At 46.8% G+C, this 115343-nt stretch carries 89 protein-coding genes, 3 riboswitches and 1 other annotated feature (1 of these 93 cut by a window edge); of the genes, 58 read left to right on the top strand and 31 right to left on the bottom strand.

Translation table 11 applies throughout. The annotated features are described in order from the left end of the window. Positions 1-207: 207 nt before the first annotated feature. On the bottom strand, positions 208-1488 hold the full coding sequence (locus MH117_RS12180; protein WP_239328980.1) for an MFS transporter: 1281 nt from the start codon (positions 1486-1488) through the stop codon (positions 208-210). A gap of 443 nt (positions 1489-1931) precedes the next feature. On the opposite strand from MH117_RS12180, the gene MH117_RS12175 reads away from it, so the two are divergent. The 12 genes from MH117_RS12175 (at position 1932) to MH117_RS12120 (ending at position 20575) form a co-directional block, all read left to right on the top strand. After that, positions 1932-2396: a MarR family winged helix-turn-helix transcriptional regulator gene (locus MH117_RS12175; RefSeq protein WP_239328979.1), complete on the top strand. Its 465-nt coding sequence runs from the start codon at positions 1932-1934 to the stop codon at positions 2394-2396. A gap of 26 nt (positions 2397-2422) precedes the next feature. Beyond that, entirely contained in the window at positions 2423-4150 is a 1728-nt protein-coding gene (locus MH117_RS12170; RefSeq protein ID WP_239328978.1) for an ABC transporter ATP-binding protein, read from the top strand. Between the two features lie 44 nt (positions 4151-4194). Continuing rightward, entirely contained in the window at positions 4195-6021 is a 1827-nt protein-coding gene (locus MH117_RS12165) for an ABC transporter ATP-binding protein (protein ID WP_239329213.1), read from the top strand. Positions 6022-6226: 205 nt separating this feature from the next. Further along, complete coding sequence (locus tag MH117_RS12160) at positions 6227-6778, top strand: glycerol-3-phosphate responsive antiterminator (protein WP_239328977.1); 552 nt, start codon at positions 6227-6229, stop codon at positions 6776-6778. A gap of 168 nt (positions 6779-6946) precedes the next feature. Next, positions 6947-8269: an ABC transporter substrate-binding protein gene (locus MH117_RS12155; RefSeq protein ID WP_239329212.1), complete on the top strand. Its 1323-nt coding sequence runs from the start codon at positions 6947-6949 to the stop codon at positions 8267-8269. A 2-nt stretch (positions 8270-8271) separates the two neighbouring features. After that, entirely contained in the window at positions 8272-9240 is a 969-nt protein-coding gene (locus MH117_RS12150) for a carbohydrate ABC transporter permease (RefSeq protein ID WP_239328976.1), read from the top strand. Then, positions 9230-10087: a carbohydrate ABC transporter permease gene (locus tag MH117_RS12145; RefSeq protein ID WP_239328975.1), complete on the top strand. Its 858-nt coding sequence runs from the start codon at positions 9230-9232 to the stop codon at positions 10085-10087. The genes MH117_RS12150 and MH117_RS12145 overlap by 11 nt, the downstream gene beginning before the upstream one ends. A gap of 24 nt (positions 10088-10111) precedes the next feature. Then, positions 10112-10936, top strand: coding sequence for a Cof-type HAD-IIB family hydrolase (locus MH117_RS12140; protein WP_239328974.1), 825 nt, complete (start codon positions 10112-10114; stop codon positions 10934-10936). After that, positions 10926-11645, top strand: coding sequence for a glycerophosphodiester phosphodiesterase (locus MH117_RS12135; protein ID WP_239328973.1), 720 nt, complete (start codon positions 10926-10928; stop codon positions 11643-11645). Before MH117_RS12140 ends, MH117_RS12135 begins: the two co-directional genes overlap by 11 nt. Positions 11646-11725: 80 nt before the next feature. After that, entirely contained in the window at positions 11726-12565 is an 840-nt protein-coding gene (locus tag MH117_RS12130; protein WP_239328972.1) for a polysaccharide deacetylase family protein, read from the top strand. A gap of 316 nt (positions 12566-12881) precedes the next feature. Beyond that, the gene (locus MH117_RS12125) at positions 12882-13913 is read left to right on the top strand and encodes a helix-turn-helix domain-containing protein (protein ID WP_239328971.1); all 1032 of its coding nucleotides are present in this window, start codon (positions 12882-12884) and stop codon (positions 13911-13913) included. 200 nt (positions 13914-14113) lie between these two features. Beyond that, positions 14114-20575, top strand: coding sequence for a phosphodiester glycosidase family protein (locus MH117_RS12120; RefSeq protein WP_239328970.1), 6462 nt, complete (start codon positions 14114-14116; stop codon positions 20573-20575). 156 nt (positions 20576-20731) lie between these two features. Here the strand turns inward: MH117_RS12120 and MH117_RS12115 are convergent, their stop codons facing one another. Continuing rightward, the gene (locus MH117_RS12115; protein ID WP_239328968.1) at positions 20732-21208 is read right to left on the bottom strand and encodes a GyrI-like domain-containing protein; all 477 of its coding nucleotides are present in this window, start codon (positions 21206-21208) and stop codon (positions 20732-20734) included. Between the two features lie 515 nt (positions 21209-21723). Here MH117_RS12115 and MH117_RS12110 point away from each other — a divergent pair. After that, positions 21724-22956: a CynX/NimT family MFS transporter gene (locus MH117_RS12110; RefSeq protein WP_239328967.1), complete on the top strand. Its 1233-nt coding sequence runs from the start codon at positions 21724-21726 to the stop codon at positions 22954-22956. A gap of 155 nt (positions 22957-23111) precedes the next feature. Here the strand turns inward: MH117_RS12110 and MH117_RS12105 are convergent, their stop codons facing one another. The 3 genes from MH117_RS12105 to MH117_RS12095 form a co-directional block, all read right to left on the bottom strand. Next, entirely contained in the window at positions 23112-25259 is a 2148-nt protein-coding gene (locus tag MH117_RS12105; protein ID WP_239328966.1) for a YhgE/Pip domain-containing protein, read from the bottom strand. Between the two features lie 203 nt (positions 25260-25462). After that, positions 25463-27205, bottom strand: coding sequence for an adenine deaminase (ade, locus tag MH117_RS12100; RefSeq protein ID WP_239328965.1), 1743 nt, complete (start codon positions 27203-27205; stop codon positions 25463-25465). A gap of 110 nt (positions 27206-27315) precedes the next feature. Next, a riboswitch (purine riboswitch) is annotated at positions 27316-27418 on the bottom strand. A gap of 127 nt (positions 27419-27545) precedes the next feature. After that, on the bottom strand, positions 27546-27911 hold the full coding sequence (locus MH117_RS12095; protein WP_239328964.1) for a YxeA family protein: 366 nt from the start codon (positions 27909-27911) through the stop codon (positions 27546-27548). Between the two features lie 301 nt (positions 27912-28212). Here MH117_RS12095 and MH117_RS12090 point away from each other — a divergent pair, with 301 nt between their 5' ends. Continuing rightward, positions 28213-29871, top strand: a complete 1659-nt coding sequence (locus MH117_RS12090) for a DEAD/DEAH box helicase (RefSeq protein ID WP_239328963.1) — start codon at positions 28213-28215, stop codon at positions 29869-29871. A gap of 80 nt (positions 29872-29951) precedes the next feature. Continuing rightward, the gene (locus MH117_RS12085; protein WP_239328962.1) at positions 29952-31751 is read left to right on the top strand and encodes an MASE4 domain-containing protein; all 1800 of its coding nucleotides are present in this window, start codon (positions 29952-29954) and stop codon (positions 31749-31751) included. 72 nt (positions 31752-31823) lie between these two features. Here MH117_RS12085 and MH117_RS12080 read toward each other — a convergent pair whose 3' ends face one another. Further along, complete coding sequence (locus MH117_RS12080; RefSeq protein WP_239328961.1) at positions 31824-32738, bottom strand: TetR/AcrR family transcriptional regulator; 915 nt, start codon at positions 32736-32738, stop codon at positions 31824-31826. A 236-nt stretch (positions 32739-32974) separates the two neighbouring features. Here MH117_RS12080 and MH117_RS12075 point away from each other — a divergent pair, with 236 nt between their 5' ends. Beyond that, positions 32975-36253: an efflux RND transporter permease subunit gene (locus MH117_RS12075; RefSeq protein ID WP_239328960.1), complete on the top strand. Its 3279-nt coding sequence runs from the start codon at positions 32975-32977 to the stop codon at positions 36251-36253. A 469-nt stretch (positions 36254-36722) separates the two neighbouring features. On the opposite strand, the gene MH117_RS12070 is transcribed toward MH117_RS12075, so the two are convergent. Next, complete coding sequence (locus MH117_RS12070; protein ID WP_239328959.1) at positions 36723-37160, bottom strand: Rrf2 family transcriptional regulator; 438 nt, start codon at positions 37158-37160, stop codon at positions 36723-36725. Between the two features lie 48 nt (positions 37161-37208). Then, positions 37209-38285 carry an ArsR/SmtB family transcription factor gene (locus MH117_RS26685; RefSeq protein WP_239328958.1) on the bottom strand — a complete coding sequence of 359 codons (1077 nt, stop codon included), beginning with the start codon at positions 38283-38285 and terminating at the stop codon, positions 37209-37211. A 152-nt stretch (positions 38286-38437) separates the two neighbouring features. Between MH117_RS26685 and MH117_RS12060 the strand changes: the two genes are divergently transcribed. The 8 genes from MH117_RS12060 to MH117_RS12025 all read left to right on the top strand — a co-directional run bounded on the left by MH117_RS12060 (position 38438) and on the right by MH117_RS12025 (position 49904). Continuing rightward, positions 38438-39550, top strand: coding sequence for an NAD(P)H-dependent flavin oxidoreductase (locus MH117_RS12060; RefSeq protein WP_239328957.1), 1113 nt, complete (start codon positions 38438-38440; stop codon positions 39548-39550). A gap of 306 nt (positions 39551-39856) precedes the next feature. Then, entirely contained in the window at positions 39857-41290 is a 1434-nt protein-coding gene (locus MH117_RS12055; protein WP_239328956.1) for an APC family permease, read from the top strand. A 175-nt stretch (positions 41291-41465) separates the two neighbouring features. Beyond that, the gene (locus MH117_RS12050) at positions 41466-42239 is read left to right on the top strand and encodes a DUF2087 domain-containing protein (RefSeq protein ID WP_239328955.1); all 774 of its coding nucleotides are present in this window, start codon (positions 41466-41468) and stop codon (positions 42237-42239) included. Between the two features lie 29 nt (positions 42240-42268). Then, positions 42269-42634 carry a GIY-YIG nuclease family protein gene (locus MH117_RS12045; RefSeq protein WP_239328954.1) on the top strand — a complete coding sequence of 122 codons (366 nt, stop codon included), beginning with the start codon at positions 42269-42271 and terminating at the stop codon, positions 42632-42634. 142 nt (positions 42635-42776) lie between these two features. Continuing rightward, on the top strand, positions 42777-44570 hold the full coding sequence (locus tag MH117_RS12040) for a S9 family peptidase (RefSeq protein WP_239328953.1): 1794 nt from the start codon (positions 42777-42779) through the stop codon (positions 44568-44570). A 359-nt stretch (positions 44571-44929) separates the two neighbouring features. Then, positions 44930-47674, top strand: a complete 2745-nt coding sequence (gene hrpB / locus MH117_RS12035) for an ATP-dependent helicase HrpB (protein ID WP_239329211.1) — start codon at positions 44930-44932, stop codon at positions 47672-47674. Between the two features lie 164 nt (positions 47675-47838). Next, on the top strand, positions 47839-48330 hold the full coding sequence (locus MH117_RS12030) for a CcdC family protein (RefSeq protein ID WP_239328952.1): 492 nt from the start codon (positions 47839-47841) through the stop codon (positions 48328-48330). Positions 48331-48539: 209 nt separating this feature from the next. Further along, complete coding sequence (locus tag MH117_RS12025) at positions 48540-49904, top strand: radical SAM/SPASM domain-containing protein (protein ID WP_239329210.1); 1365 nt, start codon at positions 48540-48542, stop codon at positions 49902-49904. 319 nt (positions 49905-50223) lie between these two features. Here the strand turns inward: MH117_RS12025 and MH117_RS12020 are convergent, their stop codons facing one another. Beyond that, on the bottom strand, positions 50224-51498 hold the full coding sequence (locus tag MH117_RS12020) for an MFS transporter (RefSeq protein ID WP_239328951.1): 1275 nt from the start codon (positions 51496-51498) through the stop codon (positions 50224-50226). A gap of 249 nt (positions 51499-51747) precedes the next feature. Beyond that, the gene (locus MH117_RS12015) at positions 51748-53130 is read right to left on the bottom strand and encodes a YjiH family protein (RefSeq protein WP_239328950.1); all 1383 of its coding nucleotides are present in this window, start codon (positions 53128-53130) and stop codon (positions 51748-51750) included. A 242-nt stretch (positions 53131-53372) separates the two neighbouring features. Here MH117_RS12015 and MH117_RS12010 point away from each other — a divergent pair, with 242 nt between their 5' ends. Beyond that, entirely contained in the window at positions 53373-53666 is a 294-nt protein-coding gene (locus MH117_RS12010; RefSeq protein ID WP_239328949.1) for a YciI family protein, read from the top strand. Between the two features lie 105 nt (positions 53667-53771). On the opposite strand, the gene MH117_RS12005 is transcribed toward MH117_RS12010, so the two are convergent. The 3 genes from MH117_RS12005 to MH117_RS11995 all read right to left on the bottom strand — a co-directional run bounded on the left by MH117_RS12005 (position 53772) and on the right by MH117_RS11995 (position 56932). After that, positions 53772-54488, bottom strand: a complete 717-nt coding sequence (locus MH117_RS12005) for an ABC transporter permease (protein ID WP_239328948.1) — start codon at positions 54486-54488, stop codon at positions 53772-53774. Then, on the bottom strand, positions 54485-55339 hold the full coding sequence (locus MH117_RS12000; protein WP_239328947.1) for an ABC transporter ATP-binding protein: 855 nt from the start codon (positions 55337-55339) through the stop codon (positions 54485-54487). Before MH117_RS12000 ends, MH117_RS12005 begins: the two co-directional genes overlap by 4 nt. Positions 55340-55588: 249 nt before the next feature. After that, positions 55589-56932: a LytTR family transcriptional regulator DNA-binding domain-containing protein gene (locus MH117_RS11995; protein WP_239328946.1), complete on the bottom strand. Its 1344-nt coding sequence runs from the start codon at positions 56930-56932 to the stop codon at positions 55589-55591. 268 nt (positions 56933-57200) lie between these two features. Further along, a riboswitch (purine riboswitch) is annotated at positions 57201-57300 on the top strand. 98 nt (positions 57301-57398) lie between these two features. Here MH117_RS11995 and MH117_RS11990 point away from each other — a divergent pair. Continuing rightward, the gene (locus MH117_RS11990; protein ID WP_239328945.1) at positions 57399-58832 is read left to right on the top strand and encodes an NAD(P)/FAD-dependent oxidoreductase; all 1434 of its coding nucleotides are present in this window, start codon (positions 57399-57401) and stop codon (positions 58830-58832) included. Positions 58833-58924: 92 nt separating this feature from the next. Here the strand turns inward: MH117_RS11990 and MH117_RS11985 are convergent, their stop codons facing one another. After that, positions 58925-59311 (bottom strand): hypothetical protein, encoded by a 387-nt coding sequence (locus tag MH117_RS11985; protein ID WP_239328944.1) that lies wholly within the window; start codon positions 59309-59311, stop codon positions 58925-58927. Here MH117_RS11985 and MH117_RS11980 point away from each other — a divergent pair. Then, positions 59310-59492: a hypothetical protein gene (locus MH117_RS11980; RefSeq protein ID WP_239328942.1), complete on the top strand. Its 183-nt coding sequence runs from the start codon at positions 59310-59312 to the stop codon at positions 59490-59492. The two genes, MH117_RS11985 and MH117_RS11980, sit on opposite strands and share 2 nt — an antisense overlap. A gap of 10 nt (positions 59493-59502) precedes the next feature. Here MH117_RS11980 and MH117_RS11975 read toward each other — a convergent pair whose 3' ends face one another. After that, positions 59503-60036, bottom strand: coding sequence for a hypothetical protein (locus tag MH117_RS11975; RefSeq protein WP_239328941.1), 534 nt, complete (start codon positions 60034-60036; stop codon positions 59503-59505). A gap of 282 nt (positions 60037-60318) precedes the next feature. On the opposite strand from MH117_RS11975, the gene MH117_RS11970 reads away from it, so the two are divergent. The 4 genes from MH117_RS11970 to MH117_RS11955 all read left to right on the top strand — a co-directional run bounded on the left by MH117_RS11970 (position 60319) and on the right by MH117_RS11955 (position 65718). After that, positions 60319-61191, top strand: a complete 873-nt coding sequence (locus tag MH117_RS11970; protein ID WP_239328940.1) for a formate/nitrite transporter family protein — start codon at positions 60319-60321, stop codon at positions 61189-61191. Between the two features lie 463 nt (positions 61192-61654). After that, positions 61655-63070, top strand: a complete 1416-nt coding sequence (locus tag MH117_RS11965; protein ID WP_239328939.1) for a flavocytochrome c — start codon at positions 61655-61657, stop codon at positions 63068-63070. Between the two features lie 72 nt (positions 63071-63142). Continuing rightward, positions 63143-63487 (top strand): FMN-binding protein, encoded by a 345-nt coding sequence (locus MH117_RS11960; protein ID WP_239328938.1) that lies wholly within the window; start codon positions 63143-63145, stop codon positions 63485-63487. A 320-nt stretch (positions 63488-63807) separates the two neighbouring features. Continuing rightward, positions 63808-65718 carry a beta-N-acetylhexosaminidase gene (locus MH117_RS11955; protein ID WP_239328937.1) on the top strand — a complete coding sequence of 637 codons (1911 nt, stop codon included), beginning with the start codon at positions 63808-63810 and terminating at the stop codon, positions 65716-65718. A 120-nt stretch (positions 65719-65838) separates the two neighbouring features. Here the strand turns inward: MH117_RS11955 and MH117_RS11950 are convergent, their stop codons facing one another. The 3 genes from MH117_RS11950 to MH117_RS11940 all read right to left on the bottom strand — a co-directional run bounded on the left by MH117_RS11950 (position 65839) and on the right by MH117_RS11940 (position 70027). Further along, positions 65839-67068 carry a copper amine oxidase N-terminal domain-containing protein gene (locus tag MH117_RS11950; protein WP_239328936.1) on the bottom strand — a complete coding sequence of 410 codons (1230 nt, stop codon included), beginning with the start codon at positions 67066-67068 and terminating at the stop codon, positions 65839-65841. 358 nt (positions 67069-67426) lie between these two features. Beyond that, complete coding sequence (locus MH117_RS11945; protein ID WP_239328935.1) at positions 67427-68788, bottom strand: anaerobic C4-dicarboxylate transporter family protein; 1362 nt, start codon at positions 68786-68788, stop codon at positions 67427-67429. Positions 68789-68923: 135 nt separating this feature from the next. Next, entirely contained in the window at positions 68924-70027 is a 1104-nt protein-coding gene (locus MH117_RS11940; protein ID WP_239328934.1) for an FAD:protein FMN transferase, read from the bottom strand. 235 nt (positions 70028-70262) lie between these two features. On the opposite strand from MH117_RS11940, the gene MH117_RS11935 reads away from it, so the two are divergent. The 10 genes from MH117_RS11935 to MH117_RS11890 all read left to right on the top strand — a co-directional run bounded on the left by MH117_RS11935 (position 70263) and on the right by MH117_RS11890 (position 80373). Then, positions 70263-70655 carry a NusG domain II-containing protein gene (locus MH117_RS11935; protein WP_239328933.1) on the top strand — a complete coding sequence of 131 codons (393 nt, stop codon included), beginning with the start codon at positions 70263-70265 and terminating at the stop codon, positions 70653-70655. Further along, positions 70639-71196, top strand: coding sequence for a Gx transporter family protein (locus MH117_RS11930; protein ID WP_275444618.1), 558 nt, complete (start codon positions 70639-70641; stop codon positions 71194-71196). The genes MH117_RS11935 and MH117_RS11930 overlap by 17 nt, the downstream gene beginning before the upstream one ends. A 117-nt stretch (positions 71197-71313) precedes the next feature. Further along, positions 71314-72138: an ATP-binding cassette domain-containing protein gene (locus MH117_RS11925; RefSeq protein ID WP_239328932.1), complete on the top strand. Its 825-nt coding sequence runs from the start codon at positions 71314-71316 to the stop codon at positions 72136-72138. After that, positions 72111-73079, top strand: a complete 969-nt coding sequence (locus MH117_RS11920) for an ATP-binding cassette domain-containing protein (protein ID WP_239328931.1) — start codon at positions 72111-72113, stop codon at positions 73077-73079. Before MH117_RS11925 ends, MH117_RS11920 begins: the two co-directional genes overlap by 28 nt. Positions 73080-73082: 3 nt before the next feature. Further along, entirely contained in the window at positions 73083-73874 is a 792-nt protein-coding gene (locus MH117_RS11915; protein WP_239328930.1) for an energy-coupling factor transporter transmembrane component T family protein, read from the top strand. Between the two features lie 142 nt (positions 73875-74016). Beyond that, positions 74017-75999 (top strand): peptidase U32 family protein, encoded by a 1983-nt coding sequence (locus MH117_RS11910; protein ID WP_239328929.1) that lies wholly within the window; start codon positions 74017-74019, stop codon positions 75997-75999. 164 nt (positions 76000-76163) lie between these two features. Next, positions 76164-77477 carry an aspartate aminotransferase family protein gene (locus MH117_RS11905; protein WP_239328928.1) on the top strand — a complete coding sequence of 438 codons (1314 nt, stop codon included), beginning with the start codon at positions 76164-76166 and terminating at the stop codon, positions 77475-77477. A gap of 4 nt (positions 77478-77481) precedes the next feature. Further along, the gene (locus MH117_RS11900; RefSeq protein WP_239328927.1) at positions 77482-78357 is read left to right on the top strand and encodes a UbiA-like polyprenyltransferase; all 876 of its coding nucleotides are present in this window, start codon (positions 77482-77484) and stop codon (positions 78355-78357) included. Between the two features lie 318 nt (positions 78358-78675). Then, positions 78676-79002 (top strand): PadR family transcriptional regulator, encoded by a 327-nt coding sequence (locus tag MH117_RS11895; RefSeq protein WP_239328926.1) that lies wholly within the window; start codon positions 78676-78678, stop codon positions 79000-79002. 3 nt (positions 79003-79005) lie between these two features. After that, positions 79006-80373 carry an FtsW/RodA/SpoVE family cell cycle protein gene (locus MH117_RS11890; protein ID WP_239328925.1) on the top strand — a complete coding sequence of 456 codons (1368 nt, stop codon included), beginning with the start codon at positions 79006-79008 and terminating at the stop codon, positions 80371-80373. Positions 80374-80540: 167 nt separating this feature from the next. On the opposite strand, the gene MH117_RS11885 is transcribed toward MH117_RS11890, so the two are convergent. The 5 genes from MH117_RS11885 to MH117_RS11865 form a co-directional block, all read right to left on the bottom strand. Then, positions 80541-81071, bottom strand: a complete 531-nt coding sequence (locus tag MH117_RS11885; protein ID WP_239328924.1) for an ADP-heptose synthase — start codon at positions 81069-81071, stop codon at positions 80541-80543. A 229-nt stretch (positions 81072-81300) separates the two neighbouring features. Next, positions 81301-82296: a polyprenyl synthetase family protein gene (locus MH117_RS11880; RefSeq protein ID WP_239328923.1), complete on the bottom strand. Its 996-nt coding sequence runs from the start codon at positions 82294-82296 to the stop codon at positions 81301-81303. Then, the gene (locus MH117_RS11875; protein WP_239328922.1) at positions 82283-82765 is read right to left on the bottom strand and encodes an adenylate kinase and related kinase; all 483 of its coding nucleotides are present in this window, start codon (positions 82763-82765) and stop codon (positions 82283-82285) included. The genes MH117_RS11880 and MH117_RS11875 overlap by 14 nt, the downstream gene beginning before the upstream one ends. Before the next feature lie 96 nt (positions 82766-82861). Next, positions 82862-84736, bottom strand: a complete 1875-nt coding sequence (locus MH117_RS11870; protein WP_239328921.1) for an FAD-dependent oxidoreductase — start codon at positions 84734-84736, stop codon at positions 82862-82864. 210 nt (positions 84737-84946) lie between these two features. Beyond that, positions 84947-85798, bottom strand: a complete 852-nt coding sequence (locus MH117_RS11865) for an FMN-binding protein (protein ID WP_239328920.1) — start codon at positions 85796-85798, stop codon at positions 84947-84949. Positions 85799-86099: 301 nt separating this feature from the next. Between MH117_RS11865 and MH117_RS11860 the strand changes: the two genes are divergently transcribed. The 5 genes from MH117_RS11860 to MH117_RS11840 all read left to right on the top strand — a co-directional run bounded on the left by MH117_RS11860 (position 86100) and on the right by MH117_RS11840 (position 91891). Next, positions 86100-86642: a PadR family transcriptional regulator gene (locus MH117_RS11860; RefSeq protein ID WP_239328919.1), complete on the top strand. Its 543-nt coding sequence runs from the start codon at positions 86100-86102 to the stop codon at positions 86640-86642. Positions 86643-86785: 143 nt separating this feature from the next. After that, positions 86786-87499 carry a queuosine precursor transporter gene (locus MH117_RS11855; RefSeq protein WP_239328918.1) on the top strand — a complete coding sequence of 238 codons (714 nt, stop codon included), beginning with the start codon at positions 86786-86788 and terminating at the stop codon, positions 87497-87499. A 615-nt stretch (positions 87500-88114) separates the two neighbouring features. Next, entirely contained in the window at positions 88115-89614 is a 1500-nt protein-coding gene (locus tag MH117_RS11850; RefSeq protein WP_239328916.1) for an ABC transporter substrate-binding protein, read from the top strand. A 72-nt stretch (positions 89615-89686) separates the two neighbouring features. After that, entirely contained in the window at positions 89687-91210 is a 1524-nt protein-coding gene (locus MH117_RS11845) for a sulfatase family protein (RefSeq protein ID WP_239328915.1), read from the top strand. Between the two features lie 318 nt (positions 91211-91528). Continuing rightward, entirely contained in the window at positions 91529-91891 is a 363-nt protein-coding gene (locus MH117_RS11840) for a hypothetical protein (RefSeq protein ID WP_239328914.1), read from the top strand. A 30-nt stretch (positions 91892-91921) separates the two neighbouring features. Here MH117_RS11840 and MH117_RS11835 read toward each other — a convergent pair whose 3' ends face one another. Next, positions 91922-92659 carry a ZIP family metal transporter gene (locus MH117_RS11835; protein WP_239328913.1) on the bottom strand — a complete coding sequence of 246 codons (738 nt, stop codon included), beginning with the start codon at positions 92657-92659 and terminating at the stop codon, positions 91922-91924. Between the two features lie 106 nt (positions 92660-92765). After that, on the bottom strand, positions 92766-93242 hold the full coding sequence (locus MH117_RS11830) for a DUF1722 domain-containing protein (protein WP_239328912.1): 477 nt from the start codon (positions 93240-93242) through the stop codon (positions 92766-92768). Positions 93243-93396: 154 nt separating this feature from the next. Beyond that, positions 93397-93509, top strand: a riboswitch (TPP riboswitch). 367 nt (positions 93510-93876) lie between these two features. On the opposite strand from MH117_RS11830, the gene MH117_RS11825 reads away from it, so the two are divergent. The 6 genes from MH117_RS11825 (at position 93877) to MH117_RS11800 (ending at position 99802) form a co-directional block, all read left to right on the top strand. Then, positions 93877-94926 carry an ABC transporter substrate-binding protein gene (locus tag MH117_RS11825; protein WP_239328911.1) on the top strand — a complete coding sequence of 350 codons (1050 nt, stop codon included), beginning with the start codon at positions 93877-93879 and terminating at the stop codon, positions 94924-94926. A gap of 99 nt (positions 94927-95025) precedes the next feature. Continuing rightward, positions 95026-95319, top strand: a complete 294-nt coding sequence (locus MH117_RS11820; protein ID WP_028543851.1) for a thiamine-binding protein — start codon at positions 95026-95028, stop codon at positions 95317-95319. Continuing rightward, positions 95316-96092, top strand: coding sequence for an ABC transporter permease (locus MH117_RS11815; RefSeq protein ID WP_239328910.1), 777 nt, complete (start codon positions 95316-95318; stop codon positions 96090-96092). The genes MH117_RS11820 and MH117_RS11815 overlap by 4 nt, the downstream gene beginning before the upstream one ends. A 13-nt stretch (positions 96093-96105) precedes the next feature. After that, positions 96106-96990, top strand: a complete 885-nt coding sequence (locus tag MH117_RS11810) for an ABC transporter ATP-binding protein (RefSeq protein ID WP_239328909.1) — start codon at positions 96106-96108, stop codon at positions 96988-96990. Between the two features lie 317 nt (positions 96991-97307). After that, entirely contained in the window at positions 97308-98840 is a 1533-nt protein-coding gene (locus tag MH117_RS11805; RefSeq protein ID WP_239328907.1) for an MDR family MFS transporter, read from the top strand. Between the two features lie 137 nt (positions 98841-98977). Next, a complete protein-coding gene (locus MH117_RS11800) occupies positions 98978-99802 on the top strand; it encodes a TatD family hydrolase (RefSeq protein WP_239328905.1) in 825 nt (274 codons plus the stop codon). Between the two features lie 165 nt (positions 99803-99967). Here the strand turns inward: MH117_RS11800 and MH117_RS11795 are convergent, their stop codons facing one another. Continuing rightward, on the bottom strand, positions 99968-101335 hold the full coding sequence (locus tag MH117_RS11795; protein WP_239328903.1) for a Na+/H+ antiporter family protein: 1368 nt from the start codon (positions 101333-101335) through the stop codon (positions 99968-99970). 379 nt (positions 101336-101714) lie between these two features. Between MH117_RS11795 and MH117_RS11790 the strand changes: the two genes are divergently transcribed. The 3 genes from MH117_RS11790 to MH117_RS11780 all read left to right on the top strand — a co-directional run bounded on the left by MH117_RS11790 (position 101715) and on the right by MH117_RS11780 (position 106574). After that, entirely contained in the window at positions 101715-102983 is a 1269-nt protein-coding gene (locus tag MH117_RS11790; RefSeq protein ID WP_239328902.1) for an MFS transporter, read from the top strand. Between the two features lie 142 nt (positions 102984-103125). Next, positions 103126-103467 (top strand) — a binding site (T-box leader). A gap of 69 nt (positions 103468-103536) precedes the next feature. Beyond that, positions 103537-104790 (top strand): threonine ammonia-lyase IlvA, encoded by a 1254-nt coding sequence (gene ilvA, locus MH117_RS11785; RefSeq protein WP_239328901.1) that lies wholly within the window; start codon positions 103537-103539, stop codon positions 104788-104790. Between the two features lie 116 nt (positions 104791-104906). Beyond that, entirely contained in the window at positions 104907-106574 is a 1668-nt protein-coding gene (locus MH117_RS11780; protein WP_239329208.1) for a glutamine--tRNA ligase/YqeY domain fusion protein, read from the top strand. Between the two features lie 212 nt (positions 106575-106786). Here MH117_RS11780 and MH117_RS11775 read toward each other — a convergent pair whose 3' ends face one another. The 4 genes from MH117_RS11775 to MH117_RS11760 form a co-directional block, all read right to left on the bottom strand. Next, a complete protein-coding gene (locus tag MH117_RS11775; RefSeq protein ID WP_239328900.1) occupies positions 106787-107530 on the bottom strand; it encodes an SDR family oxidoreductase in 744 nt (247 codons plus the stop codon). Between the two features lie 366 nt (positions 107531-107896). Next, complete coding sequence (locus tag MH117_RS11770; RefSeq protein ID WP_239328899.1) at positions 107897-108718, bottom strand: tyrosine-protein phosphatase; 822 nt, start codon at positions 108716-108718, stop codon at positions 107897-107899. 442 nt (positions 108719-109160) lie between these two features. Next, entirely contained in the window at positions 109161-110279 is a 1119-nt protein-coding gene (locus MH117_RS11765; RefSeq protein ID WP_239328898.1) for a Gfo/Idh/MocA family protein, read from the bottom strand. Positions 110280-110387: 108 nt separating this feature from the next. Then, the gene (locus MH117_RS11760; RefSeq protein ID WP_239328897.1) at positions 110388-111254 is read right to left on the bottom strand and encodes a sugar phosphate isomerase/epimerase family protein; all 867 of its coding nucleotides are present in this window, start codon (positions 111252-111254) and stop codon (positions 110388-110390) included. A gap of 304 nt (positions 111255-111558) precedes the next feature. Between MH117_RS11760 and MH117_RS11755 the strand changes: the two genes are divergently transcribed. After that, positions 111559-113061, top strand: a complete 1503-nt coding sequence (locus MH117_RS11755) for a VanW family protein (RefSeq protein WP_239328896.1) — start codon at positions 111559-111561, stop codon at positions 113059-113061. A 159-nt stretch (positions 113062-113220) separates the two neighbouring features. Here MH117_RS11755 and MH117_RS11750 read toward each other — a convergent pair whose 3' ends face one another. Next, the gene (locus MH117_RS11750) at positions 113221-114102 is read right to left on the bottom strand and encodes a C40 family peptidase (protein WP_239328895.1); all 882 of its coding nucleotides are present in this window, start codon (positions 114100-114102) and stop codon (positions 113221-113223) included. Between the two features lie 396 nt (positions 114103-114498). Here MH117_RS11750 and MH117_RS11745 point away from each other — a divergent pair, with 396 nt between their 5' ends. Together MH117_RS11745 and MH117_RS11740 are read left to right on the top strand one after the other, a co-directional pair. Beyond that, positions 114499-114966: an OsmC family protein gene (locus tag MH117_RS11745; protein WP_239328894.1), complete on the top strand. Its 468-nt coding sequence runs from the start codon at positions 114499-114501 to the stop codon at positions 114964-114966. A 264-nt stretch (positions 114967-115230) separates the two neighbouring features. Continuing rightward, on the top strand, positions 115231-115343 hold the beginning of the coding sequence (locus MH117_RS11740; RefSeq protein ID WP_239328893.1) for a sensor histidine kinase. It continues 1795 nt past the right edge of the window; only the first 113 of its 1908 coding nucleotides appear in the window; its start codon is at positions 115231-115233; its stop codon lies off the right edge, out of view.

Raw genomic sequence — 115343 nt, 5'->3', positions numbered from 1 at the left:
GCTATCGTGCAATCCTGATTGTAGTGTGATAAGGATTGTTCCCTCAAGTCTGCAATTCTCTTGCTAGAAGATAAATTGCAAGAAAATAATAGCGGTTATCTTTTTGGACAACTCCTGCAAATGAAAGCGCTTTTTTAGTTGATATGAGGATAATAACACAAATAAATCAAATTTCAAGATGCTGGAATCGAAAAAAGAAAAAAAGCCTCATAGGGTTGAGGCTTCCGTAGTTGAAGTTCGATGAATCTGAGTTTCCCGAAACATGAAGTAGAAGCATACAGCAGCGATGACATATAAGAATCCTGTAATACAAAATGTAATTGCATACCCCCAGTAACTGCCGTAGTGGGTGATGAGAGCTGACTGAACGGTGCCCATGCTTGCCCATCCTAACATAAAGGCTGTTTGGGTAAAGGAATTAGCGATCCCTCTCCTCCGATCCGACACAAGGTCAACCATCAGGGTAGATTGAATCGGGTTAGCCGCATTCATAAGGGCTTGCCGGAACAGGAAGCTGATGGAAGCGATAACGAGCAGATTCGTAAAGCCAGTCAAGAGTAAGAAGGGCAATGACAGCAGTTGAAAATACACAACCGCGCGCACTTGGCCGACACGCTTGGCTAGCGTTGGACCTATCAGGATGGAGATAATGGTCATCACCTGCCCAAGTGAAACCAGCAGGCCTACAGCCGTTAACGATACGTGAAAACGGTCGGTAAAGTACAGGTTTAAGTAAGGGACGACCAAACCGGAGCCAAGACCCACAAGAAGCTGCGCGAATGTAAATTGAATGATTCGCTTCCAGTCCTCGTCCTGGCGCAAGCTTGGCTGTGAATCAGATGACTGTTCTTCAGCCAGCAATGACTCAGGCCGCACAACTGTTGGTTCTTTTACGAACATCAAAGGCACAAAAGAGGCCAGACTGACTGCGCCACCAACCATAAGTACAAGTTGGAGACTGGACACTTTGTCCCAGCCGGCGCCTTGCATCCAGTCAGCCCACATGCCTCCTCCTATGCTACCGATAACCTGCGCTGCAAGCACCATTGAGAAATGATAGCTGAATATGCGCAGTCTTTGCGACTTGTCGATATTGGCAGCAAGGAAAGGTACGGCAAGTACTTGATAAAAGGAAGCAAACAAGCCTGAACAAATAGCAAACAGCTGCAGACCCATTTCACCTTCGACATAAGATCGTCCAATGAAGCTAAGCCCGGTAAATAAGGCGCCGATGATCAGGATGTTTTTCCGGCTGACTCGATCTCCTGCAAGGCCGATAGGGATAAACATGCATGCGGTGGCTAGGGACTGTACGCTGACAAGTGTTCCATTCATCGCCTGATTGAATCCAAGTGCTTGAATATATAAGTTATACAGCACCATAAACATGCCGCTTCCGAATTGATAGAGCAGATTAGAGATAAAGAACAGCTTAATGTTTCGGTTCCAATGTTTGACTTCGGACAAAAAATGATGAGGAAAACGCATAAATAACCTCCGGTTATTGGTGAATGACTTATCTATTGTATCAGGGGTTATTCTGGAGGGAAAAGGGAGTAAAGTCATAGTTTCGCGTTAAAACAGCCGGATATCTGCTAATTACTCCTGCTATCTATTAGACAGCAGGTAAATAAAAAAGATGAGATGTCTGAGTATCCAGGGAAGGGAGGCATAAACAGTATAGCCCTATACGGAGGTAGAGATGGAGGAGCCATTTCTGGAATGCTAGTTAGAGTGCCAGTCTCTTTAGAGAACGGTTTTTTGCATTTGTATTTATAACAAAGAGTGGGCAATTAAGGATTTGACAGTAAAAGTTTTATGAATATATAATTATACTACTTAATTAATAAGTGAGTTAATAATTAGATCTACTATTAAATAGAGAAGCTATCTAAATATGTTCTAAAACATAAATGATTCGGGGGGATGACATGTTTGACCAAGAGACGACAGCTTATAAGCTTGCACAGTCTTTTATGAGATTGAGTAAGGCCGAGTGGCATCAACGTATGACAACTGGCAAGAAGCGTAGTGAGATGATGTTATTGTTCTGTATTAAGCGTCAGGCACATGATGGAGAGCCCGCTATGCGTGTGTCGGAGATTAGCAGCCTGCTGCGGGTCGCTTCACCTACGGTTACACAGACATTAAATGGTCTGGAAAATAAAGGTTTGATTGAAAGGGTCATGGATAAGCAAGATCGGCGTGCAGTTCGGGTAAAGCTAACGGAAGCAGGCATCAAGCTGACAGAAGAAGGTGAACAGCGATTTGCTGATCATATGAATGGCCTCATTGCATACTTGGGTGAAGAGGATAGCGGGCAATTAGTGGAATTGCTTAAGAAGGTATACGAATATTACGACATGCTTAACCAGGAACACGAGCAGCATAAATAGACATGTAAAGATGGAGTTGAGGAAACATGATGAGGTTGTTTCGTTATTTGAAGCCGTATCGGCTGCCGATCGGGATTATTTTGGCGCTTGTCTTCGTACAGTCGCTGTCAGAATTGTATTTGCCTACGTTAATGTCCGATATCGTGAACTTTGGTATTTCAAAAGGGGATGTGCCTTATATATGGCAGATTGGCGGCATCATGCTGGCAGTAGCCATTGGGGGGACGATCTGTGCGATCATTAGCAGCTACATGTCAGCGAAGGTAGCTATGGGTTATGGCAAATTGATGCGCGGCAAAGTATTTAACCATGTACAGCACTTCTCTTTGCAGGAATTTGATCAAATAGGCACTGCTTCGCTAATTACGCGGACGACCAATGACATTACACAAGTGCAGCAAGTACTTGTTATGATTTTACGGATGATGGTCAGTGCGCCGATGATGTGTATTGGCGGCATTATTATGGCGGTGAACAAGGATGCAAAGCTTACGTTAGTGCTGGCTGTCGTCATTCCAATCTTGGCGCTGGCGATATTTGCAGTAGCAAGCAAGGGCATACCGTTATTCAAAGCGATGCAAAAGAAGCTGGATAAACTCAATCTGGTGCTGCGTGAAGGCTTGATTGGTATTCGAGTGATTCGTTCTTTTAATCGTACGACTCATGAAAAGCAGCGCTTTAATGACGCAAATACAGACTTGACTCAGACCGCAATCAAGGTCAACCGTATTATGGCGTCGCTAATGCCAATTATGATGTTGGCGTTTAACTTTTCGACGATTGCAATTATTTGGTTCGGCAGCGACCGGATTAATGCAGGCAGCATGCAGGTCGGCGATTTGATGGCCTTTATCCAGTATGCGACCCAAATCATGTTTTCCCTGGTCATGGTTTCCATCATATTTGTAATGATTCCGCGTGCATCTGCTTCGGCAACTCGTATTAACGAGGTGTTGGAAATGGAACCAGTCATCCGTGATCAAGCGAATGGAAAGCAGGCATCAGGTCAACACGGATATATTGAATTTGATCGTGTTACATTCAGTTATCCTGGTGCAGAGAATCCCGCCTTGTCGGATATTTCGTTCAGCGCCCGCCCTGGTGAGACTACTGCGATTATAGGCGGTACAGGATCGGGCAAGTCTACGATGCTCAACTTAATCCCTCGCTTCTACGACATCGACAGCGGGAGAATTCTCGTTAACGGCATCGATGTCAGAGAGCTTTCGCACGAGGATTTAAGGGCAAAGATCGGACTAGTGCCGCAGAAGGCGGTCTTGTTCTCTGGAACAATTGCTGACAATATCCGATATGGCAAGCAGGATGCCACAGATGAAGAGATGAGGCACGCAGCAGATGTGGCGCAAGCTACAGAGTTTATTAATGGTATGCCGGATGGATTTGAATCGACGATTGCTCAAGGCGGTACGAACGTATCTGGAGGCCAGAAGCAGCGGCTATCCATTGCTCGCGCCTTGGTTCGCAAGCCAGAGATCTATATATTCGACGATAGTTTTTCAGCACTGGACTTTAAGACGGATGCGAAGCTGCGGGCTGCATTGAAGGGAGAAACGGTAGATTCGACCGTTATCCTTGTTGCGCAGCGTGTCAGCACGGTTATGGATGCAGACCGGATTATTGTGCTTGAGGAAGGTCGGATTGCAGACGTTGGTACGCATAAAGAGCTGCTGGAGAAGAGCGACGTATATCGTGAGATCGTGTCCTCGCAGTTGTCAGAGGAGGAGATTGCGTGAGTGACCATAAGAAAACAACAAAGCCGGGCGGTAAGCAGGGCGGCATGGGGCCGATGGGGCCTGGCATGATGATGCCTGGCGATAAGGCAAAAGATTTTAAAGGAACATTAAAGCGGCTCCTTAGTTACTTAAAGCCCAGCCGCACTAAGTTGATCATTATTTTCTTTATGGCAATTTGCAGTACGGTGTTCTCTATTGTCAGCCCGAAAATTATGGGGAAAGCGACTACCAAGCTGTATGAATTTACGATGGCAAAATTGAACGGTCTACCAGCTGTTATGGACTTTGAATTTATTAATCAGATTCTCCTTCTGCTCGTTGGCCTGTATCTGTTCAGTGCGCTGTTCAGTTACGTGCAGCAATATATTATGGCAGGTGTGGCGCAAAAAATTGTTTACGACATGCGGAAGGAAGTAAATGAAAAGCTAAACCGACTGCCGCTTAAATATTTTGACTCACGGACGCATGGCGAGATTTTAAGCCGCGTCACTAATGACGTTGATAATATTAGTACGACACTGCAGCAGAGCTTGACGCAGCTTATCACGTCCATCATTACGATCATCGGTGTCATTGTGATGATGCTGACGATCAGTCCTCTGCTGACGTTGATCTGCATGCTGACGCTGCCATTAAGTGCTATCGTCATCAAGATGGTCGCATCGCGTTCGCAGAAACACTTTGTGGGCCAGCAGAAATCGCTCGGCGAGTTGAACGGCCACGTAGAAGAAATGTACACAGGGCATAACATCGTTAAGGCATTTGGACATGAAGATCAATCGCTTGAAGAATTCGGTCAAATTAATGAACGCTTGTATGAATCGGGCTGGAAGGCACAATTTATATCCGGCATGATCATGCCGTTGATGAATTTTATCGGAAATATCGGTTACGTGCTGATCTGTGTTGTGGGTGGTATTCTGGTTACAAAGAAATCGATTGAGATCGGGGATATCCAGGCGTTTATCCAATATGCTCGCCAATTTACCCAGCCAATCGCGCAGACAGCTAATATCGCTAATATCATCCAATCGACGATAGCTTCGGCAGAGCGTGTATTTGAAATATTGGATGAGGCAGAAGAGGTTCCGGAATCCGAACCTGCTACGGCAATCGCGAGTCCTGCGGGCAGAGTCGAATTTGATCATGTCCAGTTTGGCTACAAAGCAGATGAACTGCTGATCAAAGATATGAATATCGATGTAAGCCCAGGTCAAACCATTGCGATCGTTGGACCGACGGGTGCAGGTAAGACGACCCTGATTAATCTGTTAATGCGTTTCTATGAGATCAACGGTGGTGCAATCAAGATTGACGGTGTGGACATCACACAAATGAAACGCAGTGATCTGCGTAAGATGTTTGGTATGGTATTACAAGACACATGGCTCTTTAACGGCACGATCCGTGATAATATTGCTTATGGCCGGGAAGGTGCTTCCGAAGCCGATATTATACGTGCCGCGAAGGCGGCTCATGCGGATCACTTTATCCGCACACTGCCGAAAGGGTATGATACCGTGCTGAATGAAGAAGCGTCCAACATTTCGCAAGGACAAAAGCAGCTGCTGACTATCGCACGAGCGATATTGGCAGACCCTTCGATCTTGATTCTGGATGAAGCGACAAGCAGTGTGGATACACGGACCGAGGTTCATATCCAGAAAGCGATGAATCAATTGATGCAGGGCAGAACGAGCTTTGTAATTGCGCATCGTCTGTCCACCATTCGTAATGCGGATCTCATTCTGGTCATGAACCAGGGAACCGTGATTGAACAAGGAACGCATGATGAGCTGATGCAGCAGAAGGGCTTCTACGCCGATCTCTATAACAGCCAATTCTCAGAGTCAGCACCGGCTGCAATCTAAGCGTAAGCGCACATAATTAAGCCATAACCCGATTCACAAATCATCGTACTTCTGTATGATGAATGTGATCGGGTTATTTTATATGCATGGACATCGTCACGGCAACATTTAACATTTTTTTAACTAAATATTTACATGCCCATGACAGCCGCTTGACACTTGTAAAGTAAGGTATAGATACACCAACTATAAAGAAGGCAGACAGATGACTGATGTAAACAAGCTTGCTTTCCCGATCATTGCATCGATAACAAAGCCCGATCAGATTCAGAAGGCTGTAACAGGTCGAATTAGAAGGGTCATTTTGATGACGGGAAGCATATTGCAGTTGTCCTCGATTGTCAGCAGTCTCCAGCAAGCTGGCAAACAAGTCTACGTACATACGGAGATGGTAGGAGGAATCGGCAGAGATTCACATGCAGTACAGTATTTGGCCGAGACGTATAAAATCGATGGTATTGTATCTACCAAGAGCCAAGCGATCGTGGCCGCGCGACAAGCAGGCATTAGTTCAATCCAGCGCATATTTGCAATTGATTCTTCTGCTGTGGAAACGGCGATCAAGCTGATTGGTCAGTCGAAGCCTAACGAGGTGGAGCTTATGCCGGGCCTAATGCCTCGTATCGTAGGTGAGTTGAAGCAGGCCGTTAATTGTCCATTGATCGTAGGCGGGTTAATTCGCAGTCAAGAAGAGATCCAAGTTGCAATCAAAAGTGGAGCGGATTACGTATCGATTGGTGATTCTCGTTTCTGGTAGCGGAATTTAATAAAAAAGAGTAGACGGGTGGAGACGATGAGATAACCCTGAAGCAACTGATCCAATCCTTAACGGGAAGTGGTTTGCTTCAGGTTGTCTATCGTCTTTTTTGTAATGGTGTCGCATGAAAAATAGGGTAAAGACAAGCAGAAGGGATTGACGATTGAAATGAAGATGAAGAGCTGGTTGAAAATATTGACGTTATGTATGCTGACTTTTAGCCTGGTCGCGTGCTCCTCCGGAGGAGCATCCGAAGGGACAAACGGTGCAGCCAAGACAGAACCTGTTAAAGAAGACACAACTCCAATAACGATTCAATACTGGCATTCACATGCAGAAACTCAGACTGAGGGTCTTAATTACATGTTGACGGAATTTAACAAGAAATATCCCTACATCACAGTAGAGCCTGTATTTCAGGGCGGTTATGACGACTTGCACAAGAAGCTTCAGGCCGCAGTGGCAGCCAAAGATGTGCCTGCTGTAACAAATGTAGAAGTAGCATCACTGCCGAACTTTGCCGAAGGTGGCGTATTTGCGGATATGACACCCTTTATCCAGCGTGATCAAGTAGAGCTCGGTGATTTCTCTAAAGGGATGTTGGATGCTTATGCCTACAATGGCAAGCAATTCGGCTTTCCACTAATCGTAAGTACCAGCGTATTTGTGTATAACAAGACGCTGCTGGACCAATTGGGTGTGCAGCCCCCGCAGACATGGGATGAGATAGAATCGTTTAATCAAAAGGTGACCAAGAAAGAAAATGGCAAGACCACACGTTATGCTTTTTCCGTACCAGGCTGGGATACGTGGTACAACGATCCATGGATTACGAATGGAGGCGGGAGCATCTTAACGGCGGACAAGACCAAGTCGGCGGTTGAGACGCCAGAATCAATGCGTTATATCAACAACTTCAAAAAGTGGATGGATGAAGGCGCTATGCATATGGGTTATGGCAAAGGCGCATCCAATAACATGCGGCAAATGTTCCTGAACGGCGAGATCGCAATGGTAGAGCATACGTCTGCGATGCTGAAAATGTATCGCGAAAATGCCAAGTTCGAAGTAGGCGTCTCCTTCTTGCCAGGAGACAAGGTGAGAACGTCTAACATTGGCGGTGCAGGCATCGTAATGATGGACGGCGTGGATGACAAGCAGAAGGAAGCTGCTTGGAAATTCGTTCAGTTTATGACGTCAGCCGCTCACAATATCAAGTGGGCGGAATCCGTCGGGTACCTGCCAACTCGTAAGTCTGCATTTGAATCAGAGGAAGGGAAAGCTTACTTTGAAAGATGGCCGCAATACAAGGCAGTCTTCGATAACTTCGACAATGTGACGCCACGCTTGCAGCATCCGGCCTACGAAGAATTTAGCGGCCAGTATCAGGAAGTGCTGGGTGAAATGATTCTAAATCATAAAGACCCGAATCCGCTCATGCAGGCTGCTGCCAAGAAGATGAACGATATTCTGGCGGAACATGAGGGGTAACGATGGCGATGGATCAACAAGTACAGCATAAGGCAGCGGACAAGGCGGCACCCGATCGGGTGTCCGCTTCTTCTGTTCCGGTCCCCAAGTTTAACAGCAGGCTGGAGCGGTTAAAAGATTTTTCATTTGCACTGCCAGCCCTGCTGTTTATGAGTATCTTTTTGTACTACCCGTTAGTGTATTCCATCTATATCAGTATGACGAATTGGAATATGACACGGCCAGTGAAGAAATTTGTAGGCATCAAAAACTATGAGTGGCTGTTATCGAACGAGGATTTTTATCAGTCTCTTAAAGTGACTTTTATTTATACAGGGCTTGATGTTGTGCTGACGCTTGGAATCGGATTGCTGTTGGCGCTGCTTTTTAATGTAGGGAGATCACGCTTGTTTGGTTTTATGCGAGGCGTCATCTTTATGCCTCATTATATATCCATGGTCATCGCAGCAATGGTATTTACATGGATATATAACGATCAATATGGGCTGCTGAACGCTGTCCTGCGGTGGTTTGGCTTAGAAGGATTCAACTGGCTAGTTGATCCTTTAACAGTACTGCCTGCACTAGTAGCTGTTTCTGTATGGAAAGGTGTCGGTTTTGCGATGATTTTGTTCATCGCAGGGATGCGCGGCATCCCGCTGGAATACTATGAAGCCGCAGCTATCGATGGTGCGAGCCGCATGCGTCAGTTCCGGCACATTACGCTGCCGCTTTTGTCCCCGATGACGTTGTTCCTAGTTATTACAACGTTTATTTCGTCGATGCAGGTGTTCCAGTCCATTGATATTATGACCAATGGGGGGCCTCTCAAGGCATCCAACGCGGTCGTATATTGGATATATTCAATGGCATTTGTGGAGTTCAAGACGGGCCGTGCCTCGGCCCTCGTAATGGTGCTCTTTGTGATTATCATGCTGCTCACGCTCGTACAATGGTACGTTAGCCGAAAGAAGGTGCACTATGAGGGATAACCGTATGGCTGGACAGCGGGGAGCAAGATTGGAATTGATTGTGCGTACGGTGGTAGGCGCACTTATTATGACTGCCATATTTTTTCCGATCTTCTGGTTATTTATCAGTTCTGTAAAGACGCAAGCAGAGATGCGAATGGCAGTGCCAACATTTTGGCCGGAAGCCTTCGCCTGGGACAATTATGCGGAAGCCTTGCGTATAATCCCATTTGTACGCTTTTTCGGTAATACGCTCGTTATGACGTGTGGCATTATTTTCTTGCAGCTTAATGTAGCATTAATGGCGGCGTATGCTTTTGCAAAAGGCCGTTTCCCAGGTCGGGATATACTGTTCTTTTTGGTGCTGGCAGCCATGATCATACCGGACCAGGTTATCTTTGTTCCCGTCTATGTACTGATGTCGCAGTTGGACTGGCTTGACACGTTCTGGGCATTGATTATTCCGCACGGCGCCTCGGCATACGGCATTTTCTTACTGCGGCAGGCGTTTAAGTCCGTAAATAACGATGTGCTTGAAGCCGCACGAGTTGATGGTGCAGGCAGATTTGCCATGTTATATCGTATTTTGCTGCCGATAACGATGCCAACTGTTGTCACGTTAGGTGTGCTTGTATTTATATCGAGTTGGAACTCTTATTTTTGGCCGCTCATTATGACGAACACAGACAGTATGCGGGTCTTAACTGTTGGCATAGCGATGCTGCGTGACTCGATTGCGGGAGATGAAGCCATGTACTTCCATATCATCATGGCGGCCAGCGTGATGTGTATTTTGCCTATTGTAGTCATCTTTACCGCAATGCAAAAGCACATTGTGTCAGCGATGGCCAATTCGACATTTAAATAAGGCAGCTTGGGGAGTGTGAACGAGATGAGCGCCATACGTTTAATCGTATGTGACATAGACGGTACACTTTTAAATCAGGATCATAGATTGGACGACAAAGTGGCTCTGTATATTCGTCGTTATGTGGAACGAGGCGGATTGTTTACGCTTGCGACTGGCAGACCACTCATGTCGACACAGCGTATATTGGAGCAATTGCAGATCCGTCTGCCCGTTATTTTATGCAATGGTGCTGTACTGGCGCGTGATGGGGAGACCATCATGAGGAGCGGACTGCCGATGAAACCGATTCATGGGCTATTGGAAGCCGCGCATGCGGCAGGTCATAACGTTCTGTTGTTTCGCGGAGACAAGGTGCAGGTAATGCGGCGTACAAAGGAGATCGATCAATATGAGCGTAAGGAAGGCATCCGCTGCTCTGTAGTCCCATCAATGATGGGTGCTGAATCGCCTTGGCTTGAGGAAGAGTTGGATAAGATTATTTTAATCGGCGATATGGAGGTGTCGAGGCGCATCTGGGCTCGTTGGGAGAGGGTGGCTGGTGCGTATGCAGGCGTCTTTCAATCGGAAACCAACTATTTAGAGTTGGTGCCCAAACATGTGAGCAAAGGCAAGGCATTGCAGCAGTTGTCGACTATGATCAACATCGATACGGCCAACACAATGGCCATTGGTAATCAGATGAATGACCTGTCGATGCTGCGGGCTGCGGGTATTGGCGCCGCTGTAGCGAATAGTCCAGACATGCTGAAGGCGGAAGCAGATTATGTATGCAGGGCTTCGCATGGTGAGGGTGTTATAGAAGCGATCGAACAGTTTATATACGGAGGGATTACATATGGCGATTAGAGGGATTGCACATCGAGGGTATCCATTAAAGTATCCAGAAAATACGATGGTGGGGTTCCAAGCGGCGTTGGAATTCCAGTTTTCACACGTCGAGCTAGATGTTCAGCTGACAAAGGATGGAATTCCGGTTGTCATCCACGACCCGACTGTAAACCGGACGACAAATGGTGAAGGTACTGTCAAATCATACACGCTTGCAGAGCTTCGCAAGTTGGATGCAGGCCTCGGCGAACGGATTCCTACGTTGGAGGAAGCTTTACTGTTTCTGCGGGATCGTGTCTGTATTGATCTGGAATTAAAGCAGACAGGAAATCTTTACCCCGGTCTTGAAGAAGCCGTGCTTGAAGTTGTTCGTCAGACGGGAACGGAGAGCCAGGTTATTCTCACATCATTTGATCATTATTCGGTCGAGCGAATCCGGAAACTGGATGCGCATATCCAGCTTGGATTGATTATGTTTGGTGCCTCGCCTGCTGTATTTCCTTACATGAAGCAATTGAATGCTCGTGCTTTATCAGTAAGACACCTTTACCTGACATCCGAATATATCGAGCGATGTGCAGAAGAGGGTGTCCAACTGATGGCGTGGACTCCTGACGATGAGCCGTCGATGCTGAAGTTGGCTGCTTATCCGGATATTCTAGTATGCACGAATAATTTGGAAGGTTGGGCAAATGTGCACCGTCAAGGGAGAACTGCGACGGTATAGACGAATTAAGAACCTCGGATAATGGTCTTCCATTTTACACAAGCTATGGCAATATGAAGGGCTGTGTAAGGAGGATGTTGATGTTAAAACGAGGGTTATTCACGCTGATGATTGGTATATTTGCTGCGGGCTGTGTATCAGGAGGAGCAGGGCCAAAATCAACAGGCGCAGAGGAGCCAGGCAGTCAGGCTGGTCGACATTTGCGTATCTTTTCCACAGGGGCGCCGGAGTTGGCCGGAGGCACAGAAATGATTGTGCGCAAGCCGGCATCACTCACACTGGCACAATTGCGTGAAAAGTACCGCTCCAACTTTATTTTGCAGGGACCTTCATCGCCGAAACGGGTTGCACTTACTTTTGACGATGTTCCAGACCGTTATTATACTGTCCAGATATTAGATTTGCTGAAAAGGTACCATGCAAAGGCGACATTTTTTATTGTCGGAAACCGTGCCGAGCAGAATCCGGATATCGTAAAGCGAATTGTGGAGGAGGGGCATGCGATCGGAAATCATTCGTATACGCATGCCAATCTGCCAAAGTTAAGTGATATTGCATTTCGGAATGAGGTCATTATGACGCAGCAAGCAGTTAAGCGAATAACAGGGCAGACGATGCACTTCATACGGCCGCCATACGGAAATATTAACGATAAGCAGATTAAATGGCTGATCAGCCAGAAACTCAAGATCGTAAACTGGAATGTGGATTCCTTGGACTGGAAAGGGCTGAATGCAGATCAGGTGGAAGCGAACATCATGGGTAACGTTCGTTCTGGTTCAATCGTACTTCAGCATGGAGCGGGAGGAAAAGGAGAAGATTTGAGCGGAACTGTGGGGGCATTGCAGCGGGTAATCCAGCAGCTTCGCGAATCCGGCATCGAATTGGTCACCATTCCTCATTTGTTAGCTCCTAAATGAGCTGTCTTAATTTGTCGTGCATTCTGGCTGCCCGAAACATTGGAAAGCTATGAAGGATTGGTGCATATGGGCTAAACCTAATAAGCGATGGCAGTAGGAACTGAAATAAAGCTATAGGAAAAACAAGCTAAAGCCAGCGGCACCTGCGGCCTCGCCAATCAAAGTTGGCGTTGGCGAACCAGGTGCTGTTTGCGTTGTCGGGATGTGGTGAAACGAAAGTCTGAAAAACATCAGAACAACAACCTGATAGCATGTTACGTTGGTTGCATAGCTGTTGTCGTATAAATACGCAGGGATTTAGGGGAGGGGGAGTAAAATGCCGCAGATCATGGTGGCTTGTGCTGAAGGCAGTCTGCGCGCGCAGGTAAGTGAGATGATAGAAGGACAAGGCTACGAAGCGTGGTTAGATGCCTCAAGTAGGGAGGAAGCTCTCCGTATTCTAGAGCAAGATTTACCTCGCATCGTGCTTGCCGACATGATGCTGCCAGCTGGTGGCGGACTGCGGCTGCTGCAGGATATCGAGCAATCTCAGCTGCCGGTAGCAGCGATTCTGCTTAGTCCCGTGTGCAGCTACGATTATGTTCATCAAGCATTGCAAAGCGGAGCGGTTGATTATCTCGTCTATCCATTCGAGCCTCGAGAGCTTGCACAAGCTTTACGGAGAGCCGAGAAGCGCTGCGGGATGCTGGAGGGCAATCACCGCCTGGTGTTATATATGATGCAGCTATTTAACGATATGCATGCTATCAAGCCCCATGAGCTGCTGGAGCGGCAAGAGGAGCTGCTACGGCATATATTTCGCTCGAAGCACAAATATGGCGGAGTACGTGAGATGTATATACGTATGCTGCATATGAAATGGATGCATAAGTTGGAGCCATATGAGCTGTGGTCAGAAACGGGTGAGACCCAGATGGAACTACTTAAATTGAAGCTTTCCAAAGATGAAGATGCGGCCAGGCATTATTTCCAACAGATTGCGGAGCACTGGTTAGAGCAATCCGCCAAGCTGCATGGACCCAACAGGAGGCTTCTTATGAAAATGGCCTGCCTTTATATTAACGAGAACTACAAGCAGGAGTTTACATTAACACAAATAAGTGAGCGTTATGGCATGAGCGTATCTTATTTTAGCAAACAGTTTAAGCACTATTCGGGAGATACGCTTGTTAATTATGTAAACAAGATACGAATTCAAAAAGCGAAGCGGCTTCTAATGCATCCCCAACTTAAGATATATGAAGTTGCGCATGAGGTCGGTTATTCGACATTGCAATACTTTAATCGCGTATTTAAGCAGTTTGAAAAAGCGACACCCCTTGAATACCGCAGGAAGATTGGCCTATAGAGGATAAGATTTTGTGAAGAAGAATATTGGCGAATAAATAGTCAGATTGTTTCATTACTTCGATCCTGCTGCTCTCTATACTTTACAGGTGTAGGGGGTGGTTCAACGCAAGAAGTGAGGCGGAATCATCGGTGGTTCGAGAATAACGCCCGCTTGTCCAATTGCAGGTTGAACAACAGTAGGAGGCTATGAAACGAACCATGAAACAGATTGAGCGCACAATGTCGCTAATATTAATTGTGATGCTACTGGCATCTTTAGGCAGTCCAATGGGCCAGGTCATGGCAGCGGACACCGGATCAACGTCGAATGCTCTAGTGCTTGATTCACGTCGTATGACCCTTGGGCCCGGCGCGACGTATGTATGGCAGGATATGAAATTAAAGCAAGGCTTGGAAAAAATACATTACGTTGAATTTGATCCGTCTAACCCAATGCTGGACGTACAAGCCGGACGGACAAATGGCAAAGTATACGGCATGACAGGCGTCACCCAGATGGCAAATGATGCAGATAAGCCTGGCAACCGAGTCGTTGCGGCTATTAACGGGGACTTTTACGACATGTCGACAGGCGTGCCGTTGGGCTTGTTTGTGGATGGCGGCCGCATTCTGGTCAGCCCTCCGTATAAAACCGACTGGTATGCGTTTGGGCTTCGTGAGGACGGAACTACAATTTATGATCTGAGTCCGACGTTGGAGCGGACGATTACGATTAACGGAGATATCGTTAACATATCGCACATTAACCGCATGCGCGATAATTCAGAGTCGCTTATGCTCTACACAAGTGATTTTCATACCTCGACGATGACTAATGATCTGGGCGACGAGGTTGTGTTGGACGTGCTCAGCGGAGAAGTGAAGAGCGGGAGCAGCTTAAAATTGAAAGTTGCAGACATACATAAAAATAAGGGCAATACACCTTTGGCAGCTGGGCAGGTCGTATTGTCTGCTTCTGGCAAGTATCGTGATGTGCTAGCGAAGCTGAAGCGCGGGGACGAAGTCAATGCCCGTTTTGAAATGGAGGATGCCTGGAAAAGTGTCAAGATGGCAATCGGCGGCGTTCACATTTTATTGAAGAAGGGCATGGTTCAGCCTCACGATGATAAGACTTTACAACCACGTGTTGCAATCGGAACCAAGGCGGACGGTTCGATCATAATGATGGTTATCGACGGTCGTGCGCCTGGCTTCAGCGAAGGGGTTTCGTACGATGATCTGGCGCTAATTATGAAGCAGGCAGGGGCTGTAGATGCGCTTTGTCTGGATGGCGGAGGTTCTTCTACCTTTGTTGCCAGACTTCCTGGGGAGCTGAAGCGAAGCGTGCTGAATCAGCCATCCGATGGCTATGAGCGAAAGACCGCAAATGGCATTTTGCTCGTAAATAAAGCGCCTGAGGGGCCCGCTGAGAAGCTAATTGTCCAACCTTCATTTGAGCGCGTACTGGCAGGTTCCTCACTTACGTATAAGACGGCAGGTGTAGATGCATCCGGTCATCCAGCTTCAATAACAGAGCCTCCGATTTGGAGTGTTGACCCTGCTGTTGGGAGTATCGACGCGCAGGGTTTGTTTAAAGCCGGTTCTACAGCAGGAACTGCTGCTATCCATGTTTCGACAGGATCGCTGGCTGGCAGCGGACAAGTAGAAGTGGTAGATACATTAACGGAATTGAGATTTCCAGATGCGGTACGTACTGTTACCTCAGGAGGCAAGGTGCCGTTGAGTGTAACGGCGCTGCGAGACGGACAAGTGATTCGTTCATCCCCTAATCAATTTGAATGGAAAGTGGAAGGACCGATTGGCACTGTAGATGCAGACGGTATATTTACCGCCACCAGCGACACACAGAAGGAAGGGCGGGTCGTCGTCAGCCACAAAGGGGTGACAGCGTCCATGGATGTGAAGGTGGGACTTCCGCCTGTTATACTGGAGGATTTTGAAAGTGGCATCGGCCGCTATCATGAATCATCTGGTGCACGCTACAAGCTGGTGCGCGCTTCTGAGGAAAACAGCGAAGATTATGTTCGCTTCGGTCAGAAATCAATCAAGTTGGAATATGACTTTAGGGAACAGTTGGGTACCTCTGGCGCATATATTGCGGCAAAGGACAAATCGCAGTGGATCGAAATTCCAGGGTATCCAGAGAAACTAAGTGCATGGGTATATGGCGATGGTAAGAAGCATTGGCTTCGTTCGCAACTGAGGGACGGCAATGATGCTGCTGTTGGGATCGACTGGATAGACGCTTCGATCGGTGTAGATTGGGTCGGCTGGAAGTATGTTGAAGTTAGCATTCCGAAGGGTAGACCACTCCCGCTGCGAATCGATCAGCCTTTCCGATACATGGAGACAAATAACAATAAGAAAGATGAGGGTGTACTATATTTTGATCAGCTTCGTGCTTTGTATGGACCTGTTCAGGATGATATGAAGCCACCTCTCTTCAAGGATCTTACTCCACAGGACGGCGTAATTGTTCATACAAATACACCAAAGATTCAAGTTGTGGCTGAGGATGATGGGTATGATCCTGTGAAGCATCCAGGAACGACGTTGATTGACCCCAACTCGATACGTATGTATGTAGACGGTGTACAGGTCACGGCTACTTTGTATCCGCCTAAGGGACAAATCCATTATGTACCGTCAGTGCCGCTGGCTGATGGCGTTCATGCCGTCAGGGTGAGGGTGAAGGACGAGTCAGGCAACATGGCAGAGAAAAACTGGACGTTTACGGTGGACACGGGGGCTTCCAAGATCGTGTATAGCGGTAAGCCAGAAGTGTATGCAGGTGATACCTACACGGTAAATATTCAAGCCATCAAAGCCTCTGAGATTAGATCGGGATATATTGAATACCGCTATAATCGACAATTGGTGGACAGCGTTCAAGTTGATAAACATGCCTTGTTAACGGAAGCACAGCTGCGAGCTGAGGTGGATGAGGTGAAGGGGACAGTCAAGATTACCTTTAATGGCTTGGACACTATTTCCTTACAGGATGATGATACTATGGCTGCTATCCGTTTTAAATTGAAAGCGGAAGCTGAGGGCCAGTTTAAGCTTAACTTTGAAACGGGTGCTTTTAAGTTAAAGGACAAGGGTGACACGTTATTCGCATTCTATGGACTTCCTGTAGAAGCGACCATCAAGAACCAACTGCAGTTGGCTTGGGAGGAGGATGGCATCGCCCACGGTTATAAGACGGTATTCCATGTGAGCGATGAGCAAGGACTGCCGGTAGCAGGAGCATCAATTGTTACAGTTGAAGGTGTAATGGTTGGTGTGACAGATGCCAGAGGTCAGGTTCAATCCTCTGTACTAACGGCAGAAGTGAAGGAATACGTGATTCGTGCGATAAAAGCGGGACAATACAGTCGTACCCATAAATTTAAAGTATCTAAGCTGTTCGGCTCTGCGAATCCACATAACATTAGTGTATCAATGGGATTGGATGCTTCCAGCTCACGCGGTTTTACGTGGCATACACATCCTAATACAACGGATACCGTAGTGGAGCTTGTTAAGAAGGCTGACTTTACGGACTTTAATAGCAGCTTGGTGAGAAAAGTGATTGGCAGCAGTTACATTTTTAATACAACGGATATTGGTACTGTGCGTGTGCATAAGACAGTCGTTGAAGGGTTGGAGCCAAACACTTCCTATGTATATCGTGTCGGTGATGGCAATGGGAGTTATAGTACGCAAGGCAGCTTTGAAACGGCAGGGTTAGGGGATGAGCGTACTAAATTTGTGTATATTGCGGACTCACAAGCAACGGACGACGCTGGCTTTAAGCTGTGGGGCGATATTTTGGACAAGGCGATGACAGATCATCCAGATGCTGAATTTTTACTGCATACGGGCGATATTGTTGAGGATGGCTATAAAGAAAATGAGTGGAATCTGTGGTTTAAATACGCGCAGGAGCAGTTATTAAAAACCACGATTGTATCTGTGGTAGGGAACCATGAAGTTACGGGTCCTAATAAAAATGATTATTTCCTAGCGCACTTTAACCATCCGCAAAATGGGATCAATAAGTTGAAGGGCAGCAGTTATTCTTTTGATCATAAAGACGTTCACATTGCGGTGTTAAATAGTGAATACGAGTTTGAAGCGCAGCAGGAATGGCTGCGTCAAGACTTAGCCGCGACTAAAAAGAAATGGAAGCTCGTCGCGTTCCATCGCGGACCATACGGCAGCGTATATGATACTGAACATATTCGCAAGCAATGGGCTCCGGTGATGGATGAATATAAAGTGGATCTTGTACTTAACGGACATGATCATGTGTACATGCGAAGTCATCCAATGCGAGGGGAAAAGATCGTAGGGGATGGTGAGGGTACAACTTATGTAATTGCAGGTTCTTCCGGACCGAAGTTCTATGCGATCTTTGACCGCTATTGGCAGAAGGTGATGGATGACGAGAAGACGCAAATCTACACAGCTGTCGAAGTGGAAGGTAATGAATTAAAATTTGTAGCCAAGACCAAAACCGGACGTGTGGTGGATCAATTTGTGCTTACGAAGCCAGACAGCAAGCCGGAGCATGTCGTGATAGACCGTAATCAAGCAGAGATGGCCGTAGGAGAAGCCATAAAGCTGAATGCAGTCGTGATGCCTGAAGGCACTTATGACCGTTCAGTAACATGGTCTGTCTATCAAGCGGTGCCGTCGAATCCGACTGTTGGACATGATGTGGTGCAAGTGACGCCCGACGGTGTCGTCACGGCGCTTCAGCTTGGGCAGGCTTGGGTTCGGGCACAAAGTGTCGTCGCTTCGGTGTATGCAGACACTTTGATTACTGTGAACCGCCCACAGCAGGTTGAGATTAAGGGTATAGAATTAAGCCCATCTACAGCCAAGATGAAAGTGGGGGAGACATTACAGGCACGTGCAGTTGTTTTACCAAGTGATTTGGCTAATCAGAGTGTAGTCTGGTCGGTATACGGTTCGCATTCAACAGGCATAGCAAGTGTGACGGATCAAGGCTTGATTAAGGGGCTGAAGCCAGGCACGGCCACTATACGGGCAATGAGCCAGAAAGATGGCACTAAGTATGCGGACATGCAGCTTACGGTAGAACCATCAGGGCCTGCGGTTGTGCCTGTGCAGAAAGTGGTGCTGAGCCAAAGCAGTGCGACTTTAAAGGAAGGCGAAGGTCTGCAATTGACTGCGACGGTACTCCCTGTTAATGCAACTAATGCATCTGTCGTCTGGGCAGTTTATGGCCAATCAGCTGCGCAGGACATTGTAGAAGTGTCACAAACAGGTTTTATTAGGGCTATCAAGGAAGGAAAGGTCATTATTCGGGTAACGAGCTTAAGTGACGTTAGCAAACATGCTGATTTCACACTTACGGTGGTGAGACGGACAGAAAGCGGAGGGGATACATCATCTCCGAATCCACCAAGTAGGCCAGAGACAGACAAGCCGGATACAAGCAAACCTGATACTTCGGATATCCCAAATGACCTTAAAGTGGTTGGCGGTCGTATTACGGGGACAGCCAAAATTGACGCAAACAACCGACATGCTGCCATAGAGCTGCCAAGCAAAGCATGGGAAGAGGCATTGTCTCAAGCAAGCGCTGATGCAGGCGGAGTGAAGCAGGTACGGTTCGAGGTAGCGGGAACAAAGGATGCGGCGCAGTTGGAGGTGAAGCTGCCTATAGATGCTACAGCAGCGAGTAATCTTAAGAGCCGCCTCCAACTGGTGACGGACATCGCAGAGGTTGTATTGGCGTCAAATGCGCTATCTTCTTCTAACAGCAGCAACAGGGTTTCCCTTATCTTGCGCAAAGAGGATGCGGCCGCTGTCCCGTCTAGTCTATTTGTTCAGGTAGGTAGTCGTCCAGTGATCGGCATTCATGCGAAGCAAGGAGAGCAGATCTTATCGTGGAACAAAGCTGGCGAAGCATCGCGTATCCTGATATCTTACAAGCCGCAGCCTGCTGAATTAGCGAAGACACAGGGGATTATAGTGTGGCATATCAATGATGCGGGTGTAGCAGCAATCGTCCCAAATGGTCGATATGATGCCAAAACAGGGACTGTGCAGTTGTCATCACAGGAGCCAGGAACGTATGCGATTGCGTATGTGAATCACGCCTTCCGTGATGTACAGTCAATGGCATGGGCTCACGAAGCGGTAGAGTTCCTAGCAGCACGTAACGTGGTGAAAGGTATTGACGGCTATATGTTTGCGCCTAATCGCAATGTGACACGTGCAGATTATATCGTGATGCTGGTGCGTGCTTTGGGGCTGACAGCCCAACAGAGGTCAGAATTTACGGACGTGGCAAATGATAAGTACTATTATGAAGCCGTAAGTATTGCGAAGTCACTCGGCATTACTCACGGTGTTGGCGATGAACGATTTATACCAGATCAAGCCATATCACGTGAAGAAATGCTGGTGATGACTGCCCGTGCGCTCAAGCAGGCTAATAAGCTGGACGTGGTCTATAATCCGAGTGTTATGGCCCAATTCGAGGATGCGCAGCAAGTGAAGGTATTCGCAGCTGCGAGTGTGTCTTCTCTGGTTGAAGCGGGAATCCTCACTGGCAGCGGGAAGCGGCTGTATGTGAGCAGCCATGCTTCGCTTGCAGAGGTGGCAGTGCTGCTTACGCGGGTTCTTCGCACCGTTTATTAAAGGGCAGAGTGCGATTACCTAAGAGTTAATGCAGCAAGAGATGCTGGATAGTAACGATCCGAGAAAACAACTTACCTCCATCAATGGAGGTAAGTTGTTTTTCTGTGCTCCCACGCATGTAAATCAAAATGATTTTATCTCAAGTGAAGTGCTGCCCTACTCCTCCATAGGCAAATAAATATCGATAGTACTCTCCTCTTCCTCAAGAGAATCCATTTGAGCCCAATACTCCAGATCAAAGGGCCGAGAACCGCAAATATCTTGATCACGGATGAAATCATAGGTTTCTCCTATTTGGGATTCAGGTCCCTTATGAGTAACTTTTGCATAAGTTCCAGCGGGTATCGTATGTTGAACGAAGCCCTCAGGAATTGAGGAATATTCGTGAACTTCCACCGCTACAATACTTACGAATGGCATATCTGGCGTCCATTCACCATCTGGGTAAACTTGAACCAAGTAAATGCCATCGTTATCTAACCGATTTGCAATTTCATGGCGCTTTTTAAAGAGTTCCTCACGTAGTTTTATGACAATATCATTTTCAAGATCTTGATTTACCGACGCCGTAACAGTGTAACCTACCAGCTTTGTTTCGCTGCGTTCCATCGTTTGCATGTGTGTGGTTGTCATACGTCTCAACTCCTTATTTAGAAGAGAATAATAGAAAAATAGACGGTTTCAAATCATTATACGATCTACCAATCATAAATGGAAGTAATTTCAAGTTTAAGGGTGTTTAATGCGATACGTTCCGCTCAAATGGATTTAGCTGCTTACAGTATCTTGTTACCTATAGAAGGTTGCTGCAGAAAGAACAAGCAAATCTTGCGCGATGCCCTAATAGGATTGCTGTTGATATTAATCTGCTGGCATCATCTCGTCCGATAAGGAGGCGCTAGGTCGCGTCTGTACCCGTATTCCTCACAAATTATACGATTTACACGTGTAATTAAAGACATATGGCTGCTAAGAGGCGATTCCATTTGGGCAAAGAGAGGTCTAATCCTGTTATAATAGCGTAGTCATTTGAGAACACTTATCATCTGGCTATAAGGAATGATTGCTGCATAAGATGTGGATTCGAGCAATTCCTTCTGGATAAGTAAGCAAGGCAGATTCGATTATAGAAAGTAAGGAGCTACAACATGGAATTACAGCATCAACCCGAGCAGCGCTCGGTTCATATGTGGAACATTATCGGCCTGTTTGCGATTGCCGTTAACTTGCGCGCGGCCATTACGAGTGTGGGCCCGCTCATTAATCAGATTCGTGAAGAGACGGGGTTATCCAGCGGCATGTCAGGCATGCTTACCGCTTTGCCTCTGCTAGCCTTCGCATTGCTGTCACCGATCGCGCCGAAGCTGGCTAAACGCTGGGGGCAAGAGGTGACAATAGGCGCCAGTATGCTGGTATTGGCGATAGGTCTTATTATTCGTTATTTACCTGCATTATCGACGTTATATATGGGTACAGCCATCATTGGGGTTGGGATAGCGATCTGCAACGTACTTCTGCCTAGCTATGTCGTACGCAAGTTTCCCCCGAGCAAGATTGGTCGTATGACAGGCTTATATTCCATTGCGTTAGGTATGTTTGCAGCCGTATCAGCAGCGGTAAGCGTACCGCTTGCGACAGCATTCGGATGGAGAGGGTCGTTATTTTCCTGGATCGTGTTACTCGTCGTATCCTGGTTCTTATTTTTGCCCCAGATCATTGCAGGTCGGCGAGAAGCGGCACAGCAGGAGAAGATCCAAACCGCGACCGTTGCACAGCATCAGGAGCCTAAGGGCAAACTCTGGAGCAGCAAAGTCGCGTGGTATGTCGCGCTGTTTATGGGGCTGCAGTCGTTTGGCGCTTACGTTCTGTACGCATGGATGCCAGCGTTAGTAGCGGATCGTGGCTTCTCCGCCTCGACTTCGGCTTTAATGTTGACCATTGTTCAACTCGTCAATATGCCTTCGATGTTCCTGGCGACGTCCTTTGCCAGTCGGAATCGGAGTCAGAGTCTCATTATAGTTTGTATCGCAGTTGTGGGTTTGGTTGGATATTCCAGCTTATTTACGAGCTCGCTGCTGATCATTATCGTTGGCTCTGTGCTAATCGGCATCTGTCAGGGCGGGAGCTTCAGTGTGGCGTTATATATGATCTCCATTCGTGCGCGAGGCAGCCAGCAAGCGGCAGAATTGTCCGGCATGGCGCAAGCGATAGGGTATACGTTGGCTGCAACAGGACCGATTCTTTTTGGATGGCTGCATGACCAGTCAGGGAATTGGAGTGTGCCGCTTATCTTCCTGCTGATGCTCACATGTCTACAATTGATATTTGGTTATCTGGCGGGTAAAGATCGTTATGTTACAGCTGCGCCAGAAGTTCATTAACGCTTCGAAAAGATCAGTTTTCTATTGATCGCAAACAGCCGATACGGGCCTACACCTGTATCGGCTGTTTGTGATGAAATAGATCTGATAGAACATTTTGCATAGGGGATATTGGCTGTAGAGTGTACGGACTGGCACAATGAGTAATTATCAATCTAATGAATTAGCTTGCTCTCTTTTGCCTTTTTCACCAGTACCGCGCTGCTGCGGTTAATTGACGTTTTTAAAGCTAATCCAATGACCAAGAAAATACCGGCATAGATGACCATCATTAGCAGATCGCGCTGAATGATATCCCACAATATTCCTCCTACTGCTTCGCGCATCATGCTGATGGCATACGTAAAGGGCAAATAGGGATATATCGCCTGGAAGAAAGGCGGTGTTACTTGAATCGGAAACGTCCCTCCTGAACCTGCAAGTTGGAGTACGAGCAGGACAATTGCTAACGCTTTGCCGACGTTGCCAAACACGGAGACGAGTGTGTAGACGATTAACATAAATACACTGCTGATGAGCAGTCCGAATAGGACAAACCAGCTTTTGTTCAGCACATAAGCACCTAGGATATACATATCTCCTACCGTAACAAAGAAAGATTGGAGCAGCGCAATTGTCAAGAAAGTGAGGTAGCGCCCAAAATAAATCTGATAATCTTTGTAAGAAGCTCCTTCCTCATGAACCTCTACTGTAAGCAGCGAGACAAGCAGTAGTGCACCTACCCAGAGCGACAGCGTCGTAAAGAACGGCGACATAGCCGAGCCATAGTTTGGGATGGGGTATAGCTTATTTTCCTTTAGTCGAACAGGCTCCGCAAAAAACTCACTCTCTTTTTCGAAATTATTTTTAAGCAGATCAATAATTTCATTAATGTCGCCACGTGCTTCAATAGCACGGATCTTATCGGCGACGTCCTTTATTTTTCCTTGAACGGCAGGCAAACTGCTCTTTATCGCTTTGATTTCCTTGCTGCCAACGACAAGTGCCTTGGAAGCGTCATCCAATATCTTCTTAACATCCGGCATTCGTGAAATGCCCTGCTGCAGCACCTTATTTGTATTTTGTACGGTTTGCTGTGCCTTCTTCATACCTTGTTTGATCTCAGGCGCAATCTCTGTATCAAAGCGATTATACAGTTCTCGGCTTATATCCGCAGTACTTGCAGCAGCGCTGTTCAACCGGCTAATGAGCTCGTCCGAGGCATTTTCGCCTCGCCGTACCGCATCCAGAAGCTGGTTGACGATGGATTGCTGCTGCTCCAGCTTATTGGTCATTCCTTGCACCTGATTAGTGATCAGCGAAGGGCCGCCCGGGAGCAAGCGTCCAAGACGCTGGAACCAATCAGCAAGGCCAGACGATACACGAATAGCGGCTTGAAGTCGCGTATCCGTTCGTTCCAAGCTCTTGAGCACAAGCGAGGGCTTCGCTTTGGCATCCTGTAGTAAGGATGTTACATCCTGAGCGGCTATCGCTGTCTGTTCGATAGAACCGATGTCCTGCTTGATATAAGGGGCAATTGTCTCGAGACCTTGGTTGCTGTACGTCAGAAGCTCGGACACGCCTTGCGCGAATGTTGCTCCTTCCTCTGCAATTTGCGCGACAAGTGGGAGATTCTGTTTCGCCTCCGCAACGATCTCATTGGACTTGCTCACATCGGTCAGTGCGGTGTCTACCGCTTGGGAGATCTGCGGGAAGTTCTGTTCGAGCTTAAAGACGAGGCTGCGAACCTTCTCAATCGTCGGCAATTCATTTTTAAGTTCCACGCCAACCTCGTTAAATATTTCAAAAATAGTACCATTTGCCGTTTTTACGAAATTAGAGCTTACTTGTTCAATAATGCTGGATGCGCCTTTGGATGTAATTTTCGGCGAGATCGCATTAATTTTTTCATTCACGTAGTATTCTATCTCAGCTTTGATCGGATTGTCGGTCAATACGGTGCCGATTCTGGCGGAAAAGTCTTTGGGTATCACAATGCTGGCATAATAGTCACCGTGCTGAACCCCGTGATAAGCTTCTTTCTCATCCATGAACATCCAACCAATGGAGTGGTTTTCTTTTAGAGAGGCTATAATTTCACGTCCGATGTTAATCGGTTTGTTTAGAATTGTTGTGCCTGCATCATTGTTAGCAACTGCAATCTGAATCCCTTTGGTATTGCCATACGGGTCCCATGAGGCTTCGATGTTAAACCACGCATAGAGAGAGGGTAGCACGACAAGTCCGCCGATAATAACGGCTGCTGCCCAGTTAGTGACGATTCGGGATAAGTCTGTTTTGTATATCGAGAAAATGTTTTTCATAATTCCTCCACAACAAGCGAATGCAAATGAATTGCTAATCCACATTATGTGTTGGAGAATATGTTGTCATGCATGAAGTGGCAAGAATGTTACGGTGCACATTCCACAGTCTGCATTCCGCAGTCCAAAGACTCCACGTATGACAAATGCAATTCTTGCACATTGTCATGAAGTGGAGTCTTCAAAACGATAAGATAAAGAGGTTAGTTCTGCGTAATGGAAATGTGACGGAATGACTGGAAGTCAAACAGTCCCATATCGGTCAGTTTCAGCTCTGGGATGACGGGCAGACACAAAAAAGATAACGTTACAAAAGGGTGAAACGCCTTTGAGGCGTTCACTTGATCAAGTGCTTGATGAAGCATTTCGAGCTGTTTGACGACATCCTCATAACGGGCAGTGGAGATTAATCCGGCAAGCGGCAAATTAAGAGATGCTAGCACCTGCCCCTCTTTAATGACTGCTAGACCGCCACCGGAGCGGTGCAGCGTCTCTATGGCAAGCAGCATATCACGGTCGTTGGTGCCAGCTACGACCAAGTTGTGCGAGTCATGGGCAACCGTCGAAGCTATGGCCCCAGAAGTAAGTGCAAAGCCCTTCACGATGCCGAGACCGATGTTGCCTGTAGCATGATGACGCTCCACGACTGCTATCTTGAGCTGATCATTTACAGTCGAAGGCTGGAAGCAGCCGCCTACTGCATCAACCTCTTCGATGAGATGGCGCGTAATCAAGCTGTTAGGCGAAATTCCAATTATATGACAGTTGTGGTGGCCATCTAATGGCATATGAAGGTGCTGCTCGTTGATCTGCTGGATGTGAACTGTACGCAGCAGGTTGTCGGGCGGAGCCACTATTTCTAACATGGGGCCTACGTACTGTCCCTCTTGTGCGACTAGTTGTCCGAACCTGTACACCTGGTGAATCTTAATCTGTTCCAAATCATCCAAGAGCAGTAGGTCGGCGTCAAAACCAGGTGCCACGGCTCCTTTTGTCATGAAGCCGAAGCACTCGGCAGCATTCAGCGATGCCATCTGGATAGCGGTGAGCGGGTCAATGCCGCATTGAATTGCCAGGCGAACATTGTAGTCGACGCTGCCTTCCGTGATCAATTCGTCGAGATGCTTGTCATCCGTGCAAAATACGCATCGACGTGCATTATGGGCTGTCACGACCGGAGCGAGCGCTTGCACGTCTTTGGCGACCGAGCCCTCGCGCAGCATAACGTACATACCGCGGCTAAGTCGCGACTTAGCCTCTTCGGCGCGGACGCACTCATGATCCGTGCGAATACCTGCTGCACGGTAGACGTTCACGGCATCGTCATCGAGACCTGCGCCGTGTCCATCGAGATAGCCGCTATGCTGCAGCGCATCCGTGAGCTTCTGCGTCATGTCCTCATCGCCCTGTCGAACGGAAGGATAATCCATCACTTCGGCGAGACCAAGTACACGCGGATGCGCATAGAACGGGCGCAGCTTGTCCGCGGTCAGGACGGCGCCTGCGTTCTCGAACTGGGTCGCCGGCACGCAGGACGGCAGCATGACTCGAACGTCCAGCGGCAGTCCTTCCGAGGCATCCAGCATGTATTGGATGCCATCCGCACCACTGACGTTAGCGATCTCATGCGGATCTGTCACGACAGTGGTTATCCCGTGTGGCAAGACGACACGGGCGAACTCGGGTGGCGTCACCATTGAGGATTCGATATGGACGTGTGTATCTATAAAGGAGGGCGCGATGTAACGGCCTTGTGCATCGATCTCCTGTTTACCTTCATAACGCCCGATTCCGACGATTCGTCCGTCTGTAATTGCGACGTCACCTGTTATCACTTCGAGATTAAATACGTCGATAATACGACCGTTCTTAATGACAAGATCGGCGGGTTTCTGCTTGCTGGCGGATAAGATGAGGTGTTGTACTTGTTGTTGATTGACAGTCATGGGGTCAATAATCTCCTTTAAAGTTGATAAAAGCAAAAAAACTCTAGCGCGATGCTAGAGTTTGACTGCAAGGAGAATGGAAAAAGCATCAGTCGCCTTATTGGCCGACCAACTGCTGAATCATTCCTCGTAGTCAAACTATTTACGGTAGCCTGGTAGAGACTTGCGGACCTTATTTCCGCATATTATACGAGAATGAATAGAAAGATATTTAGATCATCTTATAGAGTGGCAACTTGCACGTCAAGGTTCTTCTTTACAGCGTTAATGTTTCCGTGAAGTGAATTTTATCCAAAGACGCAACCGGTTTATAAAAAACGAATTACGTCTTTGGAAGGTGTTAAGTACTTACTTTTATTTTGGCCGCACTGGGGATATCTTCGAGCTGTACCTCGTTATAAGAAATGACGGTATCTGCCCTCATCGTTATTTTGAGATAAGCATGCTGACGCAGCACTTTCAGCCCGTTAAACGTAATGTCGCGTTTATTGCCTTGTTTATCAAAGCCAGGCAGGGTATACATATAGTTGATGTATTCTTCACCTTTGTCGGTCTTGCTTTTTTCTACCGTGTATTTATCTCCGATTAGAACATAGTATTCTTCTTTTTTGGAAAATGGATTATGCTCTGGCGCGTAATTGATGAAAGCGATAAACATGCCCGCCATTAAGGTAAATATGAGTACGATTCCGATTAATTTTTTCATGGTGTCACGTCCTTAACATGGTGTCATTGATCTCTGTATGTTCTCTGTATTAATCATAAAATACAATCACAATTGAAACCATTTATTTGACAGGCATTAACCTTAAGATTTTGTCACACAAGAACAAAAGGGAAATATAGGGCGAACGGAAATGTTCATGAATGGAGCACCTTAGAAATTGCTAATAATCCTATACAGATATGGTATGATTAACGCTTAGTAATAACGTGTAATATCTACTGTTATACCGTTTAGTACTATGTAATTTACCGCGCGTAAACGCGAAAGGATGATCAGATAAATGACACAGAATAAAGGTTCTCATATACCTACGTTTAAGAAGTGCGGCATTAACGATGATTGGATACAGGCTTTAAGCGTTCAAGGCATCACCCAGCCTACAGCCATTCAAGGACAAACCATTCCGGATGTGTTGTTAGGCACTGATGTGATCGGACAAGCAAAGACAGGAACGGGCAAGACATTAGCCTTTCTGCTTCCTATGCTGCAGCGATTGGATCGCCAATCTGAAGCTGTTCAGGGGTTGATCGTTGCCCCAACACGAGAACTGGCGCTGCAGATTACAGCAGAGGCGAATAAGCTTGCTGCTGCGTATGCATCCAAATCCAAGGAAACACCAATTCCAGTGCTTGCAGTCTATGGTGGACAGGATGTAGAGCGCCAGATGAGAAAGCTGAAAGGAAATGTGCAGATTGTAATTGCCACGCCTGGACGATTGCTGGATCACTTGCGACGCGGCACGATTGAATTGTCCCATTTGAAGACGCTCGTACTGGATGAGGCTGATCAAATGCTGCATATGGGCTTCCTTGATGAAGTGGAGCAAGTGATAGCGCAGACACCAGTTGATCGTCAGACGCTGTTGTTCTCGGCGACGTTAACGGACGAGGTGCGTGCTTTGGCTTCGCGGTATACACGTTCTGCTAAAGATGTAAGAGTCGAAAGCGAGCGTATTACGGTTCAGGGAATCGAGCAATGGGTGTTGGAAACGACGGATCGTACGAAGCAGTCTACACTGCGCGGCCTTCTGAAGGAACTGAACCCTTACCTGGCTATTGTGTTTTGTCGAACGAAGATTCGTGCCAAAGCACTTAATGAGGCACTGCAGCAATATGGCTTTATCTCGGACGAACTGCATGGTGATCTGTCGCAAACGAAGCGCGAGCAGGTTATGCGCACTTTCCGCGATGCCAAGCTTCATATCCTTGTTGCAACGGATGTGGCTGCTAGAGGTATAGACGTAGATGGCGTCACGCATGTATTTAACTATGACATGCCACTGGATACTGAAGGTTATGTCCATCGTATCGGCCGTACAGGCCGTGCTGGCAATAAAGGTGTAGCCATTACGATGGCAGCTGCCAAGGACGGCGGTTTACTGCGTGCGATAGAGAAGGGGCTTGGCCATGCCATTCCGCGTTGGCAGCAGAGCGGCGTGTCCTCCAAACCAGAGCGGATCTCTGAAGGACGCTCCAGCTCCAAGCAGTCCGGTCCTCGCTCGGCGCAATCAGAGAGAGGGCAGTCAAGACGCTCATCCGATGCACGCACGGAGCGTGATGGAGCAGGCAGATCTGGCCGCGCAGCATCATCTTCACGCCGTTCAGATCGTTCAGCTTCAGAACGGTTCGGAAATTCTGCTCCGCGGGGTAAGGGTGGACGGCAGGCGGATCAAGACAAGTCTCGACGGACGGGTACGTCAACGGAGCAAGGGCGCAAAGCGGAGCGAGGCTTTGATGCAGCAGCGAAAGGTCAAGGATCACGGAATAAGAAGTCGGATAGAGGCTCGTTTTCACGATCTGCTTCCACACGTGATAATGGAGCGGCTGCCACTAGATCGGGGAAGCAAGGTGGAAGAGGTTCGCAAAGTGCTAAAAGTGCGTTGTCATCCAAGCGCGGGACTCAACGACAACCGTCAGGTTCTTCCCGACGATCGCGTTAATCACATACAACGAGCGAAACCTTTTTGGTCCAGGGCCAGTACAACTTAGGGTATAAATATCAAGGAAGGGTGTACTTGCTATGTCGCATGTGCGTGATTCGATAACGAGTCTCGTGAACTTAACGACGACACGTAAACAGAGGATAACAGCACTGTTGTTTGCCATCATGATCCTTATCGTATCAGTTGCCATCATGCCGACTGCAAATACGAAGATATTCGAGATCAAATCCTTTATCCCGATGTTGACGGCCTGGATTCTGTTTGGTGACTTGATGACGTCATACTTGTTATACATTCAATATCGAACTTCCGGCTCCAATCCACTGCTCATTTTGTCTGCATCGTTTATGTTTACAGGGCTAATTGTGATTCCACACTTGTTGACATTTCCGAATATCGTGGCAGAAGGCTGGTTTGTGGATAAGGAGCAGACATCTGTCTGGCTGTGGGTCGTGTGGCACATGGGGTTTCCCATTGGTATTTTGCTATATACGTTTACGTTGGGCCGATGGGACTCTGCGAGGGAAGGACGCCGTGCTTTCTGGCTCCGGTTTGCGATCGTGGCGGGAACGGTCTGTGTGATTGGATTGATTGTGTTCGCTGTTGTACGCTACGAGTCGCAGCTACCCTTAATGATTGTCCATCACGATTACAGCAAGCTGACGCGGTCGATTATAGGCCCTATCTTGTGGGCAGTAAACTTATTGGCAGTGGTCTATTTGTATTACAGGACACGTGCCAAAAGTTTACTGCATTTGTGGCTCATGGTATCCACTTTTGCTTTTTTTCTGGATGTATCGCTAACCTTGTATGCGGAGTCCAGATTTAGTCTTGGCTGGTACGTGGCACGAGTGAACTCTCTATTCTCGGCATCAGCGGTACTGGTTATTTTCTTTTATGAAATTAACCGCCTCTATATCCGTTTAATTCGTTCTCAGGAGAAGCTTGAGCATTCAGAAGAGCATCTGAACCGCATTTTAGGCAGTATAACAGATTCTTTTTTGGCGGTAGACCGGCAGTGGAAGTATACGTATATGAATAAAGAAGCCGAGAAATACGTAGGCATCTCGTTTGAAAAAGTAAAGGGAAAACATTTTTGGGCAATTAATTCACACCTATTAAATACCGCATGGTATACGATGGCACAACTAGTGATGAAGAACAAAGCTTCGGAGGAATTTGTCTGGTACGACAAGTCCAAGCATCATTGGTTGGAGATTCGTATTTATCCTTCTAACGATGGGATCTCCATTTACTTTCGGGATGTGACGGAGCGAATGGTGGCTGAGGGTCAATTAAAAGAGGCAAACGAGAAGCTGCAAATGGCCAATCGGCTGCTGACTGACTTTTCATTTACAGATGGATTAACGGGAGTGTACAACAGAAGGTATTTCGACCAGATGCTTCAGCAAGAATGGCAGCATTCTATGCATGATCAAATTCCACTTTCCTTAATTATGTTTGATATTGATTTCTTCAAAAAGTACAACGACAACTACGGGCATCAGATGGGTGACGAATGTCTCACGTCAGTTGCACATGCAGTTAGGGATGCGCTGGCAAATACGACGGCAATTGTTTGTCGCTACGGGGGTGAGGAATTTGCTATCTTGCTGCCGCAAGCGGATCGCGAAGTTGCAATTCGATTTGCGGGTACGGTTCGCGAAACGGTTAATAACCTTGCCATTCCCCATCAGGCATCCAAGGTATCAGCGTTTGTCACATGCAGCGTAGGTGTGGCCACCGTACAAGTTCCTGCAGATACAGATTCGAGCTCACAGCAAGGACGGCTTATAATGAGGTCAGATGCTGCATTGTACGAAGCAAAGCAGTCGGGACGAAATCAAGTAAAGTATATGGATGTTCATCTGGAATAAAGAGGGCGGGCTCATCTTCATAGAGAGCTGCCCTCTTTGCCATATATTAAGGTGATTCATGGAACGAATACACTAGTTTGGATCGCTAGCGACTGCTTTTACAGGTGCAGCAAAAGCTTTAATCTCATAATAGACACCAATGTTGGCCTGCAGGCTGCGCAGCTCCGGAATAGCTGTTAAATTGTGCAGCATCCCTTCAATAAGAGGGGTACGCGGCTCGTCGGCCTCCATCTCATCTAAGAGAATTTTCAGCGTGACCTGAAGGTGAGTTGAGTCTTGCTGCTCCATTACTTTGGCCAGAGTATGCTTAATCTGTTGAATCAATATTGGCCTCATGTCCTTTGGACTTTGGGGGAACGATGAACACATCATATTAGAAAGATCATTATTTGAGAGCAGCGGTTGTTCTTGCGATTGGATTAATCCTTCCACAAGATGGTCCAGGCGATTCACCATGTAGGCTGCGACGCGGGCGGGTTCCAATTGAGCCTTATTAAAAATGATAAGCTCCATTACCGCGTTGAGCATTCCTTGGAGCAGCAGCACAATATCGTTGACGTGTGCTGTGATTCGTTCGCCATATAACTTAAAGACGTGTGATGTATAGAAGGTAATTCCTTCGGACCGCATCCGTTGTATAAATGCAGCCATGTCCTGATTAAAAGGTATTGCGTGCTCCCTGGCATGCATAATAATAAATTCTTTATGCTGCGCGAGCTCCTCGAATTGGCACTGCATTTGTTTAATAAAGGAGTCTCTTTCATTAAGCCCTTCATTCTCTATTTCTAATACCCGGCTTTGAATCCGATCGTAATAATAGTGGAAGGTTGCCAACAGCAGTGCTTCTTTTGATTCAAAGTATAAATAAAAAGCACCCTTGGATATGCCGCATTCAGTCGCAATTTCCTGAACGGAAGTGGAAATAACCCCCTTGCAGGCAAAAAGCTTCATTGCGGTTTCGATAATGAGCTTCTCTTTTTCTTTCATGTCTACGCTCCTATAAGTTTCAATACTTTCCATTATGCTGTTTCCGTGGCAAGAGTCAATAACAGATTATACTGCAGCCTAGTTATGGGGAAGGCTATATGCAATACATCTAACATGCACAAATGAACCAGTTGGTCATTTGACTTGAACTGACTAGTCAGTTATATTATGAATTGTTATGACTTTCGGGTCAAGCTGGAGAGGAAACAAGGATAAAGAGAAGGAGGAGAAATGGGTTGAACAGTCTTATAAATTTTACTTTAAAAAATAAGTTTGCCGTATGGCTATTGACGATTATTGTCACCGTTGCCGGCCTATACTCCGGTATGAATATGAAGTTGGAGACACTGCCCGACATTACGACCCCGGTGGTCACGGTCACGACAATCTATCCGGGTGCAACGCCGCAAGAAGTGACCGATAAGGTAACAAAGCCCATTGAACAACGGCTCCAAAATTTAAGTGGTGTAAAACTAGTAGGTTCTTCCTCATTCCAGAATGCTTCCCAAATTCAGGTGGAGTACAGCTTCAGCGCGGATATGGACAAGTCAGAGGAAGAAGTAAAGCAAGTTCTTTCCGATATTAAATTACCTGAAGGCGTGCAGCCTTCAAAAGTATCTCGTCTAAGCTTTAACGCTTTCCCGGTTATTACGTATAGTGTTTCTAACGATAAAGCATCGCTCGCCGTATTAACCAAGCAAGTGCAGGATAATGTGCTTCCGAAGTTAGAGGGTATTGAAGGTGTTGCTAATGTTCAAATTTCCGGTCAACACGCAGAGGAAGTACAGCTCGTCTTTGATCAAGAGAAGCTGAGCAAGTACGGTTTGTCCCAAGATACGGTACAAGCTATGATTAAAGGCTCAGATCTACAGTTTCCATTAGGCGTGTATACATTTGGATCTAAAGAGCAGTCCGTTGTCATTGATGGGAAATTAACAACGATTGATGATCTCAAGGGGCTTGAAATTCCATACAGCCCAGCTCCTCTGGGAGGCGCAGCCGGTATGACCGGGGTGACAGGCCAAGCAGGAAGTGCGGGAGGTATGGCTGGGATGACAGGTTCCGCGGGCAGCGGTGCCTCTGGTGGAGCTGCAACAGGTCAGAACGGAACCATGCCAGGCACAGGGCTAGCAGCGGGATCAGGAGCAGGAAACGGTGCCTCTGGCGGATCGAAATCAGGTCAGAAGTCACAGCCCATTGAATTGAAGCTGCCAACCGTAAAGCTTGGTGAACTAGCCAAGATCGAGCTTGTGGGCAAGGCGGAATCAATATCTCGCACAAACGGGAAGGATGCCATTGGCATTCAGATCGTAAAAGGTGCGGATGCCAACACGGTTGATGTGGTGAATGGAACAAAGCAGGCTGTCAGTGAACTACATGATAAGTATCCTGATCTTGATATTATTTCTACAATGGATCAAGGCAAGCCGATTGAAGAATCGGTAAATACGATGCTTAGTAAAGCTATTTTTGGCGCTGTTTTTGCGATGTTGATTATATTGCTGTTCCTGCGTAATTTCCGGACAACTTTAATCTCAGTTGTGTCGATTCCGTTGTCCTTGTTGATCGCAATTCTGGCGCTTAATCAGATGGATATTACGCTTAATATGATGACTCTAGGCGCGATGACCGTTGCGATTGGACGTGTGGTAGACGACTCAATTGTCGTCGTGGAGAATATATTCCGTCGTATGTCGCTACCAGGCGAACAGCTAAAGGGTAAGGATCTGATGCGTGAAGCAACTAAGGAAATGTTTATGCCCATCTTCTCTTCTACAATCGTTACGATTGCGGTATTTTTACCGCTCGGTTTAGTTCAAGGGATGATTGGCGAGATGTTTCTGCCATTTGCGTTGACAATTGTATTTGCACTGCTTGCTTCGCTGCTTGTGGCTGTCACGATTGTTCCGATGATGGCACATTCTTTATTTAAGAAAGGAATCAAGAGCAAGCAGCACGCACACGATGAGCACCCAAGCCGATTAAGCCGCGGTTATAAGAAGGTGTTGAACTGGTCACTTAATCACAAAGCAATTACATCTATTGTTGCAGTTGTGCTGCTGGTCGGCAGCTTTGCGCTTGTGCCGTATGTCGGGGTCAGCTTCCTGCCCTCGCAATCCGAAAAGATGGTGATTGCCACATACAGCCCAGAGCCTGGACAAACTCTAGATGATGTGACCAAGACTGCGGAACAGGCTGATCAATTTTTCCGTAAGCGCAATGGGGTTGAGACGGTTCAATACTCATTGGGTGGTGAAAATCCTTTCAGTCCTGGAAGCACCAATCAAGCGTTATTTTTCGTGAAATATAGCAAAGATACGCCTGAATTTACAAAAGAACAAACCCAGGTTCTGAAGGATCTGCAGGCTGATTCGAAGAAAGGCCGCTGGGGAACGATGGATTTCGGAGCCGGTGGAATGGGAGGCAACTCCTTAAAGGTGTATATATACGGAGATAAGATCGAAGAGATGAAGCCAGTGGTTCAAGAACTGGAAGCACGCATGAAGAAAATTGCCGATCTGAAAAATGTAAAGTCGAGCTTATCTAAAACATTTGATGAATATACGCTGGAAGTAAACCAAGAGAAGCTTAGTGAACTTGGGCTGACGGCAGCTGAAGTTGGAATGAGCCTCAGTCAGCAGCGGGTGCGTCCAGTATTAACGACTGTTCAGAAAGATGGCGAGGAGCTAAATGTTTATTTGCAAGTGGAACAGCCAAAGTACGCTTCAATTGACGACCTCGTAAACAAGAAAATTACATCTCGTCTTGGTCAAACGGTAGCGATCAAGGATGTTGTCGAGGTGAAAAAAGGAACTACATCGGACACTGTAACTCGCCGTGACGGCCGTCTCGTCATTGATGTGAGTGGTGATATAACGTCGAGCAATGTCACTACGGTATCCAATGAAGTGAAAAAAGAAATGGATACGATTATTGTGCCTTCGGGTGTGGAGGTATCAATGGGCGGCGTTACCCAAGATATTAAGGAATCATTTACGCAATTAGGTGTTGCGATGGCTGCGGCCATTGCCATTGTATATTTGATTCTTGTGATCACATTTGGGGGTGGACTAGCACCGTTTGCGATCCTGTTCTCCCTGCCATTTACGATAATTGGTGCATTGGTTGCGCTGTTGATCGCGGGTGAGACCATCAGTATTTCCGCTATGATCGGGGCACTTATGCTAATTGGTATCGTTGTTACTAACGCTATCGTCTTAATTGACCGCGTTATTCACAAGGAGAAGGAGGGCATGTCAACTCGAGATGCCTTGCTGGAAGCAGGGGTTACTCGTTTGAGACCAATCCTGATGACGGCGATTGCTACGATCGGGGCGCTAATCCCGCTTGCGATTGGTATTGAAGGCAGTGGTATCATCTCACGTGGTTTGGGTGTTACCGTAATTGGTGGATTAACCAGCTCGACTTTGTTGACCTTGTTGATTGTACCTATAGTGTACGAGAGCTTGAGTAAGCTGCGCCGTAAGGATAAGCAGCACCAGGCTGCCGCATAAGATAACGTTAAAGAAGCCGTTCCCTAAGTATTGTTACTTGGGGGCGGCTTTTGTTTGAATGAGGACCGTCTTTTTATAGTCATCGCGTTATTCCAATTATTTGTCCGTATCTGCTATATTCAAAGTCCTTAGCACCACTATCCCATTTGCTCAGAAGAAGTAGTATTCCTCATCTTAAGCGCTTAAGGATCCTTCCGTGTTGAAATGGCATTTTCCACATATGTATAGATAAGGTTAACATGTAAAAGAGACTGCCCTTACAGCGACACTTGATATCCTCCTATACGGTAGACAGGTGAAATAGCAGTAACCTGTTACTTTATGGGACTCCTATCACAGCTATGCTGCAGACAGTCTCTTCTTCTTATCTGCATCTGGGAAGGGGATGCAGATAAGCTTAGACAACGATAACGTATCATCTTTATTTTATCTGTCAGCCTCATTTATCCTGACAAGTAAACAACAAGCTCTATACGTTGATCTGCTTTCGCTCTTGAAAATCGTCTACGAGCGCACTCAGTGGAATCTCAGCCAGAACCCTTTCCATAGCGGCTTGCGCAGATACCAATATGCCTTCGAGTACAGACTGGATATTAGCACCCACAAAGCAATCTGGATTCGGCTGCTCGTGCATATGGAATAGTTCGCCCTCTTCGACGACTTCAACAGCTCGATAAATATCAAGCAGCGTAATCTGCTCTGGTTCCTTGAGCAACGTTGCGCCTCCGGTACCTGGACGGACTTGAACAAGTCCGGCTTGCTTAAGCTTACCTGTCAGCCTGCGAATGACGACAGGATTCGTATTCACACTGCCTGCGATCCAATCAGATGTCAGGAGCTGGCTGCGTTCCAAGGCGAGCAGACATAGAATATGAACGGCTACGCTAAAGCGACTGCTTATTTTCATGTTGAACCACCTCGATGTAACTATTATAGTTACAAATAAAATTATTTGTCAATGTCCGAAACGCGAGTGAGGGAGCAGCAGTGAAGATAACTCCTCTAACAAACGTTCGATCTGTTCAGGTTGGACTTGATACATAACCCGGTTTTCATGACGAGTAGCTTTTACCAGACCTGCCTGGCTTAATGCATTTACATGATGAGAAACTGTAGAATTTGTTAATTCAATTTCTTTAGCCAATTCATAACCATAACGTGGAGCTTGATTGAGCAATTGAATGATTTTGATCCGTTTCTCATCAGCAAGCAGCTTAAAGATGTCTGAGATCTGCTGGCTCTGGTTGCGCTTGGCTTGCAAGTAGGCTTGTCGATTCGCTCCGAGTATACACAACATCTGTTTATCATTCAGAAGCAGCATGGAGGATGTATGAAAGAAATAGGAGGGAATAAAGATCGTCTCCAACTCCATATTCATTTTCTCATCTAAATCAAGGCCAAGCAAGGCATTTAAGTTATGCGCCCGTTCCTCTTCAAAAACATGCCTCAGCTGCTCCACGGTTTGTTCGTGAATCGTTTCAAATGGCATGGAGAATGCGGCATACACCGTCTCATAAAATTGTGTGACAATCGCCAAAAATTTACGCTTCGTTCCTTCTTCATCGTGGGCAAAATAAAAAACTTTCCATTGTTCTTCCTCTGATAAGGTGGATTGTTTTATGTGAGAGAGCAAGGATAGGGCATCCCATTCCGAATGCTCGTCTATAACGTCCGTGTCCTCCCATTTCACACATCTTAGGAAGGCATTTAGCAGGTCCTTGGCAGGCAGATGCTCCAGCTCATGGATCGCTGCTTGAATATCGTGCAGTAACCCTTTTATATAGAAATCCTTTAACAAGTAAATACCCATAGAGCTCTCCGGATTAAAAAACAGCTGCAGGTCTTTTAACCCTTCCGCACCGATTGCTTGTCTGGCCTCTTTGACGAAGCGGTCGATATCTTTAGACGCAAATGCGGCAGCATTTGGCACGGATGGGGTCAGCATTTCATGATTAACGACGCGATACATCGCGGCAAACCATTCAAAGACAGGTGATATATGGGCATAGATAGAAGGGGCGATCGGAATCACGGTAATAGCTCCTTTACACGATTTCGATTAAAGTCGAAAGAGTGGTGAAATGTAAATCAAAATATATAGGGTGATTCTGGAAAAGTCAACATGGTATGATAAGGAAAATAGAATCAAGAAGTGTCTAATCCAATTATTGCATGGAGGGACGTATGGATATGGCAGCAGCTACGGCATTATGCAAATTGTTAGGTGTAAGATATCCCTTGATCCAAGCAGGTATGGCTGGCGGCGTAACGACACCAGAGCTTGTTGCCGCCGTTTCGGAGGCGGGTGGCCTCGGTACGCTTGGCGCCGCTTATATGCAGCCGGAGCAGATTCGCACGGCTGTCCGGCGCATTCGCCAGTTAAGTTCACGTCCATTTGCCGTGAACTTGTTTGCAGTGTCCATGCAGGACGATTGGACGCGTCTGGACGAGGTGCAAGAGCAGCTTCGCCCTGCAAGGGAGCGCTTTGGCCTCCCGTTGGGTGAAGCTGCGGCAGAGAGTCAGCACAGCTACTCGACGCCAGATTGGTTCGATGAGCAGCTTGACGTGCTGCTGCAAGAGGAAGTGCCTGTCGTCAGCACGGCCTTTGGCCTGCTGACGGAGTTGCGCATGCGCGAACTGCATCGCCGGGGCGTTCTAGTCACGGCGATGGTCACGACGGTGCGCGAAGCGCTAACCGCGGAGCAGAGTGGCGCCGACGTCATCGTGGCACAGGGAAGCGATGCGGGCGGGCACCGCAGCACGTTTGACCTAAGCGCCCATCCGCAGGGGGCACTGGTGGGCACATTTTCACTTGTGCCGCAGATTGTTGATGCGGTCCGCGTCCCGGTGGTGGCTGCTGGCGGCATCATGGATGGACGCGGTCTTGCCGCTGCGCTGATGTTAGGGGCGCAAGGGGTCCAGATGGGGACACGCTTCTTGACAGCGGACGAATCAGGTGCACATCCAGCTTATCAACAGGCGCTCTTATCTAGTAATGAAGAAAGCACCGTCATGACTAACGTATTTTCCGGCAGGCCTGCACGCGGTATCAGCAATGCATTTATCCGTTCTATGGAGCTTTCCGAAGTAAAACCACTTCCTTTTCCAAGCCAAAATACATTAACAAACGAGCTTCGTTGTGCTGCTGCCGCACAAGACGATGCCGATTATATGTCATTGTGGGCTGGCCAGGGAACCAGACTGCTGACGGCAGGCGAATCGGCGGCACATATTGTCCAGCGTGTCATGAGGCAAGCTGAATCCTTGCTTGGCGTGCACGCTGTTAGTTTGCATTAGCTGTTTGATGAGAATGGTTGGCAATGGTTAATCATAGAACAATTCGTCAGACCGCACTTGTTTTATAATCCATAATATACCTATTTAGAATTCAATTATCTATAAATGGAATTTATTCTACAATTACCAGTAGGAAATGTTTCTCATTCTGTATATACTAATGAAGGGCCTATGAATGCATAGGCTCTTTTGTGTGTTTTTGCACATCCTGATTCAGGCCGATACGTGTAAGATGATATGGTAACTTTAGGCAATGCGGGACATGCTATATTCACAGTTATTTTAGGAAAAGGGAGATTAACAGCAATGAACGACAACGAAATGCAAAAAAAACTGCGCTGGTATAACATTGCTCTGATGGCCTTCATCTCTGTATGGGGTTTCGGTAACGTTGTTAACAACTATGCCAATCAAGGTTTGACAGTTATTACTTCATGGATTCTTATTATTGCGTTGTATTTTATCCCATACACGTTAATGGTAGGTCAACTAGGATCTACATTTAAGGATAGCAAGGGCGGCGTCAGCAGTTGGATTAAAGAAACGATGGGGCCAAACATTGCTTACATGGCCGCGTGGACATATTGGGTCGTACACGTACCCTATTTGGCACAGAAGCCGCAAGCCATCCTAATTGCGTTAGGATGGGCGTTTACTGGCAGCGGTAACTTAATTAAAGATATTTCTCCGGTAATGCTGCAGTTTATTACACTAATTATTTTTGTCTTCTTTTTATGGATCGCGTCGCGCGGCATTACGTCGCTTAAACAGATTGGTACAGTTGCGGGAATTTCCGTGTTTGTTATGTCTTTGCTGTACATCGTGCTGGCGGTTACAGCCCCTGCTTTGACAGGTGCGACAATAGCTACAGCCGACATGTCCATCAAGTCTTTTATACCTGACTTTAACTTTGCGTACTTTACGACGTTGTCCATGCTTGTGTTTGCGGTGGGCGGTGCAGAGAAGATTTCACCTTATGTCAATGATACACACAATCCAGGTAGGGAATTCCCACGAGGAATGCTTACATTAGCTATTATGGTTGCCGTATGTGCGCTGCTGGGTTCGTTTGCCATGGGTATGATGTTTGACTCGAATAATATCCCTGCCGATCTGAAGATGAACGGCCAATACTATGCGTTCCAAATCCTAGGGGACTATTACGGATTAGGTAATGCATTGATGGTCGTCTATGCGATTGCCAACACGCTTGCTCAAATTTCAGCCTTGGCCTTCTCTATTGATGCTCCGTTAAAAGTGTTGTTAGCGGATTCCAGTGAGAAACATATTCCGAAGTCACTGCTGAAGATGAACGAACGCGGTACGCCGGTGAATGGTTATATTTTAACATTGGTCCTGGTTGGTATTTTAATTATGGTACCCGTCATCGGTATTGGTGAAATGAATTCATTGTTCAACTGGCTGCTTGATCTGAATTCCATCGTAATGCCGCTGCGTTATTTGTTTGTATTCCTTGCATTTATGGCGCTGATGAAATTGTCGAATAAGTTTACATCAGAATATCGCTTTGTCAAAAACAACAAGATTGGTTTTGCTATTGGCTTATGGTGTTTCATCTTTACAGCGTTTGCTTGTATTATGGGCATGTTCCCGAAGATGGAGGCCTTTACGAGCGAATGGTACTTCCAACTCAGTTTAAACGTAATTACGCCATTCATCCTGTTAGGTCTTGGATTGATCTTGCCAATGTTGGTGAAGCTTAACAAAACCCGTAAATAGAAATGACTGACTGCAACCTGTCTGAAGATTACTTCGGACAGGTTTTTCTTATGTCTGGCACCCAATTTAAGAGATGTTATTGACAAATAACAAACAAAATATGATAATGTTTATAAAATATCAAACAAATAAATTAAATGTTTATTAATTATAAATTGAAATGGGAGCTCATATTATGAAAAAAGACATAACCGATCTATTTCAGAATGCCACCGTTACTGAACTGAAGCTGGGGTACGTACACGATCCGTCCGATGACCAATATGTCTGTCTCATTTGTGGCGATTGTTACGAGCGGGGTGTCATTTATGCTGATGATGATGGGAGTACTGGGTTATTTTTCGAAGCAGAGAAAAAAATGAAGCGTCACATTAAGCGCGATCATCAATCCATGTTCCACCACTTGATTGAACTGGATAAGAAACGCACAGGATTGACAGATCTGCAAAAGGAACTGATCAGCATGTTTCATGACGGCCTGTCAGATGCAGACATCGTCAAGAAGCTGGGTGGCAGCAGTTCTACGGTCCGTAATCATCGGTTTACGATGCGTGAGAAGATGAAGCAGGCAAAGCTGTTTCTTGCTCTGATGGAGATGATGGAGGAACACAATGCTAGCGCGCCTAAGTTGGTGCCTGTGCCGGTGACTGCCAATATGGTAGATGAACGTTACGTCATCACGGAGCAGGAGCGTGAAGGATTTTTAAATCAGTATTTCCCAGATGGATGGGATGGCAGACTGACTGGATTTCCGAAGAAGGAGAAGCGGAAGATCGTTATTTTGCGCAATTTGGCTGAACGCTTCGAACGAGGTCGCTTATACACGGAGAAAGATATTAATGCAGTTTTAAAGGAAGCATACCATGATTATGTAACGCTGCGCAGGTACATGATTGATTACGGTCTCCTAGACCGGAAAGAAGACGGAAGCCAGTATTGGTTAAAGTAATAAACGATTAAAAAGGAGAATCAAGGACGATGAGAACACGTGAAGAGCTGAAGCAGTTTGCCCGCGAGTACGCCAAGACACATCGTAAGATGGGGATTTATCAGGTGCGAAATAAAGTGACTGGTTATCAGATCATTGGCAGCAGCATGGATCTGGAGAAAGTGTGGAATAAAGAATCATTTGTATTAAAAATGAATGGGCATCTCAACCGCAAACTGCAGACAGAGTGGAACACCTATGGTGAGGAGTCATTTGAGATTGAGTTTCTAGAGCTGATCGAACCAGAAGAAGAGTGGATTACGAGCGATCAGGAACGAGTTAAATATAAGCTGATGCTTCAGAAGTTATTGGAAACCTGGACAGAGCGATTGCAAGAGACATCCCGTGAAAATTAATTCATGGGGTGTTTTTTCTTGCGACATCATGGAGTGAAAAGGATAATATTGACTTTCGATAAATATGCTAATATAGTTTTATCATAATCGAATGATATATTTTATGATTATGAAACTAATTATCGATAAGGGAGGATGCTGTATGATTCAGTTTCCGAAGCCAGAAGTGGAACAATATTTTCAGGTTAGTGTGATACGCCAGTTCACCGTTAATGCGGATGAGTCCAGAATCGTCTTCAGCAGTAATATGAATGGAAAATTTAACTTATGGGCGATGGACTTCCAGACAGGGCATCCTTTTCCTTACCCGCTAACGTATGAGGGACAAACCAGCAGCTTTATTAAAATGGATGGGGAAGGACGCTTCGTTTTGACCTCCTTGGACCGTGACGGGGACGAGAACTATCATATTTATGCGCTGCCCTGGAATGGCGGACAGGCGCTTAAGCTGATCGAAGGCGCGCCTGACGATAAGTATTTTTACGTGCAGATGTCAGAGGATGGAAAGCGACTCTATTATGTAACAAGCAAAGATAATTCGCAGTTTATGAATAGCCGGGTCTATGATCTGGAGACGAAGGAAGACAAGTTAATTCATGAAGGTGCGACAACAACGACTTTCTTGGTAAGCGTCAGTCCTGATGAGCAAGTGATTGCGTACTCGCAGTCTTACGCAAATACGTACATGCCGACCTATGTATGCCGCACTGGGGAAGAGCCCCAATGTGTGACACCGTCTGCTGATGTTGTACACGTAGTGGGTGACGTTCACTTTGTTGACAATGATACCGTGTTGTTTGTGACGGATTATGAGCAGGAGTATGCTTATATAGCACAGTACCAATTGTCGACTAAGCAATTCAAGCAGGTATGCGCCATTGAGCAGGAAAGCGTGACGGGTATTAAGTGGCATAAAGAAACGCGCACCTTATATGTGATCACGGAGAAGGGTGTTATCGACAAGTTGTACGCTTATGGCTACGACAGTGGCGAAATAGCGCCTATATCGCTCCCAGCGGATATCGTGGAACAGATAAGCGTAGCGGCATCCGGCAATATCTATGTATTGGCACGTGGAGCAACTCGTCCTACTAACATTTATAAATATACAGAGGGTGCTTGGGCAGCCTTGACACATAATGTAATGACAGGTTTATCCGAAGAAGATTTGGTCGATCCAGACATCGTTACCTACGATTCATTCGACGGTACAGTTATTGAAGCGCTGTTGTACCGCGCCAAAGAAGCCGTTGCAAACGGGTATACGATCTTCTGGCCGCACGGTGGGCCGCAGGCGGCGGAACGGAAGCAATTTCGTGCGATGTTTCAGTACTTGCTCGCACAGGGGTATCATATCTTTGCGCCGAACTTCCGCGGCAGCACGGGATATGGCAGCTCTTTTGTGAAGCTGGTAGAGTGTGATTGGGGTGAAGGACCACGCAAGGACTGCTTGGCTGGGATGGAGTGGCTGTTTGCTCAGGAAATTTCAAGTCGAGAGAAGTTGTTTGTATTTGGAGGCAGCTACGGTGGATATATGACGCTGCTGCTGGCAGGGCGTCATGCAGATTATTTCCGAGCAGCTATCGATTATGTAGGTGTCAGCAATCTATTTACCTTTGTGAATTCAGTGCCTGAGTTCTGGAAGCCGATCATGGAACGGTGGCTTGGCGATCCGGAGAAGGATAAGGAACGTTTTGTCAAAGATTCTCCGATTACGTACCTTGACGATATGACTAACCCCATGCTGATTGTGCAGGGTGCCAACGATCCACGTGTAGTTAAGGAAGAGTCGGATCAGATTGTTGAGGCTCTTCGTGCGAAGGGGCGGGATGTTGAGTATCTGGTGTTTGAAGACGAAGGGCATGGCGTTGTCCGCAAAGAAAATGAGAAGATCTTGTATCAGGCGATTGTGGATTTCCTCAAGCGTCATCAATAAGAGGGTTAGCCGTGCTCCATATGAGGGGGTACGGCTTTATTTAATGTGTGGAGACACGAATTGCGTCTGTCTGTGATGGCAGGGTATAATGCCTTCATATTAGGAACGGGAAGCAGACTGCATAGATGTAGGACGGAACAGAATGGACCAGCATGATGCAGATGGGTATTTACTTGGTGCTGCATAGTCGCGTGAGGCTGAGCAGCACAGTATATTTCTTGTGCGTGGATATGGTGTAGAGCCATGTTAGGCGGAGAAGTCGCCTTAGAGCTGAGCAGTTTGAGGAGCTGTGTTAATGCGCTTAAGGACGTAGACCAAATGTGCTTCCGGCGGGAGAAGGGTGAGCAAAGATGAGTGAGATGGAACGGGGAAAATGGGAGCAGGGCATCTGGGATTCAGTTCGCTTGAAGCAGGCTGCGCTGCCGATAGACGAGATATGCCCGGCTATCGCTGAAGCGTTGGCGAGCGGCAAGGGGGCCGTGCTTGTTGCGGAGCCTGGCGCGGGCAAGACGACCCGCGTGCCGCTTGCGCTACTGGAAGCGCCTTGGCTGAATGGCGGGCGGATCGTGATGCTGGAGCCGCGCCGGCTGGCTGCGCGTGCGGCTTCGCAATTTATGGCGGCCATGCTTGGCGAACGCGTGGGTGATAAGGTTGGTTACCGTGTGCGTATGGATACAAAGGTGAGTTCTGCTACACGAATTGAAGTAGTAACAGAAGGCGTGCTCACACGGATGCTGCAGACTGATCCGTCGCTTGAAGGTGTGGGGCTGCTTATTTTTGACGAATTCCATGAAAGGAATTTACATGCTGATCTGGGCTTGGCACTAGCTTTGGAGGCACAGAGCGTGCTGAGAGACGATCTGCGTATATTAGTGATGTCAGCTACGCTTGAGGCAGAGCCTGTAGCGGCGCTTATGGATGGTGCACCGATCATCCAGAGCAAAGGCCGAACCTATCCAGTTGAAACGCACTATGTACCACGCTCAAGTCAGGAGCCGCTGGAGATCGCGGTAGCCCGCCAAGTAGAACGGGTGCTTCATGCGTATGACGGGGACATTATGGTGTTTCTTCCCGGAGCAGGCGAAATTCATCGTACGGCAGGGGAACTTTCCAGAATGGGATATGGCGGAGCGAATCACGCAGATCGTTCCATTACAGTGCTGCCTTTATACGGTCAGCTGCCGCAAGAGGCACAAGATGCGGCGATCGCTCCGGGCCGATCAGGCATTCGCAAAGTTGTCTTGACGACATCAATTGCAGAGACAAGCTTAACGGTGGAAGGCATACGTGTAGTCATCGACAGTGGTTACAGTCGAGTCTCGCGGTTCTCGCCACGTACAGGAATGTCGCGTTTAGTGACGGAACGAGTCACGCAGGATGCGGCAGACCAACGGCGTGGACGCGCAGGACGACTTGGTCCTGGCATCTGCTACAGATTGTGGTCAGCAGAGGAACATGGACATTTGGCGAAGCATCGGATACCGGAAATGCTGGATGCCGACCTGGCGCCGCTTGCGTTAGAGCTGGCGGGATGGGGCAGCCCGGATGGAAGTACGCTTCATTGGCTAACGCCGCCGCCATCAGCTGCTTTCCAACAAGCGCGCCAGCTCTTAGATCAATTAGGCGCGGTGTCATCTGAGGGAAAGCTGTCGGCACATGGTAGGCTCATGATGTCGACGGGGCTGCATCCGCGTTTAGCCCACATGGTGCTGACGAGTATTCAGATGGGGTACGGCCGCGAAGCCTGCGAGTGGGCTGCACTCCTGCAGGAGCGGGACATCGTCAGACAGGGCTCTGCGCGAAGTGGCGGTTTCTCCTCTTCGGAGCGTCTCGGCGGTCCTGACATTCGATCGCGATTGGAACTCATCAGACAGATCGGTACAGTAAATAGTCGACAAAGAGCAGGCATGGGAGATAGCAGGTCAGAGGCTAATGTCAAAGGAAGCTCTGGTGCTAGTGCTGCTATAGGTTCTGAGACAACAAGCCATGTACCCGTAACGAACATGCTGTCCTCCAATCAGATCGATAGTGGCACGTTATGGCGTGTACAAGAAGAAATTCGTAGACTTGAGCGAGCATTCCCGGCAGCTGCCGAGCAGGGCCAAGGCAGTAAGGAGATGCAGGGCGGGGTACTGTTGGCGCTTGCTTTTCCTGACCGCATCGGTGAGCGTAGAGCGGACGGACGTTATCTTCTGAGCAGCGGCAGGGGAGCCGCATTTGGAGGTTCGGCTGCACAAGATTCGATTGCGTATGCACCTTATGTAGTGGCTGTACAGCTCGATGATCAGGGAACGGATAGTCGTATTCAGTTAGCTGCCCGGATTTCATTAGAGGAGATTGAGGCCCATTTAAAAGCTTATGTTAAGCGTACGATCACAGTCGAATGGGATAAAGAAGCAGAAGCAGTACGTGCATTGGAACAGGTGAAGCTAGGAGCTATCGTGCTGCGCGAGCGACCGTATGCTCAGCCAGACGCTGATCAGGTGTTGGAAGTGCTAGTAGATTCCATAACCCGTCATCCAGAAGGACTGCATGTACTACCGTGGTCCAAGTCTGCCCGTCAACTTCAGGCTCGCCTTGAATTCATGCACCGTCACCGTCCTGATGAATGGCCGGCAGCGTCGGACGCTGCACTCCTAGCCACGATGCGCGAATGGCTTGCGCCACATCTGTACGGCATGCGCAAGCGCAGCGATTTGCAGAAGCTCCAGGTCGCCTCGCTTCTGGAGGGGCTGCTGCCGTGGCAGATGCGGCAGCAGTTGGACGCTATGGCGCCGTCTAGCATCGTCGTGCCGAGTGGTTCCCGTATCGGCATAGATTACAGCAATCCCGAACAGCCCGTGCTGGCAGTTCGCCTGCAGGAGCTGTTTGGATTGCATGAGACGCCGCGCATAGCAGGCGGCAGGGTGCCGCTTACGCTGCACCTCTTGTCGCCGGCCCAGCGACCGGTGCAGGTGACGCAGGACCTGGCGAACTTCTGGCGGAGCACATACTTTGAGGTGAAGAAAGACCTCAAAGGCCGCTATCCAAAGCACTATTGGCCAGAAGATCCGACGGAAGCCATTGCGACACGGCGCACCCGTCCGCCAGGTGGACTAGCCTAGCTCATATAGTTAACAGTTGTGTATGTAATCGATTGGAAAGTGTGATCCAGATCACTTATAATAGAGAGATATCATGTATGGGTAATCATCTTCATCTGTCCCGTAAGTAGGAGGGAGATGGTTGAAGTACAGAGGTTAATGATAAGAATCTGGAGGTGACACAGATGCCGCATATAGCTGTATCTTCTCATCTGTTGTCGATACTGGTATCGTTGGTCGGGGGCGTAACTGTTATCATGCTGCGCTTGCGCGCGGCCAACAAGCCGACCAATCATATGAAGATTATTATGCCGCCGATTGGCATGGCGACAGGCTTTCTAATGTTTGTCGTTCCAGCGACGCGGATTCCTTGGACATACGGATTCATAGCCTTTCTTGCAGGGGCAATTTTGTTTGCTTACCCGCTTATCAAGACATCCAAGTTCCAACGAATCGAAGATGACATTTACTTAACACGTTCTAACATGTTTATCGTTGTTATTGTGGGTCTGCTTGTTATACGCTTACTGCTGCACGATATGGTGGAACAATATGTAACCCTAATGCAGAGCGCCAGTATATTTTTTATTTTGGCATTTGGTATGATTATGCCATGGCGTCTTGCAATGTATGTCCAGTACCGCAAGCTAGTGGGGGCAAGCAGCAGTTCGTCTTGAGCAGCACGGGGTTTATCATATCTGATTGACTAATAAAGGCCGGTCCTCTTACGAGGAGCCCGGCCTTTTGTCTGTAAAGGGCGCAGCTTTTCCTGTACACGTGATAACCGTCATTGTTCAAGCATGGTTATTCAAGGCATGATAAGAGTGCCAATTATACATACATATAGAGATGTTGGATTACATGGGAGAAAGGATATGTGTCATTAATGCCACAATCTCAGCAATCTGCGCCTTCGGTTTGGAAGCCATCCCGCTTTAACGCCATTACGGAAGTTGATGACGGAGGGCTTGTTGTATTTAACAGTTATTCGGGAGCTATCGCGTCATTTTCTAAGGAGGAACGTGAACAAGTTCGGGGCACACTGTCGGGGCTAACAATGGCGAGCGATCCGCAGGGCTTGGTACAGCATCTGATCGAGCATGGGTTTCTTGTGCAGGAACATACAGATGAGCTGCAGCGGGCTACAGACCTACATCAATCCATGAACGTGACGGATACCATGCATCTGGTGCTGCTTTCGACTGAAGCGTGCAGTTTCCGCTGCAATTATTGCTATGAAACGTTCCCGCGTGGTCGGATGGAGAATCGGGTAATAACGGGTTTAAAACATTATGTACAACAGAAGGCAGCAACGCTACAACATTTGCATATTAGCTGGCACGGTGGTGAGCCGCTGTTGGCTTGGGATGTCATTGCAGAACTTTCGACATCGTTTATGGAAGCGGCTGAAGCAGGCGATATGCAATATAGCGCCGATATCGCTACGAATGGTTATTATTTGACGGTAGAGAAGATGCAGCAGCTGCTGGGATGGAACGTAAATCGGTTTATGATTACAGTTGACGGACCAGCGGAGGTTCATGATCAGCGTCGTTCGCTTGCTGGTGGGGGCGGTACGTACGAACGGATTATGAGCAATCTAATCGCGTTACAGGCGACCCATCTGTCTTTTGACATTCATATCCGAATAAATTTCGATAACAGCACGCTGCAAGCAGTCGAGGCATTTATCCCCGAGCTTGCTAGACAGTTCGCCGGAGATGAGCGGTTTAAAGTATATCCGCGTCCGGTAGGATGTATGGGGGGAGAAAATGATCTTCAACTCCCAGTATGCGATGATCGAACCAAGGATGAACGAATCTGGTCTTATAATGAGCAGGTAGTTAATGAAGGACTTCAAATTAGCTCCTTTGTATCGGAAATACTAGTTCCTGGAGGGGCAGTATGTTACGCAGCTAAGCCTAATTCGCTAATTGTGGGGTCAGATGGCAAGCTCTACAAGTGTTCCGTCGCAATCGAAGAGGAATACAATCAGCTCGGTTATCTGGATGAAGAGGGACAGGCTCATATTGATCTGGATAAAATGCTGCTTTGGACAACGTCAGGTGAGGAAAAGGACGAGAACTGCCAAGCATGCTTTTTCCGCCCAGCCTGTCAGGGTAATCATTGTCCATTGTACCGCATGCGCACAGGCAATCGTCCTTGCTCCTACGAAAAGCGTCAAATTAAGAAGACCCTCCGTACCATCTGGCTTCAAGAGGAAGCCGTTACTGCAGCATTTATGAAATAATGAAGGAGGTGACTTGTCATGAAAATAATTCGTTCTGCTTCTCAAGCAGCTTGTATCCATACAGGGCGTGTCATGAAATCTGTACCTGGAAATCTAAAATAAATCGAAAAAGGGAAAGGTGTGATGTTAACACACCACTTCTCTGCGGTTAGTGACTTAGACGGCGCATAAGCGTCGTCTCTTTTTTTGGAGTATATTCCCCATCTTAAACAACGTAACCAAGACGATCCTCTTCCCTGCCAACTAGAAGTTAACAGGGGAGGGGATCGATGCTGGACCGTTAGCCTTCACTTATAGGGCATTACAAGCGGATGAACCCTTACTTAATCTGTGCTGCAAGATGGCCGTCCGTCCACGATTGCACTGTGTGGTCACTTGGTAGGAACAAGGTGAGCAGGCCCAGTAAGGGTAGGAAGCTTGTTGCAATCATCATTGTACTTTCGCTCGTCCACTCGTTGCCAAAGCCAATCAGTAGACTGCCGATTCCACCCATGCCAAACGCAAGGCCAGTAATAAGTCCAGATACTGTGCCGATGCTGCTTGGATATAACGCTTGTGCATAGATAACGGCAGTAGCGAAGCTGGACAGCAGAATGAATCCCGATAATGCCAAAACAACGCCAGCCCAGAAGAGCGGGAGATAAGGCAGAATGAGCGCTAACGGAATGGCGCCAATCAGAGATGCAGAAATCAGGTTGCGTTTGCCGAATCGATCTGCCAAGGGTCCGCCGAGCAAAGTGCCCACTGCACCCGCAGCCATAAATATAAAAATATAGGTCTGGGCATCGCCTTTTGATAGCCCGTAGTCGGATTGCAGATAGAAATTGTAATAGGTACTAATAGCTGATACATACCAAGAGCGGATTGTCACGATTGTCACCAATATGACTGTAGCCCCCATTATACGCTTGCGTTGAGCAGGATCGATCGTGCCGCGGGGCAGTTTTTTGGCAAATGTATATCCTTGCTTCATGCTGCTGCTGTACCAGCGTGCAATAAAGCTCTGGACAATAATTCCCGCAGCCGCTACCACGGTAAACCAAATAGCGCCAACTTGCCCAAGGGGAATAAAGATCCACTTGGTCATCAGTGGAGCGAGTGATTGACCGGTGTTGCCGCCAACTTGAAAAATGGACTGTGCCAGTCCCTTGCGGCTGCCGGCTGCCATATGAGCTACACGCATGCCTTCTGGATGGAAGGCAGCTGAACCCAAACCTACAAATATAACCGCAACCAGCACCATGAGGTAGTTCGGGGCGTAGGCAAGCAGCAGCATACCCGTAAATGTAAAGCACATTCCTATAGGCAGCAGCGAAGGGGTAGGCCTTCTATCGGAGAAGTAACCAACTACAGGCTGCATGATAGATGCTGTCACATTTAATGCAAAGGATATCCAGCCGATCTGCACGTACGTCAAGGACATAGAGTCGCGTAAGACTGGAAAGATTGCGGTAATAACTGCTTGAATGGAATCGTTAAACAAATGGACGAAACTGATTGCAATCAGAATCCGATAGACGGTCTTAGATGCAGGTGCAGGTACGGGGAGTGAAGAACCACTGGGTGAAGCTGTAAAAGAAGGGGATTGTGCCATATGTGGGCTCCTCTCTCTTTATCTCTTATTTATATGGACGCTTAAAGTTTGTCTCGTTGATGAATGTAACCATACTCTTGTTGTGTAAAGTCAGGCAATAACGAAAAAAGCCCGATATCTGCATAAAACGGCATATTACCGAAAGCAGACAGGGCTAATCGCGATATTTCATAAATTTCATATATTTTAACAGTAAGTTAAATCTAGATGAATTACACAGAGGTTCTAGGCGAACCGACATTGATAGGGTTAGAAGAGCAGATGAGCGATCCCTATTATAATAGGCAGCGTAATCAGCGTCCGCAAAATAAAGATGAGGATCAGGTCCTTCATATTAACTGGCAGCTTGGAGCCGAGCAGCAACCCGCCTACTTCAGACATATAAATAAGCTGTGTAACCGATAGGGCTGCAACAACAAAGCGTGTCAGCTCACTTTCGATGCCAGAGGCGAGCACAGTAGGAAGGAACATATCCGCAAAGCCAACCATTATGGTCTGAGCAGCCGCCTCAGCTTCTGGGACACCCAGCACGTTCAAGATAGGCAGAAACGGCTTGCCAAGCCATTCAAATATGGGCGTGTACGTAGCTAAGGCCACAGCTGTTGTGCCTATCGCCATAACAACTGGAATGACGCCAACCCATAGGTCAAGTATGTTCTTGCCGCCATTTTTCAAGAAAGAGCGAATCCCTTCATGGCTTTTTGCTTTAGCGGCAGCTTGGTGCAGCCCCCAGCGCCATGGTGTCCAGGCTGGAGGTACGATTTCCTCCGTTATGGCTTCTGCCCCGGGTTCATAGGAGTTAGGTTTGCGTGAAAGCGGTGGAATCCGTGGCATAATGATCGCCGCGATCATTCCTGCAAAGGTAACAGTCGCATAGAAAGGCAGAAACATGTGCCCAAGGTGTACATTTGATAACACGATAAAGCTAAATGTAATCGAAACGGCTGTAAAGGTGGTGCCGATTACCGCGGCTTCGCGCTGCGTGTAATGGCCGGATTCGTACTGCTTGCTGGTCATCATCACACCAATTGTTCCATCTCCAAGCCAGGAGGCCATACAGTTAATAGAAGACCGACCGGGAAGTGTGAATAGTGGCCGCATCACTTTAGTCATCAACATACCTGCAAACTCCAGCAATCCAAAGTCTACCAGTAAGGGGAGCAGCAAGCCTGCCAGCATAAACACCACAAACAGACCAGGGAGCAAGCTGTTGAGCAGCATCCCTCCTGTGTCAGCAGACCATATCCATTCAGGTCCGATTTTCCAATAAGTCAAAATGGCGAACACAAAGCCTACCGTACGCACACCAAACCAGAATGGAGAGACGTTGAACAAAGCGCTCCAAAGCCGATGGTTGGCAAGTCTTGTGGAGCGAGCGCCAAGATGAATCAATGAACCTAACCAAGCAAGGGAGATGAGCAGAACCGTAGCAGGTGCCAAAATACCTTTAAATAGGTTTTGAATGTATTTTGCTAGAAAAGCAATGGGTACCGTTACCTCGCCGTCCCACGGAACAGGAACTACGAATAGCAGCAGGCCCAGGATAGATGGTATTAAAAAGGACAGCACTGCACTTACAGACAGTCGAGAAGGCAGCGTCTGAAGGGAAGTTGAGTCATTCTTAGATGTCATGTATAACGTTCTCCTCATACCGAAATAAGTATATTTATGCAACATGGACAACTTTATACGATTATAAGCAAAAAACCAACCCCCCTAACCGAGGAATATGTTGGAATGTGCTATCAGAAGTTACGCAAAGTGAGTGTAGGGAAGGCAGTTTGGCTAACAACTCCATGTTCTCCGCAACTTGCTTCATCTGAGATATGGGAGTAGGATTGACGATATCTAGGCAAAGGAAAGGAAGTAAAAGGATGTATTTGGTAACGATTACATATACGTGTCCTGTAGAATCGGTAGATAAATATTTAGATGGACACCGGGCATTTCTAGACATGTATTATGCTGCAGACAAATTTATTATTTCGGGTCCGTTTGAACCACGCAGCGGCGGCCTCATTGTGGTCGATACGGAGGATGAGGACGAGCTTGAAGCGATTTTGTCTGCAGATCCCTTTTATCAGCATGGTGTTGCACGCTATGATCGCATGCAATTCCGACCGACCAAAGCAACGGACTGTCTTAGAGATCGTTTGTCGCTTGGCTAGTCGCTAAAGCCAATACCCCGAGAACATATCGGCTCTCGCCGAAGAGTTCTCGGGGTATATTATTATTGCTCGGGAAATATTGTAAACTTTTGTCGGGCGATGACCTTAGGCGTCGTAACGTTTATTGCGATACAGAACAAGGCAAGCTACAACGGAAGCAATCATCCAAACACAGATGATACCGACATGTACGAGCATATCTCCCAGGCTGCCACCTTTCCAAAGCACGTCGATAGCCATCGTTAATCGTTCGGAAGGCGTATAACTAACAATGGTGTTGACAAGTTCACTCTTAAGCGAAGGTCCAAACAGCGGTCCGAACATAAACAATACGATAACTGGCATGCTGACAAATGTGGTTTCCATCGTGCTGCGAGACAACAAACCAATAATCGTTCCCATAGCTAAGTACATAATCAAAGTAGGTGCGATCGTTAAGAGTAGTCCTGTTATAGGAACGTGAGGTGTCTTAGCTACCACAAAAGAAGCAAGCAGTACAAGAATCGTTAGCAGACCTGCAATGACGCTTTTACCCATAAGGACTTCCATCGGCCTTGCTGGGGACAGCATCAGAACACGCAGGGTGTGTTTCTCTTTTTCTTCCGCGATCATAATCGCCTGCACACTGGCACCTGTCATCATCAAGGCCATATTAATCGGCAGCGTTAGTACTAACGAGGTTGCTCCTTCCGTTATTGTTCCAAACATATAAGAGAAGAGGACAGGCAGAACAGCCGTCAACAACAGTGTTGTGTTTTTCATCGCGTCTTTATACTCTTTGCCGATAATGGCTTGAAGTCTTGTCATGGAAAAAGTCATCATTTTAATATGCCTCCAGTTAAGGAAATAAAGATATCGTTTAAGGTTGGTTCATTAGAGTGAATCGCTTGCAGCTTGCCGCTCGTCATCCAGTCATAGATTTGTTTGGCACCGTCCTCATCTTGCTTTATTTGGAACGTACCTTCAGATGTGGAGACGGTAACGGTATGGTCCGAATTATTTAGGCGAAGCTGCTGCGGAGTGTCCATCGCTGCTATTTTGCCTTGGTGAAGAAAGGCGATCCGGTCACATATTGCTTCAGCTTCTTCCATATCATGTGTTGTCAAAAATATCGTTGTTCCTGCTTGATTTAACTCGCGCAGCGAATTATGAATATGACGAGTATTAGTTGGATCAAGTGCTGATGTAGGTTCGTCTAGAAACAGCAGGTCTGGTTGATGGATAAGAGCACGGGCTAACGTGACACGCTGCTTCATTCCTTTAGACAACGTTTTTACGGTTGTGCTGCGCTCTTGCAGGAGGTTAACCTGCTGCAATGCCTCATCAATACGTTTCGTTGATACGCCATACAGCTTGCAGTACAACTCCAGATTGTCTTTCACCGTTAAACGGTCGTACAATGTGCTGTTGTCTGTTAATATGCCAATGCGCTGCAAATGGCGGGCGCGCTCCTGCTCGGTCATCTTCTTCACATCAACCCCGAACACTTTGGCTGTGCCAGCACTGGGCATCAATTGGGCAGTTAATATTTTGACGGTAGTTGTCTTACCTGAGCCGCTTGGACCCAAGAAGCCGAAGATTTCACCCTTTTTGACATGAAAATCAAGATGTTGAAGAGCAGTCTTGTTCTCAAAAGCTTTGGTCATCCCTTGTACCTCGATAATGTGTTCCATGTGTGCACCCTCACTTTATTATTTGATGTTTAATGTAGTATCGATAGTTAAGAGTGTCAGTCAGCATTGGCTTAAATGGTGCTGTTATTACTCGCTTACATGGCCAAGTGCTTACTGCTGAGCGGCTAATTGACCGTCCCTGCTGACACTCTTATCGTACGACGAGTATGCTCTCATCACATCAAATATCGGTTGAAATGTGCATACCTTAGGTTGAATGGAACCTTTATAAGGGATGAATGAAACACATCAAGATATACCTAGGATAAGTTTCATCTCTTCATACTTGCTTTTTGAGAGTGGAATCTTGCTTTTCTGCTCATCATCCAATACAAGGCTATAGCTGTTGCGTGACCAAATAATGACTTCACGAACGCGCTGCAAATTCACCAAGTAAGATCGGTGACAGCGGAAGAAGCCAAATGCTTTTAACTTTTGTTCCAACTGCAGCAGTGTCATCGAGCTTGGATAGGTCTCGTGCTGAATATGCAGATGGGACAGCCCATCTTGGCTTTCCACAAAATTAATTTCAAGTGGATCGATAAGCACGATCTTATCTTGAATACGCGCAGGTATTTTATCCAGCATGATGGGCGGGATGTATTTGATCTCGTGTTGACTGGTCTCTTCAGCCTCTTCCTGTGGTTGCTCGGACTCGGGCTCGCCCGTCCCGGCCATCATATCATTGGCCATAAGTGAGGCATTCGCTTTCGTGTTCGGTGCCTCGGTCTGCAAGCGTACAGCTTCTTCTAATGAGGGGGGCTCCTCGTTGTCAGCACGGAGCTTGTTTGTATGCTCTTGATCGGAATGAGAAGCGGCTGGTATTTCTCCGTGTGATGCTATTTCTTCCGGCAGTTCAGCGGACAGGGCGACTTCACTGCTTGTATTGGCGTCTGCCTGGGTGTCATGTTCTAGCACCACTTGCTTGAATCCGGCAGGTGTCCAGCGTGTAATAAAGGATGTGAGCGACATAGCGCTCTCTAATGCCGGCACCGTCATCAGCACTGCAGCACCTTCTTCAATGAGGGCAGCAAGCCAATGACGTAAAATAAAACAGCTTTCCATATCAAGTTGGAACTCAGGATCTTCAATTAAAATCAGTCGAGGCGCATGAATAGCAGCGCGGGCTAAATGAAAGCGGCGCTGTTCAGAAGCTGTTAATTTGAAAAGTGGTACATTCTGTTTATCTTGCAGACCTACTATTTTTAGCATTCGGTTAACACGTTCTTTGTCACGGTGGCCAAATAATTTCATGAAGAATAAAAGAGCTTGGCGCGAGCTAAGTCGTTCGTAGACCGGATCATGTTGTCTGACACAACCAACATACGGCTGAAGCTGTTTATGGGACACCAGTGGTTGATTGTTCCATGTTGCAGACCCGGATGAGGGTTGCTGCACACCTAGTAGAACATCTATTAACAATTGCCCCATGGCGTGGTTGCACTGTATAGCGGCGCATTGCCCGGGCTCTATATGAAGCGTTAGTGGATCAAGCAAAGTTGAGTTTCCCTTGGTCACTTGCAGCTTGGTGATTTGAAGGCTAGAGAAATCATGCGAGGCTGCGGTTGTATGTACTTGCTTGGATGCTGACATGGATTTTAATTCACTCCGTTTCTAATCGTTCAAATTACAAATACTATACTTGATCATAAATCGAAAAGGATTTCTTGAATAGCCATAATATAGAATTTGGGGAGGGGGTTGTCATTAATGTTCGGAAAATGATTTATTAATAAATAATTTATTAATATTAAATGCACATTATCTATTTATTTACGAACGATTGGGCTAATAACTATTGACTCGTTCGCTTATGTCTATTACAATGTGATTGTTGCTTATAACAACCTGATTATAACGATGTAATCAACATTGTCTTGTTCGTATATCCCTGATGATAAGGTTCAGGGGTTTCTACCGGGAACCGTAAATTCCTGACTACGATCGGATGTGCGGCTCTTTAAGGCACTTCCGTATCGTGGTCAGGATTTTTTTTGCCCATTGCAAAATATTTTCAAGTGATACGATTACTTGATTAATGGTCATCAAGGAGGAACTCATGAGTAAGTATGATGTTATTGTAGTTGGAGCAGGTCCAGCAGGTATTTTCACTTGTTACGAATTGACTTTGAAAGCTCCGCATTTACGGGTAGCACTGGTGGATAAAGGTCATGATATCTATCGTCGCAGTTGTCCGATTCTGGAAGAGAAGATTAAGATGTGCCCTCCGCCAGCAGGTAAGAAAGATTTTGCGGGCTGCGTCCCGGCGTGTTCCATTACGAACGGCTTTGGCGGTGCAGGAGCTTATAGCGACGGTAAATTTAATGTAACAACTGAGTTTGGCGGCTGGCTGACGGATTACTTAGCGCCGACTCAAGTGCTGGATCTGATTCGCTACGTGGATAACATCAATTTGGAGCACGGGGCGACTAGGGAGATTACCGACCCGACGACAGGAACCGTGCGCCAGATCGAACAGCAGGGTTATGCAGCTGGCTTGAAGCTGCTGCGTGCTCAAGTACGGCACTTAGGGACAGAACAGAATCTGGAGATTCTAAAGTCCATTTATGAATATCTCCGTCCTCGCATCGAGATGGTATATAAAGCTGAAGTTACCGATATTGTTACGCTCAAGCAGGACGGTAAGCATAGGATCAAAGGCATTGAATTAAAAAGTGGTGAGATTTACGAGGCGGATCAAGTCGTTATTGTACCAGGTCGAGATGGATCGGCTTGGCTGACTGAGATCTTGAAGAAGCGCCGCTTGAAGATGTACAACAATCAAGTGGATGTTGGCGTGCGCGTCGAAACATCTGACGTGGTTATGCAGGAAATCAACACGCATTTATATGAAGGAAAATTTATTTATAACACGTCTGTCGGCACTCGAGTTCGCACATTTTGCAGCAACCCTTCGGGACATGTAGTGGTAGAAAACCATAGTGGAATTATGTGTGCAAATGGTCACTCCTACAAAGATCCAAAGCTCGGTTCGTCGAATACGAACTTTGCGTTGCTTGTGTCTCATCGGTTTACGGAGCCTTTCGACAAACCCAATGAATATGCACGTGAGATTTGTAAACGTGCAAACGATCTTTCCAGCGGGGGCGTAATCGTGCAGAAGTATGGCGATATTATAAGAGGCCGTCGTTCTACTGAGAACCGGATTCGCGAAGGGTTTCTAGAGCCTACACTTCGTGAAGCAGTGCCGGGAGACTTGGGATTGGTGCTTCCATATAACACGATGAAAAGTTTGATCGAAATGATGGATGCTCTTGATAAGGTAACGCCAGGAATAGCCTCGGAGCATACGTTGTTCTATGGAGTAGAGGCAAAGTTCTATTCTGCCCGTCCTAAGCTGGACGAGACACTTGAATCCGAGATTGAAGGCTTGTACTGTGGCGGAGATGGGGCAGGCATCACTCGTGGCTTAGCGCAGGCAGGAGCAGCAGGCGTTCACATTGCGCGCAGCATTGTGGCAAAGCGTATATAAGCGGCAGCAGAATACCAATAAGGAAATTATGTGAAATGAGCGAGGCACAGGACATATTCCTGTGCCTCGCTCCTATTTTATTAGTAATCCTGTTATGCTTCCCACCAGAACACACTCGTCTGCACGGACAACACGCCAAGCACAGATAGAGATGCACTCATGTTGAGGGAGAGGGTTTGTGAAGGCGGGACAATAATGGCGCCGTTAAAATCAAGAGTTAAAGGACCGCCGATAACGGGCATGGATATAATGGCAGTTCCTCCACTGACAGCTGAGGTTGAGCTTGTGACAGTCATAATACTCGTATTACTGCTGCCTAGATTGCCATTGTTCGTTGTCACACTTGAAGGGGCGGATAGCGTACCGCTTCTATACATCGTGTATGTTGCTGATAAACTCGACAATAAGCTTAGCCCAACCCCGACACCACCCGCTACACTGATGATATAACACGATTTTGTTGAACTCCCATTACTCATGCGTAGGGATGTGATAACAGAGCCGCCAAGTATGCCTAGTGAAGCAGAGTTGGTCGTAAAAGCGCTGAACATATTGCCGTTGATGCTGGCGCTGTATTGCGGTGGTGAGACGGCGGCGGGCGAGCTTATCGTGTTAGTTGCCAATGAGTACAATGAATTGTTGATTGAATTAAACACATGATAGTTACTCATTATACTTCCCACCAGTTCAGGTTGATTGAACCTGTCAAAGCCCCAACTCCCAGCGACACCGTAAATACTTGATTCGGTGGTACTACGATGCTGCCGCCAAAAGTAAATGTGTATATACCCGCGGTCACATAAGTGGAGTAGAGAGTCGTTGGCGTTCCGCCGAGCGTGCCAGTCAGCTGTTTGGTGGTTACAATGCTAGCTGTAGCATTACCTAGATTGCTGTTAATTGTACTAGGCGCCGTGCCACCAGTGATGCTCCCTCCAGAGTATAGAATTAAACTGGCACTGGCTGAGGACCCGCCTGATATATTGTTCATATAGACAGATTTGCCGCTCCCAGACGGATTTGAAATTTGTAACAGCAAGTTTTGACTTCCTCCTACGCTGACATTACCTGTCGGCAGCCGAAAGGAAACACCAGCAGCGGCTGCGGCCGCAGAAGCATCTTCTTCAACTGCCGGGTTGGTGTAGGTATTGGTGAGCAGTGCGTACAACTGCGTGGATGTCGTATTAAAGACGGCATTATTAGGCATTTATATACTATTCCCTCCTCATTAAAAGTGGGGCTTATAACCTACTGTCCTTTATGTTTGGTATAGAATATGTGACGAGCAGTTATCTCGTGCGTGGACAAGTAGTGCAGCACGAGAGGTAAGATGAATTTAAGGTTTCAGCCTGTAGATTGCAGATGATTGTGATATATTGCACATTATCTAGATGGAAGGTTAGCTATTATAGAAATATAAGAATTTTAGCTAATTTCCATTCGTGATCCCACACATATAAAGATGATTAGTCATAGAGGAGGAATCAACATGGCAGGCTACTTAAAGCCGCAAGAGATTGCAGCAGCTACCGTGGAGACTGGAGTAGTAAAGGCTCGTAATCCTTTAAGCGTGATGGCTCTGTTAGGCTTTTTGGCAGGTGCGTTTATCGCGCTCGGGTATTTATTATATATTCGTGTAACAGCAGGCGCACCCGCTGAGTGGGGCAGCATAAACAGTTTGATTGGAGCAGCGTTGTTCCCTGTCGGGTTGATTCTGGTGCTGCTAGCTGGCGGTGAACTGCTAACCGGCAACATGATGGCTGTGCCATTGGCGCGTATGAAGGGGCGTATTTCCACAATAGAGGTTATCCGTAACCTGATTGTGATTACAATAACGAATTTTTTGGGTGCATTATTTGTTGCCTATTTCTTCGGCCACATTGTAGGGCTAACAGGAAGCGGCGTGTACTTGGAGAAAACGATTGATATTGCAGGACATAAGCTTCATGATACTTTCTTGCAAGCATTCGTGTCGGGAATTGGATGTAACTGGCTTGTAGCGCTGGCCGTATGGCTCGCCTATGGTTCCAAAAGCTTCAGTGGAAAGATTCTCGGTATTTGGTTTCCAACAATGGCGTTTGTTGCGATTGGATTTCAGCACGTGGTGGCCAATATGTTTGTTATTCCCGCTGCGATCTTCGAAGGGCACTATAGCTGGGGCCAGTATATGACTAACTTTATCCCTGTGTGGCTTGGCAATCTGGTCGGGGGTGCCGTATTTGTAGCAGGTGCTTATTATATGGCCTATTTGAAGAAGTATGAACCTGCAGCAGATGCACCTGTCGAGAAAGTAGGTTCACCAGCCGTATCCCAAGCTTCAACTGGAGCTTCTGTTACAAATGTGAAGCCTCATCTCAATTAGTATCTATTTATATAATTATGCGGACCAAGGCTGTCTCTGAAGCAAATGTGCTTTTGGGGCGGTCTTTTATTATGGATTTAGCACCTTAGTTTCACTCTCCCCGCAGCTCAGGAGGGTATCCATTGTCGCAACTTTGCAGGAATCATGTGAGCAAAGCGGGATAGTGGTGCTATAAGGAATGGAAAGGAAGCTGCACAGGTGTTGGCATAATCTAAATATTTCTAAATAATGGATTATTAAAACGGATTTGATAATAAATTCAAATTTTAGGTGTCATGAATTACAAAATTAAAAAGTGAACTTTTTCACATGAATGATATCGATAACGTGATAAGCTAAAACTGAGTTGTTAAGTGAAAATATTCACTATACTTAATATCACATTGATATGTGGTTGTTCACTTAATGACAGTAGAGATAAAGCTAGGGTTAACACTAAACTAAGCTGAAAGGGAGTATTTTAATGAAGAAGTGGGTAGCAACAGTATTATCGGCTGTGATGGTGATGTCCATGTTAGCAGGCTGCGGTGGCAAAGGGGAAACGGCAGATGTGGTTGTGGTCGGCGCAGGCGGAGCAGGTCTGTCAGCTGCGGTCAAAGCAACGGAAGATGGGGCTAAAGTTATCGTCCTTGAGAAGATGCCGATGGTTGGCGGCAACACGACACGTGCTACTGGCGGCTTAAATGCAGCCGGCACCAAGCAGCAAATAGCAAAAGGAATTAAAGACAGCCAGCAGTTATTTTTCGAAGATACGATGAAGGGCGGATATGATAAGAACAATCCGGATCTTGTTCAAGTATTAACGACTAATGCCAAAGGCTCCGTGGAATGGCTAGAGGGCTTTGGCGCAGACTTGTCTGACGTAGGCCGGATGGCGGGTGCTAGTGTGAATCGGACGCATCGCCCTACAGGCGGCGCAGCTGTGGGCTCTCATATCGCTTCGGTATTGGACAAGACAGCTAAGGATAAAGGTATCGATGTGCGTACGCGTAATGAACTGACAGAGATCGTGACGGATAAAGACGGTAATGTAACGGGTGTCAAAGCAAAAGATAAAGAGGGCAAGGAATATACAATTAATGCAAAGGCTGTCGTATTGGCAACGGGCGGATTCTCTGCCAACCAAGACATGGTCATTAAATACAAGCCTGAACTGAAAGGCTTTGCGACTACCAATCATCCTGGCGCAACAGGTGAAGCGATGGATATGGCGAACAAGCTTGGTGCAGGTCTTGTAGATATAGCGGAAATACAGACACACCCGACCGTAGTTCCAGATAAAGGTGTCATGGTAACAGAAGCAGTACGTGGCAACGGGGCAATCTTATTGAACAAAGAGGGTAAGCGGTTTGTAAATGAGCTGTTGACACGTGACGTCGTGTCCAAAGCGATTCTGGACCAAAAAGACGGACGCGCCTTTTTATTTTTCGACAAAGGGATGCGTGACAGCTTAAAAGCAACAGAAGAATATTTTAACATGAGCTTGGTTGCAGAAGCAGACAGCGTAGAGGCGTTGGCGGAGAAGCTTAACGTGGATAAAGCAGTCATGACTGATTCGGTAAAAGTTTATAATGAGCTGGTCAAAGCGGGTAAAGACAGCCAATTCGAACGTGCTGACTTGCCTCGTGAACTGAACAAAGGTCCTTATTATGCTATTGAGGTTACACCTGCCGTTCACCATACGATGGGCGGTCTCAAAATTAATACAGATGCACAGGTGTTAAAAGAGGATGGTACCATTATTAATGGCTTATATGCAGCGGGTGAGGTAACTGGCGGCGTACACGGCGGTAACCGTCTTGGTGGCAACGCCTTGGCTGATATTATTACATTTGGCAAAATTGCAGGCACGAACGCAGCTAAGTTAGTTAAATCCTAACATGGCCTAATTCGTCTTACTGTTTCTATACAGGGAGTATAAGATTAAAATGATGCAGGGGAGAGATTAACGATGAAAAAAGCAGCTTCGTGGATAGCGCTTGGTCTTGCAGCAGCACTGCTGTTGTCCGGTTGCGGTGATTCTGGTAAATATAAAGATGGAACTTATGAAGGGACGGGCCGTGGCGCATCCAGTGATATTAAAGTGGCTGTAACAGTGAAAGCGGGCAAGATTGAGAGCATCGAACTGAAAGAACATGAAGAAACAGCACAGTTAATTGAAGCAGTCAAAGATAATACAATTCCCGATATTGTTACCAAGCAGGATACGGAAGGTGTAGAGGCATTAACGGGAGCAACGAAGTCTTCAGAAGGTGTACTTGCTGCCGTAAAGCAAGCACTGGAGCAAGCAAAATAATCGTAACTTCAAATCACAAGGGGTCGTTCATTAGAGCGGCCCTTGTTATATTATTGCTTGTTACAGGTTCAATATAGTTAGAATAGAAATGGAGACAATAGTGGAAAGATAGCATTATTGTAATGATAAATCTTACATTTGTAATAAAGTAATCTAGATTAAAAGTTATTTTGTATTATTTTTTGCACGATATGTCATGTTAATATCGACTTTTATCGACAAATGTATGATACACTAGAAGAAGCTCAACAGTATTTGCACATTTGCATGTACGATATACTGTAAGCGCCTACAACATGATGGATGGGAGGAATTCGGCTATGAGACTACATGTTACAGGCGACGTAAGTTCGCTGCTGCCGGGCATTCAAGCGTTACAGTCGAATCTGGGGTTTGAACTGAGTGAAGAGGGCATATCCGTTCAGGTGGAACAAGCCGAAGGTAAGCTGTTTGTGAAGTGGGAGCAGGGCAAGGGATTGATTCGTTATGCGGAGCCCATTCATTTCTTCCGCGCGTTAAGCTTGCTGATGGAAAGAATACAAGAAAATGTAGAAGGCATTACTGAGGAGGAGCCTCAGTTTACTTATAACGGAACGATGCTTGACGCATCGCGCAACGCAGTGCCGAACTTGCACATGATGAAGCAGACGCTGTGCGCGATGGCACTGATGGGCTTAAACGGACTTATGCTGTATACCGAAGATACGTATGAAATCAAAGAGCGTCCTTACTTCGGGTATATGCGTGGTCGCTACACGGCAGCAGAACTGCGCGAGATTGACGAGTATGCGGCACAATTTGGTATCGAGGTTATCCCTTGCATTCAGACACTGGGGCACTTGGCGCAAGCGCTGAAGTGGGATCCGATGCTAGAACTACGGGATACGGAAGACGTCCTGCTTGCTCATTGTGAAGATACTTATGTGCTTATTGAGCAGATGTTTAAGGCAGTATCGGAGTCTGTACGCTCGAAGCGGATTCATATCGGTATGGATGAAGCGTTTGGATTAGGATTAGGTCGTTATATGATCAAGAACGGCTTCCGGGAACGCTTTGATATTATGAATGAGCATCTGGCAAAAGTGCTGGAGTTAACGAAGAAGTATGGTTTGGAACCAATGATGTGGAGCGATATGTATTTCCATCTGTTGATGAAGGATGGAGGTCATTATTATGATGGGGAAGTCGACTTTACAGAGGAAGTCGTGTCCCAGATTCCAAAGGGCGTTCGCTTCGTATATTGGGATTATTACCATAACGATCAAGCGTTCTATGAGGACTTCATTGATAAGCATCGCCAGCTTGGCTCAGAGCCCGTATTTGCAGGTGGCATCTGGACATGGGGCAGCATAAGCCCTAACTATGGCAAGACGTGGGAGAATACCGAGCCAGCACTGCTTGCCTGCAAGGCAAAGGGCGTGAAGGAAGTGTTCGCAACGGCATGGGGCGACAATGGCCAAGAGACCAATCTAATGATGACATTGCTTGGCCTGCAATTGTTTGCAGAGCATGGTTATACGTCCGGCGAAGTGGATGAGAATCGATTGAAGGAGCGCTTCCGTACATGTACAGGACAGAGCTTCGATGATTATTGGCAGCTCACATACATGGATGAGACACCAGGCGTAACGAAGAACAATATGCATAGCTCGAACAGTTCGAAGTTCTTGCTCTGGCAGGACACCTTGATCGGCCTGTTTGACAAGCACCTGGAGGGTGAGCTGGAGAAGTCGCTGCCCGAACATTATAAGCAGCTAGCCGATCGAATGGCAGCAGCTGAGGCTAAAGCCGACGGCGATCATAAGCTGGTATTCAGCTTGTATGCCAAGCTGGCCGCAGCACTGTCAGAGAAGGCCACACTTGGCATTCAAGTAACACGCGCGTATCAAGCAGATAACAAGGACACGCTGCGCCGCTTGGCGGAATGCTCGATTCCGCTTGTTCACTCGTTGGTCGATGCGACACGCAAAGCGCATCGCAAGTTGTGGATGGCTACGTGTAAGCCTTTTGGCTGGGAAGTGCTTGATATCCGTTACGGTGGTGTACTGTCCCGCCTGCAATCGGCGGAGGATCGACTGCTTGATTACGTGGAAGGGCACGTTGACCGTTTGGAAGAGCTGGAGGCTGAACGCTTGCCATTCAAATATTTAAGTCCACCTGAAGAGCATATTATTGCGCAAGGCACGTTCTATCATCGAATCGTAACCGGCGCGGTGTTGTCGGCGACCTAGGTCCCTGACGAGCACAATTGAATATCCATAAATACAGCCCTGCCGCAGGTTATAGAGCCTATAGCTCCTTGACTGAGGCGGGGCTGTATTTGTGTAATGATATGCCCGCTCGTGTATAGTTTACGGAGTTGCAAGGGGTGTTGTACGCAGTGGATATGTCCGTACAATCATCCATTGCCCGTCCGCGCCTTGCTCCAAGACAACAACACTAGAGGTTTCCACATTTTCGAAATCGGGTCCTTTTATCTTTTTAAATGTTTGCACCATATGAACGGCGACCTCATTACCGCTATAATGAATGACTTTAGCTTGTTCAAGGCTCACGGCCAAGTCAAAAGTATTAAATCGTTTGACATATGCTTGTTTGGACTGCAAAAGCTCGTTCGTGGACAATTTCATCCTGCCAAGCAGGCCCTCTATATTCTCTTCGTTTTCATATTTAACTACCTGCTGTAGTGAGTCCATGACATTTTTCTCTTCATTATCCGGCAGACTGACTCGTGACAGCAGCACATCGTCAAGTACGATATAGACCAGATCGCTAACATCGCGTTCACTTATTTTCCATGCGCCGTCTACCTTATTTACGGTATACAAGTTGTCGCTGCGGCTGTCAGGTTTAAAGGCTCCTTTAACACTGTGCGTTAGTTCAACGGTATGCACAAGCGCACTATTGCCACGTAGATCAAGTACATGAATTTCCTTGAGGGTTGTAGCCAAGTCGAATTTATTCATCTGTGCTTGGATGCTGGAGCCGAGTTGGTACAATGACCCTTTAGTATCCATTAATCCCATGAGACGTTCGTAATTTTTTTCATTAGCGAATTGAATATATTGCGTGAACAGAGACATCACTTGCTGCTCTTCTGATTGTTGCTCTTTCGGGGTTGTGGAGGAAGTTGAGATGAGCACCTGCTGGTTGTGTTTGTCCCACTTCACGGTATTTCCCGTTGCTTCACCAATGAAACGAATGGGAATATAAGTTGAGTTGTGTATGGATTGGGGAGCGCTGGTTAAGGCGACGGCAGTTCCATTAATGCGGGCTTGCTTACTGCCTATTTGGAGTTTAATTACGAGCTTGTCCCGCGTCCCGGTTACAGTCTGACTTTTGCCATCCCATTGTACATGTAGTCCCAGTTGTTCAAAAATAGGTCGAAATGGGACAAGAATGGAGCCATTACTTGTGATGGGTGCCGTATTCAGATGAATCTGCTTGTTATCGATGAGTACGGATATAGTATTGGCGTGCGTACTTGCGGCCTTGGCTGGAATTATAGTGCTGGAGTAGAAAAAGAGGCAGGAAAAGCTTAGCGCTAGAGCGGCGAAACGGGTGCGCGTGCTAGTTATCATTGGCATATCTCCTCACATGGCTATTAGATGAAAAGTCTGGAATTTACATAAATATTAAATTGATTATAGCGGTAAATGAAAGCGATTACTATATGTTAATTTATGCACGATTAAATACCGATTAGATCAGGGTGAACAGTGAACGAGGAAGTCAATGCATAAAACCGTTTAACAAAAAAGGAACCTCATGTATTTTACATTTTTACAGTTGAAGACAGCATGACCTCCCTGCACAGAAAAACCTCTCCCAATGCTAGTATGATGAACTTCATCATGGGCGCAGGGAGAGGCTCATCAGAACGTGAGTGGAGTGTACTCAAGGGAATTTATTTCTTTGCCACATTTTCTACACTACAATTTACAGCAGCAAGCTGGATATGCCAAATCCAATCGCGACCGCCGATACAGTAGCTACTATGCCTGGCAGCATAAAGCTGTGGTTGAGCAGATATCGGCCAATCCGTGTCGTTCCTGTCCGGTCAAAGTTGATGGCGGCAATAACGGTAGGATAGTTCGGGATAAAGAAGTATCCGTTAACCGATGGGAACATCGCAATCAACGCTGGCGCTGGTATGCCTACTGCCAGTCCAAGCGGCATGAGCCCGCGTACAGTTGCTGCCTGCGAGTTAAGCAGAATAGACATCACAAACAAAGCAAAGGCAAACATCCAAGGCGCAGCGGTGACGATATCTCTGATCGCACCATCGATCATCTCCATGTTGCCACGGAAGAAGGTGTCGCCCATCCAAGCGATACCAAAGATGCTGATAACGGCCTGCATGCCGGCCGTAAAGATGCCGCTGGTAACAACCTTGGCGGCGGAAGCACGTGTAGCCAGCAGGATGAGTGCGCCGGCTGACAGCATTACGATTTCAACGATCTGAGGCATGCCGAGCGTCTGCAGAACGCCTTCGGCATCCGTCCAACTAGGCCGCAGGCTTGGGAAGGAACCAAATAAGACGACACCAAGAACACCTAGCAGGAACAACACTACGGACAGTATCGGACCACGCTGTAAAGCATTTCCTGAAGACGCTTCTGACGGATCTTGACCGGCACCTGAGTTGGAACGATCGTTCACCCCAATGGGCAGAACGCTGCCTTCTTTAACGCGGCGGTTAAATTCCTCGTCTTCCGCCAGGGGCTTGCCGTATCGGCTCATGACAAGGGCACCAAGCGCGCAGCCAACCAGCGTAGCTGGGATACTTACCATAAGGATATCCGGCAGATGATAACCTTTGGGCGCGAGCAGCGCAAGCAATGCAACAGTAGCCGCTGAAATTGGGCTTGCTGTAATCGCCTGTTGTGATGCGATTACAGCGATGGACATCGGGCGTTCTGGGCGCACGCCAGACTGACGTGCCACTTCGGCGATGACGGGCATGACCGAATAAGCTACATGCCCAGTACCAGCGCACAACGTAAACAAGTAGGTCACGACGGGCGCCATAAAAGTAATATGCTGGGGATTGCGGCGCAAAGCACGCTCGGCCAAACGGACGAGGACGTCCATGCCGCCAGCGGTCTGCATAATGGCGGTAGCCGTTACAACCGCTGCAATCATCAGCATTACGTCAATCGGTGGCTCGCTTGGCGTCAAGCCGAAGCCAAATGTCAACACGGCTAACGCTAAGCCGCCAATTACACCTAAACCAATGCCACCAAGGCGAGAACCAAAATATAGGGCGAGGATAACGATTAATAGTTGAAGTCCAAACATAACTCACGACCTTTCCTTAACTTATAGCGTGGCAATAAAATACCCGCCTTATCCGGGCGTACGCTTCAAGATGCGCGCAGTTCGGATAGGCGGGCAGAAATTGAACAACGGTACATGCTGCTTGATTCCTTACAGTTACTTTAACTCAGCAAATTGGTAAGCCTCGTTGGTAAGCTCGAAATATTTTTTAATGCCAGAAGAGCAATATACTTTCTGGTCAGTCGTAATAAAGATTGCTTCCGCTTCAGTCTTGGATTCGATAAAGGCCATGCCTTCTTGTAATCCAAGCGAAAACGCGGATGTGGACAATGCATCTGCATCAGTAGAGCGATCGGTAACAATTGTCACACTATTGAGATTGTTTACAACGGGATAGCCCGTTTTTGAATCCAGAATATGATGGTAGTGCTTGCCGTCCTTAACAAAGTAGCGCTCATATACGCCTGACGTGACAATGGTTTTGTCCGCTACCTTCATACGGCCAATCTGATTGCCTCTTGATTCGTTCGGATCTTGGACACCGATTGTCCAGTCCATGCCGCCAGGCTTCTGACCTACTGCGTAAATGTTGCCGCCAAGGTCGATAATGGCACTTTTATAGCCTTGATCTCGTACATAGTCGGCAATTACATCGGCTGCGTAGCCTTTGCCAATTCCCCCTAAGTCAAGAACCATATCCTTCTCAAGTGAGACGGTCATGTTGCTCTTGTCCAGCTTGACCTTATCGTAGCCAAGCAGCTTGAGGCCTGTATCAATCTCAGTCTTCGCTGGTACTCTGGCATCATCGTGCCCGATATTCCACATATTAACGAGCGGTCCGATGCTTGGATCGAAGCGTCCGTGTGTTCGAGCTGCATAGTCAAGCGATGTCTCGATGACTTGATATAATGGCTTCGAAACTTGAACAGGACCCGTGCCAGCCTGGGCATTCAGCTTATACAGTTCGCTCGTTTCCAATGTTCGGCTCATTTCACTTTCAATGTCTTTCATAAGTGAGTTGATTTGCTCGAAGTCTTGATCATTTGCGCGCGAGTCGTATATTTTCACAGTTACGATGGTATCAAAAATAAAGTATGATTTGGTCTTCGCTTCCTGCTGGGCCGTTGTGCTGCCTTTTTCGGTTGTCTGATCAGCACTGCTTCCGCATCCGCTGAATAATAGAGCCATCGATAAAGCCACAATAAGGACAGACCCGAGGCGATGCAATGGTATCAAGCGTGATGTCGAATGTGGTCTCATAGCATATTCCTCCGTATTTCTTAATCAGTGTGCTATTAGCATCTGTACAAGCACCTCATTATATCAGCAGACATGCAAATTGGAAAGGAAACGACTCATAGCGCAATGCCGAAATCGTATTACAGCAAGTGTTTGTTCATCGTTACGCCTTGCTTCTAACATTGAATGATTGTTCACTAAGTTGTATAATGGCATAGATATTTAAAATTATATTTAACTCAAGGAGTCAACCAGAATGAAACGTGGAGACTTAATCCTGATTGGAGTAGTCATTGTGGCGGCCTTGGCTTTCTTCGTACCCAAATGGCTTTTTCAAAATCAAAGTGAAAATATGCACAATGCTAATGTGTATGCCGAGATATCGGTTGATGGCAAATTGTTTAAAAAAGTGAAGATCACAAAAGAAGAGCAGCTTATTAATGTAAAAACAGACCACGGCCTAAATGTGCTGAAAGTACATGACGGTGGCATCGAGATGTTTGATGCGGATTGTCCGGATAAAGTGTGTCTGTCATTCGGTTTTGTCACACGAGCTGGAGATACGATCGTATGCTTGCCGCACCGCGTCTTGGTAGAGCTGAAGAGCGAGAGCGGAGAGGAGAGTGATCTCGATGCCGTCGTCAGTTAAGTTAAGCGACACTTCCCTTAAACTGAAGAAGGCGGTTATTATCGCGATCTTTAGTGCAGTTGCGGTCGTGCTTGGTATACTGGAATCCCTGCTGCCAACGCAGCTTATCATCCCGGGTGCGAAGCTTGGGCTTGCCAATATTATGGTGCTTACTTGTTTATATTTTTTGAAGGGGCGAGACGCCTTTGCGCTTGTCATCCTCAAGACGCTGCTTATGACGCTGCTCCTTGGCACCTTTTCTGCGTTTCTGTTCTCTTTTTTAGGCGCGCTGTTCAGCTTTATTGTGATGTACGGCCTGATGAAGATCGGTCGTGGACATATTAGTTTGCTTGGAATTAGCGTGGTTGGTGGAGTTGCCCACAATATTGGTCAATTAACAGCTGCGGTCATTGTATTTAAGACTTCAAAAATCTTTTATTATTTGCCGCCGTTAATGCTGCTGGGTGTCGTAACCGGGATATTTATCGGTATCGCTGTTAAATATGTTGTAGCCTCATTGTCAAAACTATCGATATTTGAACCATTTGTACCAGAGAACTGAAATTTTGTATTCATATTTAAAGTGAAACATAGCTGTTGGCGGCGTCATGTCCTGTGGAGAGGCATGATGCTTTCATCATGTTGGACTACATCTTAGCGGGCAGGAGGCAGAACCAGGATGATTAGATTGGAAAATGTACACTTTCAATTTCCTAAGCGAGAAGCGTTATTTTCCGACTTGGAGCTGCATGTCCCGCGTGGACAGTGGGTATCGATTGTCGGGCCTAACGGCTCAGGAAAGTCAACCCTTGTTAAGCTTGTTAACGGGTTGCTCGACCCAGATTCGGGTACGATACATATAGATGGTACATTGCTGGACGGTGAGAGTGTTGGTGATATACGCCGGCGTACCGGATATCTGTTCCAGAATCCAGACAATCAGTTTATTGCTACGACCGTGCGCGACGACATCGCCTTTGGCATGGAGAATCGCTGCGTGCCCCGTAAAGACATGAAGCAGCGAATTGATGCAATAGCAGAACAATTAGGCATTAGCGAATGGCTGAACCGTCATCCTGCCTCGCTCTCCGGCGGGCAAAAGCAGCGGGTTGCAATTGCCGGATTGCTGGTACTGAACCCGGAAATCATGATCTGGGACGAAGCCACCTCCATGTTGGACGAGCGCTCCAAGCAGGATATGCTGCTGCGTCTGCGACATTTACATAAGAACCAAGGACTTACTATCTTGTCCGTCACTCATGATGCGGAAGAAATATTAGCCTCTGACCGAGCTGTTGTCATCCGGAACGGAGTGATTGCAGCGGATATGAAGCCTATTCAATTGTTTGAGAATAGAGAGCTTGCTTGGGAATGCCGGCTGCAGCCGCCATTTTCCTTGGCGCTGTCACTCGAACTAAGGGAAAAGGGTCTGGACATTGGGCTTCATCACAATGAGGAGGAGTTGATGAAAGCGCTATGGCCATCGTTACATGTGAGCAAATAAGCTATCAATATTCGAAGGCGGGTAGCCATCAGCCCCTTGCGTTAATTGACGTAAGCTTACGCTTGGAGCAGGGGAAGTTCTATGCGATTCTGGGCGCTACAGGATCGGGGAAGTCAACGCTGCTTCAGCACTTTAATGGCATTTATCAGCCTACCAAGGGGAAGCTTCAAGTATATGATGTTGTCTTCGCGGCCGGTGCGAAGGTGAAAGGCCTAAAGCCGCTTAGAAGCCGTGTAGGTCTTGTGTTTCAATTTCCTGAGCAGCAGCTATTTGAAGAAACCGTTGAAAAAGACTTAATGTTCGGTCCGATCCAATTTGGTGAGAACGAAGAACAGGCACGAGAAGCGGCAGTGGCTGCTCTGCGGGCAGTGGGACTTGATGAGACGTTCATGGCACGTAGTCCTTTTGAGTTAAGCGGTGGTCAGATGCGAAAGGTTGCCATTGCTACTGTGCTGGCTTCTAACCCAGAGTTAATAGTGCTGGACGAACCGACAGCTACGTTGGATCCTGTAAGCCGTACTGAGCTGATTGCATTGCTAAAGCGGCTGTGTGAGGAGCAGGGCAGGACAATTGTGATGGTCACACACCGTCTGGATGAAGTTCTTACGGCAGCGGATGAGTTTATATTAATGAAGCAAGGGACAGTAACGTACGCAGGGACACATGCAGACCTGATGAGGTCTCCACATTTGCTGCAAGCAGCAGGGATTGTGGTTCCAAGTGAGATGAAGCTGGCTCATGAAGTCTCGAAGCGAACGGGCATCATGGTGGATGAGCTTCCTTCTGGAATAGAGGGATGGGCTGATTGGCTCATTCATAATAGTGGCGCCACAAGTGGGGCTGCGGATAGAGAGGCTAACGATAACACGGTTGGCCAGCAGGAGCCGCCAGAAATGGTGTCACCGCATGGTATGACTGATTCGTATGAAAAGGGGGAGTAATGTATGGATGACCGAATGATTATGGGCCGCTATGTGGCGGCGCAATCATGGGTCCACCAGCTTGATCCACGTGCTAAGCTGACGGCTATGGTACTTTTTTTGATTGCCGTCATTTGTGCGGATTACAGCTTGGAATTAGCTGTGATTACAGCGTTCTCCCTTGTCATCTTGATGACTTCCAGTATTCCACTGCGTCGTTATGGTCGTGCATCAAAGCCATTGTGGCCGCTTATGGCATTTATGTTTCTCTTTTACGTGTTATTTGAACATAGCGGTGATGTGTGGCTAAGCATAGGCAGCTTTACCGTGACTAGCGAAGGGGTTCTCCTCGGCGTGTACGCGGTGTGGCGCATGCTACTGTTAGTTTGCTTTACATCTATACTTACATTCACGACTACACCGATTGAACTTAATCTGGGCTTAGAAGCGGTACTAAAGCCGCTTAAGCTGATAGGCGTATCCCCACAACAGTGGACGATGATGATTACGATTGCGCTAAGGTTTATTCCGACTATTTTTGAGGAAGCCAATAAGATACTTAAGGCACAAGCATCACGTGGCGCTGATTATGAGGATCTGAAGCTAAAGGAAAAAGGCAAGTTGGTTGTGACGCTGTTGGTACCGGTAACAGTTGGTGCGTTTCGCAGAGCTGAAGATCTCGTAATGGCGATGGAATCACGCGGATACGTGCTGGATGCCAAAAGAACCTCATTGCGTTATTTGACGTGGCAAGGGACAGATACCTTATTTATTTTGTTATTTATTGTGCTTACAGCAGGAATGATTATCCTATAAGACGGGCCGTTCCGCATACAAATGTAACACATAGGAAATTCGTTTTCTAAAAATGTGAATAATGTCACATAAACCTGTCGGTATTTGTTGTAATTTAAATATATACAATTTTAAATTTTATACGGGGTGGGGAGGAACGACTGTGGCGAGATATTTTAACGGTAAAGAAATTGAACTTTTGGCTCCTGCTGGAACTTTTGAAATTTTTAAATCTGTTATAGACGCTAATTGTGATGCCGTTTATTTTGGGGGACCCTCTTTGAATATGCGCATGATGCGCAAGGGGTACAATTTAAGTTACGATGAAGTAAGTGAAGCAATTAACATGACACGTGCCCGTGGGAAACGTGCGTATGTTACGGTGAATAACCTGCTCAATGAAGAAGACTTAGAGGAAGCAAAACGATATTTTGAGTTTCTGGACAAAGTCGGGCCCGATGCAATCATCTCTCAGGATCTGGCTGTATTCCCACTGATTCAGCAGTTAAATCTGAATAATATCCCTGTCCATTCGTCCGTGATGATGAATGTGCATAACCTCGAAATGATCGAGGCGATGCGTGATATGGGAGTGACCCGTATCGTGGCATCGCGCGAGATGGATCTGCATACGGCAGAAATGCTGCAAACGAAGACGGGAATGGAATTTGAGTACTTTGTTCATGGTGACATGTGTACGGTACACGGAGCGAACTGTTTGTACAGCGCGATGCTTTATGGCAACAGCGCCAGCAGAGGGCGCTGTATGAAGCCTTGCCGTTGGGATTATCGGGTGAAAAAGGACGGCAACGTCTACCCGACTGAATATCCGCTTGCAGCGAAAGATATGTATATGTATGAACATATTCCAGAGTTGATTAAGTCAGGCATTACATCCTTCAAGCTAGAGGGACGTATGCGCGACATTGAATTTTTGTCGATGGTTATAAATAGCTACGGCGAAGCCATTGATCGTTATATTGCAGATCCGCTTGGCTATAACCGTCAAGAAGGCGCAGATACGTTGTACGAGAACCGCAAACGCGACTTCTCCACTGCATATGCGTTCGGTAAGCCGGGTCTGGATTATATTAATACCCGCTATGAAGGCACAGGCAAGTTCTACAGTACGGGTAAAGTATTCAGCACACCTACAGCTGAGCGGGAAATGAAAGAGGAACGGCTTGTCCAGATTAGTGATACATTGGGTGCGGTACAGCGTCAACCTGCTGGTACAGGACCTAAGCCTGCCATTTCCGTGCACGTTAATAATATGGCACAAGCACGAGTTGCGATTGAAGAAGGAGCAGACTACGTATACTTAACCGGAGATGTGTTCCAACCAGATCGTCCATTTAATCGTGCAGAAATAGAGCAGCTTACGGCAGAGAAGGGTGCTTCTCAGATTCTGTTAGGCATGCCTCGGATGATGACAGAGATGCATATGGAGCAGTACAATCATTTTCTGAAAAATGGCGCCAATCATAATTACTATGGACTTGATGGACTGTTAGCTTCTAATATCGGTGCTATGCGCAAATTCCGTAATCTGGGTCTGCCTATGATTGCCGATTTCTGCGTCAACGTATACAACCATATGTCTGCTGATGTGTATCGGAATCAATTCAACATGGAGCGTGTACATGCGTCGTTGGAGCTTCCGCTAAATGATCTTAGTAATTTGCTGGCGCACTCCAAGACGCCAATTGAAGTTATCGTTCACGGTTCTCCAATAGTGATGTATCTGGAACTCGACTTGTACGAGAATGCTGCCACTTTGGAGCCGATTGCACAGGAAGACAATCAATATGTCGACAATCAGTACCTTGTTCTTTTGACGGACAAAGGGGAAAATCCAATATATCGTGATTGGAGCGGCCGAAACCACTTGGCGCTTGCGAAAGAGCTTTGTTATTTGCCGCTGCTGAAGGAACTGCATGAAGCAGGTGCTAATCACTTCCGCATTGAAGGCAAAACATATACGCCTGAACAATTGCGTCATATTGTCCGTGTATATCGCCAAGCAACTGAGGATTTGTCGCAGTGCGGCAAGCTATTTGATCAGATGAAGTCTGTGTACGCTGGTTATACGCTAGGTTCTCTTCAATTCGGAACGGCGTTGAATTTAGAGCTGACGGAGGCTTAATGAGCGCATAGATGGTCATAATGTTGCCATTGGCAGGACCATGTGAAAGAACTTAAATTGATATTTCTTTACGGTATATTCCGCATCGCGAGCGGCAGACCTCGATGTCTGCCGCTTCTTGCGGGCCAGCAGGATGAAATCGTGAGATAGAAGGGTGGATTAACGTGAACAGTTCAACAAACGTAATTCATGATCAGACCTATATCGGACCAGAGGGCGTGCTTGCGAAGCGAAAAGAGTACTTTTATCCGTGCACGCATCATTTCTATAAGCAGCCCCCGCAGATTGTACGGGGGAAGATGCAGCATTTATACGACGACGCAGGCAAATCTTATGTCGATTTCTTTGCGGGTGTATCGGTCGTGGCCTGCGGCCATTGTAATGATCGAATCACGGCGAAGACGATTGAACAGCTTCAGACATTGCAGCATACGACGACTATATACTTGACTCAGCCCATGGTAGATTTGGCTGAGCGCTTGGCAAATGGTGTGCTTCCTGGTGAACTGAAGCGGACCTTTTTCTGCAATAGTGGATCAGAAGCTAATGAAGGCGCAATGCTGCTGGCACGCCTTCATACGAAACGACGTCATTTTATTGCGTTGGAGCAAGGCCTGCACGGTCGAACTTTCTTAACAATGGGTGTGACCGGTATACCGATGTGGCGCTCTGATGATTATCTAGATACGGGAGTGGCCTTCATTCCCCGTCCATATCAACCGGATACAGATACCGATACCGCTGCACGTCGATCTGTGGAGGCGCTTCGCGAACTGCTTGCTGCGAAAGGGGATACTTTTGCTGCAATGATCGTAGAGCCGATTCAAGGAAACGGCGGTATGATTGTACCTCCCGACTGGTACTTCAAAGAGGTCAAAGCCTTATTGGAGCAGCATGGCGTGCTGCTTATCGCCGATGAGATCCAGACGGGATTCGGCCGCACGGGCCGTATGTTTGCGATGGAACACTACGATGTTGTGCCAGATATCTTGTCGATGGCCAAGGCACTTGGTAACGGTGTGCCAATCGGCGCATTTGCCACAACGGACAAGATCGCGGCCAGCTTTAATCGACCGTCAGCTTCAACGTTTGGCGGCAATCCCGTATCTTCTGCGACGGCTTTGGCCGTGCTTGATTATATCGAGCAGGAAGGCCTGGTAGAGCGTTCTGCTCATGTTGGCGGCCAGCTGATCGCAGGGTTACGTGCCTTACAGGCGAAGTATTCGGTCATTGCTGATGTAAGGGGCAAAGGATTTATGGCAGGCGCAGAGCTGCGCGGAGCGGATGAGCAGGCGAGTGCGGAGCTGACGGACCTTGTCTTGGAGCAGATGAAGGACCGGGGATTCATTATTGGGAAAAACGGAGTCGGCCGTAATGTGCTTGCCTTCCAGCCACCCGTTATTATGCCAGAAGAAGATGTTGAGGCTATGCTGACCGCGCTGGAGTCGGTCCTTGCCGACGTAACATCAGTGGGATGACGTTATGGAATTGATTCATAAGATGATTCACAAAACGCGAATGTTTGGCGAATTGGTGATGTTCTCGCACACCCTGTTCTCGCTGCCATTTGCGATTATATCGATGGTCTGGGCGGCGCAAGGTGTGCCGTCTGGACACATCCTGCTCTGGTCGCTTATCGCTCTGGTCGCCGCACGGAATGGAGCCAACGCCTTTAACCGCATCGTGGATCTGAAGTTTGACGCTGCCAACCCACGTACGGCACACCGACATATGCCACGTAAGCTGCTGCTTGAACGTGAGGTATACGTCTTTGTGATTGTAAACTTTGCAATCTTTATACTTGCAGCGGGGATGTTGAATATATTGTGCTTATGGCTGTCACCTGTTGCCATATTGCTGATTTGCTCTTATTCATACACCAAACGTTTTACTTGGCTGTGTCATTTGTATCTGGGCTTTACAATTGCTTCTGCTCCTGTTGGGGCATGGTTTGCTGTTACTGGTGAATTTGCAGTGACACCGTTTGTGCTAGGTACGATTGTGATGTTATGGATTGCCGGATTTGATATCATTTATGCCACACAGGACATTGAATTTGATAGCAAAACAGGATTGTGGAGCGTTCCGCGTGTATTTGGGTTGGAGGATGCCTTATTCATCTCACGTACGATGCACATGGTTATGGTGCTGCTGCTGCTTGCCTTGTATTTGGTTCAGCCAGGTCTTGGCTGGCTATACCTCACAGGCATCGGGATTGCGTGTTTGCTGTTAGCAATCGAACATAACATTATCAAGCCTGCCAGCCGTAAGCGAATGAATGTAGCTTCATATAACTTAAATCAGATTATTAGTATGGTCATCTTGTTTTGTACTTTGGCAGATCAATTTCTGCTGTAGTGGACAAGCTTTAACATGAGGTAGAACAACAAACAACATAGAGCAGTACTTTGTTTACATGTAAATAGGCTGAACCAAGGCATCTATACGGCCTGGGACAGCCTTTTTTGCGTTGCTGCTCTTCGTTTAAGGTCCAACCATTGCGTTATTTTCCCTGTAGAAGTTTCGATAATAAGGCAATCAGCTATTTGATTAAGCAGGGAATACGCATGAACAAATGGATTACAGAGTGAACAGCTATTTTACATACATAGATTTACGATGTATAGTGTATATAGGTATTTAAAATTCCAATATCAGGAATGGGTGGTGAGCAGGGTGAAGGTAAGCAAAGAATTATTAAAGGGCAGTACCACCATGTTGGTTCTGTCCATGCTAGAGAAGGAGCCCATGTACGGGTACCAGCTTATTAAGAAGCTCGAAGCTGCTTCATCCGGGGTATTTGCCCTAAAGGAAGGCACATTGTATCCCATTTTGCACGCACTGGAAAGCGATGGTGCTGTTGAGGCCGTGTGGAGTGAAGCGGAAGGACGCGCACGCAAGACATATCAGATTACGAACAAGGGGCGTAAGCTGCTGCAGGAGAAGACAGGAGAATGGCAGTTGTTCCAACGGTCCTTAAATCAAGTGCTGGGGGAGGCATAGCGCGTGTGTATCGATGCTGATTGTCAGTGTGCTTGTGATGAACGATTTGCCGCTTATGTGCAGGACGTGTTGAATCATGTGAAGGCCAAGGATATGCATAAGCAGATTAGTGATGAGCTGCTGGACCATTTGTGGTCCGCTCAAGAAGAAGCTGTGGGCAGCGGGTTTTCGGCGCTGGAAGCTGCAGAGAGCAGCATGAAGCAGATGGGACCTGCCAAGCAATTGGCTGACACATTTAATCTTATTCATCGACACCGATGGCCATGGGAAATATGGGGTCTTGTGGCTGTCTGGATTATGATCTATCTAATCGCGTTTATCTCCCACGAACTATCTGTGAATAGTCTGACATCCAGTTATGAGGGAGAGTATTCCTTTATTGCTTCCCGAATCTTTTATTTAGGAATGGGCCTCCTTATATTTACAGCAGCAATCCTGATTCATTACCGCAGATGGCTTCATGGAGGCGTCTGGTTGTATGTTCTTGTCTTAGGATTGTTTCTGTTAGGTAAAATTTCAAGCATGGGTGGAAATATGATAGGTTCAAGAAGCTATCTGGCGGGATTAGGGGGTGCGATAGATATTGGGGCCTTGTCTCCATTTGTATTTCTGCTTGCTTTTCTTCTTACCGTACATCATATCGGGACATTAAATGTTCTAAGGCATCGCATGCTTCTGTTCATTATGGGCTTTACCCCCATTTTCATTTACGTGTATGAATATCGAATGTACCAGCTTCTGTTTTATTTGCTTGGGATGGCAGGTCTGCTGCTGCTTCTGAAACGCTATAAGCTTATGCTGTACGGCATGATCAGTCTTTGTATTGGTGGAGGTGTAGTCTTATCCACTAATTATGAGCTGTTGAATTACATCACTCGAAGACTAGAGGGATGGCCTGCACCTATTTTTGATCCCTCGTTGGATTATGGATACCGTGCCATACGTGAAGCGCTGACATCAGCAGGATGGTGGGGAGAGGGAATTGGCAGTCTGCTTCCTGTACCGCATACCATAAGTGATAACTTAAGTGTTTTTGTTGTGCATACATTTGGCTGGTCTGCAGGACTGCTGATGCTTGTGGTGATGGGAATGTTGATTTATGGCCTGCATCGTGCCGCACTAGCCGTGCCGCACAGACTGGGCCGGCTCATTATGCAGCTTGTTCCAATGCTGTTGTCAATTAAGATCTTGATCTATTTATGCGGAATCATAGGCATCATACCCTTAAACGGCGCAGGCCTCCCTATGCTTGGGGCAGGTGGACACTCGGAGAATATAGGCTGGCTGTTTATGTTTGGTGTGTTCAGCAGTGTATATATACGAAAAGATATTATTCCGTTATTGCAGGACGATAGCGCGCCGATAAAATAGAAAAATTAGTATTGCGAGCTTGGTCTTATATTTAATCATCGCTACAGACCTTTGGGCAGGCGCTGCATGGACTCCTACACAGCTAATAAGCTGACAGTCGCTATTGTGCGTCCATCAGCTTGTGTATAGCTACTACAGCTGCTACTTGTGAGAGGCGAGGGTACCGGTTACACCTTCGGGTTCAACCCCGATGGAGTCAGCTCTTGCTCCATTGCATAATCGAAATCCTCGATATCATAAATCGGTACGGGGATTTCATGTTCAATAATGCGGCTTACATATTCAAATTGGTCCGTTAATAACGGCGCCTGCTCGCGTATGCTCGTTAAGATGAGCTCTGTCTCAATCGGATCAAACACTTCGCCGTAGCGCATATTGTCCATCGCATTTATGATGACACAAGCTACATTGTCCTGCAGCAGCAGCGGTGGGCTGCTGCGCCATGGCGCGCTAAGGGCTCGTTCAATCTTCTTCTTGTTGAGATCGGTTTCGAAGAAACCAATCAGAGAATCCATCTGCCGCTTGGCCATCATGTCTTCTTCCGGGTCAGGCATGACACGCTCTCCGCTCTGTCGCATTTCATACAGCTCCGCGATCGTTGTGTAAGGGATCAGGAATTGAACCGGTCTGTTGGGTACGAGCAGGTGACCGTATGCGGCTAACATAACTGCTTCAATAACAAATTGCCGAGTCTGCACGGTCAAACCTCCTTTGTGATGTGACGCATACACACCATTCCATAATAACACCATGCCCGATCACACGGAAGAGTAAACGGGTAGACTCCTGAGAGATGTGGCATGATGGCAGCTTGCGTAGTGATATCCGGGGAGTGGTAATCGATGCCACATACTTGTGATATGTGCGGTTGACTGGGATATAAATAACCGGACCTATCTTGTGAAAGACAGGCCCGGATGTCAAATATTAATAAGTCCGTTCTTCAAAATATCGCCATAACGTCTGTAAATCACGATGGGCTGGATAAGAAGCCAACTGCTCGGTAATGGCCCAAGCACGATTCATAAAGTGCTGACTTTGATCCAGCGCGAGTCTTAACGCGCCGCTGTCTCGAATTAATCCCACCGCCTCATCGAATTGCTCCGCAGTGGAATTAGCTCCGAGTTGAAGCAGCTTTTCGCGTATATAAGGATCCTCCATTGCCAGCATGGCGGGGAGGGTAACTTGCCCGTTACGCAGATCAGCTCCTGCAGGCTTGCCCAATGTATCAGCAGACTGCATATAATCAAGTACATCGTCACGAACCTGGAAAGCCATACCCAATTGATCGCCGAATTCATACAGCAGCTCGCTAACAGATTGATCTGCGAGTCCGGCTTGTGCCCCAAGCTGCAGGGCAGTCGCCATCAGCAAGGCGGTCTTGTTACGTGTCTTTTCCCAGTACTGCTCTAACGGGACGTCGAATTTGTAACGCTGATCCATCTGCTGGTATTCGCCAAGGCAGAGCTGGGTTGTTGTCACGGCTGTCAGATCTTTAACGTAATCCTCCAGATTCCCTTTATGCTCGGTCAATAGCTCAACAACTCGACACATCATATAATTTCCGATAAATACGGCTGTCTTCGGATCTGTCTTCTTGTGCAGGGCTGGTTGTCCCCGTCTTGTATCTGCCTGATCGAGTATGTCATCATGGATAAGTGACGCTGCATGAATGAATTCACACACAGAAGCGAGACGATAAACATTATTATTTTCAGGATCACTGCCGAAGCGGCTCCCTATAATAACCATAATCGGACGCAGCCGCTTGCCGCCGGCCCGAACGAGTTCGATCACATTTCTTGTAATTACCGATCGTGAAGTCAGATCTTCGTCATAGGTTACGATACGCTCCAAGTCGCGGTTGACACGCTTCAACGAAACATGAAGTTGATCTGCCAAAGAGAGGCTAGATAACATCATAAGTCACCTGCTTAAAGCGCTGCTTGGACTTGTATCTGCGCAAGTACCGTTTGGAAATGAATCTGCACAATCGCTGGTGAAGCTGTGTTTCTATGGTGCGGGAGCCCTCTGCCCGGCGAATCTGCACAAGCTTCATCGTCTTTGCCAAGTCGGCAATGAGGTCAACGAATCCATGCCGCAGTGCAAATTGCAAATAGAAGCTTTGCAAGAAGTCTCCATCCAGTACGCCACGTCCGACGTGATCCGGATGAGTTGGCAGATGATCATGGCTGCGAATGGACTGAAGCAGAAGCCAATAACATCCTAGGAGCACTCGGCGGTCTTGCTGTTCCATATCATAACTAACTAGCACCTCAGCCATGTCCAGCAGTATTGGTTCGTCTGCGCCCGCATTCAAATGAATTCCCGTCTGCTCGGGAAGTTCTTGCATTAGAAGTTGGTTCGTTTCTTGTAAGAGTTGCCGGTTCATGGGAACCCCCCGCTTCCCTTAGAAATAAGTAAAGTAATGTGCAGCATGTACACATTACTTTACGTTTATAGAGTGAAGCCTATTCTTATTTACTTATTAATCAGTATAAAGGTACCATTTTTTCACAAACGGAACTTTCTTCCACATCCGTTTCAGGCGTGGGTACAAGTAGTAGTCCAGACCAAGCGTGCTGCCGGAACCACCGATAAGCGCCACTGCACCGAAGACATACCATAACATTTCATATGGAGCCATACCGGACGTGTAGATCATAACACCCATTGCAATTGTACCGAGTGAAGCGATAGCAGTGAATAGACCCAGTATCAGCATAGCGCCGAATACGATCTCTGCAATAACCATACCTGTTTGGAAGAAATGAGCCAATCCAGTAAATCCACCATCAGCCGTATAGAAGAAAGTATCCATAGACCAATCAACCATGCTTTTAATAAATCCTGGGACTGGAATCGCCTCAACCGCTGTTTTCGCACCTTCAACTGCGGAAGCTGCTGTATGCGCATCAACGGTTTCCTTAACGGCGTCAATCGCCTGCGAAGCACCAGTGGTACCATCTGTAACCTTAGCAGGAATCAAGAAGATCTTGCTTGGATCAGTAATAACTTTTTGTAACTTCTCAATACCTTCCAACAGCCATTTCCCACCGATAAAGAGACGAAGTGGCACTAACCAGAAGTTAGGCGAACGCATAGCCAAGTGGCCGCCAACAAAACTGCGGTTATTTTTCACACGGAAGAATTCATGAATTTTGTAAGACCATACTTTATGGAAACCAAGCACTTGAATAAAGTACACCATGTTAATCAGATGTTTAAAGAGCATAGCCATAAAGCCAGTGCAGTTGAACATCTTGCCAGGCATACCGACAGAAGCTACACCGTAACGACCGCCGATACATACCATCGTGCCATGGAACGTTGGTTTATAGGATTTTTTCGTACCGTTTTTAATATCAGCTGTAATATTATGTGCAATTATACCTGCAGAATGTTCCGCATTTTCTACCATCTGAGGCACAGGACGTTCTTCGCCTTCAGGGATGTAGAAAATGTTGTCACCCACAACATACACATTTTCATGATCAACGGATTGCAGCTTATCGTTGGTAACGATACGCTTACGGCCGTTTTGCTGAACATCTAGGTTACCAACAAGCTCGGAGCCTTCGACACCAGCAGTCCACACGACCGTTTGGGCTTTAACGTCACCTTTGTCGCCAAGAACGACAGAGTTTTCGGTCACCCCTGTAATTTTAGCACTTGTAATCATTTCTACATTCATCTTGGTCAAATACTTCTCAGCCTTCTTGATAAGCTTGTCCGGCAAGATCGGAAGAATTTTAGGCGCCATATCGGCAACTACAAGACGAACTTCAGAAGGATCAACGTGGAACTCATGGCAGAGTTCTTCACGATATTCAGCAATTTCACCGATTAATTCCACACCTGTGAATCCAGCGCCGACGACTACAAAGGAGAGCATTTCTTTACGCATCTCGGCGTCAAGTTCTTTGGTTGCTTTCATAAACATGTCACGAATTTGGCGTTTCAAGAGAACAGCATCTTCGAAAGACCATAGAGTCATGGAATGTTCTTCTGCCCCTGGAATTCCAAAGAAGGAAGGCTTACAGCCGGTACCGATAACTAGATAATCATAATCATAGGATTGCTTACGGCCTTTAAGCGATTTACCGTTAAAGTCAATGTTGGTCACTTCGTCTAATACAACATCTACTTTACGACCTGCGAAAATTTGTTTCAAATCCATTTTAATGGCTTCTTCATCGACTCGGCAGGCTGCGACTTCATGCAGCTCTGTCATCATCGTATGGTAAGGTTTGCGGTCAATCAGCGTGATGCTGACGTCTTTGTCTTTATTGAGACGTTTAGCCAGCTTCTTCGCTGTGAGAACACCACCATATCCGCCGCCCAACACAACGATCTTTTTCATGGTTTTGTTTCACCCCTGCTGTGAAATATAAGTTTAATGTAGTATTCATATTTAAACACAAAAGATTTAAATTTAAGCTACATGTTATCAAGAATGGAGCCCCGCCGCAGAAAAAGCTGTGATGTTTTCCACACTAGGTGTGATTCATACGCTTTTTTTTGCAACGGAGCTGCCATTAGTCTGCTTCTGTATGCTTAGACTAGAAACGAATTACTTTGCAGAAGCCAGTGCTTCTTGAGCCAATTTAACAAATCCGCCTACATGGATCGATACACCGGATACTGCATCTTGTGTACCATCTTCTTTAACGACAAGCGCCGCAGGATCTTGTTTTGCGATCAGCTCATCTTCCATTTTCTTAGCTTGCTCATGCCAGTTCATGCCGTAAGTACCAGCTACGGATTGTTGTTTCTTCGTTTCTTTGCCATCTTTGTTGATGTTATCCCAGTTAGCTGCTACAACTTGTCCGTTAAATACCGTAACGTCTACAGTTTCTTTCCAACCTTTATCATCAAAATCTGCGCCTTCAGCGTGGTATCCACCGTCTTTAAATTGACCTGCTTCAACGGGACCTGCTGCCAATGCTTGATCAGCCAAAGTTACAAAATCGCCTACGTGAATGGATACACCAGACACAGCATCTGTTTTGCCTTCTTTAACTGCGATCGCTTTAGGATCTTGTTTTTCAATCAGTGCATCTTCCATCTTTTTAGCTTGTTCGTGCCATTCGGATTGAGCACCGCCAGCTTTCATACCATATTTGCCGGATTCAGAAAGTTGTTTTTTAGTATCGCCAGCTGTTTTAGTGTTAGCGCCATCCCAGTTAACGGCTGTAATTTTGCCGTCTTTTACTTCAAGTTTCACCATGTACATCCAGCCTTTATCGTCTGGTGTGCCTTTAGCAAAGTAGTTGCCATCTTTATATTGACCTTGCTCTGCACCTGCAGATGGTGTTTCAGTTGATGTTTCAGGTTGTTTAGCTTCTTCTTTTGCTCCACCACATCCTGCTAGAAGACCAAATGCCAATACCGCTGTACAAAGCAATGCTAATTTCTTTTTCATCTTACATCTCCACCTTTTTGTTTTGGAAAATTTTTGTTTTGAAGATTGTTGAGTAAAATATACTTTGTGAAAATTTTATCTAACTAGCTACAAGTACATTGTAACACTTTATCACAAACTTGCAAGAGTTTAAGGTAGGGTTTTAAAAAGGATGCTGTATATCGATAACATTGTTCGCAAAATGATCATATTTTAGTTATTTGTCATTATGGAAATTGTAGGATGGAAACATGATGGACATTTTTATACAATAGAGTATGTTTCTAAGTTGTGACAATGAAATAGACAACGAGGTGTAGACATGCAAGCAAAAGATATTATATTGGGTCTGCTGATGCAGGGCCCCATGTCCGGTTATGATATCAAACAACATTATGAAGTAAGCCTCGGTCATTTCTTCGATGCGAGCTATGGTTCGGTATATCCGACCCTAAAACAGTTAGAGAAGGCAGCTCTTATTGAAAAGGAAACCATAATTCAAGAAGGAAAACCGAACAAGAATCTGTATTCCATCACAGATCAGGGCAAGGAGCAATTTTATCAATATTTATTTTCTCCTGTTCAAGCTGACATTTACCGCTCAGATATCTTGGCACGCCTCTATTTTGGAAAGTTTGGCGATGTAGAGTCGTTGATTGAGCGGCTTGAAGAAGCGGTTCAACAGCGTCAAGAACAACTGACTCAGCTTGAGCACGCCTATCACATGCATAAGCAGGAACTTTCTGCTCCGCGTCTTATCTCGCTCCAGTTCGGCATGGAAGACTACAAAGCCCAGATCAGTGTGTTCCAGAAAGGAATACAGTATCTTCGCTCAGAGGAAAGTTACACGTTCTGGGAGCGATAACTTTCCACTAACATTTCGCTTGGCAACCCTATGTAGATATGTTACATTGATGTTCGTTATGTCATTTTAGACCTGTGCTCCGCTCCTTGGGCGGGGCCGCGGTTCGTAACCATCCCGCGTTACCAAAACTAAGGAGGAATAGTATGTTTAATGCATGGTGGGGAGTGCTGTTCGTGTTAACGAACTTTGCATTCTTCCTTATTTGTTATCGGTTTTTTGGTAAATACGGTCTTTATGCTTGGATCGGCGTAATGACGGTTGTGGCTAACATTCAAGTTGTCAAGACGATTGAAATGCTCGGCATCGTCATGACACTAGGAAATACGGCCAATGCGACGCTCTTCTTAACGACAGACTTGTTAAATGAAAAGTATGGCGCCCGTGAAGCTCGTCGTGCAGTCTGGTTTGGATTCTTTACGCTCATTATGACTACAGTAATTATGCAGATGGCGCTTATTTTCACACCCCAGACAGGTGACTTGGCCCAACAATCTCTGGAGCAAATATTCGGTTTGATGCCCCGCATCGCGGCGGGTAGCTTGACTGCATACTTTGTCAGCCAGTTCCTTGACGTGAAGCTGTTCAGTCTAGTGAAAGCCAAGTACGGCAAGAAGAATCAGCTATGGATTAGAAGCAATCTGAGCACTGGAATTAGCCAATTGGCGGATTCCTTTGTATTCTGCATGATTGCATTTGGCGGATTCTATTCTTGGGACATCTGGTTCCAAATCTTTATTACCACATATGCTGTGAAATTAATCGTCTCTGTTGCTTCGACTCCATTCCTGTACTGGGCTAGAAGCTTCCGTGTACGTCAGTTTGACAATACAGATGAAACGGCAGCAAACCAACCTTAATGGTTGTACAGACCTTAATAATTGTCCCATTCGTTTGTGTTAGGAATGAATGGGGGAGTTCTTAAGGTTTTTTTGTGTATTATATGTGCATTTTATGTGCAAAAACAAGTTAAAATATTACGAATGTAACAATTTTAACATATGAATAAATACAAATTTATACCGCTTTTATTTACAAAATGTAGGGCGTCAATGGAAAAGAAACCTATACAAGGATCAGTAGGATGACGCTATAGTCTTCTACTGCACTAAATAATCTCTTGTTAATAGCCGATGTAAAATTTTGTACACTTAAATTGAATATTATGGTGAAAATTATAGCGCAATAATGTAAGAAATATTGTCATATTTTTTTACAAAAGTATTGATCCTCACCAAACCGTAGCTTATAATGAGATCACCATCGTTGTAAGCGATTACATAGACGGTGATCTCCTTTGTAACAGGAGAAATACGTACTTCATATCGGCCGAATTGTAATGCCTTTCTGTCTAGCTTGCGTTAAGTTACACAGCACCCGTTTTTCAAGTTATACATTAGTCTTAGTTCAGATATCTCCGTAACTAACAGTTATTGAGTTTCTGATACAACAAAGATCAACTAGGGGGAATAAGCATGAACAAAGGAAAAAGAGTACTACTTCTCACGCTTATTATGGTGCTAGCATCGGCAATGCTGTTGTCTGCTTGTGGCAGTGGCGGCGGCTCAACAACTGAAGGTAAAGAAGCGGGCAAACCTGCTGACAAGAAAGAAGAGAAACCAGTTGAGCTTGTATGGTATACAATTGGCACACCGCAGAAGGATACGAAAGAAGTCTTTGACAAAGTGAATGCATATACAAAAGAAAAGATAAATGCCACGATAGACATTAAAATGCTGGATTGGGGCGACTATGACAAGAAGATGCAAGTAATTGCCGCTTCTGGAGAACCATACGATATTGCCTTTACCTGCTCATGGGCGTTTAACTATGTTAACAATGCGCAGAAGGGTGCATTTTACAAGATGAATGACCTGTTAGACCAGTATGGCAGCGGTATTAAGGAAGTGGTGCACCCCTCCTTCCTAGAGGGCGCTAAGATTAAAGGTGAACTGTACGCTATTCCGGTCAACAAAGAGCTGCCCGCACAGCGTGTATACAGATTTAATAAGACATTGGTTGACAAGTATAAGTTCGATATTACAAAAGTAAAAACTCTTGAAGATCTGGAGCCGATGTTAAAGACAGTTACGGAACAAGAGAAGATCAAGCCGATTGCCTCCAAGATAGGCTTGCCTCAGATGTATGATTATTTGATCGATGCTAAGATTCCGGTTGGCGTGCCGCTTCATGCTGCAGAGCCGAAGCTTCAGATCACACTGGATACGCCAGAGCAGATGAAACAGTATGAGACGATGCACCGCTATTATAAAGCAGGCTTTATGCCATCGGATGTATCTACTTATACTGACGCGAATGCAAGTGATGCGTTAAAGACAGGCAGATGGTTTGTTGATACAGCGCATTATCAACCTTTCGCAGAGTCGAGCTGGTCGCAAGGCATTCCGGATAAAGTGGTCGTGCAGCCTGCTGAAGAAGCAATGGTATACAACTGGTCTGTGACAGGTTCTATGATGGCGATCTCGGCAACTTCGAAGTATCCGGAGAAATCGATGGAGTTTATTAATCTGTTGAATACGGACAAATATTTGCGCAATTTAATTAACAACGGTATCGAAGGCAAGCACTATAAGCGTGTGGATGACCAGACGATCGAACCGCTTCCTGCAAGAAAAGAGGCTTATGACGTACCGCAGTTCACCTTAGGCAATTTCTTCTTGCTGGATCTGCTGCCTGAAGACCCGAAGGACAAGTGGAAGCAGTTTGAGGATTTTAATAACTCGGCTAAAAATGCACCACTGCTTGGCTTTACGTTGGATACATCCAACATTCGCAGTGAAATTGCGGCGGTACAGAACGTGTCGGATGAGTTCGATAAAACATTAACGACGGGTACAGTTGACCCTAAAGTGTTTGTACCTAAGGCAATGGAGAAATATAAAGCGGCTGGCATCGAGAAATTGATGGAAGAAGCGCAGCGTCAGATCGATGAGTGGGTAAAATCGAAGAAATAACGATGAAACGAAGCCGCAGCCATCAGGCTCCGGCTTCGTTCTGTTGAATGGATAAGGGGGAAAAGTGTTAACATGTCGATGAAAAATAGTTCAAACAAGCCGAATATCGTGTTTATTGTGACGGACCAGCAGCGGCGTGATACGTTATCCTGTTACGATGCGGACACGTTATGTCAAACGCCTAATCTGGATCGCCTGGCAGCAGAAGGGGTCGTATTTGATAACGCATATGCTAGTTTTCCTGTCTGTACGCCTGCTCGGGCTTCTATGCAGACGGGCATGTACCCGTTTAAGCACGGGATGCAGAACAATACGTATTCTCATGGTTGTCTAGTGAATGAGCTTCCGCATACAGACTATTTGCTCAGCCGCCAGCTAAAAGAGCGTGCAGGCTACAGCGTAGGCCACACTGGCAAATGGCATCTGGGACAAGGGCCGACAGATCGGGACCTATTTGAAAGGAATCTGAAATATATTGAATTTCCGGATATTGCTGCGGGCAATCGTTCGCTGCCCACAGACGTAGGGTATGAAGGCGATAATTTCCCTGGACATGGAGGCGGTGGCTGGGATTATGCGCAGTTCCGCAAATATCTGATTGATCAGGGACTGGAGTTAAAGATTGAGAATCGCATTAGCGGACATTATGGAGGCCATTTCGGAGCTGAAGTTACTTCGCCAGTGGAAACGACCGTTGAACATTATATTACCGATCGCGCAATGGTACATATGGACCGCTTTATGGAGCGGGAGGAACCGTTTATGATGGCTATCCACTATTGGGGTCCGCATGAACCTTATATTGCGCCGACAGAAACGCTGGACCTGTACCGAAACGTAAGGATTCCGCCCTGGCGGAACTTCAAAGAGGAAGAGAATGCAAAGCCGACGATACACAACGTAAAGCGAAGCTTGGTACAAGAGTGGGAAACGTTTGAACCATTCGTAAAACACTATTATGCAGTCATGACTCATATCGATCGCCAGGTTGGACGTATCGTGCAGTATTTGCAAGACAAAGGGGTCTACGACGACACGGTCATTATGTTCTGTGCGGATCATGGCGAATCGCTTGGTATCCATGGCGGCTTATGTGACAAAGGATTTTTTATGTATGATGAGACATGCCGCATACCGCTTATCGTGAAGCCTGCTGCAGGCGGGGGAGCGGTTGGGCGCAAGGTAGAGCATATGGTAGGAACTTGTGACCTCTACGCGACCCTTTTAGGTTATGCGGGAATTTCTGATCTCCATCAGGGGGCAGATGGGCGTTCGCTCGAACCGATTGTGAGAGGGGAACCAATTGAGGATTGGCCGGATGCGATTGTGACTGAATTTACGGGGCTGGGCAGCTTATTGTGTTCACAACGCATGATTCGTATGGGGGACTATAAGTATGTATTTAACGGCGGCGATATCGATGAACTATACGATCTGAAGCTGGACCCACATGAACTGCACAATCGGATTCAGGACGAGGAATACGCGGAAGTGCTGCGTCGTATGCGATTACGTTTAGCCGATTGGATGGAGGAGCATCAAGACCACCTCGTTGTGGAATACCGATTGTTGCGATTAAGGGACGTCGGTGCTTAAGACCATAAGATCGGCTAGCCAATAAAGTTATCGTTAACAAAATGTTGAGTCAGGTAAGTATATGAATGAACAGGCAGCCGGATAAAGCACTCGGCTGCCTGTTTGGGTTTTCATTTGTTCATGAATGCAAGTTTAGTTGCTAACCGGAGGCTGATGCAGCAAGTATTTGACAATACAGAACACAACCTAACAAGATGACACTTCTTGCAGGTGGACTCTGAAACCCAACAATTCGGATGTCATTCTAAATGTAATAGATGGTCTTATAGGATGCTTTAAGTGTTATAATATGTAAAATATGAAAAAGAGGGTGCTACATTGAAAACCAGCACGACCTGTTTGTTATGCGCCTTGCTGTTAGGCGTCTCATTTATTGCAGGTATGGGGTTACACGGGCAATGGAGCCATATCCAAGATCCTATTGCTTTGTCCCCCGAACAACCCCCAACTCAAGCTGCTTCCCATGAAGTCATGGATGAAGCACAGCTGGCTAGATACCTCAATATTTCAAATGAAGAACTTCAAAATGTGATCTTAAAGGATGACATCTTAAAAAGAAACGTTGGAGTGTACGATACCTATCGATTCATCCCTTACGGCATAATAGGCAGTAAGAAAGTGTTCCTAAAAATACACATTGATAAATGGCTGGAGTATACAACGTTAAGTCCTGTAAAATAGCTGCCCATCACTGCCAGCGATGAGAATAAATCATATCCACTCGATTAAGGCGACCATCGTGATCAGACCAAGCAAAAACGATACGGTGGCGGAGCGCTGGTGTCCATCGCCATGGCTTTCTGGAATGAGCTCCTTATAAACGATAAACATCATTGCTCCTGCAGCGAAGGACAAGCCATATGGCACCATGTTATTAACGATTGTGCTCAGCAGATAACCGATCAGACCCGTCACAATCTCAACCGCACCAGTCAGCGTGGCAATTAAGAGTGCCTTTAATCGGCCAACTTGTTGATTTACTAGAAATAAAGCGACAAGAAAGCCTTCGGGGGCATTTTGTAAGCCGATGGAAAAGGCAATTAGTGGCCCCAGCGTATCATTGCTGCTGGCATAACTTACACCTACGGAAAGACCTTCCGGCAGGTTGTGCATCGTGATCGCCGCTATGATCAGGAAAGAGCGTTTGTCGATATTTACAGAGCGTCGGACAACTCCTGAATTCTCAAGATCAAGGTGCGGTATGCCTCTTTCCAGCAAGAGCAGCGTAAAGCATCCGAGCATAATACCAATGGCAAGGACAAGTACATTTGAGTGGGCCAATGCTTCTGGTATAAGGCTCATCATGGAGGCTGAGGTCATAATTCCAGCCGTATATGCCAGCAGAATATCACGCCAGCGGTGTGTCATGTTCCTCATAAATAAGATGGGCACGGCCCCTAAACCTGTAGACAGCGCTGACACCGTACTGCCAATCAAGACGTCTTTCATCGTAGATGTTGCCCTCCTGTCTGCTCCGTCTGATGATTGAGATAAAATAAATAATCTAAACTCCTATAATCATGACCTGTATGGGTTTACGATAGAGTATGCATATTTATCGTGATGTGCGCCCAAGGAATCCATACTTAAACGTATTTTGCAAATAAGAAACCTTATACTGATCTGCGATGAGGGCTAGCCACTGCACCACAGGTAGAAAGGCTTCAGGTAAGTAAGAAGCTGAATAATGAGCCTCACGATACGGGATATGCTGCCAACCTTGTGTTAGAGCCTCATAATGAGCACGTTCCTCCTGCGATACCTTCTTGCTGACATAACCCCACATATGTTGCATCGATGTTCGCAGTCCTGCTTGCGAGTAAGGAATACGGTGCTGAATATCCGAAAGAGCCACTCTAATTTGTTCGTAGTCGGCCAGACTCTCCGCTTGACCAAATTGAGTCGTTATCTCTTTATAGTATCGGTAACCACGTGCCATAATATCATATTTAACTCCTGCCCAAAGCTGCTCGGTGCTGCGACGTATGTCTGATAGCTTGTGGCGTTGAGATGGATTGTCATGTTTATTCATCGGTATTTCCTCCTGTCCAATGAAGAGTGTGTAATTAAGCAGCTTCGTCCTTTTTATCGTAGCATATAGAATCAATTATGGATTATGCTGGACTTTCAGACACGTCAGGTCTATAATTACGTGTGAAAAGTCGTGTCATCACCGCTTGAATTGAATAGGACGCTAGGGGAGCTGGAATAAGGCCGGCTGAGATTGTATCCCACAAGATACCGACCCTTTCACCTGATCTGGGTAATGCCAGCGTAGGTAAGACGTATGATGGTGTATAGACTAACAGTGAAGCACTGTGAAGCTTGTCAGCGTAATGAGCGAAGCTACATTTCTAAGAGGTTCTTGGTCATGCTCTCCTGAATGGGGAACGCAGTGATCAAGTTTAATCCATCAACCTTAGAGATATTTATCGCTTGTTGCCTGCAGCTACGAGTAAGCTGCTTTATGTTATCGCCATCCTTATAGACGCAGCTGGTAACGCCCCAATATATTGGGGCGTTTTTTAGTATACGCTATATGATACGGCGCTATTGTTATACCCTGTGACAGTTGAAAGTTTGATCGTTCAATGAATCGGTGATGCTGCATACTGCCCTAAAAGGGCAAAATAGGATCAGCTAGAGGACATTAGGAGGGTTACGACATGCAACAAACATCGCGTAAGCGCGGACTCATACTGGCATTGATTATGATGATGACCACTATGCTAGCCGCTTGTGGCGCAGGAACTAACAGCAGCGGTGCGGATCATGGCACCTCTGGCAAAGATGCTGCATCTTCACCTAAGGAGCTGCGCAGCATTAAGATGGTATTGGACTGGACGCCCAATACGAACCATACAGGTTTGTACGTAGCGAAAGAAAAGGGCTTCTTTCAGGAAGCGGGCTTAAATGTAGAGATCATTCCGCCGGGATCTGGCGGATCGGATGCCATGGTTGCATCAGGAGAAGTGCCATTTGGCGTAACAGTTCAAGAGAACATCACGCAGGCTCGCCTTCAGGGTGTGCCGATTGTATCCTTGGCAGCTATTATTCAACATAATACATCTGGCTTTGCAGCACCAAAGGCTAAAAATATCAAAACACCCCTAGACTTTGAAGGCAAAACTTATGGCGGCTGGGGTTCACCTGTTGAAGAAGCTGTTATTCGTTCAATCATGCAGCAAGAGAAAGCGGATTATGATAAAGTCAAAAATGTAAATATGGGAAACGCAGATTATTTTACAGCGGTAAAGAAAGATATCGATTTTGCATGGATATTCTATGCATGGACGGGGATTGAAGCAGAGCTGCGCGGTGAGCCGATTGATATGATCTATGTCAATCAATTCTCGGACAAGTTGGATTACTACACACCGGTCATCGCTACAAATGAGCAGACGATTCAAGAAGATCCGGAGCTGGTAAAATCGTTTATGAGCGCTGTATCTAAAGGATATCAATTTGCAATTGATAAACCAGAGGAAGCAGCAGACCTGCTGCTGAAGGCAGTGCCTGATCTCAACAAAGAGCTTGTGCAGGCCAGCCAGAAGTGGCTAAGTCCTAAATATAAGGATGATGCACCACGTTGGGGCGAGCAGAAGCGAGAAGTATGGGATAATTATATGACTTGGTTAGTAGACAACAAGTTGATGGAGAAGACCATTGATATTGACAAAGCATATACGAATGACTTCTTGCCTGCTTCATCATAAGGCTGAATCATTACTTACACAGTTACCTTCTTACTAAATCAACAGGTGAACAGAACAGCATGATAGCGACCTTATGCTTTATATAAAGGAGAGAGTATGATGGCAAACAGCTTAGTGAGCATACAAATTATTCCGAAGACCCCAAACGGTGAAAATGTCATCCCATATGTAGACAGAGCGATTGAGATCATTCAGCAGTCTGGAGTGAAGCACCAGGTAAACGCGTTGGACACGACGATGGAGGGCGAGCTTAGCGAGCTATTGCGTGTGATCGAACGAATGAATGAGGCGATGATCGAGTTCGGAAGTCCAAGTGTTATCTCCCAAGTCAAAATTTTGTATACACCGTCGGGGATTACGATGGATACGTTAACGGAGAAGTACCGGCCATGAGTCGACGACGTTGGTCGCAAGCAGGGCCGCCCATCGTGGCGGTCCTTTTGCTTATTATCGTTTGGCAGCTTGCCGTTACTATTTTCGAAGTAGGAAAGTGGATGCTTCCAGGTCCAATTGATATCGTAAACGAAGCGATAGCGAGCGCTCCATCTCTCTTAAAGCATACTTGGGCTACGCTGCAGCTGACCTTAATTGGTTTTGGCTGTGGCGCGGTTGTTGGGCTGGTAGTTGCTATGCTGCTCCACCCAATCCCACTCGTGAAGCGTGCCATTTATCCCATTATTATCGTAAGTCAGAATATTCCGACGATTGCTCTCTTGCCACTGCTTATGATCTGGTTTGGTTTTGGACTTATGCCTAAAATCGTAGTCATTACACTGGTCTGTTTCTTCCCGATCACAATCGCGATGATGGATGGACTGATGCAGACGGATCGTACAATGCTTCATTATATGCGAATGGCAGGAGCAACCCGTGCGCAGCTCTTTTGGAAGCTTGAGCTTCCGCATGCAATGCCCGCCGTCTTTTCTGGTCTGAAGATTGCGGCTACATATAGTGTAATGAGCGCTATCGTGGCTGAATGGCTGGGTACTGACAAAGGTATCGGTTATTACATGGTGCTGCAGAAAGCGGCCTTCCGTACGGATCGAATGTTTGTTGCCATTGCTATTGTGGTGCTTATGAGTATTACGATGTTTAGCATCGTGCAAGCGATCGAGCGTCGTGTTGTCCATTGGCAAGCTGCACGATCGCATCAGCGCGATAAGTGAAGGGGGCCTGGATATGAAACAATGGCTTGAAGTTGAAGTTACAGAAGCGCCGCAGCAGATGAAAGCAGACAGTGGGACGCAGCTTTTGCCAACAGGAACGGGGTCAGTGATAACAAGAGGCAGCGAGCAAGATGATGCATTTGATCTCGTGCTGCAGGTCGAAGCCGTAAGCGCCAGCTTCGCAGACACAAAAGAGAGTGTGCATGTGCTTGACGACGTAACCCTGTCCGTAGGGCGTGGACAATTTGTTACGATTATCGGTCCTTCTGGATCGGGGAAAAGTACACTATTTCATCTTATCGGTGGATTGATGCGGCCAACTTCAGGGGACATCCTTATTAATGGCATATCGGTTGTAGGTCAGACTGGGCATGTGAGTTATATGCCGCAGCAGCCTGCTCTGTTCCCGTGGCGGACCATCGAGGATAACGTTATCTTGGCCCAAGAGCTGGCTGGACGCAGCAAGAAGGAGCTGCGCCAGGAAGCTCGCCAGTGGCTGGCCAACGTAGGCCTCGCGGGTTACGAGCGGGCGTATCCGCATATGCTGTCCGGCGGGATGCAGCAGCGGGCGGCATTTCTGCGCGCGCTGCTCAGCCCTCATGAGCTGATGCTGCTCGATGAGCCGTTCAGTGCGTTAGATGCGCTCACTCGCAGCGAGATGCAGCATTGGCTGCTTGAGCAATGGGAACGGCACCGGCGCTCAGTGTTATTTGTAACGCACAGCATAGAAGAGGCGCTGCTGCTATCTGACACGATCTATGTGCTGTCGAATCGGCCAGCCCATGTGCTTGAACGAGTGCAAGTGCCGTTTGCACGACCGCGGCAACAAGCATTGACGCTGGATCCTGCTTTTGCAGCGTTAAAGCAGCAGGTAGCCGAAATGCTGCGACAGCAGTAGCCTTCAATTCCATCGCAGCAGCGCCGTATTGTAGCTGTATTTATAGTGTCGTTTAACTAGTCGTCTCCACCACTATGGGATTTTGCAGCAATGAAGTAATTCCAGGATTGACTTAATGGTCAAATGAAAAGGTTAGCATGATGGAGTGTTAGGATGAATCCCTTAGGATAAGGTTATTTTATGACTCCTTAACCTGACTAATGGTTCAATGACCGTGTGGAAAATATGTAATAGTGCGTATATAATGAATGTCATTACATAGATAAAGACACAATGTCATAGACAGCTTCAGTCGAGGTTGAGGAGGAAATGAAACGATGATTAAGAAAGAAAGTGATCTGCGCCCGATTGTACTTGGACTGCTGCTGGGTATTTTAATGTCAGCAATGGACAATACAATTGTAGCGACAGCGATGCCAACGATTGTTGGTGAGATGGGCGGCTTTGACAAGTTTGTATGGGTGACGTCTGCCTATATGGTTGCCACGATGGCCGGTATGCCGATCTTTGGCAAGTTGTCTGACATGTATGGGCGCAAACGGTTTTATATTTTTGGTCTGCTTATGTTTCTGCTTGGCAGTGCTTTATGTGGTACGGCCCAGAGTATTGAAATGCTGGCTGTATATCGTGCTGTACAGGGAATCGGCGGCGGTGCGTTAATGCCAATTGCTTTTACGATTATATTTGATGTGTTCCCACCTGAGAAGCGGGGCAAGATGACTGGCTTGTTCGGTGCGGTTTTTGGAATATCCAGTGTAGCGGGTCCTCTACTCGGTGCCTACATCACGGAGTACTTCGGGTGGGAGTGGGTCTTCTATATCAATTTGCCGTTGGGTATCGTATCCTTATGGCTTATTATGCGATTTTATAAGGAGACAGCTTCTACGTCGAAGCAGCGCATTGATTGGGGCGGGGCCTGTACACTTGTTCTATCTATTGTTAGTTTGATGTTTGCATTGGAACTTGGCGGCAAAACGTATGCGTGGGATTCTTATCCCATCATTGGCTTGTTTGCGTCCTTTGTCTTCTTCTTGCTTGTGTTTCTCATTATTGAAACGAGAGTCAGTGAGCCGATTATTTCGTTCTCCCTCTTTAAGCGGCAGCTGTTTGCAGCAAGCCAAAGTGTCGGTTTTTTCTATGGCGTGGCATTTGTCATCGGTACGATCTACATTCCAATGTATGTACAAGGGGTTTACGGCGGGTCGGCGTCTAACAGCGGTCTGATTCTAACTCCGATGATGGTAGGATCGGTAATTACAAGTTCAATAGCGGGCATAATGGTGAGCAAGACCAGCTATCGTAATTTGATGATTATTTCCGGGTTGTTCTTTACAGCTGGGATGATCTGTCTGAGCACTCTTACACCAGACACTCCTAGATACTTGGTCACCGTGTATATGGTGTTAACAGGACTTGGCGTTGGCTTCTCCTTCTCGCTTCTCAGCATGTCGTCTGTGCATGAACTTGAGTTCAGTCAGCGGGGTGCAGCGAATTCAACTATCTCATTCTCCCGTTCCCTAGGGATGACGATTGGGATCACAGTATTCGGATCGCTGCAGAGCTCGATATTTGCGAATCGGTTGGCCGATATGATGCCGAACGGTGCCGGAGCGCTCGGCGAACTGAACGGCCAAGCACTGCTTACCCCTGAGATGCGGGAGAAGATCCCGTCAGATGTGTATGGCAAGATGACATCTGCACTCGCTTCGTCGATCTCGGACTTGTTCTTGTGGGCGCTCATTCCGGTTGCTTTTGCGCTAGTCAGCATCATGCTCATGGGTAAAGACCGCTTAATTGTGAACAAAGGCGGTATTAAAAGTGAGCAGCAGCCAGTGCAGCGTGCAAAATAAAAGGTAACACGACGATGGCCGTCCTATAAAGCAGCTGAAAGCAATAGCTTAAAGCGGCTTAGGGCGGCCATTTTACATGGCTGAGGAGATCCTTTGGCTGGCTAGTATATTTGAATACAATAAGGGAGGGCGTTCTTATGCCTTCAACAGATATGAACACGAAGCGCTTTACAGTCCCGCGTTATGTAGACACGCATATTCATCTGGACATGTATGATGCAGACATGGCTAGTGCGTTCATGAGCGGACTTGGCACGACGGCTGGCGTAGAATACGTTGTAGCGGTGTCGATGCATTTGGGGTCCTGCAAGGCTACCGAATTATTGGCGTTAGCCAGTAGCCGTGTTCTGCCGGCATACGGCTATCATCCGGAACAAGAGCTGCCGTCTGATGAAGAGTTGGCAGCATTGTTAAGGTGGATGGATCAACGTCAATCCCAGATGTGTGCAATCGGTGAAGTAGGCCTGCCTTATTATCGGCGTGAAGAGGCGTTGACGAAGGGCGAGAAATTTCATCGGGAGCCGTACATAGAATTGCTAGAGCCCTTTGTAAAGCGAGCAGCCGCGTGGAACAAGCCAATTGTGCTGCACGCAGTATATGATGATGCGCCGATTGTATGTGACATGTTGGAGCAGCACAACGTAAGAAAAGCTCATTTTCATTGGTTCAAGGGAGATGACAATACGATTCAACGTATGGCTGCTAACGGATATTATGTATCGCTTACGCCTGATCTCTTGTATGAGACGGAGATTCAGCAGCTTGCAGCCCGATATCCCTTGGGGCAAGTTATGACGGAGACAGATGGTCCTTGGCCGTTCGATGGCCCATTTGCCGGACACTCGACCGAGCCAGGTATGGTAAGGTCTGTTGCAGCGCATTGGGCAGTCCTTCATGGTCTCTCGGACGTAGAAGCAGCGGAGATATTATATAACAATGCGAAGCGCTTATATGGGTTTTGAGCAGTTGAGGGCATGCACATCTACTGCCTGCGAGTTTCCCTTTTGACGGAAATGTTATAACCGGGAATAAGTTGCAGATGCAGCCCCATACAGTCAAAAAAAGGTCATCATTTTCCTTGAGAGAGAATGATGACCTTTTTTGTGTGGAAGAACATGTCTCCACGTTTACAGCAGCATGGCAGCAATAAAGCCAAAGATGAGCAGTGGCACGTTGTAATGCAAAAAAGTAGGCACACATGTATCCCAAATGTGGTCGTGATGTCCGTCAGCATTAAGGCCAGCTGTTGGCCCCAATGTACTGTCTGATGCTGGCGAGCCGGCATCACCAAGAGCGGCAGCTGTACCAATAAGCGATACGGTTGCCAATGGGCTAAAACCAAGCTTCATCGCAAGTGGCACAAACACAGTTGCGATAAGTGGGATCGTCGAGAACGACGATCCGATGCCAAGGGTGACAAGCAGCCCTATCGCCAGCATTAGGATGGCTGCGAACGCTCGATTGTCACCGACAAAGCTGGCGCACGCCTGTACGAGTGACTCAATGTCGCCTGTCGCACGTAATACTGCGCCAAAACCCGCGGCTGACATCATGACAAAGCCGATGTACGCCATTGAGCGCATGCCGTCTGAGAAGACGCGATCCGAACGATCACGCGGCATTATTTTTGCCAACAGCAGAATGGCAAGACCTGCGCCTGCACCATAAATCATAGAGCCGGTGCTTAACTGCACCGTAAGCATCACGGCAATGGATAGCAACCCTGCTATCGTCATACGCGTGGAACCTTTCTTGGCGGCTGTAAAAACGGCATCAGCCTGTATCGAAGCATTTTGCCCAGCAACAAATGGATCAGACGTAGTTTGTGAACTCGAATAGTTCCTTGCTTTGCGATACGAAAGAAATGTAGCGATGAGCAAGCCGGCTATCATTCCCATCGCGGGGATGAGCATCGCTCTTGGCAGCATCGAGGCATCCACCTGCAAGCCGTTCTGTGTCATATTAGAAGCTACCGTTTCATGAAAGATCGCGCCGAATCCAACCGGAATGAGCATATAGGGCATAATTAAGCCAAAAGTTAAAGCGTTAGCTATCGCTCTACGATCGATATGCAAGGAGTTAAACAGCCCTAGAAGCGGCGGTATAAGAACAGGTATAAAGGCGATGTGTACAGGTACGACATTTTGCGACAAGCAGGCCATAAATGCGATGGCTAACACAACTGCAAAACGGGTAATATGACCCGTCTGCGCTCCTGCCTGCTTGCGTCCAACTAGCAAGCCTGCTCGGTGTACGATGCGCTCAGGCAGGCCGGTTTCTGTTAATGCAGCGGCAAAAGCTCCTAGCAGCGCGTAACTTAGCGCAATAGATGCGTTGTCTTTAAGGCCCTCTGTAAAAACATCAATAGTTGGGGTTACCCCAAGACCACCTGCTAGTCCGGCAGCTACGGCAGATATAAGCATCGCCATGACGATGTGCACCCGGCAAAGACTTAAAGCGAATAAGATCGCTATAGATAACAATACGGCATTCATAGAAGTCACCCATTCATGTTAGGAAATAATCATTTTACTGTGATAACTAATTAAAACATTACCACTTTACCAAATCAACGTACAATGTTTAACAATCAGCCCTCTTGTGGTAGTGAAAATGAGTCTAGACTTACTATTACACCACTTCTTATGCGGCGGGATCGTCCTAATTATTGATAATGCCTTTATCATTATAGAACCCATACCTGTAAAATATGTAAACTAAATCCATTCAAACCATCCTCCAGCCCGATTGTAGCGTGTTATTAATGCAGGTACACTGAATAAAGTTCATGAGATGACAAGATTAGACGAAAAGAAATAGTTGTCTTTAACATTAAAGTTGTTGACCCTATTTCCCATGGAGGAGAGAATTATAATGAGAGCAACAAATCCCCCAGGACACGCATCACCGCTTAGTCTGTTCAAAAACCGATTTGTGCAGGCCATTATGTTAGCGGGATTATTTATGCAATTGGGCATTTGGATTCGTAACTTTGCCGTGCTGCTGTATGTCGTGGAAATGACTAATAAAAATGCGACTGCTGTCTCATTAGTATCGGTGGCTGAATTTGCACCAATCTTTATTTTTTCCTTTATAGGAGGCACATTTGCCGATCGTTGGCGCCCTAAGCGGACAATGGTATGGTGTGACATTCTGAGTGCGGCTTCTGTATTTATTGTGTTACTTACCATTACGATGGGCTCGTGGCAGGCTGTTTTCTTTACGACCTTTGTTTCCGCTATCTTGTCTCAATTTTCTCAGCCATCCTCTATGAAGCTGTTTAAGCATCATGTGCCAGAAGAAATGATGCAGGCAGGGATGTCAATCTTTCAGACGATGAGTGCTGTCTTTATGGTGTTGGGCCCTGGTGTAGGGACACTTATTTTTCAGAAATACGGAATTACGGTGTCCTTGATTGTGACGGGAATTGCTTTCCTGTTATCTGCGCTAGCGCTTACTTTTCTCCCCCAAGACAAAGTGGAAGGAAAACAAACTCAATCCGGCTCTACTGTCGGGAAAGAGTTGGCGGCAGGCTTCCGTTATGTGATGAACAGCAGCTTGCTTAAATCATTAGGCGCTTGCTTTGCACTTGCGGGACTTGCATTAGGCCTCATCCAGCCTATGGCTATATTTTTAGTGACGGAACGTCTTCAATTGCCTGAGTCGTATCTGAGCGTACTGTTAATGGTGAACGGGGCGGCTATGTTTGTAGGTGGCGCGCTGTCAATGGTCTTCGGCAAGAAGTTCAAGCCGCAGCAGATGCTTGCTTTCGGTATGTTAATCAGTAGTATAAGTATGCTGCTTGCTGGGTGGTCGACCGTGTTGTGGTTGACTTTAATTTCTCAACTGATCGGTGGTTTGGTGCTGCCAAGCATTCAAATCGGAATTAGCACGTTAATTTTGAAAAATACAGAGCCTGATTTCATCGGCCGGGTCAACGGTATATTGAGTCCGATGTTTATCGGCTCGATGGTCATAACGATGGCTGTGTCTGGCATTTTAAAAGATGCTTTGTCACTGGTGCCACTGTACGGGATTGCGGCCACTCTGTTTATTTTAGGTGTTGTGGTTATGATCCCGACCTTGCGTATGCGTGAGCCTGAGCCGACTACAGTGGGGAGTTCGCTGGCAAGCAATGAGTAGGCCATCACGTTGCCGCCCTTGTCTTGAAGAACAGATGGCCACGTGAGAATCGATAGGTCTCTCTATAAGAGATGAATAGCCGATCAACCATTGACTTTTAGTGACCAACGGGCACATAATAGTAAACAACATGTAGGTTGGACTAACATTGGTGACGAGAACATGTACGCTGCGGGAAGCTTCCAGAGAGTCGACGGTTGGTGCAAGTCGATGGCGAACGCATACGTAAATCCTCTCTGAGATGTCACGCCGAAGCGAAGACGATGAAGGCGACTATAGTCGCTTGGCAGCGTCGGATACGAGAGTAAGCGTGGACGGAATCCTCCGTTATCAGGAATGCGCAGAATAGCGCGACCAAGTGCTGCACAGCATAAGATCAGTACAAGCACACGAAGACGAAGGAAGATCGTCTAGTGCGGAATGCTGAACGATAGGATGACGTGCAGAATAAGGGTGGTACCACGAGTATATACTCGTCCCTTCTGGGACGGGTTTTTTTGTATTCTGACAGAAGAGCTAGAGAGATGAGCGAGCCGAAAGCGAGGAGCTGGACATGGGAACGACAAACGTAATGATGGAGCATATTGTACGCGCACATCACGTACTTAAGGAAGTAATCGTGCGTACGCCGCTGCAGCGTGATCCGATACTGTCTGCAAGATACGATTGCAATGTATATTTGAAGCGGGAGGATTTGCAGGTTGTCCGGTCTTTTAAAATTAGAGGCGCCTACAACAAGATTCGTCATCTGTCCGAGGAAGAATTGCAGCGAGGTATCGTATGTGCTAGCGCAGGCAACCATGCACAGGGAGTGGCGTTTTCTTGTCAGGCTCTTCGTATTCAGGGCACCATTGTAATGCCTAGTACGACGCCGAGTCAGAAGGTGACGCAAGTAAAGCGGTTTGGCGGCACCTATGTAAATGTGGTGCTGACAGGGGATACGTATGATGATGCATATGAAGCAGCTATGAAAATTTGTGGCGAAAATGGCATGACGTTTATCCATCCGTTTGATGATCCCTATATCGTAGCAGGCAATGGAACAGTAGGGATGGAAATTATGGAGTCGTTGGATGCCCCCGCAGATTATGCATTTGTAACTATCGGTGGTGGAGGATTAGCTGCTGGTGTGGGGTCTTACATTAAGACAGTAAGCCCGAACACACGTATCATTGGGGTAGAACCTCAAGGTGCAGCATCCATGAGTGAGGCGCTGGCGCAAAAAGAGGTCGTGACCTTGCAGCATATCGACAAATTCGTAGACGGTGCAGCAGTGAAGCGTGTCGGCCAGCTTCCTTTTGACATCTGCTCACAGGTGCTTGATGATGTGATTCACGTTCCAGAAGGCAAAGCGTGTACAACCATATTACAGCTCTATAATGAAAGTGCGATTGTGGTGGAGCCTGCTGGTGCATTAACGATAGCGGCACTTGATTTGTACCGTGAACAAATCCGAGGGAAAACTGTGGTCTGCGTAGTTAGCGGTGGCAACAACGATATTGACCGGATGCAGGAAATCAAGGAACGTTCACTTATATATGAAGGATTGAAGTATTATTTTACGGTCAACTTCCCGCAGCGTGCGGGTGCCCTCCGCGAGTTTTTGCAGGAGGTACTGGGACCGAATGACGATATTACGCGGTTTGAGTATTATAAGAAGCATAATAAGGATAATGGGGCAGCGCTCGTAGGTATAGAGCTCCAGCACCCGGACGATTATGCGCCTTTGCTCGAACGAATGAAGAAGAAAAATTTGACCTATATTGAAGTCAACAAAGATTCTGTATTGTTTGACTTATTAGTGTAAGCTCATAGTTGAACTGGACAGACGTTACCGTTATATTATGGAGAATAAGCATAATCCTTTGTGTAACATAAAAATACAATTTACCCGTTGTGAGGACATTCAGAAAGGTTGATATTATGGAGAACCCGAATCACACTTCTAACTTTATACGTAACATAGTCGTAGAGGACCTAAAGGAAGGCCGTGTGAATGAGATCATTACACGTTTCCCACCTGAACCGAACGGTTACTTGCATATTGGACACGCCAAGTCGATTTGCTTGAACTTTGAACTCGCCAAAGAATTCAAAGGCCGCGCCAACTTGCGATTTGATGATACGAACCCGATCAAGGAAGACCAAGAATATGTCGATTCCATTAAGCAGGATGTGGAATGGCTTGGCTTTACATGGGATGAGTTAAATTTTGCGTCGAATTACTTTGAAGAAATGTACAATCGGGCTATTGTTCTGATTAAGAAGGGCAAAGCATTTGTGTGCGACCTGAACGCCGAGCAAATTAGGGAGACGCGTGGCACGCTGACAGAGCCAGGGCAGAATAGCCCTTATCGTGACCGCAGCGTGGAAGAGAATCTGGAATTGTTCGATCGTATGCGCAAGGGTGAGTTTGGAAACGGAGAAAAAGTACTGCGTGCGAAGATTGATATGTTATCGCCTAACATTAACTTGCGTGATCCTGTTATTTATCGTGTGTCCCATACGCCACACCACAACACAGGCGACCAATGGTGTATCTATCCTATGTATGCTTTTGCACACCCAATAGAGGATGCTATCGAAGGGATTACACATTCGATTTGTACGCTGGAGTTTGAGGATCAACGTCCATTTTACGATTGGGTTGTTGCAGAGACGGGAATGGAGAAGGTTCCTCATCAATATGAGTTTGCACGTTTGAACTTGACCAACACGGTCATGAGCAAGCGGAAGCTGAAGCAGCTCGTGGATGAAGGAGTGGTAGACGGTTGGGACGATCCGCGTATGCCAACTATCTCCGGCCTGCGCCGTCGTGGCTTTACACCGGAATCGATCCGCACGTTCTGCCGTGAGATTGGCGTGACGAAGAGCAATGGGATTATTGACTCGAAGTATCTGGATTATTTTATTCGTGAAGACTTGAAGCTTAAGGCTCCACGCACGATGGGGATTCTTAAGCCGCTTAAAGTCGTGATTACGAACTATCCAGAGGGCGAAGTAGAGTGGTTGGATGCTGAAATCAATCCAGAAGTTCCAGAGATGGGTCTTCGCCAGATTCCTTTCTCACGCGAACTGTATATTGAGCAGGACGACTTTATGGAGAATCCTCCAAACAAGTATTTCCGCTTGTTCCCCGGCAACGAAGTGCGCTTAAAGCACGCATACTTCATTAAGTGCAACGACTTTGTGAAGGATGAAGCAGGTAATGTGGTGGAGATTCACTGTACGTATGATCAAGAAACGAAGAGCGGCAGCGGGTTCACAGGGCGTAAAGTAAAAGGCACGATCCACTGGGTGGAAGCCACACATGCCGTACCAGCGGAGTTCCGTTTGTACGAGCCGCTCATCTTGGATGAAGCGGAAGAAGCAGAGAGCGAGGGCAGCTTCCTGGATCACTTGAACCCGAATTCGATCGTAACGGAACAGGGCTTTGTTGAGCCGAATATGAAGGATGTCCAACCACAAGATAAATTCCAATTTTTCCGTCATGGTTATTTTAACGCAGATTCGAAGCACACCAAGGACGGCAATATCGTATTTAACTTGATCGTATCCTTAAAGAGTTCTTTTGAACTGCCAAAGCAATAATCTAATCCGGTTCTGAGACAGGGAGTCTGTCGGATATAGATGAACAGGATGACGTCTGCTGTTGGACCTCTAGCAAAGCAGATAAGCACATGAACAGTACCGCCAATCGGCGGTACTGTTTTTGTTATATCAGGTAAGGAAGCAGCTTATTGTACTATTGTGAACCATTTCGGTACGGATATCTCCACAAGCAAGATGCTTCCCTTGCTTGATCAGTGTGATGAGGAGGGCCAAGAGTCGAGCTGTATGGAGTTTATCGCACATATTCGATCCCGAGTAAGTGCAAATGTAATCGATTCGATGACATGGCGGTTGGATATTTGTTGGTCTGCATGAAGATCGCGAGGTGATAGCCAATCCGCATCTAATGGTGACACATCGTCAAAATCAGGCGGGTACACAGCTATGACCCGAATACCTTCTGGCTTTAGCCGATGACGTAGTCGATCGGTGAAGCCGGCTTGGGCGAATTTGGCAGCATAAAATGCTTCATGAGCAGTCTCATGTTGAAAATTAGGCAAGCCGCAAACGGATATAATATTTACAATATCAGCGGCTTTTGATTTACGCAGCAGGGGCAGCATGTGGCGGGTTACCAAGGATGTGCCTACGGCTGCTGAATTAATCGTATCGCTGATGGCTTCATCGCTGACACTGTCCAGATCACCTTGAAGCCATGTGGCTCCGTTATTCACGACAATATCTATATAATCGGTTTCCTGAGCAACTGCTGTGCAGAAAGCTTGAATTTGTTGTGGGCTGCACAGATCCGCGATAAACGATTTGGGAAGATGTCCAGTTATGGATTGGATCTGCTGACAAGTTTCATTCAGACTTTCAGCTTGGCGAGCCGCAAGAAACAACTCTGCTCCCATTTCTGAAAATCGAATAGCCATAGCTCTACCTAATCCTCTTCCTGCTCCAGTGATGACGATTTTTTTTCCTGCTAAGTCCATGTCTCTTTCCTCCGTCTCAAAACTATTTGTCCTCACCATTAGAAGGGTACACTCTATCCGTGAGAAGTAAGCCAAGTATTAATAAAACGGTCTTGCTATGCTGTCTATAGAACGGTAGTCGACCTAGTATACATTCTAAATATAAATGTTTAGAATGTATAGCTTTGATTTTGGAGAAATCTGCATTTTGTGTGGTGAACAGTGAGTAAGATGGCAAGAGTTATAAAAGGATAGAGTGACGATCACGCATCTTATTAGGACTTCATGACAGCACAGCACAAAAAGCCCATCTCCAGCATGAGCAGGGACGGGAACTAGTTGTAACACCTTCAGTATGTGAAAATGAAAGGGTGTTGTGGCTCCAATTTATGCAGTCAGGACGGTTTTTAATGTACGCAAGTCTTCTTCTTTTAGTCCTACCGCTGTAACGAGATAATGATGCACGCTGTCGTGCTGCTCAAAGATCAGATCTAATGCAGCATTCAGGTAAGACGGACGTGCTTCGATAACTGCCTGCAACATATGATCCGATACGTCACCATAGCTGGACATTTGCGCCCTCGTTTTATTTGCAATGTGCTGCATATCCAAATATTCATTAGTGAGCAAATAATCGTCAAGTACCGTCTCGCGAGGCACGTCAAGTGCAAGCAGAATCAACGCCGCAATTAGTCCCGTGCGGTCTTTGCCTGCGGTGCAGTGGAATAGCAGTGGTGTGCCGTCTGTTTGCAGTAACAATTCAAAGATGCGGCGAATTGCAGCGGTTGATTGTACAAGGGACTGATTTAATGTTACCAGCAGCATATCTGGCTTGCTAAACAAGTGGGCAATCTCTGTCCTGTTTCCTAGATCGTGCGCTTGACGGATAACAGGGCCTGCATGTTCTGGTATTAGCGGGACGTGGATGTTAACCGATGCGGCAAACGGTGGTGTTGGCATCGCAGTGATCTCATCCTGATCACGAAGGTCGCATATCGTACGTACGCCGATTCGTTCGATAACAGCAATATCCTCTGATGTAAGTCCGGAGAGTTCGGCGGAGCGGTACAGCATACCCCATTTGACAGTACGTCCGTCTGTTGTCTTATAGCCTCCCAGGTCACGGAAATTACTTCCGCCTTTTAAAGGAAGAACCCGCATCGGTTGTTCATGCGTCGGTTCAGATGTAGATAAGTCATGTAGTGTCATATTCATTCTGTCTCCAATCTTATGTCTAATAGATGCAGCCCGATTATAGACACCTAATTGTTAGTTTGTATATTGGACGTTGTGGTGGTGGAGCTGCAGTGAGAGCTTGCTATAAATTATCTCTAATTGTAACCAATACCGAACGCTGCGTAAAATGTAGGGCTGCATCTTCTAGAACCCTAATAACGATTCACTCCTTCGTAGACTACATTTTCTATTCGAGGGAGGAGTGTCGAGAACCTGAATATGTCTACATCAAAAGAAGCGTCTTCGTTTCAAGGACGCTTCTTTTGATGTGTGATACAGTCACCACGTAGTCCAATCGTTGCCACAGCTTGTATTGATCAGGCACTTCTTTTTTGCCGCAGAATGGAGTGCCGCAGCTCGATTTGCCACACTATTTTTCGATTAGGAGCCTAGATTAATGACAAGGCAAACGACGCTACAATTGAAGAGCTGTCGATACGGATAAATCAGCTATCTCGTCGGCTGTCACTTCGCGCCCAAGCTTGCTGGAGAGGTAGATCCCCTCGCTAATGAGCATCGTATCAAGGGCGAGTTGGGCAGTTGGCAGCAGCGGAACAATACCCTGAAGCGCAGCAATCCAATGATGCTGTGAGGAATCGTATGCCCACTCCGTATCCCGCAGCATATGCCAACGGCGGTCCATCGCTTCGAGATCTATCGTTGCATCGAAATCGATGTCGCAGTCTGTGTAATGATAACTCAATCCCTCGGTTCCCTTGGCAGCCGGCAAACGAATCCCCCCTGTGGAACCCATGATGCTGCTTCCTTCAAAAGCTCCCATATGAATGGACCAAGCTTCAATAATATCCAGAGTGATACCGCCTTCAAACTTTACAAGGCCTACACCGAGTTCTTCTACATCAAACTGGCTAATATGGCGTCGTTCGGCGAGCATATCCATTTCTTGATAGGTTTGCCCGCTAATCCGCACAGGCTTGGGAAGCCCAAGTAAATATAACATCTGGGAGATGTGGTATACGCCCATGTCATACATGGCTCCGCCCGAGGCGGTAGTTTTGCGGGTAAAGGCAGGCGTGCCGTAACCATCCACGTAAGGTCGACCGCGGCGCCGATAGCCTGTCGAGCGTGCATGGTACAATCTGCCCAGCTTCCCCCCATCAATGATGGCCTTTGCAGCCTTGGTTTCTTTGGCGTATAGATTGCCAAGTTGTATGTGCAGCAGCTTACCAGAAGTTTCCGCTGCTTCGACCATCGTAATCGCGTCACGATAGGAGCCTGCGATCGGCTTTTCACAGTAGACGTGCTTTCCGGCCTGCAGCGCTTCGATCGCAATGGGCGCATGGAGGTTGTTATGCAGGCAGACGTCGATGGCATCAATGTCGTCACGCTGCAGCAGTTCGCGGAAATCGCTTGTACAATCAGGAATGCTGTAATGAGCGGCTACACGTTCTGCCTCAGCCAGATTCGTATCACATACAGCAACAAGCTCCGCATCCTTTATATTGGAATATTGATCAAGGTGATGCTTGCCGATTTGGCCCACTCCGATAACGGCTATTCTCTTGGCTGTCAAATTGAAGCCCTCCTTGCTTGACGTGTGAGTGATTATATATGCAGATATGCAGCCGTTCCTTGACGGGCCTATCTTGTAGAGACAGTAAGTTTACTCTTTTACTCCGTTTTACTCCGTAGATGAGGACGCCGCTGAAACAGCTGCCTCTAGATGACTCTGCAGTTGTTGAAGCGCAAGAGCGATAGCTGCACGTTGGTCCTGCGGGGCATTGTACTCGACCGCCCAGTATCCTTCATAGCCGGCTTGAAAGAGCGGGCTGAGCAGGGCTGGCGCATTATCGGCTTGCAGCGTCTTCAGATCGACATGCACATGCTTGGTCCAAGGGGTAACCTGCGCATCGCTTGCAAGCGCAAATTGCCGACTGTCCTCCGAGGATCTGTTGCCGCGAGCATAAGATGGCACGGTGTGCTGCCATCTTCCAAGGTGCAGCAATACACCAAAGTTCGGATGGCTGACTGCTTCAGCGATGTTGACGATAGAAGTGGGGTTTAAGGCGAAGCCGGTATGGTTCTCGGGACCAACCCAATAACCGCCTTCAGCAGCCCGCGCAGCATATTCACGGTACCGCATGGCAATGTACGTGAGAGCTTCGTCGGACATGACATCGGAGCCATGCATAACCGCATCAATGCGGACAGACTTGGCGCCAAGCATCTCGGCGGCTCTGAGATGGGACAACGCGTTCTGGTGCAGCGCTTCGCGCACCTCTGGGTCTGGGTCCCATAGATGGGCAGTATCCACTGCAATATTGGCCAGTGTCATCTCACGTTCCTTGAGAGCCTGTGCAATTCGTTGTATCGTATCGTCATCTGCCACCGCCCAGAGCGGCCGCGACGTATCAGCGAAGAAGGCATTCCAGAGATCGATTGCCTGAAGTCCGAATTGCGTATGAACCGTCTCTATATAAGAGAAGACATCCATTTTCCCTTCCACGCGTAAATTGTTAAAAGAAAACCCGCCAATCGATATGTTCATAGTTGAACCTCCTTCGGAACCTATTTATACAATATGTCACATCATACATTCGAGCGTAGCAGATAATAAGCAACAGAACAAAGCTCATCTGCAAGCAAAATGATACCGTTTACATGGGGATTATTGCCTTGATCTCAATATAACGCCCTCAGGCTGACTTTTCTATATATTCGCAGCATGTTTTGTATGTAATGACCTTAATCTTGACACGATAAGGAAAGATAACCAATTCGGTAAACGCCTTGTAACCACATCAGCTCTATTTTTCGTTATAGTGATAACAGGAGGGGAGGTATGGCTTTCCATGCTTGATGAAGAACAAGCGAACAAGAATGAATCTGTTGAGACCGATGAGGAGCAGACCAAGCCTCATATCGTGTCTTATTTACATCATATATGGAAGAAGTATACGATTTATATTTTATCAGCAGCGAGTATCCTATTGATCTTAGTTGTAAGCGGTGGATGGTTTATATGGAACACGATGAACGATACCATTCTTCCTGCCGGATACCGTGTGTTTGGCCTTGATGCAAAAGGGATGAAGCCCGAGCAATTGCGGGAACGGATGCAGCGGCGGATTCAATCTTGGGAACAAACGAAGATCGTGTTTATTCCAGATCGAACAGACGCTACACTGAACAACTTGGCCTCACATTCGCTTACATTAAAGGAGTTAGGCATCTCATTCAGCAGCGAGAAAGTGGAGCAGCAGCTTGAGGATTGGAGCAACGGAGGCTTGTGGAAGCGGCTGCAGTTGAAGGGCGAACTGCCCACTCAGAATGTTAGCGGTTCTATAACTGTAGATCAGGAACAGCTATGGCAGACGATGAGCCATACTTATGGCGAAGTGATTAATCGTAAGCCGAAGGATGCTGAAGTCAGGTATGATGCACCTTTGAATCCCAGTTATGTGAAGGAAAAGGATGGCATTGAGCTGGATGCTTTTCAATTAAAACAGCAGTTGACGGAGCAGGTATCCAAATATGTATTAAACAAACAGGAGCAAGCTAGATTGTTGATGCTGCGGATGCCGCTAATTACAGTACCTGCAAACGTTACGCTGAGTACATTACAGGCGCGCAAGCCGAATGCACTTCTCGCAGAATATACGACCCGAATCGCGGATAGCGGCAAGGGACATTATCATAACATTGAGGCGAGTGCTAAAGTATTGAATGGACTAGTTCTCCGTCCCGGTCAGCGTGTAAGGTATCAAGATATTGCGGATAAGACGGAGCAGAAATATGGGTTGCAGGAAGCCCCAGTCATTGAGAAGGGCAAACTCATAGAAGGCATTGGCGGTGGTTTGTGCCAGACGTCCACGACGATGTACAATGCGGCGCTGAAGAGTGGGCTTCAGATTGTGGAGCGTCAATCCCATTCGCTCCCAGTCGGCTATGTTCCCTTGGGGCTGGATGCGACGTATTCGGACAATGGCCCCGATCTTGTGGTGCGTAACAATACAGAAGGCGACGTCGTCTGGGTCAGTCGAGTGGAGGATCATAAGCTTACGATCCGGCTTTACGGACAGAAAGAGCCTGGCACGACGTATCAAATAGAAACGAGACTCGTGAAGGAAACGGAGCCTGCTTCAGTATATGAGTTCAAGGACGTTACAAAAGAAAAGCAAACCCATGTCTTACAAAAGGGACGTGCTGGTTATGTCCTTGAAACCTATCGAATTAAATTGGTTAACGGGATTGCGGTTGCGAGAGAGAAGCTGCACAACTCTGTCTATCGCTCGCAGCCGACGCATTATACGATGGAGAAGACGCAATTTGCTCATACACCAACAACGCCGTAGCTGAGGGCTACGGCGTTGTTTATAGGGTAAGATATTCGGGTAACGATTCATAGTGGAATCATACGATGTCATGTTACGGGTAGGACGTGTGGATTTTCATAATGATGACCGAATAGAACTGGCTGACAAAGATCAGTCCATCAGTCCTTCTTCTAATTACTAAGCACGCTTGGCGCCAACGTATGTTTTCTGCGCCCAATTGGAACCCATGCTGGATACTTTGACACTTCGAGCAGAACCCGAATTTGCTTCAATGAACTTATTGTCGCCGACATAGATTCCAACGTGAGTGATCCGACTTCCTCCAGAAGAGAAGAAGACAAGATCTCCTTTTTGTGGATTCTTCATCAATGTGCCCAATGATTTATAAATATCATGCGCCGTGCGTGGTAATGCTGTGCCATTCTTGCGGAATACGTAATTAACGAATCCAGAACAATCGAAACCGTTAGGTGAAGTACCGCCCCATACATAAGGTACACCGAGATAGCTGTATGCCGAGTTTAGGATTTTATTCGTTTTAGTAGTAGGCGCCACTGAACTTGTTGTAACTTCAGGCACCTCCTTGTAACGACTTACAGATGGAAGGGACTTCGTTAAAGAAGAGTCCCACTTATATTGCAGATTCATCTGATCAATTAGAAAACGAAACGGAATATACGTATTGTTCTGGTAAGACCACGGTCCATCTCCCATTTGGACAGCTTGTCCATCCACTAATACTTGGCTGTCGCCGGTACGAAAGCGAAGCTTCTTACTGCCGTCGGTAATCGTAATCTCCAAGTGATCCTCATCTATAGTAGACCATTCCAGGTCATAATTCATTTGATCTGCAAATGCACGAAGGGGAACGTAAAGGTTCTCTCCGCCTTCCAGAATTGGAACTGTTCCAGAAAACTGAACCGTATTATTATTGATTGTCATCGAAATATTTTTTGCGCTTGTATCCGCGTAAGCTTTTGTGCCGAGCGCGCCGTCCGACAAGAGCATGCATCCAAAAACAGCGCTCGCAATAAGAGCAGCTCGTACTGCAACCTTCAAAACATCGCCTCCTAATAGTTGTCTGCCATCTGTGTTATGTAGTGTGCGACGTTCTGTCGACATACACGATCCTACCATATCAATGGTAAATCTACCAATAGTCTGGGAGAACCATTTATGACAGAATTGTAATTTATAAAAATTATCTTACAAAGTTGTAACCTTGTCAAAGGATTAGGCATAGGAAATGTATTCCTTCAGCTGTTCTAGGATGAGGACGATACGTATTTCGCGCCGATATAAGACAGATTTGTGAACAGAGTCACTATCCTTATGGATAAGGGCCTGTTTTACGTTTGTTTCCTTGGTGCGATGGGTAATAAGCCTTGATAGTGGCGCTTAAACTATCTGAACACTGGAAATCGTTATAATCGATGAACAGGGAGGCATATTGCCATGCAAGTATCACTTAGAAGAGTCAAGCTTGATCAGCATCTGGGAGTGGCGCATACACACAGTATCATGATCGATCAAAGAACGGTCAGCGAAGATGATGATGCTGGATTTCGTCCTTCAGAACTATGGATGCTAGGACTTGCTTCCTGTCTAGGGCGCTCCATTCAACAATACGCAGATAAACAGGGATGGACCATTCAGCATCTTGGTATTGAAGTAGAGGATGCTTTGGATGAATACAATCATATTCAGCAACTGACCTTTTATTTACGTACAGAAGGTATTGCCTATGCTGCGCGTGTTGAGATGTTTCAAGCCGTCCGGTATGGCAGCAAGCTGCTGCGTACCGTCAGTTCAGAGATTAACATTCGATTTGTAGATCAGACTTCTTCACCGCAGGTGCCGCGTCAGCATCAAGATAGGATAGGGGAAAATGTGAGCAAGGATAAAGAGCTTTACCTTGTGTAGGTTGGCATATTATTAAGGCGTATTAATATTGTATGATGGGTTCTTCAATAGAAGAGGGGAACTCGCATAATTGGGATATACTAGGGAGAGGCAGACCGATATCGTTTCGGCACCTGCCTCTTTTATTTGTACGAAGCAGTATATTCACAAAATAAGGTAAAATAAGGAATGTAATATTATCGAGGTTGCGAACCTATACGAAGATATAGATTACGTTTACAATAGAAAAGGTATCTGAATGCAGTAGATGAAAGGAAAAGGATCATGTTCAGACATTTCTATCAAAGGTACTTCAAGCGCAAACTATTTAATAAGCTTATTGTTATTTATTCTTTAATTGCGGTTGTATCGCTAGTGACCTTGTCAGTGTTTGCTTA

It is taken from the genome of Paenibacillus sp. ACRRX (genome assembly GCF_022346885.1).
Taxonomy (GTDB): domain Bacteria; phylum Bacillota; class Bacilli; order Paenibacillales; family Paenibacillaceae; genus Paenibacillus_B.
The sequence above is the reverse complement of the archived record's forward strand: the minus strand, read 5'-3'. Positions and strand labels throughout refer to the sequence as shown.

Coding starts and splice junctions, on each gene's coding strand:
- MH117_RS12180 (WP_239328980.1), bottom strand. CDS start 1,488: ATGCGTTTTCCTCATCATTTTTTGTCCGAAGTCAAACATTGGAACCGA.
- MH117_RS12175 (WP_239328979.1), top strand. CDS start 1,932: ATGTTTGACCAAGAGACGACAGCTTATAAGCTTGCACAGTCTTTTATG.
- MH117_RS12170 (WP_239328978.1), top strand. CDS start 2,423: ATGATGAGGTTGTTTCGTTATTTGAAGCCGTATCGGCTGCCGATCGGG.
- MH117_RS12165 (WP_239329213.1), top strand. CDS start 4,195: ATGGGGCCGATGGGGCCTGGCATGATGATGCCTGGCGATAAGGCAAAA.
- MH117_RS12160 (WP_239328977.1), top strand. CDS start 6,227: ATGACTGATGTAAACAAGCTTGCTTTCCCGATCATTGCATCGATAACA.
- MH117_RS12155 (WP_239329212.1), top strand. CDS start 6,947: ATGAAGATGAAGAGCTGGTTGAAAATATTGACGTTATGTATGCTGACT.
- MH117_RS12150 (WP_239328976.1), top strand. CDS start 8,272: ATGGCGATGGATCAACAAGTACAGCATAAGGCAGCGGACAAGGCGGCA.
- MH117_RS12145 (WP_239328975.1), top strand. CDS start 9,230: ATGAGGGATAACCGTATGGCTGGACAGCGGGGAGCAAGATTGGAATTG.
- MH117_RS12140 (WP_239328974.1), top strand. CDS start 10,112: ATGAGCGCCATACGTTTAATCGTATGTGACATAGACGGTACACTTTTA.
- MH117_RS12135 (WP_239328973.1), top strand. CDS start 10,926: ATGGCGATTAGAGGGATTGCACATCGAGGGTATCCATTAAAGTATCCA.
- MH117_RS12130 (WP_239328972.1), top strand. CDS start 11,726: ATGTTAAAACGAGGGTTATTCACGCTGATGATTGGTATATTTGCTGCG.
- MH117_RS12125 (WP_239328971.1), top strand. CDS start 12,882: ATGCCGCAGATCATGGTGGCTTGTGCTGAAGGCAGTCTGCGCGCGCAG.
- MH117_RS12120 (WP_239328970.1), top strand. CDS start 14,114: ATGAAACAGATTGAGCGCACAATGTCGCTAATATTAATTGTGATGCTA.
- MH117_RS12115 (WP_239328968.1), bottom strand. CDS start 21,208: ATGACAACCACACACATGCAAACGATGGAACGCAGCGAAACAAAGCTG.
- MH117_RS12110 (WP_239328967.1), top strand. CDS start 21,724: ATGGAATTACAGCATCAACCCGAGCAGCGCTCGGTTCATATGTGGAAC.
- MH117_RS12105 (WP_239328966.1), bottom strand. CDS start 25,259: ATGAAAAACATTTTCTCGATATACAAAACAGACTTATCCCGAATCGTC.
- ade (WP_239328965.1), bottom strand. CDS start 27,205: ATGACTGTCAATCAACAACAAGTACAACACCTCATCTTATCCGCCAGC.
- MH117_RS12095 (WP_239328964.1), bottom strand. CDS start 27,911: ATGAAAAAATTAATCGGAATCGTACTCATATTTACCTTAATGGCGGGC.
- MH117_RS12090 (WP_239328963.1), top strand. CDS start 28,213: ATGACACAGAATAAAGGTTCTCATATACCTACGTTTAAGAAGTGCGGC.
- MH117_RS12085 (WP_239328962.1), top strand. CDS start 29,952: ATGTCGCATGTGCGTGATTCGATAACGAGTCTCGTGAACTTAACGACG.
- MH117_RS12080 (WP_239328961.1), bottom strand. CDS start 32,738: ATGAAAGAAAAAGAGAAGCTCATTATCGAAACCGCAATGAAGCTTTTT.
- MH117_RS12070 (WP_239328959.1), bottom strand. CDS start 37,160: ATGAAAATAAGCAGTCGCTTTAGCGTAGCCGTTCATATTCTATGTCTG.
- MH117_RS12060 (WP_239328957.1), top strand. CDS start 38,438: ATGGATATGGCAGCAGCTACGGCATTATGCAAATTGTTAGGTGTAAGA.
- MH117_RS12055 (WP_239328956.1), top strand. CDS start 39,857: ATGAACGACAACGAAATGCAAAAAAAACTGCGCTGGTATAACATTGCT.
- MH117_RS12050 (WP_239328955.1), top strand. CDS start 41,466: ATGAAAAAAGACATAACCGATCTATTTCAGAATGCCACCGTTACTGAA.
- MH117_RS12045 (WP_239328954.1), top strand. CDS start 42,269: ATGAGAACACGTGAAGAGCTGAAGCAGTTTGCCCGCGAGTACGCCAAG.
- MH117_RS12040 (WP_239328953.1), top strand. CDS start 42,777: ATGATTCAGTTTCCGAAGCCAGAAGTGGAACAATATTTTCAGGTTAGT.
- hrpB (WP_239329211.1), top strand. CDS start 44,930: ATGGAACGGGGAAAATGGGAGCAGGGCATCTGGGATTCAGTTCGCTTG.
- MH117_RS12030 (WP_239328952.1), top strand. CDS start 47,839: ATGCCGCATATAGCTGTATCTTCTCATCTGTTGTCGATACTGGTATCG.
- MH117_RS12025 (WP_239329210.1), top strand. CDS start 48,540: ATGCCACAATCTCAGCAATCTGCGCCTTCGGTTTGGAAGCCATCCCGC.
- MH117_RS12020 (WP_239328951.1), bottom strand. CDS start 51,498: ATGGCACAATCCCCTTCTTTTACAGCTTCACCCAGTGGTTCTTCACTC.
- MH117_RS12015 (WP_239328950.1), bottom strand. CDS start 53,130: ATGACATCTAAGAATGACTCAACTTCCCTTCAGACGCTGCCTTCTCGA.
- MH117_RS12010 (WP_239328949.1), top strand. CDS start 53,373: ATGTATTTGGTAACGATTACATATACGTGTCCTGTAGAATCGGTAGAT.
- MH117_RS12005 (WP_239328948.1), bottom strand. CDS start 54,488: ATGATGACTTTTTCCATGACAAGACTTCAAGCCATTATCGGCAAAGAG.
- MH117_RS12000 (WP_239328947.1), bottom strand. CDS start 55,339: ATGGAACACATTATCGAGGTACAAGGGATGACCAAAGCTTTTGAGAAC.
- MH117_RS11995 (WP_239328946.1), bottom strand. CDS start 56,932: ATGTCAGCATCCAAGCAAGTACATACAACCGCAGCCTCGCATGATTTC.
- MH117_RS11990 (WP_239328945.1), top strand. CDS start 57,399: ATGAGTAAGTATGATGTTATTGTAGTTGGAGCAGGTCCAGCAGGTATT.
- MH117_RS11980 (WP_239328942.1), top strand. CDS start 59,310: ATGCGTAGGGATGTGATAACAGAGCCGCCAAGTATGCCTAGTGAAGCA.
- MH117_RS11985 (WP_239328944.1), bottom strand. CDS start 59,311: ATGAGTAATGGGAGTTCAACAAAATCGTGTTATATCATCAGTGTAGCG.
- MH117_RS11975 (WP_239328941.1), bottom strand. CDS start 60,036: ATGCCTAATAATGCCGTCTTTAATACGACATCCACGCAGTTGTACGCA.
- MH117_RS11970 (WP_239328940.1), top strand. CDS start 60,319: ATGGCAGGCTACTTAAAGCCGCAAGAGATTGCAGCAGCTACCGTGGAG.
- MH117_RS11965 (WP_239328939.1), top strand. CDS start 61,655: ATGAAGAAGTGGGTAGCAACAGTATTATCGGCTGTGATGGTGATGTCC.
- MH117_RS11960 (WP_239328938.1), top strand. CDS start 63,143: ATGAAAAAAGCAGCTTCGTGGATAGCGCTTGGTCTTGCAGCAGCACTG.
- MH117_RS11955 (WP_239328937.1), top strand. CDS start 63,808: ATGAGACTACATGTTACAGGCGACGTAAGTTCGCTGCTGCCGGGCATT.
- MH117_RS11950 (WP_239328936.1), bottom strand. CDS start 67,068: ATGATAACTAGCACGCGCACCCGTTTCGCCGCTCTAGCGCTAAGCTTT.
- MH117_RS11945 (WP_239328935.1), bottom strand. CDS start 68,788: ATGTTTGGACTTCAACTATTAATCGTTATCCTCGCCCTATATTTTGGT.
- MH117_RS11940 (WP_239328934.1), bottom strand. CDS start 70,027: ATGAGACCACATTCGACATCACGCTTGATACCATTGCATCGCCTCGGG.
- MH117_RS11935 (WP_239328933.1), top strand. CDS start 70,263: ATGAAACGTGGAGACTTAATCCTGATTGGAGTAGTCATTGTGGCGGCC.
- MH117_RS11930 (WP_275444618.1), top strand. CDS start 70,639: ATGCCGTCGTCAGTTAAGTTAAGCGACACTTCCCTTAAACTGAAGAAG.
- MH117_RS11925 (WP_239328932.1), top strand. CDS start 71,314: ATGATTAGATTGGAAAATGTACACTTTCAATTTCCTAAGCGAGAAGCG.
- MH117_RS11920 (WP_239328931.1), top strand. CDS start 72,111: ATGGCCATCGTTACATGTGAGCAAATAAGCTATCAATATTCGAAGGCG.
- MH117_RS11915 (WP_239328930.1), top strand. CDS start 73,083: ATGGATGACCGAATGATTATGGGCCGCTATGTGGCGGCGCAATCATGG.
- MH117_RS11900 (WP_239328927.1), top strand. CDS start 77,482: ATGGAATTGATTCATAAGATGATTCACAAAACGCGAATGTTTGGCGAA.
- MH117_RS11880 (WP_239328923.1), bottom strand. CDS start 82,296: ATGATGTTATCTAGCCTCTCTTTGGCAGATCAACTTCATGTTTCGTTG.
- MH117_RS11875 (WP_239328922.1), bottom strand. CDS start 82,765: ATGAACCGGCAACTCTTACAAGAAACGAACCAACTTCTAATGCAAGAA.
- MH117_RS11870 (WP_239328921.1), bottom strand. CDS start 84,736: ATGAAAAAGATCGTTGTGTTGGGCGGCGGATATGGTGGTGTTCTCACA.
- MH117_RS11865 (WP_239328920.1), bottom strand. CDS start 85,798: ATGAAAAAGAAATTAGCATTGCTTTGTACAGCGGTATTGGCATTTGGT.
- MH117_RS11860 (WP_239328919.1), top strand. CDS start 86,100: ATGCAAGCAAAAGATATTATATTGGGTCTGCTGATGCAGGGCCCCATG.
- MH117_RS11855 (WP_239328918.1), top strand. CDS start 86,786: ATGTTTAATGCATGGTGGGGAGTGCTGTTCGTGTTAACGAACTTTGCA.
- MH117_RS11850 (WP_239328916.1), top strand. CDS start 88,115: ATGAACAAAGGAAAAAGAGTACTACTTCTCACGCTTATTATGGTGCTA.
- MH117_RS11845 (WP_239328915.1), top strand. CDS start 89,687: ATGTCGATGAAAAATAGTTCAAACAAGCCGAATATCGTGTTTATTGTG.
- MH117_RS11835 (WP_239328913.1), bottom strand. CDS start 92,659: ATGAAAGACGTCTTGATTGGCAGTACGGTGTCAGCGCTGTCTACAGGT.
- MH117_RS11830 (WP_239328912.1), bottom strand. CDS start 93,242: ATGAATAAACATGACAATCCATCTCAACGCCACAAGCTATCAGACATA.
- MH117_RS11825 (WP_239328911.1), top strand. CDS start 93,877: ATGCAACAAACATCGCGTAAGCGCGGACTCATACTGGCATTGATTATG.
- MH117_RS11820 (WP_028543851.1), top strand. CDS start 95,026: ATGGCAAACAGCTTAGTGAGCATACAAATTATTCCGAAGACCCCAAAC.
- MH117_RS11815 (WP_239328910.1), top strand. CDS start 95,316: ATGAGTCGACGACGTTGGTCGCAAGCAGGGCCGCCCATCGTGGCGGTC.
- MH117_RS11810 (WP_239328909.1), top strand. CDS start 96,106: ATGAAACAATGGCTTGAAGTTGAAGTTACAGAAGCGCCGCAGCAGATG.
- MH117_RS11805 (WP_239328907.1), top strand. CDS start 97,308: ATGATTAAGAAAGAAAGTGATCTGCGCCCGATTGTACTTGGACTGCTG.
- MH117_RS11800 (WP_239328905.1), top strand. CDS start 98,978: ATGCCTTCAACAGATATGAACACGAAGCGCTTTACAGTCCCGCGTTAT.
- MH117_RS11795 (WP_239328903.1), bottom strand. CDS start 101,335: ATGAATGCCGTATTGTTATCTATAGCGATCTTATTCGCTTTAAGTCTT.
- MH117_RS11790 (WP_239328902.1), top strand. CDS start 101,715: ATGAGAGCAACAAATCCCCCAGGACACGCATCACCGCTTAGTCTGTTC.
- ilvA (WP_239328901.1), top strand. CDS start 103,537: ATGGGAACGACAAACGTAATGATGGAGCATATTGTACGCGCACATCAC.
- MH117_RS11780 (WP_239329208.1), top strand. CDS start 104,907: ATGGAGAACCCGAATCACACTTCTAACTTTATACGTAACATAGTCGTA.
- MH117_RS11775 (WP_239328900.1), bottom strand. CDS start 107,530: ATGGACTTAGCAGGAAAAAAAATCGTCATCACTGGAGCAGGAAGAGGA.
- MH117_RS11770 (WP_239328899.1), bottom strand. CDS start 108,718: ATGACACTACATGACTTATCTACATCTGAACCGACGCATGAACAACCG.
- MH117_RS11760 (WP_239328897.1), bottom strand. CDS start 111,254: ATGAACATATCGATTGGCGGGTTTTCTTTTAACAATTTACGCGTGGAA.
- MH117_RS11755 (WP_239328896.1), top strand. CDS start 111,559: ATGCTTGATGAAGAACAAGCGAACAAGAATGAATCTGTTGAGACCGAT.
- MH117_RS11745 (WP_239328894.1), top strand. CDS start 114,499: ATGCAAGTATCACTTAGAAGAGTCAAGCTTGATCAGCATCTGGGAGTG.